The 115343-nt window shown below is 41.7% G+C and carries 85 protein-coding genes and 1 riboswitch (2 of these 86 running past the window's edge); of the genes, 55 read left to right on the top strand and 30 right to left on the bottom strand.

The genetic code is table 11. From position 1 onward, the window contains the following. The 6 genes from BLU33_RS12820 to BLU33_RS12795 form a co-directional block, all read left to right on the top strand. Nucleotides 1–2276 carry the 3' portion of a SusC/RagA family TonB-linked outer membrane protein gene (locus tag BLU33_RS12820; protein WP_091373318.1) on the top strand. Its footprint begins 835 nt before the window's first position, so the window shows 2276 of its 3111 coding nt (coding positions 836–3111); the start codon falls outside the window, past its left edge; the stop codon is at nt 2274–2276. 16 nt (nt 2277–2292) lie between these two features. Beyond that, the gene (locus BLU33_RS12815; protein WP_091373315.1) at nt 2293–4071 is read left to right on the top strand and encodes a RagB/SusD family nutrient uptake outer membrane protein; all 1779 of its coding nucleotides are present in this window, start codon (nt 2293–2295) and stop codon (nt 4069–4071) included. Between the two features lie 253 nt (nt 4072–4324). After that, nucleotides 4325–5356, top strand: coding sequence for a LacI family DNA-binding transcriptional regulator (locus tag BLU33_RS12810; RefSeq protein ID WP_091373311.1), 1032 nt, complete (start codon nt 4325–4327; stop codon nt 5354–5356). 16 nt (nt 5357–5372) lie between these two features. Further along, nucleotides 5373–6119: an SDR family NAD(P)-dependent oxidoreductase gene (locus BLU33_RS12805; RefSeq protein ID WP_091373308.1), complete on the top strand. Its 747-nt coding sequence runs from the start codon at nt 5373–5375 to the stop codon at nt 6117–6119. A gap of 439 nt (nt 6120–6558) precedes the next feature. Beyond that, nucleotides 6559–8238 (top strand): GMC oxidoreductase, encoded by a 1680-nt coding sequence (locus BLU33_RS12800; RefSeq protein ID WP_091373305.1) that lies wholly within the window; start codon nt 6559–6561, stop codon nt 8236–8238. Nucleotides 8239–8282: 44 nt separating this feature from the next. Next, complete coding sequence (locus BLU33_RS12795) at nt 8283–8855, top strand: gluconate 2-dehydrogenase subunit 3 family protein (protein WP_091373303.1); 573 nt, start codon at nt 8283–8285, stop codon at nt 8853–8855. A 131-nt stretch (nt 8856–8986) separates the two neighbouring features. Here BLU33_RS12795 and BLU33_RS12790 read toward each other — a convergent pair whose 3' ends face one another. From BLU33_RS12790 to BLU33_RS12760, 7 genes are all read right to left on the bottom strand, one after another. Beyond that, on the bottom strand, nt 8987–10081 hold the full coding sequence (locus BLU33_RS12790) for a hypothetical protein (RefSeq protein ID WP_091373300.1): 1095 nt from the start codon (nt 10079–10081) through the stop codon (nt 8987–8989). An 11-nt stretch (nt 10082–10092) separates the two neighbouring features. Continuing rightward, a complete protein-coding gene (locus BLU33_RS12785) occupies nt 10093–11733 on the bottom strand; it encodes a gliding motility protein RemB (RefSeq protein WP_091373297.1) in 1641 nt (546 codons plus the stop codon). 115 nt (nt 11734–11848) lie between these two features. Further along, nucleotides 11849–15001 (bottom strand): efflux RND transporter permease subunit, encoded by a 3153-nt coding sequence (locus BLU33_RS12780; RefSeq protein ID WP_091373295.1) that lies wholly within the window; start codon nt 14999–15001, stop codon nt 11849–11851. Nucleotides 15002–15027: 26 nt separating this feature from the next. After that, nucleotides 15028–16128 (bottom strand): efflux RND transporter periplasmic adaptor subunit, encoded by a 1101-nt coding sequence (locus tag BLU33_RS12775; RefSeq protein ID WP_091373292.1) that lies wholly within the window; start codon nt 16126–16128, stop codon nt 15028–15030. Nucleotides 16129–16147: 19 nt separating this feature from the next. Beyond that, complete coding sequence (locus tag BLU33_RS12770) at nt 16148–17443, bottom strand: TolC family protein (protein WP_091373289.1); 1296 nt, start codon at nt 17441–17443, stop codon at nt 16148–16150. 140 nt (nt 17444–17583) lie between these two features. Next, nucleotides 17584–18885, bottom strand: a complete 1302-nt coding sequence (locus tag BLU33_RS12765) for a sensor histidine kinase (protein ID WP_091373286.1) — start codon at nt 18883–18885, stop codon at nt 17584–17586. A gap of 62 nt (nt 18886–18947) precedes the next feature. Further along, on the bottom strand, nt 18948–19619 hold the full coding sequence (locus BLU33_RS12760; protein WP_091373283.1) for a response regulator: 672 nt from the start codon (nt 19617–19619) through the stop codon (nt 18948–18950). A 747-nt stretch (nt 19620–20366) separates the two neighbouring features. Between BLU33_RS12760 and BLU33_RS12755 the strand changes: the two genes are divergently transcribed. Together BLU33_RS12755 and BLU33_RS12750 are read left to right on the top strand one after the other, a co-directional pair. Continuing rightward, on the top strand, nt 20367–21062 hold the full coding sequence (locus tag BLU33_RS12755; RefSeq protein WP_091373280.1) for an MIP family channel protein: 696 nt from the start codon (nt 20367–20369) through the stop codon (nt 21060–21062). A gap of 98 nt (nt 21063–21160) precedes the next feature. Beyond that, entirely contained in the window at nt 21161–21544 is a 384-nt protein-coding gene (locus tag BLU33_RS12750; protein ID WP_091373277.1) for a helix-turn-helix domain-containing protein, read from the top strand. A 269-nt stretch (nt 21545–21813) separates the two neighbouring features. On the opposite strand, the gene BLU33_RS12745 is transcribed toward BLU33_RS12750, so the two are convergent. Beyond that, nucleotides 21814–23190 (bottom strand): helix-turn-helix transcriptional regulator, encoded by a 1377-nt coding sequence (locus BLU33_RS12745; protein ID WP_091373273.1) that lies wholly within the window; start codon nt 23188–23190, stop codon nt 21814–21816. Between the two features lie 441 nt (nt 23191–23631). Here BLU33_RS12745 and BLU33_RS12740 point away from each other — a divergent pair, with 441 nt between their 5' ends. Then, complete coding sequence (locus BLU33_RS12740) at nt 23632–24354, top strand: sensor histidine kinase (RefSeq protein WP_091373270.1); 723 nt, start codon at nt 23632–23634, stop codon at nt 24352–24354. Nucleotides 24355–24523: 169 nt separating this feature from the next. Here BLU33_RS12740 and BLU33_RS12735 read toward each other — a convergent pair whose 3' ends face one another. After that, nucleotides 24524–24976 carry a hypothetical protein gene (locus tag BLU33_RS12735; RefSeq protein ID WP_157682140.1) on the bottom strand — a complete coding sequence of 151 codons (453 nt, stop codon included), beginning with the start codon at nt 24974–24976 and terminating at the stop codon, nt 24524–24526. Nucleotides 24977–25323: 347 nt separating this feature from the next. Between BLU33_RS12735 and BLU33_RS12730 the strand changes: the two genes are divergently transcribed. Next, nucleotides 25324–28089, top strand: a complete 2766-nt coding sequence (locus tag BLU33_RS12730; RefSeq protein ID WP_172829250.1) for a lantibiotic dehydratase — start codon at nt 25324–25326, stop codon at nt 28087–28089. Here BLU33_RS12730 and BLU33_RS12725 read toward each other — a convergent pair. Together BLU33_RS12725 and BLU33_RS12720 are read right to left on the bottom strand one after the other, a co-directional pair. Next, complete coding sequence (locus BLU33_RS12725) at nt 27989–29137, bottom strand: sensor histidine kinase (protein ID WP_091373261.1); 1149 nt, start codon at nt 29135–29137, stop codon at nt 27989–27991. The two genes, BLU33_RS12730 and BLU33_RS12725, sit on opposite strands and share 101 nt — an antisense overlap. Nucleotides 29138–29391: 254 nt before the next feature. Beyond that, nucleotides 29392–30144: a LytR/AlgR family response regulator transcription factor gene (locus tag BLU33_RS12720; protein WP_232009263.1), complete on the bottom strand. Its 753-nt coding sequence runs from the start codon at nt 30142–30144 to the stop codon at nt 29392–29394. A gap of 222 nt (nt 30145–30366) precedes the next feature. Between BLU33_RS12720 and BLU33_RS12715 the strand changes: the two genes are divergently transcribed. Continuing rightward, a complete protein-coding gene (locus BLU33_RS12715; RefSeq protein WP_232009262.1) occupies nt 30367–31035 on the top strand; it encodes a LytR/AlgR family response regulator transcription factor in 669 nt (222 codons plus the stop codon). Nucleotides 31036–31262: 227 nt separating this feature from the next. Further along, nucleotides 31263–32357, top strand: a complete 1095-nt coding sequence (locus BLU33_RS12710; RefSeq protein ID WP_091373251.1) for a S41 family peptidase — start codon at nt 31263–31265, stop codon at nt 32355–32357. Between the two features lie 118 nt (nt 32358–32475). Here the strand turns inward: BLU33_RS12710 and BLU33_RS12705 are convergent, their stop codons facing one another. The 3 genes from BLU33_RS12705 to BLU33_RS12695 are packed head-to-tail and all read right to left on the bottom strand — an operon-like array spanning nt 32476 to nt 34756. After that, on the bottom strand, nt 32476–32742 hold the full coding sequence (locus BLU33_RS12705; protein WP_091373248.1) for a hypothetical protein: 267 nt from the start codon (nt 32740–32742) through the stop codon (nt 32476–32478). A 47-nt stretch (nt 32743–32789) separates the two neighbouring features. After that, complete coding sequence (locus BLU33_RS12700; protein WP_091373244.1) at nt 32790–34034, bottom strand: DUF2252 domain-containing protein; 1245 nt, start codon at nt 34032–34034, stop codon at nt 32790–32792. A 56-nt stretch (nt 34035–34090) separates the two neighbouring features. After that, nucleotides 34091–34756, bottom strand: a complete 666-nt coding sequence (locus BLU33_RS12695; protein ID WP_091373240.1) for an MgtC/SapB family protein — start codon at nt 34754–34756, stop codon at nt 34091–34093. A 442-nt stretch (nt 34757–35198) separates the two neighbouring features. Here BLU33_RS12695 and BLU33_RS12690 point away from each other — a divergent pair, with 442 nt between their 5' ends. From BLU33_RS12690 to BLU33_RS12605, 18 genes are all read left to right on the top strand, one after another. Beyond that, complete coding sequence (locus BLU33_RS12690; RefSeq protein ID WP_232009261.1) at nt 35199–38333, top strand: glycosyl hydrolase; 3135 nt, start codon at nt 35199–35201, stop codon at nt 38331–38333. 248 nt (nt 38334–38581) lie between these two features. Next, a complete protein-coding gene (locus BLU33_RS12685) occupies nt 38582–40051 on the top strand; it encodes a right-handed parallel beta-helix repeat-containing protein (RefSeq protein ID WP_091373234.1) in 1470 nt (489 codons plus the stop codon). Between the two features lie 102 nt (nt 40052–40153). After that, the gene (locus BLU33_RS12680; protein WP_091373230.1) at nt 40154–44236 is read left to right on the top strand and encodes a hybrid sensor histidine kinase/response regulator transcription factor; all 4083 of its coding nucleotides are present in this window, start codon (nt 40154–40156) and stop codon (nt 44234–44236) included. 377 nt (nt 44237–44613) lie between these two features. Then, complete coding sequence (locus tag BLU33_RS12675; RefSeq protein WP_091373228.1) at nt 44614–47907, top strand: SusC/RagA family TonB-linked outer membrane protein; 3294 nt, start codon at nt 44614–44616, stop codon at nt 47905–47907. Between the two features lie 12 nt (nt 47908–47919). Next, nucleotides 47920–49689 (top strand): RagB/SusD family nutrient uptake outer membrane protein, encoded by a 1770-nt coding sequence (locus tag BLU33_RS12670; RefSeq protein WP_091373225.1) that lies wholly within the window; start codon nt 47920–47922, stop codon nt 49687–49689. A 281-nt stretch (nt 49690–49970) separates the two neighbouring features. Beyond that, on the top strand, nt 49971–52028 hold the full coding sequence (locus tag BLU33_RS12665; protein ID WP_091373221.1) for a glycoside hydrolase family 2 protein: 2058 nt from the start codon (nt 49971–49973) through the stop codon (nt 52026–52028). A 374-nt stretch (nt 52029–52402) separates the two neighbouring features. Continuing rightward, complete coding sequence (locus BLU33_RS12660) at nt 52403–53476, top strand: glycoside hydrolase 5 family protein (protein WP_157682139.1); 1074 nt, start codon at nt 52403–52405, stop codon at nt 53474–53476. A gap of 185 nt (nt 53477–53661) precedes the next feature. After that, the gene (locus BLU33_RS12655; protein WP_091380478.1) at nt 53662–53835 is read left to right on the top strand and encodes a histone H1; all 174 of its coding nucleotides are present in this window, start codon (nt 53662–53664) and stop codon (nt 53833–53835) included. A gap of 160 nt (nt 53836–53995) precedes the next feature. Next, nucleotides 53996–54083, top strand: a riboswitch (TPP riboswitch). A 56-nt stretch (nt 54084–54139) separates the two neighbouring features. Then, on the top strand, nt 54140–54343 hold the full coding sequence (thiS, locus tag BLU33_RS12650; protein ID WP_091373217.1) for a sulfur carrier protein ThiS: 204 nt from the start codon (nt 54140–54142) through the stop codon (nt 54341–54343). A 16-nt stretch (nt 54344–54359) separates the two neighbouring features. Beyond that, nucleotides 54360–56243, top strand: coding sequence for a phosphomethylpyrimidine synthase ThiC (gene thiC / locus BLU33_RS12645; RefSeq protein ID WP_091373213.1), 1884 nt, complete (start codon nt 54360–54362; stop codon nt 56241–56243). 3 nt (nt 56244–56246) lie between these two features. After that, nucleotides 56247–56870 carry a thiamine phosphate synthase gene (locus BLU33_RS12640; protein WP_091373209.1) on the top strand — a complete coding sequence of 208 codons (624 nt, stop codon included), beginning with the start codon at nt 56247–56249 and terminating at the stop codon, nt 56868–56870. Beyond that, entirely contained in the window at nt 56867–57514 is a 648-nt protein-coding gene (locus BLU33_RS12635) for a thiamine phosphate synthase (protein ID WP_091373206.1), read from the top strand. The genes BLU33_RS12640 and BLU33_RS12635 overlap by 4 nt, the downstream gene beginning before the upstream one ends. A gap of 18 nt (nt 57515–57532) precedes the next feature. Next, nucleotides 57533–58300 carry a thiazole synthase gene (locus BLU33_RS12630; RefSeq protein WP_091373203.1) on the top strand — a complete coding sequence of 256 codons (768 nt, stop codon included), beginning with the start codon at nt 57533–57535 and terminating at the stop codon, nt 58298–58300. Next, nucleotides 58293–59408, top strand: coding sequence for a 2-iminoacetate synthase ThiH (gene thiH, locus BLU33_RS12625; RefSeq protein ID WP_091373200.1), 1116 nt, complete (start codon nt 58293–58295; stop codon nt 59406–59408). The genes BLU33_RS12630 and thiH overlap by 8 nt, the downstream gene beginning before the upstream one ends. Before the next feature lie 2 nt (nt 59409–59410). Then, a complete protein-coding gene (gene moeB / locus BLU33_RS12620; protein ID WP_091373197.1) occupies nt 59411–60463 on the top strand; it encodes a HesA/MoeB/ThiF family protein in 1053 nt (350 codons plus the stop codon). Then, nucleotides 60460–61293, top strand: coding sequence for a bifunctional hydroxymethylpyrimidine kinase/phosphomethylpyrimidine kinase (gene thiD / locus BLU33_RS12615; RefSeq protein ID WP_091373194.1), 834 nt, complete (start codon nt 60460–60462; stop codon nt 61291–61293). The genes moeB and thiD overlap by 4 nt, the downstream gene beginning before the upstream one ends. Nucleotides 61294–61527: 234 nt before the next feature. Then, nucleotides 61528–61851: an RNA recognition motif domain-containing protein gene (locus BLU33_RS12610; RefSeq protein ID WP_091373190.1), complete on the top strand. Its 324-nt coding sequence runs from the start codon at nt 61528–61530 to the stop codon at nt 61849–61851. Between the two features lie 374 nt (nt 61852–62225). Beyond that, complete coding sequence (locus BLU33_RS12605; protein WP_157682138.1) at nt 62226–64694, top strand: DUF5686 and carboxypeptidase-like regulatory domain-containing protein; 2469 nt, start codon at nt 62226–62228, stop codon at nt 64692–64694. Nucleotides 64695–64800: 106 nt separating this feature from the next. Here the strand turns inward: BLU33_RS12605 and BLU33_RS12600 are convergent, their stop codons facing one another. Together BLU33_RS12600 and BLU33_RS12595 are read right to left on the bottom strand one after the other, a co-directional pair. Then, nucleotides 64801–65619, bottom strand: coding sequence for an alpha/beta fold hydrolase (locus tag BLU33_RS12600; RefSeq protein ID WP_091373184.1), 819 nt, complete (start codon nt 65617–65619; stop codon nt 64801–64803). Between the two features lie 26 nt (nt 65620–65645). Further along, entirely contained in the window at nt 65646–66041 is a 396-nt protein-coding gene (locus BLU33_RS12595) for a nuclear transport factor 2 family protein (protein ID WP_091373180.1), read from the bottom strand. Nucleotides 66042–66302: 261 nt separating this feature from the next. Here BLU33_RS12595 and BLU33_RS12590 point away from each other — a divergent pair, with 261 nt between their 5' ends. Further along, nucleotides 66303–67316 (top strand): AraC family transcriptional regulator, encoded by a 1014-nt coding sequence (locus tag BLU33_RS12590; RefSeq protein ID WP_091373177.1) that lies wholly within the window; start codon nt 66303–66305, stop codon nt 67314–67316. Between the two features lie 139 nt (nt 67317–67455). Here the strand turns inward: BLU33_RS12590 and BLU33_RS12585 are convergent, their stop codons facing one another. After that, nucleotides 67456–67863 (bottom strand): hypothetical protein, encoded by a 408-nt coding sequence (locus BLU33_RS12585; RefSeq protein WP_197684497.1) that lies wholly within the window; start codon nt 67861–67863, stop codon nt 67456–67458. A 183-nt stretch (nt 67864–68046) separates the two neighbouring features. Next, a complete protein-coding gene (locus tag BLU33_RS12580) occupies nt 68047–69117 on the bottom strand; it encodes a GlxA family transcriptional regulator (protein WP_091373172.1) in 1071 nt (356 codons plus the stop codon). A gap of 226 nt (nt 69118–69343) precedes the next feature. Here BLU33_RS12580 and BLU33_RS12575 point away from each other — a divergent pair, with 226 nt between their 5' ends. Genes BLU33_RS12575 through BLU33_RS12495 form a run of 19 tightly spaced genes read left to right on the top strand, consistent with a single transcriptional unit; the run spans nt 69344 to nt 92455 of the window. Beyond that, on the top strand, nt 69344–69988 hold the full coding sequence (locus tag BLU33_RS12575; RefSeq protein ID WP_091373169.1) for a DUF4255 domain-containing protein: 645 nt from the start codon (nt 69344–69346) through the stop codon (nt 69986–69988). Continuing rightward, complete coding sequence (locus BLU33_RS12570; RefSeq protein WP_091373166.1) at nt 69988–70725, top strand: hypothetical protein; 738 nt, start codon at nt 69988–69990, stop codon at nt 70723–70725. Before BLU33_RS12575 ends, BLU33_RS12570 begins: the two co-directional genes overlap by 1 nt. A gap of 32 nt (nt 70726–70757) precedes the next feature. Next, complete coding sequence (locus BLU33_RS12565) at nt 70758–72131, top strand: phage tail sheath family protein (protein ID WP_091373164.1); 1374 nt, start codon at nt 70758–70760, stop codon at nt 72129–72131. A 44-nt stretch (nt 72132–72175) separates the two neighbouring features. Next, complete coding sequence (locus BLU33_RS12560; protein WP_091373161.1) at nt 72176–72649, top strand: phage tail protein; 474 nt, start codon at nt 72176–72178, stop codon at nt 72647–72649. 37 nt (nt 72650–72686) lie between these two features. Continuing rightward, nucleotides 72687–73106, top strand: a complete 420-nt coding sequence (locus BLU33_RS12555) for a phage tail protein (protein WP_157682137.1) — start codon at nt 72687–72689, stop codon at nt 73104–73106. Further along, nucleotides 73106–73591 carry a phage tail protein gene (locus tag BLU33_RS12550; RefSeq protein ID WP_091373156.1) on the top strand — a complete coding sequence of 162 codons (486 nt, stop codon included), beginning with the start codon at nt 73106–73108 and terminating at the stop codon, nt 73589–73591. Before BLU33_RS12555 ends, BLU33_RS12550 begins: the two co-directional genes overlap by 1 nt. Before the next feature lies 1 nt (nt 73592). Beyond that, the gene (locus tag BLU33_RS25105) at nt 73593–73757 is read left to right on the top strand and encodes a DUF5908 family protein (RefSeq protein ID WP_157682136.1); all 165 of its coding nucleotides are present in this window, start codon (nt 73593–73595) and stop codon (nt 73755–73757) included. Nucleotides 73758–73759: 2 nt separating this feature from the next. Beyond that, nucleotides 73760–74440, top strand: coding sequence for a CIS tube protein (locus BLU33_RS12545; RefSeq protein WP_091373153.1), 681 nt, complete (start codon nt 73760–73762; stop codon nt 74438–74440). 1 nt (nt 74441) lies between these two features. Next, nucleotides 74442–76088 carry a type VI secretion system tip protein VgrG gene (gene vgrG, locus BLU33_RS12540; RefSeq protein ID WP_091373150.1) on the top strand — a complete coding sequence of 549 codons (1647 nt, stop codon included), beginning with the start codon at nt 74442–74444 and terminating at the stop codon, nt 76086–76088. Nucleotides 76089–76100: 12 nt separating this feature from the next. Then, nucleotides 76101–76265 carry a hypothetical protein gene (locus BLU33_RS25320; RefSeq protein ID WP_172829249.1) on the top strand — a complete coding sequence of 55 codons (165 nt, stop codon included), beginning with the start codon at nt 76101–76103 and terminating at the stop codon, nt 76263–76265. A 27-nt stretch (nt 76266–76292) separates the two neighbouring features. Beyond that, nucleotides 76293–76697 carry a GPW/gp25 family protein gene (locus BLU33_RS12535; protein ID WP_091373147.1) on the top strand — a complete coding sequence of 135 codons (405 nt, stop codon included), beginning with the start codon at nt 76293–76295 and terminating at the stop codon, nt 76695–76697. A 9-nt stretch (nt 76698–76706) separates the two neighbouring features. Then, the gene (locus BLU33_RS12530; protein ID WP_091373144.1) at nt 76707–77135 is read left to right on the top strand and encodes a hypothetical protein; all 429 of its coding nucleotides are present in this window, start codon (nt 76707–76709) and stop codon (nt 77133–77135) included. A gap of 11 nt (nt 77136–77146) precedes the next feature. After that, on the top strand, nt 77147–80902 hold the full coding sequence (locus BLU33_RS12525; RefSeq protein ID WP_091373142.1) for a baseplate J/gp47 family protein: 3756 nt from the start codon (nt 77147–77149) through the stop codon (nt 80900–80902). A 22-nt stretch (nt 80903–80924) separates the two neighbouring features. Then, nucleotides 80925–83225, top strand: coding sequence for a tail fiber domain-containing protein (locus BLU33_RS12520; RefSeq protein WP_091373139.1), 2301 nt, complete (start codon nt 80925–80927; stop codon nt 83223–83225). A gap of 4 nt (nt 83226–83229) precedes the next feature. Next, complete coding sequence (locus BLU33_RS12515; protein WP_157682135.1) at nt 83230–85611, top strand: hypothetical protein; 2382 nt, start codon at nt 83230–83232, stop codon at nt 85609–85611. A gap of 3 nt (nt 85612–85614) precedes the next feature. Beyond that, the gene (locus BLU33_RS12510) at nt 85615–87111 is read left to right on the top strand and encodes a hypothetical protein (protein WP_091373134.1); all 1497 of its coding nucleotides are present in this window, start codon (nt 85615–85617) and stop codon (nt 87109–87111) included. After that, complete coding sequence (locus tag BLU33_RS12505; protein WP_091373131.1) at nt 87108–89042, top strand: contractile injection system tape measure protein; 1935 nt, start codon at nt 87108–87110, stop codon at nt 89040–89042. The genes BLU33_RS12510 and BLU33_RS12505 overlap by 4 nt, the downstream gene beginning before the upstream one ends. Continuing rightward, complete coding sequence (locus BLU33_RS12500; protein ID WP_091373128.1) at nt 89027–90382, top strand: ATP-binding protein; 1356 nt, start codon at nt 89027–89029, stop codon at nt 90380–90382. Before BLU33_RS12505 ends, BLU33_RS12500 begins: the two co-directional genes overlap by 16 nt. 27 nt (nt 90383–90409) lie before the next feature. Beyond that, nucleotides 90410–92455, top strand: a complete 2046-nt coding sequence (locus BLU33_RS12495) for an eCIS core domain-containing protein (RefSeq protein WP_091373126.1) — start codon at nt 90410–90412, stop codon at nt 92453–92455. Nucleotides 92456–92701: 246 nt separating this feature from the next. Here BLU33_RS12495 and BLU33_RS25100 read toward each other — a convergent pair whose 3' ends face one another. The 4 genes from BLU33_RS25100 to BLU33_RS12475 all read right to left on the bottom strand — a co-directional run bounded on the left by BLU33_RS25100 (nt 92702) and on the right by BLU33_RS12475 (nt 100436). Next, complete coding sequence (locus tag BLU33_RS25100; protein WP_157682134.1) at nt 92702–94732, bottom strand: eCIS core domain-containing protein; 2031 nt, start codon at nt 94730–94732, stop codon at nt 92702–92704. Between the two features lie 70 nt (nt 94733–94802). Continuing rightward, entirely contained in the window at nt 94803–96704 is a 1902-nt protein-coding gene (locus BLU33_RS12485; RefSeq protein ID WP_197684496.1) for an eCIS core domain-containing protein, read from the bottom strand. Nucleotides 96705–96804: 100 nt separating this feature from the next. Then, nucleotides 96805–98766 (bottom strand): eCIS core domain-containing protein, encoded by a 1962-nt coding sequence (locus BLU33_RS25395; RefSeq protein ID WP_091373121.1) that lies wholly within the window; start codon nt 98764–98766, stop codon nt 96805–96807. A 104-nt stretch (nt 98767–98870) separates the two neighbouring features. Then, nucleotides 98871–100436 carry an SAM-dependent methyltransferase gene (locus BLU33_RS12475; protein ID WP_091373118.1) on the bottom strand — a complete coding sequence of 522 codons (1566 nt, stop codon included), beginning with the start codon at nt 100434–100436 and terminating at the stop codon, nt 98871–98873. 459 nt (nt 100437–100895) lie between these two features. On the opposite strand from BLU33_RS12475, the gene BLU33_RS12465 reads away from it, so the two are divergent. Further along, nucleotides 100896–102209 carry a BamA/TamA family outer membrane protein gene (locus BLU33_RS12465; RefSeq protein WP_091373114.1) on the top strand — a complete coding sequence of 438 codons (1314 nt, stop codon included), beginning with the start codon at nt 100896–100898 and terminating at the stop codon, nt 102207–102209. Nucleotides 102210–102281: 72 nt separating this feature from the next. After that, nucleotides 102282–102911, top strand: coding sequence for a hypothetical protein (locus tag BLU33_RS12460; protein ID WP_091373111.1), 630 nt, complete (start codon nt 102282–102284; stop codon nt 102909–102911). 7 nt (nt 102912–102918) lie between these two features. Here BLU33_RS12460 and BLU33_RS12455 read toward each other — a convergent pair whose 3' ends face one another. The 8 genes from BLU33_RS12455 to BLU33_RS12420 all read right to left on the bottom strand — a co-directional run bounded on the left by BLU33_RS12455 (nt 102919) and on the right by BLU33_RS12420 (nt 112408). Further along, the gene (locus BLU33_RS12455; protein ID WP_091373108.1) at nt 102919–103680 is read right to left on the bottom strand and encodes an AcvB/VirJ family lysyl-phosphatidylglycerol hydrolase; all 762 of its coding nucleotides are present in this window, start codon (nt 103678–103680) and stop codon (nt 102919–102921) included. A 6-nt stretch (nt 103681–103686) separates the two neighbouring features. Continuing rightward, nucleotides 103687–104385, bottom strand: a complete 699-nt coding sequence (locus BLU33_RS12450) for an AcvB/VirJ family lysyl-phosphatidylglycerol hydrolase (RefSeq protein WP_157682133.1) — start codon at nt 104383–104385, stop codon at nt 103687–103689. Between the two features lie 5 nt (nt 104386–104390). Then, nucleotides 104391–106961: a phosphatidylglycerol lysyltransferase domain-containing protein gene (locus BLU33_RS12445; protein WP_091373103.1), complete on the bottom strand. Its 2571-nt coding sequence runs from the start codon at nt 106959–106961 to the stop codon at nt 104391–104393. A gap of 443 nt (nt 106962–107404) precedes the next feature. Beyond that, nucleotides 107405–109459 carry a hypothetical protein gene (locus tag BLU33_RS12440; RefSeq protein WP_091373101.1) on the bottom strand — a complete coding sequence of 685 codons (2055 nt, stop codon included), beginning with the start codon at nt 109457–109459 and terminating at the stop codon, nt 107405–107407. 341 nt (nt 109460–109800) lie between these two features. After that, complete coding sequence (locus BLU33_RS12435) at nt 109801–110463, bottom strand: response regulator transcription factor (protein ID WP_172829248.1); 663 nt, start codon at nt 110461–110463, stop codon at nt 109801–109803. Nucleotides 110464–110510: 47 nt separating this feature from the next. Further along, on the bottom strand, nt 110511–111254 hold the full coding sequence (locus BLU33_RS12430) for a sensor histidine kinase (RefSeq protein WP_091373099.1): 744 nt from the start codon (nt 111252–111254) through the stop codon (nt 110511–110513). Between the two features lie 38 nt (nt 111255–111292). Next, entirely contained in the window at nt 111293–111958 is a 666-nt protein-coding gene (locus BLU33_RS12425) for a hypothetical protein (RefSeq protein WP_091373095.1), read from the bottom strand. A gap of 3 nt (nt 111959–111961) precedes the next feature. Next, complete coding sequence (locus BLU33_RS12420; protein ID WP_091373092.1) at nt 111962–112408, bottom strand: hypothetical protein; 447 nt, start codon at nt 112406–112408, stop codon at nt 111962–111964. Between the two features lie 387 nt (nt 112409–112795). Here BLU33_RS12420 and BLU33_RS12415 point away from each other — a divergent pair, with 387 nt between their 5' ends. From BLU33_RS12415 to BLU33_RS12405, 3 genes are all read left to right on the top strand, one after another. After that, entirely contained in the window at nt 112796–114091 is a 1296-nt protein-coding gene (locus tag BLU33_RS12415) for a serine/threonine-protein kinase (RefSeq protein ID WP_091373089.1), read from the top strand. Next, nucleotides 114091–115041 (top strand): hypothetical protein, encoded by a 951-nt coding sequence (locus BLU33_RS12410; protein WP_091373086.1) that lies wholly within the window; start codon nt 114091–114093, stop codon nt 115039–115041. Before BLU33_RS12415 ends, BLU33_RS12410 begins: the two co-directional genes overlap by 1 nt. Before the next feature lie 93 nt (nt 115042–115134). Further along, on the top strand, nt 115135–115343 hold the 5' portion of the coding sequence (locus tag BLU33_RS12405) for a PP2C family protein-serine/threonine phosphatase (RefSeq protein ID WP_091373084.1). Its footprint extends 1186 nt past the window's final position; 209 of the gene's 1395 nt are visible here — the first part of the coding sequence; its start codon is at nt 115135–115137; the stop codon falls past the right edge of the window.

The raw sequence follows: 115343 nt of genomic DNA, 5'->3' as shown, positions 1-115343 counted from the left end.
TTAAAGCTGAGGCAGCCGCTGGTAATACTGTTAATCCGGGAACAACCGCTTATGGTCTTACTTCGGCTGAACAAGCTGGTATAGCCAATGGAACAAGCACTAACTGGCAGAATCTGATCTTCAGGTCAGGATATACTACCGATCAGTTATTGGGCCTTACCGGTGGAAATGAAGATACACAATATGGGTTAAGCGCTGGCTATCATAAGGACGAAGGTACTGTTTATGGCCAATCGTTTGAAAGGTATACCTTACGTACAACCATTGATCATAAAATAAATAACCGTTTAAGGGTCGGTTTAAACAGCCTTGAAAATGTAAGCAATACAAACGGAGCTAATTTATATCCTTTGTATAATACGATAAGCCTTAGTCCGCTTACTTCACCTTACAATGCTGATGGCTCTGTAAACCTGTTGCCTTTAGCTGGTTCAATTGATGCCGCGAAGGTAAATCCACTAACCATTCAGAATCCTGCTATCCAAAATTTAAGCAGGAGGTTAAGCACCTTTAATAGCCTGTACGGTGAGGTTCAAATTCTGGATGGTTTAAAATACCGCGCCAATGTTGGTTTAACTTATGGCCAAACACAAGGCAACAATTATTTGCCTGTAAGTAACCTGTACAATACAGCAACGGCAACATCACAAACAAGTGAATCGGTAGCAAATGAGCAGGATTATAGTTATCTGCTGGAAAACTTACTGACCTATGATAAAACATTCGGTAAGCACCATTTAACCGTTACAGGTTTATATAGTGTTGAAAAGGATCATAGCGATGGCTCAACTTTTAATGGTGTTGGTTTACCTGCAGATTATATTCAAAGTTATAATCTCAACCTTGCAAACTCTGTAAGCGCTTCAAACGGTACTTATTCCGAAAAAGGGTTAATATCCTACATGGCCCGTGTAAACTATTCATTTAATGATCGTTATTTGTTAACGGCAACTGTAAGGCGCGATGGCTCATCAGTACTTACTTCGGGCCATCAATATCTTACCTATCCGGCTTTTGCTTTAGGCTGGAATGCAGACCGGGAAGATTTCTTGAAAGATGTATCATGGGTCTCAAATCTTAAATTGAGGGCTGGCTATGGTGTAACATCAAATCAATCAGTTGCTCCGTATTCTACATTAGGTAACCTTACTATAAACGCCTATAATTTTGGCACAAACGGTTATAATGGTTACCTGGTTACCAGCGTGCCTGCTAATTTGAAGTTCGAAACTACGGATAACTTCAATATTGGTTTAGATTTTAGTGTGCTTCACAACCGCATATCGGGTAGTATTGATGCCTACGACCAAAGAACAAACAATATTTTACAAACTATAAGCTTGCCACCTAGTAATGGTGCGGGCTCAACATTAGTTAATGCCGGTAAAACAAAAGGAAAAGGACTGGAAATAAGTTTAAGCAGTGTTAATATCAGAACAGAAAGCGGCTTTACCTGGAATACCGATTTCAATATCTCTTTTTACCGCGATGCCATTGTTGCACTGCATGATAACCTAAAAGAAGATGTAGGTAATGGATGGTTTGTTGGTCAGCCGTTTAACGTGATTTATGATTATAAGAAAATTGGTATCTGGCAAACAAGCCAGGCTGCCGAAGCTGCAAAATATGGTGAAAAACCAGGGCAGATAGAAGTTCAGGATGTGAACAATGACGGAAAAATAGATCAGAACGACCGTCAGATATTAGGCAGCTATCAACCTAAGTTTGAAAGTGGTTTAACCAACCGTTTCTCATTTATGGGGATTGACGTTACGTTTGTTGCCTTTGCACGTATAGGGCAAATGGTGGCAGTACCATACCTGGGAAGCGATAGCGGAGCATCCGGCTATCCATTCTTTAATACAGGCCGTGTTAACCAGTACAAAGTTGATTACTGGACGCCTTCAAACCCAACCAACGCGTTCCCAAGACCTGATGCAAGCGGTACATTCCTGTATGCGTCAACACTTCAATATCGTGATGGTTCCTTTATAAAAATGCGCAGCATTAATGTAGGCTATACCATTCCTTCAGATTTATTGAAGAAAGCGGGTATATCATCATTAAGAGTTTATGCAACCTGTTCAAATCCATTTATTATCTGGTCGCCGCTTACTAAAAGTGGTTTAGGTATCGATCCTGAAGGGAACGGTTATGGCGGTACACTTGCAGGGCCATCGGGCTATTCAAGTGGCGCTATTGGGCGTGCTATTACTGTTGGTTTAAATGATCCCCCAACCCGTACATTTCAACTAGGCGTAAACTTAAAGTTCTAACTTAAAAGAGATTGATATGAAACTATTTAAAAAAATATCCATTTTAACTGTAACACTTATAGCTGCAGGTGTTACCAGTTGTAAAAAAATACTTGTTGAAAATCCCAGGGCAAATATAACACCCCAGTTTTTCACCACTCCCGGAGGCGTTTTGGGAGGGATAATAGGGATATATGGCGATATGCGTAACCTATGGGGTACCGAGGGTTTTACAAACATAACCCTTGCCGGTACTGACGAATACCTTGCAGGCGGCAGCGCTACTTCATCAACCATACCCTTTTTTACCTATACCAACCTGGTAGGTAATGTTGCAGCTTACAATGCAGTGTCTATTTTTGGGGTGGCTTACCAGGATATAAATACCGCAAATGGTGTTTTACAATATGGCCCTTCGGCTTTTCCTGATGCTTTGACCAGAACAGAATACCTGGCACAGGCCAAGTTTTTAAGGGCGTTGTATTACTTCTACCTGGTTCAAACTTTTGGCCCGGTACCTTTGCATACTACATTTATCAGTACGCCAACTACTTCTGATTCACGCGCGCCAATTGCAAATGTATATGCGCAGATCATCACTGATCTTACCCAGGCGTCAACTGAATTACAAACTATCCCGGGCGAAACTATATCGTCTACAGGTGCGGTATCGCCATTTGCCGGTAAGGCGGCTACCAGGGCAACGGCTTTATACTTATTATCAAAAGTGTACTTAACACGTGGCTGGTCAAGCGCTGCGCAGCCTAATGATTTCGCTATGGCGCTCAGTACCGCGCAATCACTTATCACCAATGCAGCAACCTACAAAGTGGGCTTATGGCAGGATTTTGCATCGGCCAACGCGCCGGGTAATGAATATGGTCAGGAAACACTTTTTGTGGTTGATGAAAGCAACAGTACCAAATACGGCAACTACGTTGCGGGTGGTGCAGGTGGCTCTTATAATATAACGAGCAATCTTTTCCGGCCCAATTATCCAACTGTAAATGCAAATTATCCTGCTACAGGTGGTGCAAATGTGATGACGAGAGATATTGCTAACGGCAGGCCGTTCATCCGTATCAGGCCAAATCCTGCTTACGTTATTGAACAGGCTTTTGCCGATAAAGTAAATGATTCGCGCTATTATAAAACATTCCAAACGGTATGGATTGCCAATACAGCTGGTGTTACAACACCAAGGGGAACACTTACTGTAGGTGCCGATACCGCCATCTGGATGCCTCCGTTTGATCCCGGAGCTACAAAAAGAGCTGCATTTAAGGGTATTATATTAACCCCGCCGGAGGACAATGCGCCAAATCCTTACACTACTGTATTTTTTCCATCCATGAAAAAATACGATGATCCTAACCGTACTGGTGTAAATGACCCGTCAACCAGGCCTTTTATTTTGTTCAGGTTTGCTGATGTTTATATGGTTGCGGCTGAAGCTGCATTTAAATCCGGCGATCTTACAACTGCAGCTGCCATGATCAATGTAATAAGAACGAGGGCTGCATATCAGTCAACAAATTCAGGTCCGCAAAATACAGCAGCGGCAACAGCAATGCAAATAACCCCGTCGCAGGTTACGCTTGATTTTATTCTGGATGAGCGTAGCCGTGAATTTTTTGGCGAATGCCAGCGTTGGTATGATCTTGTGCGCACACAATCTATTGTTCGCAGGGTACAACAGTACAATGCTGAGGCGGGCCCGAATATCCAGAATTTTGAAGATCTGAGGCCTATACCTCAAACAGAAATAGATTTGGTTACTACAGGACCTAAATTTCCTCAAAATCCAGGGTATTAAAAAAAGGTAATTAAGGGCCACGATAGTGGCCCTTAATTATTGTCAGATCTTAAAGCGTATAGAAACGAAACCATAATATCAGGAGGTAAGCATAAAATATTATCTTTAGCAATCGATTACAATGTTTGAAAATCAACCTATAGAAATTGCATGTATTTTTGTATTTTTTTAAGTAGAGTTCAACAGATAATGCTTAATTAATAAGTATTATCTATTAGTAATCGATTGTAAATTAGTGTAATTAATTATAATTATGAGTGACCGTCAAAAGGAAGTTACCATATACGATATAGCCCAAAAACTGAATATTTCGGCTGCAACTGTAAGCCGGGGTTTAAAGGATCATCCGGGAACAAACAAAGAAACCAAGAAGAAAATATTGGCCGCTGCCAGCGAAATGGGTTATCACTCCAACTCGTTTGCCAGCAGTTTGCGTACCAAGCGCGGAAACATAATTGGTGTTATAGTACCCCGGCTGAACAGTAATTTCATGTCGGATGTGATTGCAGGTATTGAAAAGGTGGTTAATGAATCGGGCTATAACCTTTTCATCAGCCAATCGCTCGAAGAGATGGAAAAAGAGGTGAGTAATGCAAAAGCGATGTACAATAACCGGGTAGATGGCTTATTGGTTTCATTGGCTTATAATACAAATAACATTAACCACTTTGAGGCTTTTATAAAAAGGAATATTCCGGTTATATTTTTTGATCGTGTACATGAACACCAGCAATGCCCGAGTATTTTTATTGATAATTATAAAGCAGCATATAATATCACCAATCACCTGATTGAGCAAGGCTGCAAAAGGATAATGCATATAGGTGGCAGCCAACTGCGTAACGTTTACATAGATCGTTTTAATGGCTATAAGCGGGCGCTTGAAGACCATAAAATACCTTTTGAAGATGAATTGCTGATAATAAATGATCTGAGTGCACAATCGGGTGCAAGGGCAGCACAGCAGATATTAGAAATGAAAACACAGCCTGATGGCGTATTTGTAGCGAATGACCTATGCGCAATAAGTTGTATGCAGCTTTTGAAAAAGCAAGGTATAAGGATACCTGAAGATATTGCATTTGCCGGGTTTAATAATGATCCTACATCGTGTGTGATAGAACCCAATTTAACGACTATTGATTATAGAGGATATGAAATGGGGGAGGTTGCTGCAAAAGTACTGATCGGCCACCTGGATAATAATAATGATTTAATACAAACCCACAGCCTGATACTGCGGTCGGAACTGATAGTCCGTGATTCATCAAGGAAAAAAGAATAGCATAATAATATTTTAAATGGATAAAGAATTGAAAGTAGCCATTGTAACAGGTGGCGCATCGGGGTTAGGGCTGGCTACGGCTGCAAAGCTGGTTGAAAGCAATAACAGAACGATTATTATTGGCCGAAACGAACAAAACCTACAAGATACTGCTGCGCAACTTGGCGAGTTGTGCAGTTATAAGGTTTTTGATTTGAATAACTTAAAAGCCATCCCGCAACTGATCACAGAAATTATTAATGAATATGGAAAGATTGACCTGCTGGTGAACAACGCCGGCATCAATATGAAAAAGGCATTTACAGAAGTAAGCGATGAAGATTTTGAACAGATTATACAAACTAACTTAACATCAGTATTTGTTTTAAGTCGGGAAGTTGTTAAAGTAATGCTCCCAACAAAATCAGGTTGTATCATTAATATCAGCTCCATGGCAGCACAATACGGCATACCTTATGTAATTGCCTATACCGCTTCAAAAACCGCTATTGAGGGTATGACAAAGGCTATGGCCGTTGAGTTATCGCCGGAAGGCATAAGGGTAAATTGCGTTGCACCAGGATTTATTGCCACCGATATGTCGGCAAAGGCATTGGATAGTGACCCGCAAAGAAAGCAAAAGGTATTATCAAGAACGCCTATGGGTAAATTAGGCTTGCCTGAAGATGTAGCAGAAGCTATTGTTTACCTGGCTTCGGATGCCGCAAAATATGTAACAGGTGTAGTGCTGCCTGTTGACGGCGGGAATTCTATAGGGTTTTAGGCAAGGATAAACATATAAAAAAAACCGATGAGCAACTCTCACCGGTTTTTTTTATGTGTGTAAGTTAATTGTTACATTCTTCTTGGTCATCTATTCCGGTATAATAAATTGTTAAATTAATTAATTTTTATACTTTTATTTTATTGATCTCAGGATGCCCCATACCTGGATATTTTGCCTATTATAAATTATACATAAACTGTTATTTGAATTTTCTGAGCTGGGATAGATTAAGTGGTAGTAGAGAATGATTTTAGCACACTTTGTGAAATGTGAAAAATTAGTTAGGTTACGATTTTAAATGAAAATATCATTTTGGGCTCTTTTTTAATTGTAACAATTACAGGTAATTACATAGCCTGCGATTGTTGTGAAAGTTTTCTATTTCTTTTGATTATCAATGTTTTATATATCAATTTAATAAACAAAAAAATTAAATATGTCTGCAAATAATTATGATGCCATAGTAATAGGCTCGGGAATTTCAGGTGGATGGGCTGCTAAGGAGCTTACTGAAAAAGGCTTAAAAACCATTATGCTGGAGCGGGGAAGGAATATAGAACACGTTAAAGATTATGTGAATGCTACCAAAGCTCCCTGGGAATTCCCGCACCGCGGTGGCCGCACTCAACAAATGATCAAGGACTACCCGGTATTGAAACGTGATTATCCGCTTAATGAGATGAATCTGGATTACTGGGTTAATGAAAAAGAAAGCCCTTATAGTGAGGTAAAGCGTTTCGATTGGTTCAGGGGATATCATGTTGGGGGGCGCTCACTGATGTGGGGAAGGCAGAGTTACCGCTGGGCCGACCTGGATTTTGAAGCAAATTTAAAGGATGGTATTGGTGTCGACTGGCCTATCCGCTATAAAGATTTAGCACCCTGGTATAGTTATGTTGAACAATTTGCAGGCATATCGGGTAATCGTGATGGTCTTTCCATATTACCTGATGGTGATTTTATGCCGCCCATGCAAATGAATGTGGTTGAAAAAGATGTTGCCGCCAGGATTAATAATCATTACAAAGGTGCAAGAAATATGATCATTGGCCGTGTAGCCAATATAACTGTACCACATAATAACCGCACCAACTGCCAGTACCGTAACAAATGCGCATTGGGGTGCCCTTTTGGCGGATATTTCAGCACACAATCTTCTACATTGCCTGCGGCAAAAGCTACCGGTAACCTTACAGTACGGCCATGGTCGATAGTTACAAAAATACTGTACGATAAGGATACTAAAAAGGCCACAGGCGTTGAGGTACTGGATGCTGAAAACAATCAAACCTATCAATACTTTGCAAAGGTGATATTTTTAAATGCGTCAACTATGAATTCGGCCTGGGTATTAATGAACTCAGCAACTGATGTATGGCCTGATGGATTGGGCAGTAGTAGCGGCGAACTGGGCCATAACCTGATGGATCATCACCTTGGAGTAGGTGCAGGTGGTACGGTTGATGGATTTGAAGATAAATACTATTACGGACGCCGGGCAAATGGCATATATATACCTCGTTTCAGAAACCTTAATGGTGATAAGCGTGATTATATACGCGGCTTTGGGTATCAGGGCGGTGCAAGCAGGGAAGGTTGGAGCAGGGATATTGCCGAAATGAATATAGGCGCTGGCTTTAAAGATGCCTTATCTGAGCCGGGCGGCTGGAGTATGGGTGTAGGTGGTTTTGGTGAAACATTGCCATATCATGAAAACCGTGTTTACCTTGATAAGATCAAGAAAGATAAATGGGGACTGCCTATACTGGCTGTTGATGCCACTACAAAAGAAAATGAACGCAAAATGCGTATCGACATGGCTAATGACGCGCAGGAGATGCTGGAAAATGCAGGCGTAAAAAACATTAAGCAGCATAATTTAGAGCCGGTGCTTGGGCGCGGCATTCATGAAATGGGTACGGCACGCATGGGGCGTGATCCTAAAACTTCGGTATTGAACGGATGGAACCAGGTTTGGGATGCTAAAAATGTGTTTGTTACCGATGGCTCGGCCATGGCATCTTCGGCTTGCCAAAACCCTTCATTAACTTATATGGCTTTAACAGCCCGTGCGGCAGATTATGCAGTAAGCGAATTGAAAAAAGGTAATATTTAACGGTTTATAATTAAATACAAAAGAAAACAATAATTAATAACACAATGAATAGAAGAGAAGCTGTTGGAAGTGTAGCGTTGCTATTGGGCGGCAGTATTTTAGGGGCAGAGTTTTTTATTTCGGGTTGTAAATCAACTAATAATGCAGACAATGTTGCTGACCTTTTTAAGCCCGAAACCGTCTTGTTTTTAAATGAGATTGGCGAAACTATACTGCCTGAAACCAAAACCCCCGGCGCTAAAGCCGCTGATGTTGGGAGTTTTATGGGTGTGATGGTGCGCGATTGTTATACACCAAAAGATCAGAAGATATTTTTAGATGGACTGAAGAAACTGAATGTTGCAGCCAATAAGAAATTTGGCTCCGGATTTATGGATCTGAAACCTGCAGATCGTACAGCATTGCTTAGTGATCTGGATAAAGAACAAAAGGAGTACACCAAAACCAAAAAGAAGGACGATCCCCATAATTATTTCAGAATGATAAAGGAACTAACCTTGCTGGGGTATTTCACATCAGAAGTTGGATGTACACAGGCGTTGCGTTATTTACCAATTCCGGGTAAATATGACGGTGACTATGCATATAAACCCGGCGACAAGGCCTGGGCATTGTAAAAGGTATTAGCTGAGGATGAACTGATAAGATCTAATTTAAAGGCTGACTTTAAATACACTTAAAGTCGGCCTTTAAATTTTTAACTGCAGTTTTTGTAGATCTTTTGAAGTGCCTTAATCAGCAATTTTTATTAATCCTTAAACCTGGCTATTGTTTTTCTGCCAATGTCATAGGTCACCCTGAAAACTTCCTGATTGTCATTGAAGTGACCGGGAGAGAAGTGGAAGCTGGCTATAAACTGGCCTTTAACCCGGCCCGATAAAAAGGGCGTCCAGCTCAGATCTATCCTGTTATAAAATGATTTTTCGTAATAAGAATCGCCATAATAAATAATGCTGCCCTGCCCTTTATAAAACTCTTCGAATATGCCAAAACGATGATAGCCGGCATAAGCGCTAAATACAAAGCCGTTTTTAGTTTGCCAACCGGTAACGCCGCGTTCCCTTAAGAAAGAGGACAGGTTTCCTGCTTCAAATGACAAGGAATCAAATACAGTTTTATGGCTGAAATCTAATCCTAATCGTATCTCGATAGCTGCATTGTCAAAAATATGATCATCAGGCTGTAGTATGGCAGCACCTGCATCATGTTCTTCTAAAAAATAATTCCTGATATAGAACGGGCCTTCCACGTTAGGGGTGTATTTACCTTCGGCACCAAATAAAAACTCTTCGCGCTGGGTGTCGGTTTGGCGGCTTACCCAATCTATCCAGCCTGTTTCAGTAAAATTTGCAGAGCTGTATTTTGCCAGTAAACCTTCCACATTTGGGCGGTAGTACATTAGGGTGTCATTCAGCATAGCACGTGGATAGTCGTCAATTAAGCCGGCGCGCGGAAATTCACCAGCATTAAACAGCCAGTGTGAGTTTTTAAAATTGTAATAAGCTACCGGAACAGCATTTAAAAAATACGGTATGGCGCCAAACTCGTGTATGGCGTTTGTACCAACAACAAAATGGTTCAGGCTGTCTATATTTAACCCAAAATCAATCTCTGTACGTGTGCCCGAATAGGTGCGGGAGCGGGGGATAAAGGCTTTATACTCGCGGTTATCCAGCCAGCCAAGCGCGTTGAAATGAAAATCAACCGAACCTGTATTTGTGGTACTTATTTTACTGGTATCTCCTGAAATGACTTCCTGATCTATAAAATTTGTTTGCTGCGCGAAAGCAACTGCAGATGTTAAAAAAGAAAGGGTGAGGAGTAAGTAGAACTTTTTAATCATTTTTTTTGAAATTAATGTGTTTGAAAACTGGCCAGATCGGTATATATAGCCCTGAATGAACTGCGGATGCCAATGGTAATCAAGGCTGTTTTATCATTGAACTGGCTGTTTATTTCGTCGCGGTACAGGCCTTCTAACTCTACACGCAGGTTATATTTAGGGTTGATTATATAAGCAATTTTACTATCAGCGTAATACATGTGTGTGCTTAATCCCTGCCCGGTAAAATTGCCTAATGTTTTTGCCGGGGTAGTATAGTCCTGGAATGGATCTTTTCCATAATTCAGTCCATCAACATCAAGTCCATAATATCCAAAATCGCCTTCCAGTGAAAAATCAAATCTTTTGTAGCTGTAGTTTAACAATCCAACCACTTCGCGGTAGTTGGCTCCCCAGGGTTGTGCCAGTGGGTCGCCGTTTGCGGCATAGTTGATGATAGGGCCACGTTCGGAGTAGGTATAGGGTTTAGCATTATTCATCTCTACCAGATAATTTAAACCCTTTACATTAAATATATTAGCTCCTCTAAAACCGGCTTGCCATGCATATTTATTACGTGAACTGCCGTTGTCTGAAAAAAAGTTTTTTGCTTCAAATTCATCCAGAGCAAATTGGCTGTAGAGTGTTATGCCGTTAGTGATCTTGTATTTTCCTGTAAAGCCAATCAAAGCATTATCCGGTGACCCGTTTGATGCCTCAAGCGGGCGAAGGAAGGTGATTGGTTGTAAATACGTTACATCAAAGCCACGGTAGTTGCCTGCATTGTCCCGGTTATACCAAATGATGGAGTCAAAGAAACCGAATGAAAGACGGTTGCTTACATTCCAGTCTAAATAATGGAAAACGCCCCATTTGGTCCGGTCATTGCCATTGGCATCCAGATCAATAGGGTCATTAAAATAGGCCCACATTACCATGTATTTCACATTGCCCAGGTCGGCGGTTAATTTCAGGAAGGGGTATGGCGAAGCGTAATCAGATAGCAATGTTGAGCGGTAACCATCGCCTATAAAGGTTTTATCGTGCCCTAAGGTAATATTCAGGTATTTATTGGGGGTAAAAGATACATTGGCGGTATAGTCCTGCCAGTCGTAGCTGTCTAGTCCATATATTTTGGCACGTGCCTGGCCCGGGATTATACCCGTTTGGTTGATATAGGTTGATATATATTCCGGGAAATTGCCCTGGTTTTCAAAGCCTGTGAAATTGTAAGAAAACTTATTGCTTATAGTACCCCCAAATTGAAAGCCATAGGATACCAGTGAAGTGCTTTCTTTACCACCCAGGTAGTTCTTACCCATGGTAAAATCGGGTAAAAGATCAGCATAAAAAGTACTGTTGGCTGATTTGATATCGATCAGGTGTTCATTAAATAGTTTATTATATCCCCAGCCATGTTTTTTACCATCGTTATTGATGTTCATTAATGAATCATAATGAACTTTTAAGATGGAATCATCCACAAAAAATGGCCTTAATGCAGTATGCTCACGGGTAGTGGTTGAATAGGCATCAGCATCCAGTTTCTGATAAAAATCATACGAATAGGGCTGATATTGGGATTGCCCAAATGATGAATGAATCTGAATTAGACATAAGAATGATAGTATAACAAGGAACTTATATTTTCTTAACAGGTAAACAGGCTTCATAATAATCGGGTTAAATTTTTACCATAATGCATTTTAGATAATTGTATCCGGCGGTGCAAAACTGCACCGCCTTCAACAAACTCAATGGAACTTAGGGGTATTAAGTATTTTTATATTATCTTGTTGTATCATCAACTTTGCGATAAGCCCAGCCAAAAATTAATGGGAAAACCCAAAGGCTAAACACCATTGCGCATAGGATACCACCAATTACCACCCTGGCTAATGGCCTTGAACTTTCAGAGCCGATGCCATGCGAAAGCGCGGCAGGACACAAACCTATAGCGGCCATCAGGGCTGTCATCATTACCGGCCTGATCCTGGAGTTTACACCCAGCTTTATAGCCGTATACAGGGTGAGGCGTTCACCTCGTATAGTATCCAGGTTTTGTTTAAATACGGTAATAAGCAGTACACCATCCTGTATACAAATGCCAAACAGGGCAATGAAACCAATACCTGCCGATATGCTGAAATTGGTGCCCGTTATAAGTAAAGCCGCAATACCGCCCACTATGGCAAAGGGAACGTTCAGGAATACCAGCGCGGCATCTTTAAAATTGCCAAACATTACGAACAGTAATAAAAATATGAGCGCTAAACTTACCGGTACAACTTGGGTCAACCGCTTTTCAGCACGTTGCTGGTTTTCAAAGTCACCTTGCCAGGCCATGTGATAGCCTCGTTTCAGTTTAACTTTAGCATTAACTTTTTGCTGCGCTTCGCTAATGGTACTACCCATATCCCTGCCGCGGATAGAAAATTTAAGGGTTGCAAAGCGCTCGTTCTCATCCCTGAAAATGAGGCAAGGACCGGTTTTTTGCGTGATACTGGCAATTTCCTTAACAGGTACTTTTGAACCGCTTTGAGTAGGTACCAGCAGATTGCCAATATCGTCAGGCGTTCCGCGGAAGGCTGCCGGAAAACGTACCCTGATATCAAAAGTCCTGACGCCTTCATATAAGGTGGAGGCTGCAGTACCACCAATAGCCATAGCTATCACCGCATTTGCATCTGAGGTTGATACGCCGTACTTTGCCATCTTTTGCTGGTCAAGGTTGATATCCAGCTCGGGCAAGCCAATACTTTTCAATACGCCCAAATCCTCTATCCCCCTTATGCCTTTCAATACATTGTAAATCTCATCGGTTTTTCCCTCCATATAATTGAGCGAATCGCCATATACTTTTACCACGATGGAACCTTTCACACCAGATACCGCTTCCTCCACATTATCACTGATAGGCTGGGAAAAGTTCAGATCGGCACCCGGCAATATGGATAGCTTCTTATTCATTTGTGCTATCAGTTCTTCCTTGGTGACTTTTGGTTTCCAGTCATCTTCGGGGTACATCAGCACATCAAATTCATTGTTATAAAAACCCGCTACATCGGTACCATCATCTGGTCTCCCTGTCTGCGAAACCACGTATTGTACCTGTGGAAATGTCATTAATATTGACCGTACCTGTTTTGCTGTTTCTACTGATTTATCGAGTGATACACTATAAGGTAATTGCACCCTCAGCCATATAGCACCTTCATCCAGTTCGGGCAAAAATTCGCTGCCCAGGAATTTGAAGGAGAATAACCCTATTGCCATAACTATAAAGGAGGTAACAACCACAAGCGTTTTATACCTAAAGGCTTTAGTAAAGCCAAAAAGCATAAAGCCCGATAAAGCGTGTACAAAAGGGTTATGCTTTTCATGTACATTCTTTTTAAGCAGCATGCTGATTAGCACCGGCACCAGGGTAAGCGTAGTTATTAATGCGCCCAACAGTGCAAAGCCCAAAGTAAAGGCCAGCGGCGAGAATAGTTTACCCTCCACCTTTTGAAAGGCGAATACGGGCAGTAAACCGGTAATGATGATCAGTTTTGCAAAAAAGATAGCCTTACCCAATACCGCTCCATTATTTTTGATGATGCCAAGTTTGGCCACTTTGTTAAAGCGGTTCATGCCCATTTGCATGGCTTTGTGATCAAGTATCACAAACATGCCCTCAACCATAACCACGGCACCATCTATAATTATCCCAAAGTCTACAGCGCCCAAAGAGAGTAAATTAGCCGACATACCCATCAGATGCAGGCAAATGAAGGCAAAGAGGAGGGCCAGGGGAATGATAATGGAAACGATAAGCGTTGTCCGCCAGTTGAACATGAATAAGGATACCAGGAAAGTTACCAGTAATATGCCTTCAATAAGGTTATGCAGCACCGTATGAGTGGCATAGCCGATCAGGTCTGAGCGATCGTAATAGGGTATTATCTTTGTATCAGCAGGCAGCACATCATTGTTTAGCTTGTTGATCTCTGCTTTTAAAGCGCTCACAACTTCAGTAGGGTTACTGCCTTTGCGCATAACAATGATAGCCTCTACAGCATCTTCATCATCTGTTACTTGTCGTTTGCCATCCTTATCAATAATAGCATCGCTGCGGCCAACCCATCCCAAACGTGGGACATTTGAAATATCGACACTTGCTACATCATTCACCAAAACCGGCACGCCATTGTTATTACTGATGACAATGTTTTTTATTTGATTTACATCCTTTATCAGCCCCAAACCTCTTACAGCGAAGGCCTGATTATTCTGCGTGATCATGTCGCCGCCCACATTGATATTCGTTTTTTGTACGGCAGCATAAACATCAAGCGGCGTGATGCCTAATGTGGCAAGTTTGCCTGGGTCGACCGTTATTTCATAGGTTTTTGTTTTGCCACCAAAGCTGTTAATGTCGCCAATACCGGGGATAGCCCTTAAGCGGCGGTCGATTACCCAATCCTGTATTGTTTTTAATTCTCTTACATCCCTGAAGGTGCTTTTTAGCGTATACCTGAAGATTTCACCTGTTGGGCCAGTTGGCGGCTGTACCGATGGTGTAATACCGGTAGGTAATGCGGCATTACCCAGTAAAAACATAACTTGTTGCCTTGCCTCCTGATCCTCTACATGATCGTCAAAGATCACTTTCACATAGCTTAAGCCAAATATGGTAGTAGAGCGCAGACTTACCTTTTTTTGAACCGGGTTTAGAGCGATCTCTATTGGAATGGTAACCAGTTTTTCAACCTCTTCGGCACTTTGGCCAGGCCATTGGGTAATAATATCAATTTCGGTATTGGTTACATCCGGAAATGCCTCTATCGGCATTTGCATAAAGGTGATGATACCTGCTACAACGAGTAATCCGGCCAGAAATAAAATGAAGTATTTATTTTTTAGCGAGAACCCGATGATGCCTTTAAGAACTTTTATCATTATTTATATATTTTAATAATGTTAGTTTAATTGTTTAGCGAACCATAAATGAGTATAGCGTTTGATGCTATTACCCTTTCGCCGGGTTTAAGGCCACTTTGTATATAGGCTGTTGTTCCGTTGTTGCTAATTACTTGTACAGGCCTTATCTGTACATCTTTTTTGCCGGTTACCACTACTACATAGTACTGGCTGTTATCAAAAACCAATGCCTTTGCCGAAACCGATATAGCCTGTTTACTTTCATGATCACTAAGCGTTACGGTAGCAAACATTTGCGGCTTTAATAAATAGCCTGGGTTTGGCATTACCACACGCATTTTCATGGTTTTACTGGTAGGATCAAGCACATTCATCAGTTTATCAACTTTGCCGGCGAAAACTTTATCCGGATAAGCAATGGTGGTAACCTGTACCGTATCGCCCTGGCGTACTTTGCCTATATTTGCCTCATAAACGTTGGCCTCAATCCAAACATTTTTAAGATCAGATATGGTAAAAAGCCCCCCGTTATTATCCGTACGTATAGCCATACCATTAGAGATATTCATTTGAACGATGAAGCCATCAATCGGCGATTTTATCGCGAATTCACCATTTTTATTATTTCCGTTAATGCTCAATATCTTTTCGGCTGCAATTTTGGCGGCAACGGCCTGTTGGTAGGTAACCTGCGCATTAGTTATATCAACCTGTGATGCCAGGCCGCTGTTGTACAGTGATTTTTGCTGATCCAACTGCCTTGCGGTAAGCTGCACATTGGTTTCAGCATTAACCAGCGCGGCATTATAGGTGGCTACTTCGGCGCTTTTTACCAGGCCTAATACTTGCCCTGCTTTTACAAAGTCGCCGGGTGCAACAGTAATGTCTTGTACATTGCCACTAACCAGTGGAAAAACGTTTACAACCTTATCGGTATTAAAGTTTACGAGGCCATTAAATTTTATAGCGTCAGTAATAGCCCCAACTTTTACCGTATCAACTTTTAGTGTATTCATTAAAGAATCGGGTACAACATACGGTGCCCTTGTGTCTTCATCAGTTGCAGTATGGCAGGAGCAAATACTCCATATCAGTGCAAGTGACATGATAATGGATATATTAGATTTTATAGTTGATCTCTTCATGAGGAAACTTGATTTTATTTTATTGATTGAAAAAAGGTGTGCCTGTAACGTAATTGAGTTGTTCGAGAGCAGTGACCCTGTTTAGGTGAATGTTATTTAACTGTACCGCATTTACTTTATAGGAATCGTAGAAATACAGGAATTCTATTAAGCCAATATTCCTTGTTCTATAGTTTTTAAGCACCTCCTGTATCAGGTGAGTAAAGTCGCCTTTAAACTGGGGATCGAAACTGTTGCTCAATTTTTCGTAGCGGGAGGCTATCAGATAATTAACTGATATATCGTTTTCTACCTGATCTTGCTGGCCCTGTAACTGTACTTTACCTTGGTCTATAGTTAATTCAGCCTGTTTAATACCCCCTTGGTTCCGGTTAAAGAATGGCAAATTAAACTCGATGCCTAATGAATTGTAATTGATTATATAACTGCCACGCTTATCATATCCCAGCGACAGATTAAAGTCGGGCATAGCCAACGCTTTCTGATATTTTAAGTTCATGTCGTTGTAATCAATAGCTAATTTGGCCTGCCTCAGGTCGTAACGGTTGCTGTATGCCGAGTCCAGCAATTTTTGATAGGGCACCGTTGACAAAATATCCTTCCCGTCCATATCATAATTATATTCTGGTTCGATATAGGTACCCGGCTTTGCCCTGATCAATAACTGAAGCTGACTGATAGAGCCATCAATGGATACGACCAGGCCTGCCAATTCGGCCTGCAATGAATATAGCTGCGACTGGATACCCAGAACATCCTTTTCGGCAACATTGCCTTTGGCATTTTGCTCTTTGTATGCCTTCAGCATTTGCTGCAGGGAACGAATCTCCAGGTCATATACCTTGACTGATTGTTGCTGAAAGTAAATGGTAAGAAAATCATTGCGAAGCGAAGCTTTAAGCGTCCTTAACAAATCAAAAAATTGATATTTAGCCTGCGTTACACCTAGTTTTGCTAACTGGATATTTTTATTGCGCTTACCGGCCGTGGTAAACAATTGAGAGATTCCCCCCGCATATTCGTCCTGCCCGGAACTTTGATCAAAAAACTTATGCGTACCTGGGTTGTAAAGCCCTGTAGAAATGTTGAAATCAGGATTGGGGAATAATTTAGCTGTTATCACCTGCGCATCAGCAATACCAATGTTGTAGTGTTGAGCTATCAGCTGCAGGTTGCTTTTTAAAAATTGTTCTTCGGCTTGCTGTATCGTGATCTTAAGCGTGTCATTGCCAGGTACCTGTGCAAATGCACCGGATTGTGACAGCAGCAAGCCAGCTACTATACATAAAAGAATTTTAATAAATTTTGAACACATAATGCTATAATTAGCCGGTAAAACGATTTAAGTGATATAGTCAAAAGTACTGGTACGCTATTAGTACATACTTAATCTCACATTAGGCAGTGATTAGATTGTTATTAAAATTTTCTAATGTGGCGCTAAAGAATGATATGCTAATGCGGAAAAATTACGTGAAAGGTAGTTCCTTTATGTAGCGTGGATGTAACGTTGATGGTTCCATTATGCAGCTTTACAATGTTATGGGTAAGTGACAAGCCAATACCATATCCCGAATAATTTAAAGCATTTGGCGCCCTATAAAAAGGCTGAAAAATGCGGCTCATGTCTTTTGGCCCAATACCGATACCTTCATCGCGTATGGTTATGTTTACGCCATGTTCATCGCAAAATAATGCACAGTAAACCTTTTGTTTGCCTGAAAATTTGATGGCGTTTTTAATGATATTATTAATGCCGATAAAAAGTAGCTGCCTGTTGCCCTGTAAAGTATATTTGGTGCGGTTTGCAAGCAGATTATATTGTATATCTATATTTTCCTCGCTTAATTCATCTATTATTTCCCATAGTAATTCATCCATGCTGATATTATGGAATTCATAGTTAGCTATATCAGTTTGTACCAGTTCCATCAGGCTGTTAATGATCTGGTTAAGTCTTTCTGTTTCCCTGATAATGTTGATGAGCGATGACTGATATTCGCTTTGTGGCCTGTCCATCACCAGCGTGGTTTCCGCCTCGCCAAGTATAGTGGTTATAGGTGTGCGCAATTCGTGGGAGGCATGGGCGATGAACGACCGCTGGCTTTCAAATGACTGCTCCAAATGCTCCAGCAGTTGATTAATTGTTACCGATAATGTATCAATTTCATCGGTTTTTTTAGGTGCGATGGGTAGCCTTAGATCCAAACTTGAAGATCTGATCCTTTTTAAATTACGGGTGATTTTTACAATAGGCAGCAAAGCTACTTTTGAAAATACGCTGCCCATTACATAAGTGATCACTAATGCTGCCAGGAAAAAGAAAAGCATGATCAGGCGCAAATCGTTTAAATAATGATAGCCGGAATCATCTATGGCAGCCACCATTATAATAAAGTTGCCGGAGTTATCTTTATAGTAAATTCCGGTTACCTGCCGGTCATCCTGGAAAAATTGAACCTTTCTTTGATTAACAACTTGTTTAAGAATGCTCACATCCCAATGTACAGCGCCGCCCGGAATAAACTGGGACTGGAAATGATCATTGTAGATACGTATTGTTTCGCCGGATAATGACTGGGGAAATTTCCGTAGTACGTCTTTAAAATTCTCGTTGGATAGATTATCCTGAGCAAGGTAAAATTGAGCAACAGTAGTGGCGCGGTCGTCCAGTTTTTCAAAAAAAGTGTTAACCCGGTTGTGTGCCGCAAAAAAGTAGATACCTGTCAACACCATTAGCATTAACACAGCAAACATCAAAGTAAATTGTACAGATAACCGGCTTCTAACTTTCAATGCAGCCCCTCTTTCTGACTAAACTAATCACGTATCATATAACCCATTCCAATTATTGTTTGGATTAATTGCTTGTCGTACCCCTTGTCAATTTTGATACGTAAGTAGTTAATATAAACATCAATTAAATTGGTGCCACGGTTAAAATTGATCCCCCAAACTGATTCTGCAATATAAGTTCGCGACAGAACACGGTTCTTATTATACATTAGCACTTCAAGCAGTGTGAATTCCTTTACCGTTAAAATGATCATATTACCGGCCCTGGTAATGGTTTTTCTGTAGCAATCCATTTGCAGATCGGCTACCTCATACACAGTGCCTGGAAGCACAGTTGTCCGTCGCCTGTCCAAAGCTTTAATACGGGCCAGTAATTCTTCGAAATGAAAGGGTTTTGTTAGATAATCATCGGCACCGCTTTCCAAACCGTTAACCTTGTCGTTAACCGTTCCCAGTGCGCTGAGCATAAGTATAGGCAGCTCTTTTTTAAATTTCCTGATCTGTTTGCAAACTTCAAAGCCATTTAATTCAGGTAGAACGGCATCCAGCACAATCAGTTCAAAATCCTCTTCAAGCGCCAGTTTGCGGCCCATATTGCCATCATAGGCCAGCTTAACCTGGTGGAATTGTTCTTCCAGTCCTTTTTTTATAAAAGCGGCCACTTTAGGCTCGTCTTCGATCAATAAAATATTCATAGTGGGGTTTGCTATAAATTATTTTCAAAGGTATCGGCTTTTAAATCGAATACTTAACGCATTAGAGGATTCTAATGGAGATTAGATGAATTCTAATGTCAGGCATATCATGCGCCGGACATGGGGAAGTAGGGATGAGGCAGGAAGCTTAATATGTTTTGGGGGTCGAAGTATACTTTTTAAGCTTCGAGTTGCACTGCACTAAACTTTCGTGAGTAGAAAGAATTTAGAACCAATAGCAATTGTTAAATAACTAATTTATTGATTACTAATTATTTGGATTTGGTGTGTAGATGTGAGTAGTTTGATTTTATTGAAAATTACGCCTTAAGCATTTATTTGCACATCAATTTTTAAAATAAACAATTCAAGTAGTATGAAAAAACTCCCTATCCTTCTATTGCTCTCGCTCATATGTTTTGGAGCGATGGATTCTTATGCAGCACCTGTAAAGCATCACTACAAACATCACCGTAAGAAGCACGCCGTACACAGGTCACATGTAAAACGGTAACCTTAGGAAGGCAGCAAGTTGTGTTAATGATAAAAGCGGCCGTGAGGTCGCTTTTATTTTGATGATCGTAATGCAATTCAGCTACAATAATGACTTTTCTACTATTTGTAGTGTTGCCAATTATTGTTGATAGCCAGTGTGTTAACTTTTGTGTGTAGATGTGCGTAGCAGGCGATCTCTACCAAAATCAGTTCTTTGCCGTGTTTAATTAAACAATTTAAACGCAATAAATCATGAAGATATCTTTATCAAAAAAAGTTTTTGCTGAGTTCTTTGGTACACTTGTTCTGGTACTTATGGGGTGCGGCAGCGCTGTACTTGCTGGCCATAATGTCGGTTTTTTAGGAATTGCTTTTGCCTTCGGCCTATCCGTTGTGGCTATGGCTTATACTATAGGTAATATCTCTGGTTGTCATCTTAACCCTGCTATTACTATCTCAATGCTTTCTCTTGGAAAAATAAGTGGAAAAGATGCCCTTGCTTATATAGTAGGTCAAATAACGGGGGCTATTTCGGCAGCGGGTATTTTATACACACTTGCAGGCGGTAAACCTGGTTATAGCCTGGCCGCTAATGGCTTAGGTCAAAATGGAGTAGCAGGCGGATCGCCGGGTGGTTATTCACTGCTGACCGGTTTGATCGCTGAAATTGTTTTTACGTGCATCTTTTTAGTAGTAATACATGGTGTTACCAGTAAAGTAAATAAAGATAAAGCAGCGTTCGGAGGCCTGATCATTGGATTTACATTAACGCTGATACATATTGTGGGCATCCCGTTAACAGGGGTTTCCGTGAATCCTGCGCGGAGCATAGGCCCTGCTTTATTTGTAGGCGGTGCAGCGCTTTCTAATCTTTGGGTGTTTATTCTCGGGCCTGTTATTGGGGGTATAGCAGGAGGATATGTATGGCGTATGCTGGAATTGTGCTAAACAAAGCAACAAGTGGAATAAAGCTAAAATAATTTGGTGCTGAACGGCAGATGTGTGTAATGAATATTATAGTGTATTACAATCAGGGTAAATAATATATGAACAAATTAAGTAAAGGATTGCTAAGTCAATCTGTTTGCGAAAATATTAAGATTTTACGTCTTCATTACCGTTGGAGCCAGCGGTATGTGGCTAGCCAATTGGGGATATCTACTTCCGCTTTTTCGAATATTGAAAATGGATTTACAGATATTAACTTATCCAGGCTGGAACAAATTGCCAGGGTTTTGAAAGTAAGACTGGTTGAATTGGTAGCAATTTACGATCCGTATGCAGAAGATAAAAATGAGGCATCAAATACGCTTTATAAAACCCTGGCTGATCGCAATGTAGAAGTTGAAGAATTACAATTTAAGATATATAAACTGCGTGAGGAACTCAAAGGAAAAAAGCAGCAGGCTGTTATTAACGTGGGGATATGACTGATATCCCCATTTTTTCTAAATAAAAACGGATCAGGAGTTATTATGCAAGACAATATACCTGCACACAAGATCTATTATTGCCCAAAATGCGGGGCATCATTTCACTGGCAATTACACCGGCCATGGATTATAAAGAAACTTTTCTTTTTTTTACCCTTGCAAAGGCATTATTGTGCCAAATGTAAAAAGGGATATTATGTCAAAATGTCCAAACATCAATAGTTAATTATTAGGCTCCGTTTATAGTTTTGCCCAACCGGTTAACCTCATATATTGATCATCCATATGGTAATGTCCTGATCAGATGGGATGTTCAACTTTCTTCTGATCCTGTATTTTTTGCCTTCTACTGCCCGTACGGAACTTTTAGTATAACGCGCAATTTCTTTTGTTTCAAAATTAAGCCGCAGCAGGATGCAAAATTCAATTTCTGTGGCTACCAGGTTAGGGGCGGCACTTAATAGTTTCTGGCAAAAATCGGGATCCAGTTCGTTAAATTTTGTTAAAAAAGCCGGGTTATTGCTGATGACCAGCTGCACTACTTCTTTTAGTTCTTCAATCTTTGATGATGTGATTGTTTTTTCGCTGCTTTCTATTTTCGCTACCAGCTCATTTATTTTCTCTTGTGCCCTGGTTATTGAGCGGCTATTCTCTTTTCTTAATAATAGCTCCGCTTTATTTAGCTGAAGTATAAATAGGATCAATAAAACCGCGAATATGAGTACGAGAAACAAAGCGACTAAATAAAAGCTATTCAGTAGCGAGGTGGTTTCCTGGTAGTTTTTAAATGCCGTTTCCCTGAACTCGTCTGCAACGTGGTAGTTTATTTCTTTTGATTCATTAACGATACGTTCGAGCTCATTATTGATATAGGTGTTTAATGTGATCAACTTTCGCTGCATATCAAGCAGTTTTACATTCTGTTGCTGTAGCTGCTGTAGTTTTTTTACATATGCTTTTTTATCCTGCGCCAGGATCTTTTGTGAGGTAATATCTGTGGTGACCCCGATATTTTTGGTATGGTTAATTTCTACAATAGTACTGCCGTTCTTATTGGCTATCGCGTCTTTTATCCTTCCAAAAAGCCCTTTCTTGTTTTCGGAGTCTGGTTTGCGAACGATGTTGGTGCTTTCTTTGGTGCTTTGTCTGCTGTTATGGAGGCTCGAAGTTTCGGGTGTGTTGTCATTTAAAGCACTGTTAAAGCCTGCATAAAATGTTAGTAAGGTATCAAAGTTATATTTTAACATCCTGAGATCATCCGACAGTTTCAGTTTTTTCAGGTACCAGAATTTTACATCTTTTCTTTGCTGTACGTTTAGCTTCGATGTATCATATTCGGCTTTTAATAATGTATCTATCTGGTTAAAAGCCAGTGAGAGGTGGGTTTTATAATCTATACTTTTCCTGCTGTTAGCACTTAACAATGACTCCTGAAAATCGTTTTCTGCCTGATGGAGCAACATGAGTATTTGTTCAGCCTCAACTTCATCCTGGCCAACAGGTTTTGCCAGTTTGGTTAAGTCTACTAATTTTTGTGTAATGCTGTTACGTATCAGCAGTGCTGCTATTGAAGAAAGAATAGTTAGTGCAAGAAATACAATAAGGATTTTTCTGGCCAGGGCCCAGGTATAAGATATATTCATGTGTACGATTACGATGATTTAGACAGCATGTTTTTTATAACATATTGAAGGTGCAAAAAAACATCTTCCGGAGGAAATATTAATGATAATTATACACTCACATCTACTTGCCTGATGATACAACCTGAAATTCAATAAGTAATCTCATAGGCAACAGCCCGCAATATAAAAAAATGCGGGTTGATTAGTGATCATTCTTGTTGCTTTTTATCAATGTGATTTATGAGCTCTGCTGCATCATATATGTTTATCGTCAATTTATTAAACGTTAGTGAGTAGATATGAGTGTCTTTATATTTTTCCTGATGAATGTTAAGCCATTTCTTTGCATCAGATAGCGATAATGCTACAGAATAAGCATTTCTGTTTGGCCTGTTATAAAATCATCTATTAGCAAAAACGATAATACACATTAAAAATATAGCTAACCCATAAATTACAATGAAAGTGAAAGAACTGAATGAACGAGACCATTTCAGTAATATGTTGATTTCTATACTTGCGCATGACCTGAGGCAACCCTTTGCGACGTTTATTTCGTTTATAGATATGATTAAACATACCAATCAAAAACTGTCACAGAAAGAATTACTCATGATCTTTGACGATATGCGGGATACCGCATCAAAAAGTATTGAGTTGTTGGATGGTTTGTTGCAGTGGAGGAAATCTCAAGATTCAGGATTTATCTATAGAACCGAGCCATTGTTTTTAAACAAACTGATCGACGAAGCCAATAGTTTATATCTGTACGATCAGATTGGTAAGACTGTTAGTGTGGTCAATCATGTGCCGGAAAGCCAGCTCATTTATGTACATAAGGAAATGCTGCAGTTTATTAATCGCAATATCTTAAATAATGCCACCAGATATTCCATGCCTGGTGGGGTAATCCGTGTAAGCAGTAGTGTTCATAAAAATGCCATTACCGTAGCCTTTAAAGATCAGGGCAAGGGAATGACAGCTGAAAAACTGAAAAGAATATTCTACAATCAGGAATATAGTGAAAGTGGTGATAGTGATGTTAAGGGGGCCGGTATCGCTTTAAGTATTTGCCGGGATATGATCCAGATAATGAACGGGAAGATATGGGCTGAATCTGTACCTGGTACAGGTACTACATTTTATTATTCCCTGCCATTAACAGGTATTCATAATTTGTGAGTGTATAGGTTGGGCGGTTTTAACAAAGAGAGCTTGTTTTGTTTAACAGAATAAGCATCTCTTTATCTCATTAGTCAAATGATTAATAGAAATGATATTAATTAACCGATGGTCAGATATTTTAAGTTTAAAAAAGCGACTATGCAAGTCTATCCATTTGTTATTTGCATTAGCGCGAAAGATCTACCTGTATTCCAGTAGCCTGAGAAAGGCTCTGCACATAATAACGCGCAACCTCCAGCTTGAACTTTTTCCAGACAGGTTTCAGCAACGCATATTCCGGTTTAGTCAGTACCTCATCAAGAATAAAGGTACCCTCTTCCTGTTGAGCCGTTACCTTTATCAAATACTGCCATTTGTACAACCTTTTCAGGAAAGCTTGTTGGATATCCACTTTCTGGGCGATAGTAAACCTGCAGATCTCAACGATACCGCTGTAGGGCCGATGGCAGTTTTCCATTCGCATGAAAAGTTCATGATATATCTTTCCATCTACGCTGATACCCAGCGCATCATAAAACAGGATAGGACCGTCACGATCATTTGGCAGCACTATATGGAAGAGGAATTGTTGAATACTATCATAGTAATAACGCTTATAACGGGTTTCAGGACAAGTCATTGCGTTTAATAACCAATTCAGGCCAAATTGTTCAGTTGGATTCATGTTAATTCTATAAAAAGCACAGAGCAGCCCCGTGGGGCGCTCTGTGCTAAATACCCGCAGCAGCGATAGCATACAGCAGTAATAAATGGCGGTTTAGGTTTAAGCCAAGTAATACTTTAAAAATAAGCCTTAAAACCAGCAGCACAGGCATCAGCTAGGCGCTGTATATCACGAATTACTACCTTTTCATCCCGGAAATCGACCTTTTGGTAAATAATACAGTAGACCGGGCGCGCGAAACACTTGTTTTGAACGAAAAATAGCAGTAAATGATTAGCACTAAACCGACATCCCTTAAGCTAATGCCCAACGCAATTTGCCGGACCCCAGCCTTTAGCCCGGCCGATAAATTAAAAGACCATTGGCCTGCCTTAAAAGAAATGATCAGGGAAGCATCTCCGGCGTTTTTTGAGGTCATCTCCGAACTAAGCTATCTGCAGCTAAGCCAGGCCAATGAAAAAATACAACACACTGTATGGAAATATTTTAACCGGACCCGGTACCGCGCAACTCCCTTTGGCAGCTTTGCCGCTATCAGCATATTGCCTGTCTCCGGCGGTGCTATAATCAGCCCTGTGATACTGCAACGTAAACCAATGATTGTAAAACTGACGGACTGGTCTGAAAAAGATAACCTTTTGGATGATCTTCAGGGGCTTGTCAAAGCATCATGTTTATTCCGGTCTAATGCTACTTATTATCAGCTTGGTGATGAAATCCGTTATATAAGAAATATAAACGGTCAGTTCGAATTAGTCTCCGTTGATAGTTTTGAGGAGCTGACGGTTATTTTATCACTATGCAGTGGGCAAGCGGAAACAAGACAGGAGATCTGCCGGCTGATGCACGCTCGATTCAGGCTCGGAACCCGGTCAGTGAACAGTCTGCTGCTGCAACTGGTTAACAACCAGTTACTGATCACGGAGCGTTTTCCTAATATTACGGGTGATGATTATTTTACACGGCTTCAATTATCAGCGCAAGGTGACCGGGTATATACATTGGCAAGCCGCGAATTGCAATGCGGTAGCTTTAATCTGGCTCCGCTCAAGCTGATTCCCGAATACATTGATTTTATAAAAGATTTTATGCCGGGAAATAAAAGTGGCCATTTGGGAACCTTTAGCCGGGAATTTACCAGGAAATTTGACGGGAAAGTTATCTCACTTGCCCTGGCACTGGATCCGGAAGCAGGTGTTGGCTACGGCGATATGATACAAAGCCCCACAAAAGGGGAGTGGAGCAGCCTTGTGGAAAGTTTGCAACGGCAGGAAAACTCCGGCGTACCTTTTACATTCAGCGCCCAGCACAGGTTTTTATTGAACGCTATAACAAAGGGGGGAACCATCCGGCTGGAAACATTTGAAAATAAGAATTCGGGCAGTTTATACAAACTACCCAATACTTTCAGCGTAATGTGCCGTTACTGGCAGGGGCATGCCATTATTGAAAATGCAGGCGGCTGCACAGCTAACGCATTACTTGGCCGGTTTACACATGGTAATAGCCAGGTAGCCCAGCTTGGAAAGGAAATAGCAGCTATAGAGGAGCGGGCAAATCCCGGTATACTTTTCTTTGATGTGGCATACCAGGCAGAAAAGAATGTGGACAATATCAATCGGCGGAAAATACTTTACGGAGCAGAACTACCCATCGTCACCTGGTCATGCCATACCTCGGCTATTATTTTAGCTGATATATGCGTAACTGTGAAAAATGGAGAAGTTATATTATGGTCAGAACGGCATAAGAAACGTCTGGTTCCACGTATCGCGTCTGCATATAATTATAACCGTTCGGATCTGGCTGTTTACCGTTTTTTCTGTGACCTCCAGCACCAGGGACTTCGTTCAGACCTGAATTTTAACTTGCGTGATTTTTTTCCGGGCCTGGATCATTATCCCCGCGTAGTTTATAAAAATCTAATCATAGCTGTTGCTATGTGGCGGGTAACTATCAAAATTGATAACCTTATGCAGTTAAAAAAATGGCTGGCGCAAAACAACATTAATTTTCTGTTTAAATGCGGGCACGCTGATCAAACGCTGTGCTTTGACCCGGAAAATGAAATTGATCTTGAGGCTTTTATTCAATATTGTAAACAACAAACAGGGCAGGAGATCTACATCAGTGAAGCATTGCTTAACGAAGCAGATGATGTAAGGGATGAGGGTGGGAAATCTTATGCCGCTCAGTATACTGCTCATTATTTCCATGAAAAAGTAATCTATGAAACTTATCCATTAGCTACCATTCCACACGAAACTGAAGTTTATTTTCCGGGCAGTGAATGGTTATACTTTGAAATTTATGCCCACCCTTCGCGCAGTGACCAGATCTTGAGCCGCTTTATCAGCCCTTTTATAGCTAAAAATAAAAAGCTGCTTCGAAACTGGTTTTTTATCCGATATACCGATCCGGGCCCGCACATACGTTTAAGGCTAAAGTTAAAGGATGTAAAGGCCGGGCACCAGTTAACCCATGACTTACAAAACTACCTGCGGCCACTATGTATAAATGGGCTGATCCAGGATATTCAGCTCAAAACCTACAGGCCTGAAACAACACGATATGGGGTAGGGCGGATGCATTTGGTGGAGACATTTTTCGGAATGGACAGCACCTATATAATCCGGTTGATCTCAACGGTAACTACAGGTAAGCAGTTGTATCAGTTAAGCCTTGCATTAATGAATAGGCTTTATACATTGGCTATCCCCGATGATAATAAGCGCTTGGCTGTGATTAAAACCGTGGCAGAACAATTCGCCATAGAACGGGGATTTGTGGCTGCTGATTATAAAAAGATTAACCAATCCTTTGAAAAATTAAAAAAAGACATGCCTGAACCAAAACTAAGTACTGGCTATGAACAGGCATTTTGTAAAATTATAGACGATTGTAAAGAAAGGCCGGAAAAACTCAACATGGTTACTGACCTGGTTCATATGCATATTAACCGTGTTTTTAACGCGGATCAACGTGTTCATGAGGCCATTCTTTATCAATACCTGTTGAAAATGGTAAAGTACGGGCATTTTCGTGCAGCAGCTGTACCGGTATTTTGATAATTACCCTGAAATGACCATCATTATGTTGACTATAATTGAAGTCTACAGCATCTCCATAGGCATATTTTAAACGCTTTTCAATATTGAGAAGCCCGGTGCCATGACTGTTATGCTGACTACGGCTGCTTACATTGTCTGATTCAATGATTAATAAGCTATCATTAAGATAAACTTCTAGACTGGCGGCCTGACCTTTGCTTAGGTCGCCATGTTTGAAAATATTTTCCGCTAAGGTCAATAAAACCAGTGGGATAAAATTAAGCTCCCTTATGTCGGGCTCATAGGCAAAACTAAAGGGTAATTCTTCGTTTTTGCGGAGAACACTAAGGTATCGCAGGTTATTAACCTGGTCAATCTCATCTCCAAGTTTAATATATTCCCCCACTTTATCGGCATCAATCGCAAAACGCATCATTTCGGCAAGTGTAATAACTGCATCAGCGGCAACAGGTGAAACAGATATAATGTGATGATAAATAAAATCAAGCGTGTTGAACAAAAAATGTGGGTTTATCTGTGCTTTTAAAAATGCATTCTGCGCTTTGGTTAAATCTTGTTCCGCTTTATGCCTTGAAATGATCTCATTTAAGCGTTGCCTTTCGAGTATTGCAGTTTTTATGCGCTCCTTACTGTAAGTCTTCAAAAAATAATAACCCGAGGAAAAACCGACGAAGAACAAGCAGCGGTATCCGTTTCTGATCACATATTGATCTGAAAAATGTAATGAGCCCACAGCTATAATATGGAATTTTTCCAACACAAAATCATTTACATAACTGCACAATAAATAAACCCCAACTTCTACTAGGATAACCAGAGGTAGTTTCCATATGGCTGTTAGTTTATTTTGCAGGGCCCATGCGAAAGCTAAATTAGCATGGCTGTAAAATAAGCAAAGTATTATTATATAATGTGTTACGTAAACAAGGGGTTTAGCAATATCGCCGTATACCAAGGCAACCATGATGCATTCATAAGCAATATATAAAGCCCAGATTAAAAAATGCAGCCGGTAACGCTTAAGCCAAATTTCAAGTTTCTTCATCAAGCTAAAATGCCATTTTAAATAGAAAAACAGTTATTCTGTATAAGTATCTTTTATCACCCTAAAATTGATCATAAGTTTCATGAAAAAAGACCATGAAACAAAAAAAAATTAAAATCCAGAGTAGTACGTTATTTGTATACCGTCCCAAGTCAGGCTCAACAAAAGCTAATTATCCTACAGATCCTACAACATCATCTGTTACTACCTCTTCAGCAATAGCATTTGTCTGAATTTGTATTAAAGGCAGGCTGTTATTTACGTCCTGCCTTTAATAATTTTGCATCCAAAAAAGCCAAAAATTCCTTGCGGAAGTTTTCACCTACGGTGATCTGCAATCCGTTAGACATTTTTAGCATATTGCCGGTAATCGATTCAATATGGGCGCGGTTGATAATAAAACTCCTGTGGTATTTAACAAAATCAGGAAAATGCCCCAGTATATTACCGATCTCTGTTAGCGACATATAGGTCAGTATCTGCTTGCTTACCGTATGGATCATAATATAGTTTTGCTTACTTTCAACAGTTACTACATCCTTAAAATATACCTTTATCAATTTATGATTTTCTTCTTTATTCTTTACAAAGAAATAATCATTAGCTGATGTGCCTTCATTAACGACTTCGGTACCGGAAGGAGGAAACAGGCGACTTACTGTTGCTGCAAACTTATTCAATGTATAAGGTTTTAAAAGATATGCATCTGCCTCAACCTCAAAGGCTTCATAGCCGTATTGCGTATGCGCGGTAGTGAAGATAAGCCTGCGCGTCTTAGCCCGCAAAGTTTTTGAAAGCTCGATACCCGTAATATGTGGCATATCAATATCCATCAGGATCAGGTCAACCTTTTCGGCGTCCGAAAGTTCCATGAGTGCTTTGATAGGGTCTGTATAAAAGGCTGTTAAATTCAGTGAGGGAATTAACTCGATATACCTTTTTAACCCTTCAATGGCGTAGTTATCATCATCAATAATAATGCAGTTATAATTGACCATTTTCGACATATTTTTTTATTGTATTGAAATTAACTAAATTTATTTTATACGTCATTAAGGTCTTCTGTGTAGAATATCAACCTTTTTACGTAAAAAGCTTAATGTAATACAAAATATCTTTTATCTTTCCTTCCATTAACTGTATAAACAATAAAATAAGTCATGTTAAATTGTGTCATAATAGACGATGAACAGTTTGCAATCGATGCTCTGTTGAAATATATTGATCTCATGCCAGGGCTCCGGGTAAGTGGCATATATACCGATTCCCTGCAAGCCTTGCAATCAGTTTCCTCAACCGATAACATTGATATTCTATTTATGGACATTGACATGCCGTCCCTGTCGGGACTTGAACTGGCATCGGTGCTCCGCGCGAAAACGCGCAGGCTCATCTTCACCACGGCCCATTCCCGGTATGCTTTTGAAGCTTATGAAGTAGCTGGCGACGCCTTTTTACTCAAACCATACAGTTTCGCCAAATTTTCTACCACCATCAACAGGCTATTCGCCGGAATGGAACAACCTGCACAAACGGTTCAGGAAAGAGACGACTATTTTCTGGTCAAAAGCAAAGCAGATGACCTGGCTATTATCAGGATCAGGTATGATGAAGTCATCGCCTTTGAAAGCGCGCAGAACTATATCCGGATTCACCTGTCGGGGCAAAGGATCCTGACCGCCTATCTCACCCTTAAAGATATTTTACAGCTCACTGCTGGCCGTTCCGAATTCAAACAATTCCATCGTGCGTTTATCATCTCCACATGGAATATCAGTCAGATTCGTGGGAATACCGTTCAGATGATCAATAATCTCAGTTTTTCCGTGGGCGACCTCTACAAAAAACAATTCACTTCTTATCTTGAAGAGAAATTATTAACCACTTCCAGAAAATAATGATTGTTATTAATGTATTTTAATTTGCTGATTAATATGGTTTTATGATTTAATATCCGGCGTCGTCATAACGCTATATAAGGTCCCTCTAAAAATAAAAGATAGAGAGAGATGCGCTTTCTTAGTAGCCGCTACAATTATCCAAGGTTGTTGCATTATTTATTTAATAAGGATGCAACATTTGATTTTTTTTGACGACTTATAGATTGCAATTGCCTTATATTTTAATGAAAAAAACTAAACAATTAATTTTTTTTGCGCTAATTTTTTTGACCAGCAATATCACTTTTGCCCAAAAATGTAATTGTGGAGTTGCCTTCAAGTGGATGAAAATCGCCTTTGAGGAAAATGATGCCGGTTTTAGATATATTCTTGATCAAAAAGGGAATGAGGCTTATGAAGCACATAACAAGTTATTTGAAAAAGGAGTTGATAAGATAACCAATCCTGATTCCTGTGTTTTTGCGATACGGCAATGGGCGAAGTTCTTTAGAGTTGGGCACTTCGGGTTCATTCTAAACCAAGTTGTTGACGAAAAGAGCGGTTCGCAGAATGCTGGAACGTTCAAAAAATCAACTAATAACACTCATTTAGATTATAGTCCTTTCGCCCGTGATTATGACTCCACAACTGTTTACCTGCGCATTCCTACATTCGATTCAAGATATAAAAAAGCAATTGACAGTGTAATTCATGCGAACAGCGAACTTATTTATTCCAGGAGAAATCTTATTATCGATATTAGAGATAATGGCGGTGGCGATGACGCAAGCTTTGATGAAATTCTTCCGATATTATACACTAATCCAATCAGAGATGTTTCTGTAGCACGTTTATCAACGCCAAATAACAATAAAATTTGGCAGGACTACATGTCCCGCAAAGATGTGTCCGCATCAAATAGAGCCATTTACGCAGGTTATCTCGAAAAGCTTAACGCCAGTCCAGGGAAATTTGTTATGCTCCATGATAGCGTGTACACCATGCGTTTTAAAAAGGTAACGCGCTTTCCTCAGAATGTTGCTATAATCATAAACGAAAATAACGGAAGTACTGCTGAGCAATTCCTATTAGCGGCCCGGCAAAGTAAAAAAGTAAAATTGTTTGGGACGACCACTATGGGAGAGTTAGATATATCCAATATGTACAGCATAACTTCTCCCGATGGAAAGTACACACTTTGGTACTGCATATCCAAAAGTTTACGGATACCCGAAAATGCCATCGATAATAAAGGCATATCGCCGGATTTTTTCCTTGACAAGTCGATTCCGAAAAATCAGTGGCTGCCTTATGTTTCAGAAATAATGCATAATTGGTAATATATATACAAGTTTCCTCTGCGTTCTCTTGGAACAAGCCTGGATTCTGAATATGTATTGGCAATTTAGGTTACAGACTTTTTATTCTAAAACCTTATCCGTCCTTTTAATATTGTGTTTATGCGTTAACTGAAGGCCAAAGTTTACCAGTTTGTCTATATTCTGCGGCCTTCTCCTGCATCTCATAGTAATAAGCAACACCTTTTTCCTTGTAATGCGTCAATGTCTGCATTGTGCTATAAACCACCTTCAACATTCGCCCGGCAATAGCAACTATTGCTTTTTGTGCTTTCATGCGTTTACGCATACGTTCAAACAATGCATGCCAATACGAGTTTTTAACTCTGACAGCTGCCCATGCAGCACTGACAACAGCGGTTTTCAAGTAAGTATTAAGGTCAGGCTCCTGTTTGTTTTATGTAGATGAGGCAATTACTCACTTTTAATGTCTTTTCTTGGCTTTTCATTATCCGAAGGCGAAAATTTCCCATTATTATAATCGGATAAGAATTGATTATAATCATCCGCTACCTGGCTTGAATAATTCATGGCATAGGTTAACAATGCTTCCTGCCAATCCTTTTGTCCGCCAAAGGCAACCAACTCGTCAATGATTGAAGATCCCTGGATTCCACCACTCCGGATCTGCGAAGACGCCGTTAGCATAGCCATATCTTTTATCACTCTTTCCAGTTTGTTATCATTCTCCTCAATCAGTTCAAACTTAATTTTATCTGCAGTAGGTTGCATTTCCTGAAACACATAAGTATCGCCCTGAAAGTTGATCGCACTTAGTAAAGCCGGAGAAATGTTTTGCATTTTTTGCTTAATAAATATTAAGCGTTCCGCCTCTGATTTCCATACGGGCTGCTTGATGCTGACATAAGGAGATAATGCTGATGAGCGTGTTTGCTTCATTTCAACTATTACCAGTTTCTTTTTGTCCTTATTGTGTTGTAATAAAAACATATAGCGCTTTAGCCCCACACTTCCTGTACCCGCTACTCTAAAGGCTACATCTTTAACGGTATAATTCTTCGACAAATCCCTGGCATTTTTTATCCATGTAGGGATTTTTTGTTCAAGTTCTGCCTTTAAAGCTTTATCAACCTTAAAATGTGTTTTGTTGTCGATGGCTATTTTAAAGCTGGAATCCTTGGTTTCACATAGATGTTGAATTAATTCATCTTCCGTTCTTTTTTTTACAGCTTTCATAAAGCTTTTCACAATCCCCGTCGCTGTCCTTGGGTCAATATAATAAGCTTTCCCACCGGTTAGCACTTCGCTATAGATTTTAAGAAACAATTTCGCGGCCTTCTTTGCTTCAGCCGGTTTTATTTTTAAGGCATTAAATGCCACAAAAATGCTGGTTAGTGTCCTTGATACCTCCCAGCATAATGGGGCCAAAATAGCCTCATCGAAGTCATTCAAGTCAAAATAAACCATCCGGTTGTTTCCCTTAAAACTCCCAAAGTTTTCTAAATGAAGATCGCCGCAAATCCAGGTGGGAGGGGATACGGGAAACTCCTGTACTTTACTTAAATCCTCATAAAAAAGATGACAGGTACCCCTGAAAAAACGGAAAGCATTTTCTGACATGAGTTTGTATTTCAATTGAACCATATCAGTAAGCAGGCCCTTATTGAATTTTAATAATCTTTCGGAAAGTTTTGACATAATATTTTCTTACAATAATAAATTTATCCAAATGTTTATAATCCTTAAAAGGTTCCTTACCATTCAAATGACAGGACTGATTTATCATCAAACAGCCATTGGTTGAACTGGATGAGATTACTTTCCTTGCCCCAAATATCGAATTCAAAGATGGTTTGCTGGTCAGTACGCAGGATTTTCGTTTTATTAAACTTTAGCTTTAAAGATTTGACTTGTTCATCAAGCAGGTCCACCGTGCAATCGTCCCGGAAGACAACCCTATAGCTCCTGTGCTGGAATTTGTAATCGATCCAAAACTGGATAAAATCAAGCGCATATAAAATAAATAAGGCAAAAATCAGGGCGACCCCGGCAAGCAGGTAATTTCCTATTCCTAACAGCATACCAATGCCCGCAGCGACCCAGATTGATGCGGCAGTAGTAATTCCGGAAATGGATGAATTATTACGAAAAATAACCCCTGCTCCAATAAAGCCTATGCCGGTAATCACATTGGCAGCTATTCTGTCACGATTGTCTTCAACGCCTAACAGGTACGAACAGATCGTAAATATGGTGGCGCCGAAGCAGATTAAAGCAAGTGTCCTAAATCCTGCAGATTTGCCTCTTATCTCCCTTTCAAGCCCAAGTATAGAGCCTGCAATTACAGAAAGTGTTAGTTTAACTAATTCATTTCCATATATGATTTGGTTGGCATTAGTCCAGAAATGATTCAAGTTCATTATTTGGGTATTATTTGATACAGCATTTTTGAAAAATATAAATATAGATAAACTTGCCTATCAAATGATGGTATTTTGCGCATGAAAACTATTCATGCTATAGTGATCGTGCAGCGCAGGTATATAATACAGCACAGTGCAGCATAGATACCAGTATGGTACAGGTTGCAGATAAAAATGTTAAAGGGTATCCTTACAACATTATAAAACCAATAAATCTCTTTTTTTGACTAAAAAAATAATTAATGTTCCAGCCACAGGAGCTTTTTTCTAATTGCTTGTAATCAAGTGCTCAAGGGCTTCCTTACCAATCACAACTATGTATAATTTAAGATCACTCATTTTTTTATTGTTATTTGCTTTTCTATGTGTTCAACAGGTTAATGGGCAAAACACAACGGGTTCGTTAGGGCTCCCGAATAGGGCTTCCAGTTTTCAAAAGTTGGAAACTAAGTTTGTCCATATTCCGGATTCTGTACAAACCAGCGTTTACTGGTATTGGATCTCGGGCAATATATCAAAGGAAGGAGTGGTAAAGGACCTGGAAGCTATGAAGAAGGTAGGCATCAACCGGGCCTTTATTGGTAATATCGGGCTGGATGATGTGCCATATGGCAAGGTTAAAATGTTTACTGATGAGTGGTGGGACATATTACATGCAGCCCTGAAAGCGGCTACGCGGCTCAATATCCAGATCGGCATCTTCAACGGGCCGGGCTGGAGCCAGTCTGGCGGCCCATGGATTAAAGCGGGACAGTCCATGCGTTATATTACCTCGTCGCAGGTAATGGTGAAGGGGCCAATGGCTTTTAGCGAACCGTTGGATAAGCCGCAGGCAGATTTTCAGGACGTAAAGGTTTTGGCCTATCCCGTGGCTGCTGATTATGATAAAGATATCAGCGCGTTAAAGCCAGAGCTCTCATCGGAGCCGGCAATAGATTCTCTCAGCAATTTAATGGATCATGACACTAAAACGGGCATCCATTTAAAAGGAGGGCAGCCCTTTACGCTGAATATTGATACCAAAACGCCCTACACGGTGCGCAGTGTGGTTATTACTGCAACCAACCAGGCAGTACGCCTGGAGGGCGAGATACAAGCCAAAGTAAATGATGCCTATGTTACAATTAAGCACTTTGTTATTGACCGTAGCAACCCGGCGCTTAACACGGGCTTTATACCCTTTGGCCCCGCAGCCTTTTCAATACCTGCGACAATTTCAAACAACTTTAGACTGGTATTTACAGGTGTATCGCCCAACTCAGATTTAGCCGAAATTAAGTTATCGGCTACACCCATGGTTGAAAATTATATAGAGAAAACGCTGGCGAAAATGTGGCCTACGCCACACCCATTTTGGGAGGCTTACCAATGGGTACCACAGCCTGTGGAAAAATCTGCCTATATAATTGATCCCGCAAAGGTTATCGACCTGTCAAAATACATGACCGCTGATGGTACCCTGACATGGAATGTGCCCGCCGGCAACTGGATCATTGAGCGTAGCGGCATGGCGCCCACCAATGTAACCAATTCACCCGCACCGCCTGAAGGGCGCGGCATGGAGGTTGACAAGATGAGCAAAGAACACGTTGCCGAGCACTTTAATGCTTTTCTGGGCGAGATCATGAAACGGATCCCGGCTGAGGACCGCAAAACCTGGAAAGTAACTGTTGAAGACAGCTATGAAACAGGCAGCCAAAACTGGACTGATAGCCTGATCCCGGAGTTTGAACAAACTTATCATTATGATCCTACGCCCTATATCCCGGTATTACAGGGGAAAGTTGTGGGCAGTGAAGATATGTCTGACCGTTTTCTGTGGGATTTAAGGCGGCTTATTGCCGATGATGTATCCTTTAAATATGTTGGTGGTTTAAGGGATATCAGCCACAAGTACGGCCTCACTACCTGGCTCGAAAACTATGGACACTGGGGGTATCCGGGTGAGTTTTTGCAATATGGCGGGCAGTCGGATGAAGTAGGTGGTGAGTTCTGGAGTGAGGGTGACCTGGGCGATATTGAGAACCGCGCGGCATCATCATCGGCGCATATCTATGGAAAAACCAAAGTTTCGGCGGAGTCATTTACCGCAGCAGGCAGTCCTTTTTACCGTTATCCGGCCATGTTCAAAAAGCGAGGTGACCGATTCTTTACCGAGGGCATTAACAATACCCTGCTGCACGTGTATATTTCACAACCGGACAGCCTCAAGCTTCCCGGCATGAGCGCCTGGTTCGGTGTAGAGTTTAACAGATTGAATACCTGGTTCTTTGATATGGATATACTGCTTAAATACATCAAGCGTTGCAACATGATGTTGCAGCAGGGCCACTATGTAGCCGATGCAGCTTATTTTATAGGTGAGGACGCACCAAAAATGACCGGCGTAACCGATCCGGCGCTTCCGCAAGGTTATTCATACGATTATATCAATGGCGATGTAATTAAACAGCGACTATCAGTTAGTAATGGTAAGCTGGTGTTACCAAACGGCATCAGCTATAGCATACTGGTGTTACCTAAGCTGGAAACTATTCGCCCTGAACTGTTATCAAAAATAAAGGAACTGGTGCAGCAGGGAGCAGTAGTATTAGGCCCTAAACCACTTCGTTCGCCAAGCCTGGCAAATTATCCGGAGGCTGATCAGCAGGTTAAAAGAATGGCAGATGAGCTTTGGGGTAAAGTTGATGGAACAATGGTAAAAGTTAATCATTACGGCAAGGGTTTAGTGATTAGCGGCATGGATATGCAGCAGGCTTTTGATATGATAAAAGTGGTCCCTGATTTAAAGATCACTAAAAGCGATTCGATCCTGTTTATACACAGGCAATTGCCGGATGGCTCAGTTTATTTTGTATCGAACCAAAAAAACAAAACGGTTAATATATCAACCGCGTTCCGTATAAATGGTAAAAGCCCTGAATTATGGAATGCGATTGATGGCAGTACCCGCGATTTACCGGCATATCACCAAAATGGCGTCACCACATCAATACCCATGCAACTGGCTCCTTTTGAAAGCGCATTCGTAGTATTCAGAAAAAATACAACTAATACCGGTGATACCACTAAATCAAACTACGCGGCAGTTAAAAAAACAATCTCCATAAACCAACCATGGACAGTCGATTTTGACCATGCAATGCGCGGCCCTGCAAAACCGGTTATATTTAATACGTTGACAGACTGGACGCAAAATACCAATGACAGCATTAAATATTATGCAGGAACAGCCTATTACCACAATACTTTTAAGGTAGATAAAACAGCAAAAGGTGCCCGGTATATTATTGATTTGGGTGTTGCCCGTGCCATTGCCAAAGTAACCGTTAACGGTATAGAAATGGGGGGTGCCTGGACACCGCCATACCAGGTTGATATTACCAAAGCTCTTAAACCAGGCATAAATAAACTGGATATAAAAGTAGTGAATACATGGCTTAACCGGCTGATTGGTGATAGCGCTATACCGGCTGCACAAAGACAAACTGCAGTTGTCAATTGGATTAATGCACAAACTCAGTTGGAATCATCAGGACTGTTAGGCCCGGTAAAGATTAACATTATAAACTAAAACGGTAACCGTAAGGTGGCTGCTTCATATAAATGGCTTGTACTTAACATCGATGAATATTCGATGTTAAGTACAGCGATTTGATAAACGATCATAATAACCTTGATTTTTGTGGTTATTTAGGATATCACCCCTATTTATTTAGGATTTTACCCCTTATTTTTTAATTGCTTCGTTCATATTTGTTTAAAACCAATATTAAACATTATTAAAGTCTTTGATCAGCAAAGGTCAAACTTATTAACTGGATGAAGAAAATATTAACGATACTGATTTTAGGATGTAATGTACTGTGTGCCTTTAGTAAAACCTATTATGTTGACAGCAAAGCAGGCAGCGATAGTAACAGCGGTCTTAGTAGCGATAAGCCCTGGCAATCGTTAATAAAAGTGAATGAACATGCTTTTACTGCCGGAGATAGCCTCCTGTTTAAGCGCGGCGAAACCTGGGAAGGGCAATTGGCACCAGTTGGTTCAGGTATACCGGGTAAGCCGGTGGTTTTTGGTGCCTATGGGAAAGGTGCTCTGCCTGAAATTAAAGCGGCCGGGCATTTCAGGGATGCCTTGCTCATCAAAAATGTGGAATACCTTGTGGTGGAATACCTGTCATTATCAAACTTTGACAGTAATGTTGCGTCTCAAAAGACAGGTCCAACCGGGGTGCGTATTTTAGCCGAAAATATTGGCACCCTGCATAATATCCGCCTGGCCAACTTACATGTTCACGATGTTAACGGCGACAATAAAAAAGGTTCGGCTGAAGGGTGTGGCATATTTTGGGATTGCGAAGGCCCCATGCGCAGTAATATTGAGCATTTGCTGATTGAAAACTGTACAGTGGAACGTGTTGACCGTAACGGCATCAGGGGTAATGGCACTTTTAGCGTCCGGAGCAACTGGTTCCCCAATAAGGATCTGATCATCCGTAACAGTATATTGAAAGACATTGGCGGCGACGGTATTGTTGTTAAGGCCTTTGATACAGCCTTAATTGAACATAACAAGTTATTCTATATCCGTACCCGGGCCCTTGATAATGCTGTGGCAATATGGCCCCATAGCAGCGACCATGTGTTGATACAGTATAATGAAGTAGCGTATACTAAAAACGAGAACTGGGCCAATGATGGGCAGTCGTTTGATATTGACGGTAACTGTCGCCATACTGTTATCCAATATAACTATAGCCATGATAATGATGGTGGCTTTGCGTTGGTGATATCAGATGTTATTAATAATGACAATGTTAAAACCACTGACAACATTATTCAATACAATTTGAGTGTGAACGATGGATTGAAACGCAAGCGGTTATTCAATTTTGCCGGGATTACGGATAGTACTATCATAAAAGGAAACATATTTTATAATGATTCGGAAAAGCAATATACCACTGAGGTTGCCGACATGGATGGCCGCCCGGTAAACCTTTATTTTGAAGAAAACTATTTTAGTTACCCGGGCAAAACCTTTGGCGTTTTTAGTCAATCGCCCCAAAAATATGCGCAAACGTTTTTTGTAAACAATAGCTTTGTTGGCAGTATTGCCGGCCGGAATAATATCCCTAATATTAAGGATGATGATAAGCCGAAAAGAGAGTTGTCAGGGAAATCTATTACCACATTTCCGTGGAAATATATGCCTGAAAAGTTAAAGAAACAGGCTGTGTTGTTTCCGGAAAGTTTATATCAGTCAATTATCGGGCTGCCTGTTAAATAGGCTTTACAGACCTGATGGGGAGAAGTATCAGCTAATAGATTTAATTTGCCCGTGATTTTCAGGTCAGCCAGGAATTCGTTAATTTTATATTCAGGCCATAAGATGAAACTAGTTGTAGCGATATTCCTGTTTTTTATATTTCTTTCCTTAGCTGCATATAGTCAGAGTATTGTTTTTGAAAACCTTACTGTAGATGATGGCTTATCGCAAAATTCTGTTTTAGCCGTTGCACAGGATAGCCGCGGATTTATGTGGTATGGTACCCAGCATGGCCTTAATAAATACAATACGCTTAGCTTTAAAATCTATAATAACGATCCTGCCGACAGGACAAGTCTTTCGTCGGATTATATTACCTCAATACTGCTGGATTCTCACCAGGTACTTTGGGTGGGTACCCGGAATGGCTTGAACCGTTACAATCCCGAAACTGATAATTTTGAACGGATCAACCTGGGTGGGGCACTAACAAATAACCAGGTAATCAGCTGCATTTACGAAGACCGGGAAAACAACCTGTGGGTATGGTGCACCGAAGGATTAAAACGACTGGAGGACCGGAAAATAAATAAGTTTTCACCTGTACAATTGCCCGACAGTGTTGCCGGCTTGTACGGAAATAATACGCACGTTCTGTACCAGGATCATTTAGGAACTTACTGGCTGGGATCGTCAGCCGGCCTTACACAAATGACCCGGCAGGGGAGAAGCTTTACCTACAAAATGTACCGGCAAAAAGCAGATCAGCCAAATAGCTTAAGCGACAATTATGTTACTGCCGTTAATGAGGACCCCGCCGGGAATTTATGGATAGGCACGTTGCATGGTGGCGTTGACTTGTATAACAGAAGTAATAATACATTTAACCGTTTCTTAAGTAACGCGGGTAGCAATGGACCTATCAACAATAACATCAGAACACTAAGTGTTGATAAAACCGGGAAAATATGGATAGGCACCCAGGCCGGACTAAGTATCCTGGATCCGGTAACGCATCAATTTATTGCTTACAAACATGATCCTGACAATAAGAACAGCCTAAGCCAAAACTCCATTTACAGCACGTTTATTGACCGGGATAATACGATATGGATTGGCACCTATTGGGGAGGCATCAATATGGTGGCTAACCATAATAATACTTTCCTGACTTTTCAAACAGTCCGCTACCATTCTGCCATAAACAACAATGTTATTAGTGCGGTAGCTGAGGATGCACTCCATAACCTTTGGATAGGTACAGAAGGCGGGGGGCTTAATTATTTTAACCGTAAAACAGATGTGGTTAACACTTATCAAAATAAGGTAAACGATGCTTCTTCATTGGGTTCAGATTTGATTAAGGCAGTTTATATTGATAAAGATCAGCATGTTTGGGTTGGTACCCATGGTGGTGGGTTGAATTTATTTAATGCCCCAACCCATAACTTTACTAAGTACTTATACCAGGAGAATGACCCCGTTACCTTAGGGTCTGAAATATTGAGGATATATGAAGATTCAAGGGGTAATTTTTGGATCGGAACTCAAAGTGGGCTGCTGGCTTTCCACAGAAACGACACACAATTAAGGCATACCGGCAGTCCGCTGGAAAGCAGGATCGGGCGTAAATCTGTTTATGGCATATTAGAGGATAAAGACAAAAACCTATGGATAGGTACCAACAAGGGCTTATTTGTGGTATGGTATGCCTCCGGGCAATTACAGCGTTTTAATTCACTGGGCAATCAATTCTTATTATCGGTAAATACATTGTATTTAGATAAAAGGAACCGACTTTGGATAGGCTCTTACTATGGCGGATTGGCGATGTATGATGCAGCGCAAAAAAACTTTGTGGTTTATACTGAAAAGGAAGGACTGGCAAATAACAATGTGCTTGGTATATTAGAAGATGAGGGTAATCTTTGGATAAGTACCAGTAACGGTTTGTCCAAATTTAACATTGCGGCAAAAACCTTTAAAAATTACACTAAAAGTGATGGATTGGGCGCCAATACGTTCAACATCAACTCTTGCTATAAATCAGATGATGGCGAGATGTTTTTTGGCGGATTTAACGGCTTAACAAGTTTCTTTCCTTCGCAAATTAATGATAACAATGTGGCGCCTCCGGTTATCATTACTGCATTAAAGCTATTTAACAAACCCGTACCCATTGAGCAAAGCGGCAAAATATTAACAAAAGACATTAGTTTAACCCATGATATTGTTTTTTCGCATGCGCAAAATATTTTTACCATTGATTTTGCTGCGCTGAATTACATAAAATCCGAAAAGAACAGGTACGCTTACAAATTAGCGAATTTTGATAAAGACTGGATCTATACAGCTATCCCATCCGCGTCATATACTAATGTGCCTCCTGGTGATTATACCTTTTATGCTAAGGGAACCAATAATGACGGCATTTGGGGAAAAGCCGCCATTTTACGTATTAAAATAATGCCGCCATTTTGGGCTACTGTATGGGCTTATGGCCTGTATGTGTTGTTTACAGGTGGTTTAATATTTCTTTTGGCCCGTTTTTTTATTTTAAGGTCGTTGTTAAGGAGAGATCAGGAGTTAACCCAATTAAAGCTGAATTTCTTTACGAACATATCTCATGAGATCCGCACTCACCTTTCTTTAATATTTGGGCCTGTTGAAAAACTAATACTTCAGGGTCAGGCAGATGTTGAAAACGCCAAAGAACTGCAGATCATAAAAAAGAGTTCCAACAGCCTGCTCCAACTCGTTAACGAGCTGATGAATTTCAGAAAAGCGGAAACAGGGAACCTTAGGCTTCATGTGTCGGAGGATAACATTGTTTCGGTGCTGAATGAAATATATAATTCTTTTTATGATACATCCTTATCAAGAAATATCACAACCGAATTCATTACGCCTGTTGAAAATATCCAGCTTTATTTTGACAGGGTGCAATTGGAAAAGGTGTTTTTTAATTTAATTCATAATGCTTTTAAATTCACCTACGATGGCGGCCGCATCAGCATAGTTGTTGAAGAAAATAAAGATACCGTTACAATTACCATAGCTGATAATGGTAAGGGTATCGCCCCTGAAAATCTGGAAAACCTGTTCAAAAATTATTTCCAGGAAAACGATTATGGGAAGCAAAATACCGGTTATGGAATTGGCCTCGCGCTTGCCAAAAGCATCGTAGAGCTCCATAAAGGTTCAATTACTGTTGAAAGCGAAATTTTACCTGATGGCAACAGTACCAGCTTTCAGGTCACCTTAAAAAAAGGAATGGATCATTTTGGGAATAAAGCCTTAATAACATCCGCTGTTATCAGCGATAATCCAGGCCGGTATGAAGAGAAAACAGACAACGACTTTACAACTATTAGTTCAGCAATTGATGATGACCTTACATCTCCGACAGGTAAGGATAAGCTTATTTTGGTGGTTGAGGATAACGCTGATATCCGTTCTTTTATAAATAACTCGCTGAAGGATCATTATAAAGTTATCCAAAGCGTGAACGGACTGGAGGGTTGGGAATCAGCAACGGAATGTATTCCTGATATCATCATCAGCGATGTAATGATGCCTGAAATGGACGGGTTTACCCTTTGTAATAAGTTAAAAACGGATGAAAGAACGAGCCATATACCCGTAATTCTTTTAACGGCTAAAGCAATGAGTTCTAATCATATCAACGGATTAAAAATGGGAGCGGATGTATATCTAACCAAACCATTTAGTGTTGAGGTACTGATGCTGCAGATCAGCAATCTTTTAAAGCTAAGTGAAAAGATCCGTGAAAGTATCAGCCATAAATTTAAAACCGGCGATGGTATTCCAATTTCCTCTCTTTCCCCGTTGCATAATAACGATGAGGTTGAGAAATTATTAAATAAGATTGATAACGAATTTTTAAGCAGGGTAATAAGCATAGTAGAAGAGCATATAGACAGCCTGGAATTTGGGGTGCCGCATTTAGCTAAGGCTGTTGCCATGAGTCAGCCGGTTTTATATAAAAAATTACATATGCTTACCGGGATGCCCGTTAACGATTTTATTAAATCGATAAAAATGAATAACGCGGTGCTGTTACTGCAAAGCAAACGTTACAACATTAATGAAATAGCCTATATGGTAGGCTTCAGCGACCGCAAATATTTCAGCAAAGAATTCAAAAAGAGATTCGGAAAAACGCCAAGCGAATTTTTAGCTTGATCGATCTGCATATTCCCCCACAGAACCGATTTTAAGCTCTTCCAATTCTCATTTTAGCACTACACCCCGGACTAAATATACCGCAGGCTGATTCTGCGTGTCCCAAATCCGGAACTCAATCTCTATCAGGTTTATTTACGGTTAAAATCCACCTGATTTTTTGGCTATTTAGAATATCACCCCTATTTAGATAGGATTTTACCCCTTCATTTCTATGCGCTTGCTTCAAATTTGTTAAAACCAATTATTAAATAATTATGAAAGAGATGCCATTTTATTAGTAGTACAGCTGTGCAATTTTTAGTTTTTCTAAAATTCTTCAGCAGATCTGAAAGCTGCTTTATCAACAAAATTCAAATTATTAACATAAATTAAAAATGGATAAAATTTACTTACATCATTTTTCAGGATCAGGAGTAGTAAAGCATTTGCATAGATACATGTATGCAGTTTTAACATTCCTTTTCCTTTTTGCGGGCACTTCCTATGCCCAGTCGATAAAAATAACCGGAACTGTTAAGGACAGTCAGGGGGAATTGTTACCCAGCGTAAGCGTAAAAATCAAAGGCTCAGCCAACGGTACAGTTACCAATAACAATGGAGCATTCAGCATCAGCGTAGCTGATAAAAACCAGGTACTGGTATTTTCTTATCTGGGTTTTGTAACCCAGGAAAAATCCCTGAACGACGCTACTGTTATTAATGTAGTTTTAGTGGCCCAAAGCGGCAGCCTTAATGAAGTTGTTGTGGTTGGCTACGGTACGCAAAAAAAAGTAAACGTAATTGGGTCGGTAGCTTCAATTGGTGCAAAGGAGCTTCAGGACAGGCCTTTATCTAATGTTTCACAAGCGCTTACCGGTTTAATTCCCGGTGCCTACGTGCACCAGTCATCAGGTCAGCCCGGCTCGGATGGCGCAAGCATACTTATAAGGGGCCAGGGAACCTTAAACAGTACTACACCGCTTTATGTTGTGGATGGTGTATTGACGCCCACTATAAACGATATCAACCCGGTGGATATTGAAAGCGTGTCGGTATTGAAGGACGCTGCATCAGCATCCATCTATGGTTCAAGGGCGGCCAACGGCGTTATTCTGGTTACCACTAAAAAAGGCAGCAAAAGCAAAACTACCATTACTTACAGTGGTATTTTGTCAGAGAGCCATCCTAGTTTTACGCCATCATTTGTAAACGATTACGTTACATTTATGAATTTGGTGAACCAGGGCGCTGCTAATACAGGCAGCTCGCCGGTATATGCGGCTTCTGACATTACTACATGGCAACAAGCAAATGCTAACCCAAATGGGTTGAATGCGATCGGGGTGCCTAATTATGTTGCCTATCCCAATACGGATTGGTCAAAAACGATATTTAAAAACTATTTGGCGCAGGACCATAATATATCGGTAAGCGGCGGGTCGGATAATTCGCAATACCTTTTATCAACAGGTTACCTGCATGAACCGGGTGCTATGCCTAATACAGGTTCCGATGAATATCAATTCAGGATAAACCTGCAATCAAAAGTGACTAAGTTTTTAACGGTCGGCACACAGACTTTCGCGTCTTTTCAAACCTATAAGTTGGGTAATGTTTCAACTGCATTTACTTACTTGAACCAAACTACGCCGGGCGTTTACCCGTATTATAACGGTGAATTTGGCTATCCTTCGGCGCCGGATGAATCCCCAACCGCGAATAACATATTGGCTTATTTGCTGGAGCAGCAAGGCAACAATTCGCAATCAAGGGTTAATACTACATTTTACGCCAATTTTAATATCATCAAGGGTTTAACCTGGGAAAACAAGTTTAATTACCAGGTAGTTTCTCAGGAGGATAACAGCGCCCCGCCGCAATACGGTAAATGGAATTTCGCGACAGGTGTTGAAAGCGCTCCTCCAGGGCCTTTATCTGCGGCAACGTCTTATTATGATTTTAATAAATATTACCAAACAACCTTTAACTCGGTATTAAAGTATAGCAAAACCATTGCAAAAAACCACAACATAGAGGCTCTGGCAGGTTTTGAGCAGTATTATTATAATTTCTACGACTTCAATGCGCTGAGTACCGGCCTTACCGATCCTTCGCTTTATGTATTAAGTTCGGTAACTACTGCCACAACAAACACCGGAACGGAGTATGATTATGGATTAAGGTCATTTTTTGGGCGACTGGATTATAACTATAAACAAAAATACCTGTTTGAAGCCGTGTTCAGAGATGACGGTTCTTCAAAATTCGCACCGAATGACCGCTGGGGCTTTTTCCCTGCATTTGCTGCCGGGTGGCGATTATCTCAGGAGCCGTTTATGCAAAACATAAATAATACGGTCAGCAATTTAAAACTAAAAGCTTCATGGGGCCAAACAGGTAACAACGTGCTAAGTTCAACCGCTTCAGCCGGATTGTACAATTACCAGTCTACCTATGGCACAACTTCTTATGCCTTTAATGGTGCCCAGGTAAATGGTTTAAATATCCAAACCTTTAGCAACCCTGATATCCAATGGGAGAAAACAACCTTAGCCAATATAGGATTAGAAGGCGGATTGTTTAATGAGAAATTAAATGTCGATCTGGATGTATACCGTAAATTAACAAGCGGTATTTTATACGCGCCGCCTATTCCCCTGGCTGCCGGTACAGCCAGCGCCCCGGTTGTTAATATAGGCGATATGGAGAATAAGGGCGTTGAAATATCCTTAAATTTCCATGATCATATCGGAAGCTTTAACTATAGCGTAGCAGGTAATTTCGCTTACAATTTTAACAGGCTTACCAATTATAAAGGATCGCTAAATTCTGATTATTCCAATATTAACCAGGTTGCAAGCATTTCGGGCAATAATGCGGTTGTACAAGGCTATGCCTATAATTCTTTTTATCTATACCAGACCTATAAAGGTTCCGGTACTTACTACAATGCAAACGGAAGTGTAAATAAAAATGGTGGCCCTAAGGATGGGATGATCCGCACACCTGCTGATCTGGCCTGGGTAAAGGCAATGATAGCAGCTGGCTATACATTTAAACCTAATAATACGATCAGTCCGAGCAACCTGTATTATGGCGAATTAATTTTCGCGGATGTTAATAATGATGGCGTTTATGGTGGCACGGGAGATCAAAGATTGTCCTCTAAATCGCCTATACCAAAATACAATGGTGGCCTGCAATTTAATTTCTCGTATAAAGGAGTTGATCTGTCAATGATATGGGCTGGAAGTTTTGGAGCATATAATTATTTGTCGCAGGCGGGATATACCACCTCCTATGTTGGTGCTGGTCACTCCATCAGTTCCCTGATAGCTAATAATCATTATTACTATGATGTAGCCAATCCTTCAGATCCTTTAAATAACATTACTGCCAAATATCCGCGCTTAACCAATAATATTTCTGATCCGCAGGACCTTTCATTACCAAGCAATTTTTACCTGTATAACGCATCATACGTTAAGTTAAAGAATGTGCAGATCGGGTACAGTTTTTCAAACTCAATTGTGAACAAATTAGGGATGAGCAGGCTTCGGGTATTCGTTTCAGCCGACAATCTGTTAACATTTACCAGCTACGTGCCAGGGCTGGATCCTGAGATTGGGGGCGGATTCAGCTATCCAACTTTACGTCAGTATTCCGCAGGTTTAAATGCTACTTTTTAAAATCTTAATGTTATGAAAAAATACACAATCATATTATTAGCGGGGTTGATATTAGCGAGCAGCTGTAAAAAAAATCTGCTTAATTTAACCCCTTATACAGCCGTTTCGTCCTCAACTATGTGGACAAACGATAACCTGACCGACCTGGGTATGGCCGGGGTTTACCAGGCTTTGCGTTTAGGCCAAAATACCGGTGGCGACAGCCAGGAAGAACCGTATATGATGGATCAGCTTGGATTTAGTACCCAGGCCCGGAACCTGACAAATTTACTCAATGGCGCTTCTACTTCAAGTGACGGCATATATGCAGATTTCTGGAAAAACCTGTATGAGGGTATCCAGCGTGCAAATGACGCTATTACCAATATTCCTTTAAAATCACCATCGGTAGCTGCCAAAAAAGCAAGATATGTGGCTGAAGCTAAATTTTTAAGGGCTTATTTCTATATGAAGTTAAACCAACTTTATAAAGGAGTACCTATTTATTTAACTTATACCGAACCCAGTCAGGCTACCAAACCGCGAAGCACAGAACTGGAAGTTTGGAACCAGGTAGTTGCTGATTTAACAGATGCGATAAATGAGCCAAATTTACCGGCCATATATAAGGCCGGTGATGCCAATTACGGGCATGCAACCAAAGGCGCTGCTTATGCATTACGTGGCAAAGCCTATTTGTATACGCAGCAATACGCCCTGGCTGCTGCTGATTTTCAGCAAGTGCAAAATGCGGGTTATGCGTTATTTCCGAGTTATTATACTTTGTTTAAACAAGCCAATGAACAAAGCAGCGAAATGATTTTTGCCATTCAAAATATAGCAGTGGTTGGCAATGGCGGTACAATGCAGTTTTTTTGTGGCAACCGCTCTTCGTATGGTTCATGCTGGGATGATTACCTGGTACCACCAAATGAAGTTGATCTGTACCAAAACCTGGATGGCTCGACGTTTAACTGGGATGATGTTATTCCGGGCTATAATGAACTTACACCAGCCCAAAGGGAAGTTTACTTTTTACGGGATAACTTAACAGCAACAGAAATTGCAGCAGCATCGGCAAGGGGTGCTGAAATGAGCTTGTATTTACCTGTCGGCAACGAGGCCAGAATTGCGCAGGCCTATGCCAACCGGGATCCGCGATTAGCTCTTAGCGTAATTACACCTTATTCAACTTATAATGGTGTTTTTGGTGCTGCCAATGCAACAGTTACCTGGCGCTGGCCTTATCGTGCGGCTGCAGCCCTTAATGGCGACCTGCAGACAGATATGACAGGTACACCGGTTTATCTTCACCGTAAATTTGTTGCCGAAGGCAATGCCGAAATACCAGCAACAGGCGGCAGGAACGCACAACCGATAAATTTCCCATTGATCCGATATGCCGATGTGCTGCTGATGTGGGCAGAGGCGTTAAATGAGGAGGGCCAAACAGATGCCGCAGTTCCACTTGTAAATTTAGTACGGGCCAGGGCGGGCGTAGCCTTGCTTAATTCAAACGCGGCCACTACTGTTAACGGGCAGGCTGATCTAAGACTGCGTATCAGGAATGAGCGCAGGGTTGAATTTATCAATGAAGGGATCAATTACTATGATGAGCTAAGATGGGGTACCATATACAACCAGGTTTATGCCAATAATAATGGGATAAAAAAGCCATGGGGCAGTATTATATCTCCATTCACCTGGCAATTTGGTTCAAGCACCACCTATGTTTGGCCCATACCTCTGGCGGAACTTCAACGTAACCCTAACTTAAAACAAACACCCGGGTACGGATGGTAATAATCCGGAGAGGGTTACAGAAATCAGGATAATAATAATTGAGGTGTTTTAGTTTAGTTGTTTTAGCGTATCACAAAGTGTCCTGCCGGTATTAGGCAGGTACTTTTGTGATTTTTAGCAGGCTTTACTTTTGAATTAAATTTACGGTGCTAAGATTTTATACCAGCACATTCTTCTTACTGACGATTGCCCTAAATAATAATGTAAAATTGCGCTGTCTGAACCCTATAAATAATATCCTCCAACAATGTAAATAACCGGGTTATCCCCTTTTATTTTTTATGAATAAACAACTTCTAAAATATTTCTTTTTCCTGTTACTGTTCGCGTTTAACCAATCTTTTGCAAAAACTGATGAGTTACCTTTAAATAATAATGTACGTAAGCGTATCAGCTTTAATAAAGGATGGCAGTTTCACTTAGCCTATGATGTGAGTAAACACCCCCAAAAGCTTAATGTAACTTTGCCGCACACCTGGAACGCTAAAGATGTATTGCTTGGAAATACCAATTATAAGCGCGAAACCGGCATTTATGAAAAAAGCTTTAAGGTTAAACCTGAATGGAAGGATAAGCGCTTGTTCCTCTATTTTGATGGCGCAAATTCCGTAGCATCAGTATTTGTAAACCAGCATTTCGTAACCGAGCATAAAGGCGGTTATACTGCCTTTTGTGTAGAGATTACCGATTTTATTAAAACCGGCGAGTTAAATACAATAACAGTACAGGTAAGCAATGCTTTTCGTAATGATGTGTTGCCGCTAAGCGGTGATTTTAATGTGTATGGCGGTATTCATCGCCCTGTTTCACTATTGGTTACGTCTAAAAATTGTATCTCCCCGCTGGATTATGCTTCGCCCGGGGTTTATCTTACCCCAAAAGACATATCAGCGGCGTCAGCTACGGTAAATGTTTTGTCCAAACTATCTTTAACCGATACAGCCAAATTCGAGGTACGATCTGAGATAAGGGATGCGGAACAGCATTTGGTGGGCTCAGCTACCAGCGCAATTGTAGATAATAAGCAATGCGCACAAACGATTAGCATCAGGAACCCACATTTTTGGAATGGTAAAACCGATCCCTATTTATATTCAGCCACTATAAAATTATTAAAAAACGGGCAGCTGATTGATGAAGTAAAACAGTCTCTTGGCATACGGTACTATAAAGTTGATGCCGATAGCGGATTTAGTCTTAACGGGGAATACCTCGACCTGCATGGCGTAGGCTTTCACGAAGATGTTGAAGGCAAAGGATCAGCGGTGGATACGGCTGATTACAATAAAGATATGCAGCTGATCAAAGAAATTGGCGCCAATGCTTTGCGGCTGACACATTATCCGCATGGCCAATATTTTTATGACCTATGTGATAAAAATGGCCTGGTGGTTTGGTCTGAGATACCTTTTGTTGGGCCGGGAGGCTACAGCGGCGATGGGTACATTAAAAGTGAGGCATTGGAACAGCAGGTGAAGCAGGTGCTTACTGAAATGATCAGGCAAAATTATAACCATCCCAGTATATTTTTCTGGGGATTGTTTAATGAATTGAAGCTTGACCATGACGATCCGGTTCCATTTTTAAATCAGCTGGACAGTCTCGCAAAAAAAGAAGATTCCACAAGGCTTACTACATGCGCTACTTTTTTAGATAATGACAAATTTAACAAGGTAACCGACCTGATAGCGTGGAATAAATATTATGGCTGGTACGCCGGTGAGTTTAAACAAATAGGTATTTGGGCTGATAAAACACATAGCTTATTCCCCGGGAAGCCCTTTGCCGTAAGCGAATATGGAGCGGGAGGCAGCCCTTTTAAGCATACCGAGAACGATGATAAACCTGCTGCTGACAGTAAATTCCACCCGGAAGAATGGCAAACCAGCTATCATGAAGCAAACTGGCAGGAACTCAGCAAAAGATCTTTTATCTGGGCTAAATTTGTTTGGGCGCTGGCTGATTTTGGATCGTCTATACGTAAAGAGGGTGATGCGCCCGGGATTAATGACAAAGGCTTGGTGACCTATGACAGGCGCGTTAAAAAGGACGCTTTTTACTTTTATAAAGCTAATTGGAACAATGTACCTATGCTGTATATTACTGACCGCCGTAACATCAGCCGGCATAAACCTTTAACAACGGTGAAAGTTTATAGCACGGTTTCAAACGTGCAGCTAATAGTGAATGGAACAGCTTTGAAAAGTGCTTCTCCCGATCAATTGCATATCATTAAATGGGGAAATATTAAGCTTAAAAAAGGTCTCAATAAAATTGAAGTCCGGAGTGGTTCTGGGGATAATGTGCTGGAGGATTCATGTGAATGGACACTGGAGTAAGCACAAGGATTGTTTAACCTGAAGAAGATATTAACGTTACTGATTTTAAGATAGCAATCATCTGAATTGGTTAACTTATGTTAGTTGAAATAGGCCGGCTTTTAGCCGGTCTTATTAATTTTATGCCAGTCTTAGTTTACTGTTGCTTTTTCTAATTTGTTGTTTTGTGTTTGTTTTTAATGCAGAGATAAAACCAGCTCCCTTACCTGTTTAGTCAAGAGGAACATCCTCAACCTAAATCACACGATGATAATCTGTGGTCATCAAATGTGTAATTGACGTTTGTTTTGCTATTGTTAATTCTTTTATACAATTTTAGCGTACCACTGCCCGCACCGTCAGGAACTAAATACTTAAAACCAAATTATAAATAAATGAAAATAAAATCAAACGTGTTGTTCTGCCTGTTCATGGTGCTATCCAGTGTGGCAAATGCGCAAAAAGCTAAAACACAGGTTTCAAAAGTGTGGACTCCCGAAAAAGCCAACGCCTGGTATGCCGGGCATGCCTGGTTAAATGGTGCTGATTATATACCAGCAACAGCCATTAATCAACTGGAAATGTGGCAGGCCGACACTTTTGATTCTGCGACAATTGATCGCGAGTTGGGTTGGGCAGAAAGTATTGGTTTTAATACCATGCGCGTGTTCCTGCATAGTGTGGCCTGGAAAGAAGACCCCGCGGGGTTCAAAAGTCGTGTAAATGCGTTTTTAACCATAGCTGCAAAGCATCATATACAACCTTTGTTTGTGTTTTTTGATGATTGCTGGAATAAAGTACCGCAGCAGGGTAAACAACCCGAGCCTAAAACGGGCATCCATAATTCGGGGTGGGTGCAGGACCCCGGTCAGCCTGTATCAGAAGATCCGGCCAATTACCCCAGACTGGAAAAATATGTAAAAGATATATTGACCACTTTTGGCCACGATAAAAGGATATTGTTATGGGATCTGTATAATGAACCGGGAAATTCTGGTAAAGGTGAAAAATCATTACCCTTGCTAAAAAAGGCATTTGAGTGGGCGAGGGAAGTAAATCCTGATCAGCCTGTTAGTGCGGGGGTATGGTCATGGGACCTGGAAAAGCTCAATGCTTTCCAGGTAACGCATTCAGATGTGATCACCTATCATGATTATGAAACACCCGACCTGCACCTTCGTGTTGTGCAATTATTAAAAGCTTATGGCCGGCCTGTTATTTGTACCGAATATATGGCTCGCCCACGCAATAGTACCTTCGAAAATACGATGCCTATGCTTAAAAAGGAAAATGTAGGCGCAATCAATTGGGGATTGGTAGCGGGTAAAACAAATACAATGTACGCATGGGATACTCCCATGCCACAAGGCGGCGAACCTGCATTATGGTTTCACGAAGTCTTCAGAAAAGATGGTACACCGTATAAGCAGGCGGAGGTTGATCTGATCAAAAAATTAAATAATAAATAGTGCTCCGGGTATATTTTTGGCTTTAAGATCAGGTTTAATTAATAGCGACAATCGCATCGATGGTCTGTTTGTGAGATTAAATTAAAGACGGTGGGGCAACAACTTGCCACCATTTGGGCTATTTTATTATTTTTGGCGTTTATTTTAAAATAAACATCATTATTTACTTATTAAAAACAACTAGAATGGAAAAATTCAAGGCGTTACAGGAATTGATAATTACCGCCGAAAAAGATGCTTCGGCATTTTATGACAAGGGAAACAAGGCTGCAGGCACGCGTTTGCGCGGCGCGATGCAAGAGCTAAAGGCACTGGCAAACGAGGTTCGTAAAGAAGTGATCGAGAAGAAAAACGCATAGTAACAGTTTAAGATTGTTTTTGGAAAAAGCCCGGTTAAAGACCGGGTTTTTTTGTTTTGCTTCAATAAACATTCAATCAATAATGGCCTAAGCGGCCTTGAAACCAATAGTAAAATAAAAAAGTAAATTGAATTAAATACGAAATACTTTATACATTAGCAAAAAACTTTAGGGGTGCCTTGTGCTGAGAAATACCCTTTGAACCTGATGCAGTTAGTACTGCCGAAGGGAAAAGTAGAACGACATTATTGTTGTTTACCAATCCTCCTACGGGTCCATTCCTATTGTTTAAAAATTAAACTGGATGGACATCACCGTAAATCAACAAAGTTATTCCGTTTCCGAAGCCTGCTCTCTGCAGCAGATGCTTGACACTGTTTTTTTGCAGCCAGCCAAGGGCATCGCAATTGCAGTTAATCAGGAGATCATTCCTAAAAACAACTGGCAAACCTGCCAATTACAATCCGGCGATACTATCACTATCATCAAAGCAACCCAAGGCGGATAAAACATAAAAACTACTTATGAAAACAGAAAAAATTCCAGACGGACAAGTAATTAGCCGTACCCCATTTCCGGCATCACGCAAAGTGTATGTAAAAGGACAAATTCATAACATTGAAGTTGCGATGCGTGAAGTTAGCCTGAGCGAAACCAAACTCCATGGCAGGTTTGGCGAAACGGAACCTAATGCGCCGGTAACTATTTATGACACCAGTGGTCCCTTTACCGATCCCGACATAGAAATTAATGTAAAACAAGGTTTGCCGCGCTTACGTGAGCAATGGATAATTGATCGCGGAGATGTAGAGCAATTAGATGGGATTTCATCCGACTATGGGAACCTGCGTGCCAATGACCAAAAATTGGATACGTTAAGGTTTACGCACATCAGTAAACCATATAGAGCTTTGCCCGGCATGAATGTGTCACAGATGCATTATGCCCGAAAGGGAATCATTACACCCGAAATGGAATATATCGCCATTCGTGAAAACCAGCGTATTGACTTATTGAAAGAACAATTGAACGGGCAATATGATGTTATGGCTCATCAGCACCCCGGGCATAGTTTCGGTGCTAATACCCCAAAAGGTTATATCACACCTGAATTTGTGCGTGCTGAAGTAGCTGCAGGACGAGCGGTAATACCATCAAACATTAATCACCCCGAAAGCGAACCGATGATCATTGGGCGTAATTTCCTGGTTAAGATCAACGCTAATATTGGCAATTCGGCCGTTACTTCAAGTATTGAAGAAGAGGTAGAAAAAACCGTATGGGCCTGCCGCTGGGGCGCTGATACCATTATGGACTTATCCACCGGCAAAAATATTCATGAAACCCGTGAATGGGTGATCCGTAATTCACCTGTGCCCATTGGTACTGTGCCCATTTATCAGGCTTTGGAAAAAGTGAACGGAAAGGCAGAAGACCTGACCTGGGAACTTTTCAGGGATACACTCATTGAGCAGGCCGAGCAGGGTGTTGATTATTTTACCATCCACGCGGGGGTATTACTACGTTACGTGCCGTTAACGGCTAAACGCATTACGGGGATTGTATCGCGCGGTGGTTCCATTATGGCTAAATGGTGTTTAGCGCATCATAAGGAGAATTTCCTATATACCCACTTTGAAGAGATCTGTGAGATAATGAAAGCTTATGATGTAGCATTTTCATTGGGTGATGGGCTTAGGCCTGGTTGTATTGCCGATGCAAATGATGCCGCACAGTTTGGCGAATTGGAAACGCTGGGCGAACTGACCAAGATTGCCTGGAAACATGATGTGCAAACCATTATAGAGGGCCCCGGCCATATACCCATGCATATGATTAAGGAAAATATGGATAAGCAATTAGCACACTGCGGCGAAGCGCCATTTTATACATTAGGTCCATTAACTACGGATATTGCACCGGGTTACGATCATATTACCTCGGCTATCGGTGCGGCGATGATCGGTTGGTTCGGAACGGCTATGCTTTGCTATGTAACACCCAAAGAGCATTTGGGGCTACCTAATAAAAAAGATGTTAAGGATGGTGTGATCACCTATAAAATTGCTGCCCATGCGGCCGACCTTGCCAAAGGGCATCCCGGGGCACAGTACCGCGATAACGCGTTAAGTAAAGCCCGTTTCGAGTTCAGGTGGGAAGACCAGTTCAACCTCTCGCTTGATCCCGACACTGCAAGGGAGTTTCATGACGAAACCTTGCCTGCTGACGGTGCCAAGATCGCTCACTTTTGCTCCATGTGCGGCCCGAATTTCTGCTCGATGAAGATCACGCAGGATGTGCGCGACTACGCCAAAGAAAATGGCATGGGCGAAACTGACGCGTTATCAAAAGGAATGGAAGAAAAGTCGAAAGAGTTTTTGCAAAAGGGCAGCGAAATCTATTTGTAAAATATGGAACTGATCGTTATTTCAAATTCGGGCCCTATTGCCGATGAAAGTATCATTGTCAACAACCTGTTTCAATCGGGGTTGAAATACTTCCATATCCGCAAGCCTGAAAGCGACATTCAAACGGTAAGGGAACTGATCAACGGGATAGCACCGCGATATTATGGTCGTATTTCGCTGCATCAATTCCATGAAATAGGGCCTGAGTATGGTATCAAAAGATTGCATTATACAGAATTGGCCCGTATCCGATTAAACCAACAGCAATTGCAATCAAAGGTGGATGATGGGTTTATTTTAAGTACTTCAATCCATGATATTTCAATATTACCGGTATTAACACACTTTGATTATGCTTTTTATGGGCCCGTATTTAATAGTATATCCAAGCCTGGTTATCAAAGTAAACTACCTGCAGATTTTAAGCTGGATAAAACAAATATTAAAACTAAGGTGATTGCTTTAGGCGGCGTGGAAGCATGCAATTTGATAAGGATAAAAAATATGGGATTTGATGGCGCAGCCGTGCTGGGTATGCTTTGGAATGAGCCACACAAGGCACCAGAGGGCTTTCGTCAGTTAAAAGAAGCGTGTCTGTTTAATTATAATAATACACCTATACAATGATTGATAAACTACACTATATATCACAACAAGCTGAAAACGGATCACATCTAACCGCTATTCAGCAAGCATTAGAGGCGGGCTGCAAATGGATACAGCTCCGGGTAAAGAACCAGCCAGCCAATGTGATCCTGGAATATGCCATAACGACCAATAAATTGTGCAAGCTACATGGTGCTAAACTAATTGTTGATGATCATCCTGAAATAGCATTAGCGGCTGGAGCCTATGGTGTACACCTGGGTTTGCAGGATATGCCTATAGCTGAGGCAAGGCGAATTGTTGGCGATAAAATGATCATCGGTGGTACGGCAAATACCTTTCAGCATATACAGCAAAGGGTAGATGAAGGGGTTAACTATATAGGCTGCGGCCCTTACAGGTTTACAACAACTAAAGAAAAGCTAAGTCCGATTGTGGGTTTAAGCGGATATGAAAAGCTTGCTGAGCAAATGGTTGCTGCCAATATTAAAATACCTGTTATTGCTATTGGCGGTATTTTATATGAAGATGTTGCTGCAATAATGCAAACCGGGCTTTATGGCGTGGCTATATCGGGCGCTATCACCTTTTCGGATAACCGTGAGCAAATTGTAAAACAAATTTATCAGCAAGTAAACACATCAGCCTTAACGCAGGTTATTTAAAGCTAAGTATCAAGAAAAATGTTAAAAATAGCCGACAAGATCTTTAATTCCCGTTTGTTTACCGGTACCGGTAAATTCAGTTCTTCTGTTTTGATGGAAGAAGCGCTATTGGCTTCAGGATCAGAACTGGTAACCGTTGCATTAAAACGTGTGGATCTAAAAAATAACGATCAGGATGATCTGCTGATCCGCTTGAAATATCCGCATATTAACCTATTGCCCAATACATCAGGTGTGAGAACAGCTAAAGAAGCTGTATTTGCGGCGCAACTGGCAAGAGAAGCCTTAGAAACCAATTGGATCAAGTTGGAGATACACCCCGATCCTAAGTATTTAATGCCTGATCCTATTGAAACACTAAAAGCTACAGAAGAGCTCGCAAAATTGGGTTTTATTGTATTACCTTATATCCATGCTGACCCGGTATTATGTAAGCGACTGGAAGATGCAGGCACCTCGGCAGTAATGCCCTTAGGATCGCCGATAGGCAGTAATAAAGGATTAAAAACTATAGATTTTTTAGAGATCATCATCAGCCAGAGTAATGTCCCTGTAATTGTCGACGCAGGCATAGGTTCGCCATCTGATGCTGCCTGGGCCATGGAAATTGGCGCGGATGCGGTGCTGGTGAATACCGCTATTGCTGTTTCAGGCAATCCGGCACAAATGGCAGCAGCATTTAAAATGGCTGTAGAAGCAGGCCGTATGGCTTTTGAAGCTAAACTGGCTTTACCGGTAACCCATGCTGTAGCAAGCAGCCCCCTAACCTCGTTTTTAGATGAATAGTTTTACCGATATTTTTAAATCATTTGATTGGGATGAAACCAAAGCGGGTATCTATGCCAAAACAGGGCAGGATGTAGAACAGGCATTGGCTGCTAACAAACGTACACTGGAAGACTTTAAAGCCCTGATATCACCTGCTGCAGCACCATACCTGGAGCAAATGGCAGGTATCAGTCAGCAATTAACGCTGAAGCGCTTTGGCAAAGTAATACAAATGTATGTGCCGCTTTATCTCTCAAACGAGTGTAAGAATATTTGCACCTATTGCGGTTTTAGCTATGATAACAAGGTGAAGCGAAAAACGCTTGCGCCCATGGAGATCATGCAGGAAATTGCCGTTATTAAGGATATGGGATATGACCATGTGTTGTTGGTTACCGGAGAAGATAACGAAACCGTTAATGTAGCATATTTTAGAAAAGTGCTCGACCTGATCCGACCGCATTTCGCGCATATCTCGATGGAGGTTCAGCCGCTGGACCTGGAAGATTACCGGCAATTAACACCTTACGGTTTAAATACAGTACTGGTTTATCAGGAAACCTACCATCAGGAAGATTATAAAAAACACCATCCAAAAGGGAAAAAATCAAATTTTCAATACCGGTTGGAGACACCAGACCGCCTGGGGCAGGCAGGTATTCATAAAATGGGTTTGGGGGTTTTGATAGGATTGGAAGACTGGCGAACTGATTGTTTTTTTACGGCAGTCCACCTGAATTACCTGGAGAAAAATTACTGGCAAAGTAAATATAGCCTCTCTTTCCCTCGATTAAGACCATTTAGCGGAGGTTTAGAACCAAAGGTAGAAATGAGCGACCGGGAACTGGTGCAATTGATCTGCGCTTACAGAATCTTTAACGAAGAGGTAGAGCTCTCGATGTCGACACGGGAATCTGAGAACTTTCGGAACAATATTATTAAATTAGGTATAACCTCCATCAGCGCCGGATCAAAAACCAACCCTGGCGGATATGCGGTTGAACCTGAATCGCTTGAACAGTTTGAGATCAGCGATGAGCGCAGCCCGGGAGAAATTGCCCAGGTGATCAGATCACAAGGCTACGAGCCTGTTTGGAAAGATTGGGATAACAGTTTAGCACAATAAGCATGTTAACAACTGAAGAATTAAAGCGGTATAGCAGGCAGATCATATTGCCTGAATTTGGTTTAACCGGGCAGGAAAAACTAAAGAACGCCAGAGTGCTGATGATTGGTGCCGGTGGTTTAGGTTGCCCCATATTGCAATACCTTACAGCAGCCGGTGTAGGCACCATAGGGATTGTTGACGATGATATGGCAGACCTGAGTAACCTGCACCGACAAATCTTATATTCCACAGCTGATATAGGTAAATATAAAGCTCAGGTAGCTAAGGAAAAGCTGGGTATACTCAATCCACATACTAATATAACTGCTTTTATTGAACGTTTCTCTGCAAGCAATGCCGAACAGATCTGTAAAGATTATGACCTGGTGATTGATGGGTCGGATAATTTTGAGACTCGCTATTTGGTAAATGATACCTGTGTGACTTTAAATAAGTCGCTTGTATTTGGCTCCATTTTCAAGTTTGAGGGTCATGTTTCCGTATTTAACTATCAGGGCGGCACCAATTACCGGGATGTATTTCCCGAAGCACCACCTGCCGATGAAGTGCCTAATTGTGCTGAGATTGGTGTGTTGGGTATATTACCTGGAATAATCGGTACCTATATGGCTAATGAAGCGATTAAGATTATTTGCGGTATTGGTGAAACCTTATCCGGTAAATTGATGACCATTAACGCGCTGGATAATTCGACCAGTATTTTTAAAGTTGGGAAACCGCAAAAACAAGCTAAAGCAGCAGACAACCATATAACAGCCACGGCCACCTCTAATGAAATAACAATTGCTGAACTAAAGAAATGGCTTTCTGAAGTTCCTGGTGAAATATATCTGGTAGATGTGCGTGAAAGTTATGAGTTTGAAGATTACAATATCGGCGGAATAAATATCCCTTTATATGAATTGCAGGATCATATCGCAGTCTTACCGAGCGATAAAAAGTTGGTATTCTGCTGTCAATCGGGTCAACGGAGTAAAATGGCTATCCAATTGCTAAAACCCTTATACAAGGGGAAAATGTACAGTTTAAAAAACGGGGGTGATGGAGTATGAGTAAATATAAATACCCGGTTGTATTAACCATTGCCGGATCAGATAGTGGGGGTGGGGCTGGTATACAAGCCGATTTGAAGGCCATAAGCTCATTAGGTTGTTTTGGCACTACTGCCATTACCGCTATTACTGCTCAAAATACCTTAGGTGTTAGCAGTATATATCCTATACCGGTTGAGTTTGTCAAATCACAGATCAAAGCGGTAATGGATGACCTAAAACCCTCGGCCATCAAAATAGGTATGGTGTACAGCGCAGCACTGGCCATAGGTATTGCCGAAGCTTTAAGTGATTATCGGGATGTACCGGTTGTTTTTGACCCGGTTATGGTGGCTTCCAGTGGGGATCATTTGGTAGCAAAAGATACGATAGCAATATTTAAAAAGGTGCTTTTTCCCTTAGCTCAAATGATTACCCCCAACCTGGACGAAGCAGCGATACTGGCCGATATGGAAATTAAAACTATTGATGACATGAAAGCGGCTGCGGTACGAATTATGCAATATGGCTCGTATTCGGTACTGATCAAAGGGGGGCATTTAAAAGGCGTTGATCTGTTTGATGTCTACCTGGACCGAAATGGTGTTGAATATGTTTACAGCTCAAAAAAAATAAATACCATCAATACACATGGTACAGGATGCAGCCTGTCATCTGCTATTGCATCCTTTATCGCGTTGGGCAATGACCAGGATCAGTCGATATCAAAAAGTAAAATATATATTCAAAATGCGATTGAACAGGGTAAAGATGTTAAAACCGGGGAAGGCCATGGCCCGCTGAACCATTTTTTTGATCCTCAAAAACTAGTAAAATATGAAATGGATTGAAGGCGTCTGATAAGAAGCTTTCTACATATGGAGCAATAGAGCACCTGATTCCCTAATTTTGGTATTAAAGTTAAAAGCAGGTATGATATGCAGGTGTCTCTGGGAACTAAAAGACCCGGTTGGCCGTTAGCTAGTTGGATATTTATTTTCTAATCCCATTTATGTTAGCATATTTGAGCAATAAATGTTGAATAAAAGATAACCCAGGTTTAATTAAAAGTTTATAGGTACAAAATGACCAAATTGTTTATCGGCGGGTTTCCGCTGGACATTAAAGAACTGGAACTGGTGCAGTTGGTGGCGCCTTATGGCACGGTCAGCACCATTAAAATCGTGCGCGATAAAAAAACAAATCAATGTAAAGGCTATGCTTTTATTGAAATGCTGGAAACTGATGGTGCTGAAAATGCTGTGGCTGCTTTAAACGGCGCAGAAATGCAGGGACGGGAACTGAAGCTCAATATCGTTGCTGATGAACCACCTGTTAAAGCCTATGTCCGGTTATCAAAACCGGGCGACCCGCAAAGAAAGAAAAGGCCGCGGCGACCACTTTCCTGATCTATGCTGATTAATCTTAACGAGAGTTTACCTATATAAAATAGTTTTTAATTCAGGATTAATACAGAATTTAAACTTACATTTATAATGTATAGCCTATTGTTTATATGGAAGAATAATTACCTGATTTTTTTTTGTTCACTATTTATTTATTCCAATTGATACAGCGTTTCCATTCCCTGATATACTCAGGTAAACCCTGGTTAATAATTTTCAGGTATTTAAATCATAATCATTTCAATCACTGTAAAAAAATTATATGCTTTGTCACTATTATACTTCCATTATATTGTACAGCGCAGAAAAAGGATAGCTTAAAAGCTACTCATGATACAGTAATTAATAAATTACCGCCAAACTCGAAATTTACCCAGGTGAATGGTCGGGTCACCAACGAGTTTTCTGGTCAGCCCCTCGCATACGTAAATGTTAAATTCACCGGTAGTAATATCGGTACCAATACTGATAATGAGGGCAAATTCAGTTTAGGCGCACCAGGGTCATTTACGCATATTACATTTTCTTCTGAAGGCTACCAAAAGGTGGTTAAGGCAATAAATGGTGGCCAGAATAATACTATCAATGTTAAGCTCAAACCTAGTCAAACCCAACTTAAAGAAGTAGTTATAAACTCGGGTAAAAGTAAAAGATACAGAAATAAAGGCAATCCTGCCGTTGAATTGATTCAACAGGTCATTGATCATAAAAATCAAAACCGTATGGAAAGCACAGATTATCTGCAATATGATCGCTATGAGCGCATTGGTTTATCCTTATTTAATCTGTCACCAAAACTAACCAACAGTCATTTTTTCAGCAAGTACAAATTCATGCTGGATAGCACCACAGTCATAAACGGGCAGGTACAAACCTCGATGCCGGTTTTCTTTACTGAAAAGCTATATCAAAATTATTTTCGCAAAGCCCCGGAAAAATCTATACAGGTATTATTGGCTGAAAAGGGAATAAATATCATCAAGTTTGTAGATACGGCAGGCCTGGATATATACCTTAACCGCCTTTACGGTAATAATATAGATATCTATGACAATAATGTATTTATCATAACAAACCAGTTTCTGAGCCCTATTGCAGATCATGCTCCTGATTTTTATAAATTCTTTATTACCGATACCATACAAAACGGTAAAGAAAAATTGGTTGAATTAAGTTTTACACCACGCAATAAAGGTGATCTTTTATTTGAAGGTAAGTTACGGGTTACGCTGGATGGTCGTTATGCAGTAGAATCCTGTGAATTAAATGTAAATAAGCAGATCAATATCAATTTTATGCGCAGCCTGAAGATCAGGCTGGATTTTAAGCAGTATCCTAATGGGCGTTTTTATCTGACCAAAAGTAATGTAGATGCTGATTTTGGGATATTTAAAGATAGGGGGGCGGGTGTTTTTGGAGAGCGAACGGTAGTTTACTCAAACTATAAATTAAATGCGCCTCTCCCTGCTGTATTTTATGAGGGAAAAAGCTTACAATCAGCTGTAAATTCCAAGCAGTCAGATACCAGTTATTGGGTACAACACCGAACTGACACTTTAACCAGTGAACAGAACCATTTTTATGCCCGCATCAACCGGCTTGAAAATATGTCCTCCTTTAAAACAGCCACGTGGATAGCTTCTACACTTACAGGAGGATATGCAGACGTAGGGAAGGTACAAATAGGCCCGATCGGTTCTTTCTTTTCATTTAATAACCAGGAAGGCGTACGTTTACAGGTAGGGGGAAGAACTACTCCCAAATTTGATCAAACCATTTACCTGGAAGGTTATACAGCCTATGGCACAAAAGATAAACAGCTTAAATATGATCTCAACACCTACTTTTCACTCAATAAAACCCCCTCGTACCGCTTCCCAAATGATTATTTTAAAGTAAGCTATTTATATGATGTTAACTTGCCCGGACAAACATTTGCTATTACTAATGAACAAGAGGCATTGTCGTCATTCAGTACAGGAAAAACAGATTATTGGATATATAATAAGATCTTCTCCTTTGCTTATGTAAAGGATTTTGAAAATCACCTTTCATATAACCTGGCTTTCAGAAACTGGAACCAGCAGGCTGCAGGCACGTTGGTATATGAGCTCAATGACCCGGATAATACCATTGTACATAATTTAACTACCACCGAAATTGACCTGGGATTAAGATATGCTCCTCATGAACAGATTATAGAGGGAACCCAGCAAAGACATAGCATTCACAGCAAGTACCCGATTTTTAATCTGCAGTTTAATCATGGCCTTAAAGGTGTACTTAACGGGTCTTATACTTACAACAATATTTACGCTAATATTTACAAGCGGTTTTATTTTTCGCAATTAGGTTATTCAGATGTTACCATGTTGGGCAGCCTTATAACCGGTAAGGTACCGTTTCCATTGCTGAGCATTAGTCCAGCCAACCAATCCATTGCTTATGATCCCAATGCTTATAATAAGATGGACTACCTGGAATTTGTAAGTGATCATTATGTGGGGATAAACTTTACACAAAGCTTTAATGGATTTTTTCTGAATAAAATTCCCTTAATAAAGCATCTGAAATGGCGGGAATACCTTTCTTTTAAAGCATTGTATGGTGGCTTACGTACGGAGAACAATCCCTTGTATTCAAAAGATCTATATCAGTTCCCGACAGGTTCAAATGGCTCAAATGGTACCTATGCACTGGGTAATACACCCTACCTGGAAGCTGGTGCAGGTATAGGAAACATCTTCAAGATATTGCGTATAGACTTAATCAGAAGATTTGACTATCTTGATCATCCGGGTATTTCGCCTTATGGTATAAAGTTTAGTTTTACGCTTGATTTTTAAATGGGATATAAACAAAAGCAATGTTAAAATGTGGCAAAACCAGCGGTTTTGCCACATTTTAACAATAAAGCGATAGAAACGATCTGTATAAATCACACGCTTATAATTAACTGACAAATGAGATAATGTCTGCGTTTATTCTTTCGGTATCCATCATGTACATGCCATGTGGCTGATCTTCATAAATTTTTAACTGGCAGTCTTTAAAAAGCTTTTGTGCTTTTTTGGCGGTAAGTTCCAGCGGGCAGCTTTCGTCCTTAGTACCGTGCAGTAATAATACCGGGATATTAATTGTTTTCAGTACTTCACGCAGGTCTGTTTTCACCCCTGTTCTTAACATTTCGATGCTTGCCTGCATAGAGGCTTGTAAGGTGATGCTAATTCCCCATTCCGTAAGATCATTTGTTACCTTGCAATTTTCGGCTGACAAATCAAAAAATCCCCCAACGATAGACCGGATGTATGCGGGCCTGTCCTTTTGCATAAAAGTGATAGCCTGATCAAGATAGATTTCATCAATACCATCCTCGTTATTGTCAGTTTTTAGCAGGAACGGTATGGTGCCTCCGATCAGGACTGCACGTTTGGTTTTTGCATCATTATTATCTGCCAGGTACTGGCTTATTACACCACATCCCATAGAATGGCCAACAAGAATTATATCATCCAGTTTAAGTTCGTTAATTAGCCTGGCAAGATCACTGGCCAGCGTTTTAAAGTCATAGCCATCCCATGGCTGGTCTGAGCGGCCGCAGCCACGCTGATCATAGGCAACACATCTATAATTTTTGCGGGCAAGGTTGTTCATTATATATTCCCATGAATCGCTGTTAATACACCAGCCATGAACAAAGAGTATAGTCTGGCCTTTACCCCAATCTTTATAAAATAAATTTGTTCCGTCTTCTGCTTTAATAAATGACATGACATTTTCCTTTCGTTATAGTTAAATTAGTTCCAAAACAGGTTTTCTGCGTCGATATCTGCTGAGAAGATCTCGGCGGCAATGATCTGGCCGTTCTCAACAGTATATACATCGGTATTATCCACTTCCAGGCTTTCACCGGAAGGTTTGGTTGCAGTCCAGCTGAGCAGGCAGGCTACTTTGCTACCATTCACACTAACCGATTTGATTTCGGATAACCGCAGGCTGTTTGCTGAAAGTTCGAACATTTTTCCTACCATCCCGAAAACTTCCATATTGGAACTTTTCAGGCCTGATACGCTGTTGTTTCCGGGTTGGTTCCACCTGATTGCCGGATGTAATAATTCTGCTAGTTTAGCATTGTCGCCTGTCTTTACTGCTGTTAAAAAGTCGATTGCTACTTCTTTTGCTTCGTTTTTCATTTTTTCTGATTTTAAATTGTTATTAAATGGACTTAACTTTTCTTAAGGATATTCGTCCTTTTCGTTAAGCAAATATCCGCAGCTTAGTAATATTGGCTATTACCATTAAGCGACAGTGATTGTCCATTTTGCGACAATCTATTGAGCTACTATTTTAAACTCCTTTTGTTAATGAAAACTTTGAACGACATTCATTTACCATATCGCGACATCTCTTGATTTTTACTGACTGCCAATGTATATTCGTTAAATTTTAAAGCAATGGAAGACCAGCAAAAAAGATTGATATTAAGCTTACTGGCCTATGCGGCTCAGCGAGATCTGTCAGTGGAAAGAATTTGCAGGTTATCCAACATTACGATGGCCGACTTAAGCGACGCCGCAAAACCACTTTCAAAAAAGCAAGTAAATGATGTTTGGCTTAACGCGATGCAGCTAAGCGGAGATTCACTGTTCGGATTACATTTTGGGGAGTCCTTACAACTGGTTGCACTCGGTGTTGTTGGTGAAGTTATAAAAAGCAGCCGGACAGTAGGCGAAGCGATTAGCATCGCAGCCTCACTGGTTCATTTGATCACCGCCGACTTTAATATGCAGATCACGGCAGCAGAAGATCTGTTTACGATTCATTTTGTACCGGTATCACCGGATTGGCAACAATCTCCGGTAACTTTACAAATGCTTCACCTGCTGATGGTCTTTACTATTCACGAACTGGATGGGCTGTTATTACAAAAGATCAGGCCTTTGGTTTTTCGCTATGGATTAAAAACTGAATATACCAAAGAATTTAATCGTGTGGCAAGGTGTGAAATTTCTATTAATGCAGGGATATTCGCCATTGATCTGAATAAGATCTTTTGGAATGAGCCCATCATCACGGCAAATTATGAATTACAGCAAGCCTTGCTTCAAAAAATAGCCCCTGAAGACAACAAAGGACCTAAAGGGGAAACCTTTCAAGGGCGCATTTATAGTTATCTGATGGCCAATTCTTATTTGGGCATGGTTTCGCTGGAAGATATCGCTGCGAATTTTGACATGAGCCCCAGGACAATGCAGCGGAAGCTGAAACAAGAAAGTGTCAATTTTCAGCAGATTACAGATGAGGTTCGTAAAAATCTGGCCATTAGTTACCTGAAGGCAGGAAACGTTCCCCTTAAACAGGTTTCCTATCTGCTCGGCTATAATGAACTAAGCGCCTTTACAAGGACCTTTAAACGATGGATGGGAATTACCCCGGGGCAGTACATGAAGTCGCAGCTAGCGCAATGATCAGGGATAAATCAGATTTGTCCATCCGTTTGCTGAACAGGAGTATCAGCCCTAAGAGAATAGCCGACAATAAGATGAAAGTAAGCTAACCGTAAGTTAGCTTACTTTCATCTTATTGCCGGGATAAAATTTACGACGCTTATAGCTTGGATACCAATTCAGCTATCCTGTTAGAGATCCCCACTTCGTTGTCATACCAGGCAACAACTTTAACCAATTTACCTATTGTTTTAGTAAGGCTTCCGTCCACAATTGAGGAATGCGTATTTCCCAGTATGTCCGACGATACAAACTGCTCTTCCGTGTACTCCATGATGCCCTTTAGTGAATTTTCAGCATAGCTTTTGAGCAGGCTGTTTAACTCATCGACAGATACCTCTTTCTTTAAATTAATCGACAAATCAACGATAGACGCATCAATTACCGGAACACGGTAAGAATAACCATCAAGTTTGCCTTTTAAGTTTGGCAGCACATCGCCAATTGCTTTGGCAGCACCTGTAGTAGTAGGGATAATTGAATAAGATGCTGCACGGGCTCTGCGCAAATCTTTATGCGGTCGATACGGCCAAATCCATTTATTGCTATTTTCATGTTGTTTATATTAATTTATGTGTTTTTCATTTATTGTCATTATCGATCACCCGATAAGGTATTTTAAATACAAAGCAAAGCCCTAACATGTTGCTGAAAATGTGCACATGTTTAAAAATATCTTTAAGATCTTTACTTAAACGCTGTTCATGGCGCCAGTTAAATTGGTGCGAAGCAGCTCTTCAATTCCATTATCTTTAAGTGCAGTCCTGAAAGTGCGCCGATAATAAGACGGCGTGGTCATTAAATGCCTTAAAAATGTCCGGCGCATCGAGATGAGGTTTCCCAGTCCGCATAACTCCGCAATTCTTTCAAGAGGTATATCCGTATCTTCCAGGTATTTTCGTGCAGTTTCTACCCGGAGTTTCTCAATAAATTTGGCAGGGGAGATGCCCGTTTGCTTATGGAAAACGCGTGTAAAGTTGCGCCTGCTCATGTTTAAATGATCGGCAATTCTCGCCAGATCCAATGGCTCGTGTAAGTGCTCGGTAAACCAGCTCTTTAATCTTTCAGCAATATTAGAACTCTCGTAAATAGGAAGTAAATTGCCAAATTGTGTTTGAAAACCTGGTCTGCTCAGGTAAAAAACCAATTTTCTTGCTACCGTTATTGCAATGTCCTTACCGTAGTCTTCTTCAACCAGTGCCAGTGCCAGGTCTATCCCTGACGATACCCCGCCGGAAGTATAAATATTACCGTCGTTCATAAAAAAGGCATTGGAGTCGACATGTACTAATGGATAAGCCTTCTTTAATCGCTCACTCAAATCCCAGTGTGTTGTTGCCTTTTTCCCATTTAACAGCCCTGCTTTTGCCAACGAAAATGCACCGCCGCAAACTGAGCCGATTCTTCGGGTATTTTGTTCAGTGAGTTTAGACAGCCATTGATAAAAACCATTGTTAGTCGGGTTTGATAGTTCCACAAAATCATTTCCAGCGATGATCAAAGTATCAATAGGTGTGGTAATATCCATTACACAACTTTGACAATGAATTTCAAGACCTGATGAAGTATTAACTTTCTTATTTGATGTAGGTGATGCGACAATAACATCATAACCATCCGTGGATGAAGATAGGCATTTATTCGCAAAAGTAAACACGTCAGCAGGACCGGCAAAATTAAGTAACGTATTACCGGACATTGCAACAATGACCACTTGCTTCTTTTTGCTTTGGCAATCAGATTCAGATCTTTCGTGATTCATAATACAAAAATAAAGTAATATAACAAGGTCTCAAAGGACATAAATTATACAATTCGGGCCATTTTATAACGGAGCTAAATGTGTTAGTTGGCGAGCGATACAAAGCGTGGGCCTGCAAAAATGGCTTGTATTTAACAAGTTGAAAGACCAAGCATAAAACACCAATGACAGCAGCACTCGCTAAATCTTAAATTATTTCTTTGATTGCTTGGAAATTAAACTTTCAATGTATAGGTTTATAGAAAGTTATTTAAAACTCCCTGTATTATTAAATAATGATAAACCTATCACACTTTCACCAATGATTAATGATATATTGGTTTTGCTTAGAGATAAGCTTAACGATTATTGCCGCCTAAAAACCGGTACGCTTGAAGATAAAGTTTTTTTTCCTGACGGCGCAAATCTTGATCCGGCGCAATTTCCCGTTAATTCTGTTGTCCCTATTTTAGTTAATTATGAAGAAGAAAAGCAAATAAGGAATGCAAACAGGTTTGAAGGGGTAATCAGAGACAATGTGAAAATAGGGGGTAGCCCGGCAATCTATTTGAATTTAATGGTGCTTTTTGTTATTCGTTTCTCCAATTATGAGCAAACCATGAAATTCATGTCGCTGATCATCAGTTTTTTTCAAACCAATAATTTATTCGATCAATACTCTGCTCCAGATCTGCCACCTAATATTGATAAGATAAGATTAGAACTGCAAACAATGTCGTTCGGCGAGCGGAGCGAGTTATGGAACTCACTCAAATCACCTTATCAACCCTCTGTGCTATATAAAGTAAGCATGCTTGCTTTTGAAGACGAGGTGTCAATAGCGTTAACTAGTGGTGTATCTGACCTTAAAAATAGTTTACAAAGCATCTAATGATTCTTCGCAAAGTAATCAGTATTGATTTCAGGCATGACTATTTCGGTCTGGTTACCCCTGAACTGTTTGGAATTTTTCCAACAGAAACATGCAAGAGCCTGATGAAACAATACGGATTGCGCCAGGACAAAGGATTTCCGTTGGTGATCTACTCAAACGCACCCATAAACAGCACCTTACCCAAAAAAATATCTTTTGATTTTCTGCTTCAATGTAAAGACCAATGCTTTTTAACCTATACCAATTTCCCGCCGACAACGCAAGACCAGTTTTACCTGTTCACCAACAAAAAGGGCTCCGATCTGCAGCTTTCGGTTGTTGCTAGAAAAGATTTGGATTTGCCCGGTGATGCCAATGTGTTTGGAGCCATCAGCATAAATGCTAATGTTACAGCCTCTGCCGTGTTTGCTGTTAATTTTCAGCCTATAAAATTAAAATGGAAATATTATATAATTTCAGCACAGCCTGACGTGCAGGCAGTTGTTGACGGTAGTTTTCAGTCCATTGCCTTTGAACAAAATGATAAACCCCAATCAGATCCGGTTTATACTTCACTGACCACGCGTTTTCCGAATGCCGGGGTCGCTGTTTTTGAATCGGAAAAAGAAATACCGCTAAGCAACCGCGGACTAAGAAACATCAAACTAAAAAATCCTGAAAATAATACAACCATGATAAGTCATTTACCAAACCCACGTCCCGGAAATGGCGGCATAACCATTATTAACCTTTAACCATACCTTGCAATCCCTCTAAAAACAACAATATGGCAGCATACTCAACTCCAGGTGTTTACGTTGAAGAGATTTCAACGCTCCCGCCCTCAATTGCACAGGCTTCAACAGCAATCCCGGCTTTTTTAGGTTATACCGAAAAGGCTTCAAACAATGGCATCGCTAATAGCCTTAACTTAGTACCCACACGTATCAGCAATATGCTGGAATTCAGGCAGTACTTTGGCGGGCCACAGCAGGCAAAATTTGAAATTACTTATTCCGACAATGCGCTGCGCAGTGTAACCGCAACTCCGCCGGTACACAAATTGTATTACGCGCTCGACCTTTATTTTAGAAATGGCGGCAGCAGTTGCTATATTGTTTCGGTAGGCAACTTTGGTACTGATAAAGTTACCGCAAAAGCAAAGGATAGTTTTACAGACGGGTTAACTGCACTGGCTGCTGAAGAAGAACCCACGTTGTTAGTCTTATCTGAAGCTGCCGACCTGGGTGCTGAACAATATTACACCCTGTGCCAGGAAGCCTTAAAGCATTGCAGCGGTTTTAAAAACAGGTTCTGCATATTGGATGTGCCGCAACCGGCAGCAGGTGTTACTATTGAAGCTGCATTTAAAGCATTTAGGGAAAAAATGGCTACATATCTGAAATATGGCGCAGCTTATTTTCCACATCTGCGTACTTCTTTATCCTATGAGTTTACTGATAAAAATGTAACGTTTAAGGGTGCCGAGCTGAAAGATAAAGATCTTTCAGCATTTTTAACTGCAGATACCGGACTTTACAATGCCATTAAACTCGAGCTTGCATCGCCGCAGTACAGCGTAGTGTTACCTCCTTCGGCTGCAATTGCCGGCGTATATGCCGCTGTTGATGCAGAAAGAGGTGTTTGGAAAGCGCCCGCAAACGTGGCGTTGAACGCGGTTATAGCCCCAACGGTTAAGATTACGACCGAAGCGCAGGACAAGATGAACATTGACGTAACGGGTGGCAAATCCATCAATGCCATAAGGGCCTTTAGTGGTAAGGGCATTGTTGTATGGGGAGCACGCACCCTGGCCGGTAATGATAATGAATGGCGTTATATTTCGGTACGCAGGCTATTTTCAATGATTGAAGACTCTGCGATGAAAGCCACTTTCTTTGCCGTTTTTGAACCTAACGACGCCACTACCTGGCTTAAAGTACGAAGCATGATCGAAAGCTTCCTTTACAGCTTATGGCAGCAGGGCGCGCTGGCTGGTCCAACCCCGCAGGCAGCCTATTTTGTAAATGTGGGCCTGGGTTCTACCATGACCAGCCAGGATATTCTGGAAGGCCGCATGATTGTAGAAATAGGAGTGGCAGCAAGCAGACCAGCCGAATTTATTATTCTGCGTTTCTCGCATAAACTACAGGAAGCCTAAAAATTAATCAATCAACCAACCATCTCAATTAAAGCAAAATAAACATGGCAGTATCTCAAGACCAAATAAAAAGGGATTATCCTTTACCGGTATATAATTACAAAGTTGATATCGGTACCGAAACCATTGCATTTTCAGAAGTTTCGGGTTTGGAGCGCTCGTTCGAAACCATTACTTATAAAGAAAGCCCGGTTGGCTCAGGCACCGTGGGCCCAAATGTTATGCTGATGCCAGGCGCACCAAAACCGCTTAACATCACGCTTAAAAAAGGTTATGTAAAGGGTAAAAGTATGGCGGTACTTTACAACTGGATTAACGCTACCCAGCTTAACCGCACCGAAAAGCGCGACTTAACCGTGCACCTGTGTGATGAGAAGGGCGAATCAGTAGTGCGCTGGAAAATAATTGATGCATTTCCGGTTAAACTGTCGGCACCATCCTTCAGCGCGAGCTCTAATGAGGTTGCAATAGAATCGATGGAGCTGATGGCCAGTCGCTTGGAAATGAGTGAGAAATGATTCTAAGGATAACCCTGCGGCACTTTAATTTATATTTGTGAAAACTAATTATCCTTTACTTACCTATAACTACAAAGTATCTATTGGGAAAGACACCATGTCTTTTTCAGAAGTGTCGGGGCTGAGTATCAGTTATGACAAAGTTGTTTATAAACATGGTCTGAGTTTCCTTACCGGCCCGGTAATTGCCCGCGGGCAAAAACATCAGGGCACTGTAAGCCTTAGGCGTGGGCTGGCGGCCGACCGCAACGAGTTGTATGCATGGCTGGAAGATAAGTCGTTCAAAGATATTTACATAGATCTGTGCGACGAAACCGGCAACGCTGTTGTGCGCTGGGAACTGGTGCGCGCATTGCCGCTAAAGCTTGACGCTCCGCAGCTCAGCGCCAGGGGCGCCGAAGTAGTTATAGAAAGCCTTGAGTTTATAGTTACCGACCTGAAAATAAAATACCTGTAATGACACTTTTGACCACGCTTTTAGAACCCGTATTGAAACACCGTTTCGGCGTTTTTTTCTATACGCAAAATCGTGTGCCTAATATGCTGGATATCCGTTTTCAAAAAGTATCGGGCATTGGGCTGGAGCTTGAGTTGCACAAATTTACCGAAGGCGGCCAGAACCAGTATGTACACCGTACACCCAGCAGAACATCGCATGGCAACCTGGTGCTGGAACGCGGTATCATTACCAAATCTACACTCAAGAAATCGTTTAACGAGGCTTTCTATGAGTTTAAGTTTGCGCCGCTAACCGCACTGATAATGGTATTTAACGATGTAGGCATGCCGGTTGCTGGTTGGGAGTTTCATAAAGTAATCCCTGCAAAATGGTCGGTTGGCGCGCTTAATGCCGAAACCAGTGAAATGATGATTGAAACCATGGAACTATCTTACTCATGGTTCAGAACGCTTGATATACCGGGCGCGCAACAATACATATAAAATGGCTGTTGAAATTAAGGAGATGGTGATCAGGGCAACTATAGTTGCCGATAAACATGGAGAGGGTGACCAATCCTCTGCGCCTGTCGCTGTAGATCAGAATGAGATTATCAAGGAGTGTGTAAAAGAAGTATTGCGCATAATCAAGAAAAATAACCGGCGATAATTATGTTCAGCTTTCAGAAACTCGAGAAGTTAAAAATAAAGGTATATAATGCCATAGAAAGGAGCGGCCCCGCAGCTGTTGTATTTGAGGTAATGTTCAACCCTGAAACATATTCTATTACCTACAACAACAGATACGGATCACAGCAGGGTATTAATACCAGCGGGACAAGCCGCAAGTATGAGCTAACCCATCCCGAAACCATGAGTTTTAAACTTATTTTCGATGCTACAGCTGCATCTGATTTCGGGTTATCAAAAAAGGTGGACGTTTCTAAGGAAGTTAGTCGCTTTTTAAAGGAAGCCTTTTATATGGATGGCGACAGTCATGAGCCCAAGTATTTAAAAGTAGAGTGGGGGACGCTGGTTTTTAATTGCAGGCTTCAATCTGTAACGGCCAATTATACCTTGTTTGACAAATCGGGCAAGCCGCTCAGGGCAGAGCTAAGCACTTCCTTTTTCAGCGATATAAAAGATAGCGAACGACTAAGAAGGGAGCGTAAGTCATCACCCGATTTAACCCACAAACGGGTTGTGAAAGCACATGATACACTGCCTTTGCTTTGTAAAGAAATATATGGTTCAGAAAACTATTACATCCACGTAGCTCAGGCTAATAAGCTGCTGAGTTTTCGCGATTTGAAACCAGGTCAGGAATTATTTTTTCCACCAATAGAGAAATAAGATGAGTGTTGTAACCATCACCATAAAAAGCAACGGAACAGTTATGTCGGCCGATTATCAGCTGTTAGCGGTTGATATTGCACGGGAAGTGAACCGGGTACCTTATGCAGAACTGTTGCTGATAGATGGAGATTATGCCAAACAGGAATTCAAAATAAGCGACGGCGATTTTTTCGACCTGGGTAAAGAAGTAGAGGTTTCACTGGGGTACAGCACAGGTAGTGAAAATGGAAGAACAGCGTTTAAAGGTATCGTTATGAAACAAGCGCTCCGGCAAACTGCCGAAGGTTGTGTGCTGAGCGTGGAATTGAGCGACAAAGTGATAAGGATGACCAGCACGCGCAATAGTAACGTATTCAGTGATTTAACCGACGGTGAGCTGATAAGTAAGCTAATTGAATCGGATGGGTTGAATGCCCTGGTTGATGCAACGGAAACTGTGCATACACAAATAGTGCAGTACCAGGCAACAAACTGGGACATGATGCTTACACGTGCCGAGGCTAACGGTTTATTGGTGATTACCGACAATGGTGCTATATCTGTAACCAAACCCGATTTTACAAAGGCTGCGGTTATGGAATTTGAAGTAGGCATTAGCCTGCTTGATTTTGAAATAGAGCTTGATGCAGGCAGCCAGTACACCGGTTTTAAAAGCAGCATATGGAACCCTGATGAACTAAACCTGACAACCATGTCGCCCTCAGTCAATTTCAGTATTGATCAGGGTAATTTAAAACCGCGCGCTGCAGCCGCGGCTATAGGATTTAAAGAGAATAGTCTTCTTTCAGCGGTACCAATGCCCGAGACGGAGGCCAGCGCATGGGCAGAATCACAAACGCTAAAAAGCCATATGGCAATGCTTAAGGGCAGTTTCACTACTTCGGGTACGTTGGATATATGCGTAGGTAATATGTTCAGCCTAAAAGGGGTGGGCAAGAAATTTACAGGAAAGAATATGGTGAGTGGTATACGTCACCAGGTAACTACCGATGGATGGTTAACTACCTGTCAGTTTGGTACTTCGGCCGAAAGTTTTTCTTCGGCCATGCAAACAGCTGATGCAAAAGCCGCAGGCCTGCTGCCAGGTATAGGTGGCCTGCAAACAGGTATTGTAGAGGCGCTGGAAACCGATGCCCAATATGGTTTTATGGTAAAGGTAGCGGTTGCTGGTATAGACAGTAAAGACAAGAGCGTTCATGCCCGCATGGCCACTTTGGATGGGGGCGAGCAACACGGGATTGTTTTTTGGCCGGAAACTGGCGATGAAGTGGTATTAGGTTTTCTAAATGAAGATCCGCGTTTCCCGATAATTTTAGGTTCATTATTTGGCAAAAAACAACAACCCCCTTTGGTACCTGCTGAGAAAAATCCGGAAAAAGGAGTGGTAACCCGGCAAGGTTTAAAAATGATCTTTAACGACGAAAAGAAAACCGTCAGTATCAGCACCTCAGACCAGCGCAGCATACTGATTGATGAGGAAAATCATTTAATTGAAATAAGCGACACAAATGACAACAAAATAAGCCTTAGCGATGAAGGTATTTTGTTAAAAAGCAATAAAGATATTATGCTTAAAGCAGATGGCGATGTGCGCATTGACGGAAAGAACATCAATATAAAAGGATCAAAAATAGATTTAACCTGATAACGACAAACAATGAAAGAAATAACCTTAACATTTAGCTTAGATGAAATAAATACGGTACTTGAAGCCCTGGGGGGTAAAAGTTATGTGTCGGTATTTGCACTGATAGAGAAAATTCAGGCACAGGCACAGGCGCAGCTTGCCAATAGCGAAGCCTCAGAAGAGCAGAAAGCATAATTAGAGAAGCTAATTTAACCAACACTAATGGATAATCAGGAAGCATTTCTGGGCAGAGGGTGGAGTTTTCCGCCACAGTTTTTTGCCAATGGCAACCAGGTGGCCATGGTATCAGCCGAGGAAGATATTAACCAGAGTCTTTTTATTCTTTTTTCTACTGCGCTCAAAGAAAGGGTGATGTTCCCGGAATACGGCTCAGATATGTCGGGTTATGTTTTTGAAGAAATGAGCCAAAGCTTGATTAATTCATTACAAGACAGTGTTACAACCGCTATATTGAAAAACGAACCGCGTATAATAACCGAAAACGTGCAGGTTAGTGTAAGCGACTTGCAGGGGCGGCTGGATATTGCTATTGTTTACACGATACTCGCCACTAATAACAGGTATAACATGATTTATCCCTTTTATTTAAATGAAGCCAACACTTAATTAAACCCCATGACTGATATTGTGATAACCGATGGCGATCAAGCCGTATTTACACCAGCTTTCGGGGCTGCCATCGTGGTTGTTAGGCCAGGCCGTCTTACAGGATCGGGCAAAAGCACTTTAAGCGGAAAGAAAATCTGTGTTGAGGGGGATGAAAAAAAACTTGAGGTGCCGGGCTGCGCTTATATTACCCCCCAGTTTATTATACCGGGAACGGGTACACTAAAAATTGCGGCATTAGGCGCAGATCAGCTTACAAAAAAATCAAAAGATGGGGGTAAGGCCATATTGCTGAAAGGCTCGGTATTTACGGCTGTTTTCGAAGTTCTAAGTCCGGCTCAAGATCCAAGCAGTCCGCCGCCCAAACCCGATCCGGTGCCTAAATATAGCGGGACCGGTCAGTTGGTGAGTTTTAACATAAAATTTAAGGCTGATTAAAATAAACGGACATGATCAGCAAATTAAACCCTCAGCATATTAAATACCGCGATGGCCTAAGCCAGTTGGCTCGGGTATCGCCTGAATTAAACCCGGACAATATTAAGGTTGATGAACGCCGCCTGGAAGATTTTATACATTTTGCGCGGGAATTGGCGGAGCACCTGAACTTCTATAATGAACAAAATCAACAGGCGGGCACGTGGACAGGTTTTTTAACGCACCCCTTATACCAAGGCCGGGAAAAAGAGTGGTTTGAAGACCTTGCCGCTTTTATAGAAAACACGGAAGCATTTACTGAAAATTACCCGGCAGCAGCTCAGGCTTTTTCATCGCCGCACCTGGCGCTTTTTATAATATTTTTAAAATTGCTGGAAAAGGTTCAGAAACAGCTAAATACATTTTCAAAACAACATCTCGATTTTTATTATCACCAACTGCTGGGCCTCAGCAAACGGAAACCGGTGCCTGACGTAGCCAATGTTATTGTACAGCTATCGCCGCAGGTTAATCAGTTATTATTACCTAAAGACACGGCACTAAACGCAGGGAAGGATATGAATGGCCTTGATCTATTATACCGTACGCAAAAAGAAACCCTGATTACACGGGCGGCTATTGCCGGTATTAAGACCCTGTTTGTCGATACGGAAAAAATAAAACCGGCCAGTATGGGCCAGGGCAATCCGAAAGAGACAATTAAAGATCTGCTCAGCATTGCGTTAGATTACGATACGTTCGATCCGCTCTTATTTTATGACGGTAAGGATATTAACAAAACATTGCTCAGCGAGACTGCGGCAAAATACCAGCTTAAAACTGACGAACTTGAAGACGCTGTAAACTATGCTTTGGCAAAACCGGGTACGGTAAGTTTTTACCAGGTCATACAAAACCTCAGGCAGGCTTACCAGCGGCATAAAATACATCTGCAGCGCCTTGCTATACGCGATACATTGCCTTTGTTTGCCCTGATAGGAGAGATTATGGGTGGTGAAAACGGGATGATGCCGTTGTTTATGGAAAAAAGGATAACCAAAGATGTTTTTCTGCACCTAAACAATTTTTTTCCAAACGATGACCCGCCGCAGCAAAATCAATCTGAAGAGCAATCGCGTGCAGCGCTGTATATTAAGCGCGACCTATTGCTCTCCTTTGTCGATTTTAAACAACTGGCTGTACTGATTGAAAAGCAGAAGAATATTACTGATGCCGATTGGGTAATTGCGTATGAGATACTTGCCGGTGTGCTGGAAAAGAAAGGTAAATTTTATGAGTTACCAGCCTTTCAACACTGGTATGATATCCAGGCAGCGGATGTACTGAACAAGCATACCAATATTGCTGATAAAACCGGGCCTATTGCCCTGGGCAAAAATGAAGATGCTGTGCAAATGCGCATAGTTGCGCTGGGTTTCGCAATTTCCTCGCCACATTTTGCATTGTCGGAGGGAGAGCGTATTATCAACCTTCAGCTAAAAATTCAGGCAGGCAGCCCGCTTAAATTAGCAAGGTTAAAAAAAGAGCTGAGTGAAACTAAGCAACCGCCATTCAGGTACCTGCTGGGTAAGGGCAATGATTGGAAAGAAATAACCGATAGCAAGGCAGAACTGCTGTATGATAATTTTGATGTGCTGCGCATCAGGTTGAATGTAAGTACTCAAAAAACGGTTGATGCAGATCAGCAACTATTGCCGCCGTCCATGCGCCATATAGCGGCTGACAGACCGATATTGGCTTTATTACTAAACCACCAAAGCAGCAAAACCGGCAGCGAAGAGGTGAATGGTGTTGAGCGTTGGTACGATTATTTCCAGGACATGGAAATAAAAGAAATAAAGGCCGAGGTAAGCGTAAAAGGCCTGCAATTGCTGCGCATACAGAATGACTTTGCCGAACTGAGTCCGCAGAAACCGTTTGAGCCTTTCGGGGTACAGCCGCAAGCGGGGAATAATTTTTATTTTACCCATCCCGAGCTGGCAGCTAAAAGTCTCAATACCTTATCGCTCAACTTTACATGGATTAATAAACCTGCCAGTTTCGAAAACTATTATAAAGATTACCAGGCTGTAGCTGATAAAACAGCCAAGGGAAAAGACCTCACTATCGACTTTGGGTTCAAAGCCAGGGTTCGCATGTACACCGATCATACGCCAAAGGTTCTTGTGGATAAAGACATTAACCTTTTTGAGGACAATACCATTACGTTGGCAAAAACCGATGAAGAATTGCCAATGGACGTTTTAGACAACCGTGATGATGTGGTGAGCCAGAAACGCTATTTCGGCCTGGAACTACTACAGGATTTTAATCACGGCGTTTACCCCATTTTGCAAACGCTCCAGATGGTAAACTATAGCAATGATGAGCTGAAGAAATATATTCTGAATCCACCTTATGCTCCAAAACTTCAGCGATTTACTGTCGACTATACCACGACTTTTACCCTTGGTGCAGAAACATGGGGTGCCCCGGCCACAATTTTTCGTATTGGCCCTTTCGGTTATGCCAAACTCAGTGAAGGGCTGCTTCAACCATTTAGCCTGCTGCCGGTTTTTAAAGAACAAGGGCATCTGTATATTGGCATCAGCGGTGCGCAAAAAAATCAAAACCTGTCCCTATTGTTTCAGCTTGCCCAGGCAACGGCCAATCCAGAGCTGACACCGCCTGTGCTTACCTGGAGCTTTTTGCGCAATAATACATGGGAGCCGCTTCCGGCAGCGTGTATTGTTACCGATACCACAAATAACTTGACAGGCAACGGAATAATCGAGTTTAGCATTCCCGATGAAATAACGGATAATAATACGCTTTTTCAGGAAGGTTTATATTGGCTTAGCGCTACTGCCCACGAGAATGTGGCCGCCTTGCCAGCCATTGTCGATATTGCCGCCCAGGCCGTAGCAACGGTGTTTACAGACCCCGGAGATGCCGGCGAGCACTATGATGCCGCGCTTCCACCGGGAAGCATTAAGAAGGCGCAGCAAGACTTTGCGGGCATAGCTAAATTGAATCAGCCTTACCCGTCTGAACACGGCCGGCCAGCCGAGCAGGACAATATGTTCTATACGAGGGTGAGCGAACGCATCAGACACAAGAATCGGGCACTTACGCTATGGGACTATGAGCGCCTGGTACTGGAAAACTTCCCTGAGGTTTATAAGGTAAAATGTATCCCGGTTAACACACCTGCGCAAAACGAGCTTAGTGGTGCAGTAGATATTGTTGTCGTACCCGATATTAGGCGGAATGCAGCATTCAATTCCTTTGAACCCCGGGCATCGGTAAATCTGCTTCAACGCATTACCGCATGGTTAGAACGCCGCACGCCGCCATTTGCCGAAATTAAAGTTAGAAACGCGGTTTATGTAAAAATAAGGGTTAAAACACTGGTAAGCATTAAAAAAGGCTTAAGCAAGGAATATTACCGGCAGCAATTAAATACCGACCTTAAAAAACTGTTTTCGCCCTGGGCCTTTGACCACGATGCGGACCTGATTATCGGCGGCGCTGTATATCAGAACGTAGTTGTGTATTTTATTGCCAAACTGCCTTACATTGATCATGTAGCAACACTTTCGCTTGCGCAGGGTACGGCAGATGGGACATATGAGGATATCAAACCAATGAACACGCAAAATACCGATGTCATCCTGGTATCTGCACCAACTCATACTATTCATTTGATGGAAGACGACGATGTGCCGCTTGATCCGAGAGTGGGTATAGGTTACATGGAAATTGCGCTGGATTTTAGAGTTTATTAAAAAATATTAAAAATAAAAAGCCATGGCTACAAAAGCAGAAATTAAAAGTAGGTTTAAAACTAACAGTATACCTACAGAGAAAGATTTTGCCGATCTGATCGATTCTGGCATCAACAAAGACGATGATGGTATTGAGCGGGAAAGCGGTGGCGGTATACATATTACCGGCAACGGAGACACACAAGAGGTATTATCCTTTTCGCGGTCAGATAATCCCAAACAATCGCCCTGGAAGATCAATCTTAACCCGGTCGGTGGCAGCCCTGGCTTCAACATTACCGACGATAAAACGGCAAGCCGCCTTGTGATAAACGAGGAGACCGGCAATATTGGCGTAGGCGCAGTTAACCCACATACACGGCTTACTGTGGGTGGCGCAATTTATTTTAATTCCGAAATTCTTTCTCCGAATAAACAGGGCGGATATTTATCGTGGAACCGTAGTGGCAGTGTCGGTGAAACCAATTTTATTAATAACAGGGGCGAAGGAAAGGGAGGGTTTGAGTTTATTAATTGCGATGCTGACGGGGCGAACATGAAATCTATTGGTAAAGTTGATGGAGATGGCGAGTGGAAACTTTCAGAATTACTCGTTGATGGCAACATCGGCATAGGCGTAGCAAAGCCCGAAACTAAACTTGATGTGAATGGTAACATTTCCGCCACGGGTATTCGCCTTAAAAATAGTGGCTGCATTAAGTTAACGGGAGATAAGGATGTAGATGTAATAACCACTGACCTTGGTTTGTATTCAACACTTCCCAACCGGTGGATGAGATTTGTTACTAACGAACAACCTATGTATTTCTTTACAGATTACAAGGATGCCAGCGACGGCCGTATAGGTACAGAACCTACGCTTATTGTAGGCAGTAATAGATCTGTTGGTATAAGTACAGCTATAAATACTCAGCCCTGCGCGCGGCTTGCTGTAAATGGAGCAATTTACTTCAATTCAGAATCGGTTACAACTAATAACCAGGGCGGATATTTAATATGGAACCGTATCGGACGGGGTGAAAGCTGTTTTGTTAATAACAAAGGCACTGGGACCGGGGGGTTTGAATTTGTTAATGCCGACGCCGATGGTTCCAATGAAAGAACTATTGGTAAAGTAAGCGGAGGTGGCGAGTGGAAACTTCCGGAATTGAGGGTTGACGGCAACAGTACTATAGGCGCTAACCTTGATGTCGCCAGTAAAATAACCATTCGGGAAGGGGTCAGCCTTAAACATAATGGTTGTATCAAGCTAATAGGTGATGCAGATGTAGACCTGCAAACTGCTGATCTTGGCCTGTATTCAACCAAAGCCGGTTATAATATGAGATTTGTTACTAATAAGGCCCCTATGTGCTTTTTTACAGATTATGAGGATGCAAGCGGGAAACGTGCCGGTACTGCGCGTACTCTTATTATTGATACTAACGGATCTGTAAGTGTAGGTAATGAAAATCCGCATGCACGGCTTACGGTAAATGGAGCAATTTATTTTGATTATGAAAGTGGTTCCCTCAATAGACAGGGCGGATATTTAACGTGGAACCGCAGTAAAGGCGGTGGCGAAACCAACTTTATTAATAACAAAGGCCAGGGAAAAGGAGGATTTGAGTTTGTTAACTGCGATCCTGATGGTTCGAATTTAACAGCCATCGGTAGAGTTGAAGGAAGTGGTTTATGGAAATTCAAAGACCTGGATGTTAGCGGAAGCGTTAGTGGAACTGCGTTTAACAGATTTTCTGACAGGCGGATAAAAAAAGACATTACCCATGCCGACCCGGCCGCTGGCCTGAACCTGCTTAACCAGCTAATGGTGACAGATTATCAATATATCGACGCACGTAATGAACAATCATACTTTACAAAAGGTTTTATTGCACAGGAACTGGAAACGTTAGTGCCCCAGGCTGTTGTGAGTCGTCAGGGCTTTATACCCGATATTTATGAAAAACCGGACAGTGTTACAGCCCTGAACGACCATGTGATTTTTGCGATGACAACTCCGCATGGCCTGAGCGAGGGCGACATAGTGAAGCTGGTTAAGCCATCGGGTGATGCAGAGAAAACTGTAGCGGTTATTGATCAAAATTGTTTCAGCGTTGCCGGTAAGGCTGATGAGTATAATGATGTGATGATATATGGCAAACAGGTAAATGATTTGAAAGCGGTCGACTACAATCACCTGTTCATGCTTAATATCAGCGCCACGCAACAGCTTACTAAAGAACTGGCCGCGCTTAAAGATGATCATGATCGCCTTAAAGCATATGTCAGATCAATTGAAGCGGGCATAACATTAAACGTAACCGAAAACCTGCCAAATTAATTTAATGATGGACAACCAGCTGCGTTCGATAACCTTGAGCAATGATCCGTATAATCACTCTGCTCTTGATTTCGACCAATTGAGAAATGAGGGCATCCTGTTGCTGCAGCGGCTGGCAGGTAATACCTGGACAGACCATAACACGCATGATCCGGGTATCACCATCCTCGATCAGCTTTGTTATGCACTTAGCGAATTAAGTTACCGCGCCGGTTTTGATATTACCCAGATACTTGCACAGCCTGGCGGGAACACTTACAACAGCCTGTACAGTCCGGCAACCATTTTAACTACCAACCCTGTTACGTTAAACGATTTCAGAAAAGTACTGTTGGATATAGAGGGCGTTAAAAATGCCTGGATAGAAAAAGCCGGTAACTCCCAGCCCGTAATTTATTTTGATGCCGGGAAAAATGAGCTGACGCTCGACCGCGAAAAAAAAGCACTGCCAGACCTGAAAACCGTGCCACTGGAACCAATAAAAATAAAAGGCCTGTACAATGTATATGTGTTTGCACCAGAGGTAGCCGAAAAAATTATCAGGAAACGATTGTACGCCTGCCGTAATCTTTGCGAAGACTATGAACAGATACACCTGGTTAGCGGTGAAAAAATTACTATTGCCGGTAAAATAGAGATAGGGAATGCCGATGATATTAACAAAGTGGCCGCCCGTATTTTAAGCAGGCTGGCCAACTGGATATCGCCGGGCATTCGTTTTTATACACTGGCAGAAATGCTGGCAAAAGGAAAAACGGTTGACGAAGTAATGGATGGGCCAGCGTTGGAGCATGGCTTTATAGATGATGGCGAGTTGGAACAACTGTGCCAAAAACCGAAATTATATGCGTCTGACCTGATTAGAGAGATAATGACTGGACCGGAAGTGCGCGTAGCCGACAATCTGTGCATGTATTCCAACTCAACACAGGGCAATTGGGTGTTGGCACTTAACCCCGAAAGTGTACCCGTACTGGATGTGGATGCTACCCTGGGTAAGCTTAAGTTTGAAAAAGACGGAAGAGAACTGAATTTGAACAATGAGTTGGTAAAAAGGTATTTTGATGAATATAAGCAGGTTGGTACAAATAAAGTGCTGCCACCGGCACAGCGGGATATACTGCCGCCTGAGGCTACCCATATCGACCTTTCTGCCTACTATTCTATTCAACATCATTTTCCGGATGTATATGGCATCGGGGAAGGTGGTTTACCTGAAACGGCAGGCACCCTGAGACAAGCGCAGGCCAAACAACTAAAAGCATACCTGCTATTTTTTGAACAAATACTGGCCAATTATTTTCAGCAGGTAGCCGGTGTAAAAAACCTCTTTGGCTTTTCGGCCACAGAGGGTGAAACCGATGGCGCTGACATCTGGAAAACTACCTATTTCAGCCAATCATTAGTGGATAAAGTGCCGGGTATCGGGCCGCTGTTATCCGCAACATATCAGGCCGACATTAACAGTATAACCGAGAGCCCCGATGCCGCCATATCTCGTAAAAACCGTTTTCTTAATCATCTGCTGGCCAGGTTTGCTGAAAGTATGGATGATTATGCCTTGTGGCTTCAGGATGTAAGGCTGTCGCAGGCAGCTTTGGCCGATGATGCAGGTGAGGCAAGCGTTTCTGAAGCGCTTATTCACGATAAATTGGATTTCCTGGCCGGTTATCCGGTTCACAGCAGCCAGCGCGGAAAAGGCTTTGACTATTTCCAGCCCTCAAACCCCAAGGAAGAGTTTGGTTATCATGATAATGTTTCGGGACTGGAAAAACGCATTGCCGCCAAACTGGGAATAAAAAAGCCCGGAACATTTTACCTGATCGAACACATCCTGCTGCGTCCGTTCCCGGCAGACGAGCAGCGCCTGCAGGAATTGCGTAAAAATCGGTATTGCTCTTCCGTCAGCTGGGTTTCCGCTGGTTGTTATATGTGTGTCTTGCCCGCTCATGATCTTCAAAACGGAGATCAGATTGTGGTGATTTATAAAGGTAAAGAAATTGCCGCCAGCGTATCAGACGTATTTGCTGATAAATTCAATATCACACTGAGTCAGCCCGATCAGTTACCCGAAAAAATAGAAGCATCAGAGATAGCATGGCGCCGTGCAGATATTCAGGCAACCATTTTTGCGTTTACTGAAAATGCCACCGAAAATAAACAGAACGACCCTTATTCATTTCAGCTCACATTTGTTTTCGGGACAGAAAAAGACGAGCGGTTTGTCAACCAGAATTTCCTGGAATTTGTAAAAACCACGGTGCGGCAAGAAACCCCTGCCCATATCACGGTATATATTAAATGGCTTGAAAATGAAACTTTTGAGCGCTTTGAGCAGGCTTATAGTTCATTTATTCAGGAATTGCGTAAACTTAAAAATGAATGAGGTATGGTTGGTGAAGAAAGATTTTTGCTGAGAGCATCACGCAACACCCTGCTGGATGTGGTATTGAACGACGTGGGCGGTACTTATCCCTTAACCGATTTACCGCTTAAAGCCGAAAGTGATATCGTATTTTACGATGAGCCTGCCGGGCTTGTGCTTGGCTACAGCCAATCCGATGTAAAATATCAGGTTTATGAAGATATTGAACACCGTACCCCTCAAAATGGAACAGGTGCAGAGCTCATATTATTAACCTTACCACTGAAGGTACAGGCACATGCTTTTAGGGTAAAAGCCATAAAAAGATATGGTAAAACGCTTGACAGTGCTTTACTTCAAACTATATTAATAACGATAGGCGTTAACCGCGGTCTGGAGATTGTGGCAGAAAAGCCAATAATTACTTATGGCGAAAAAGCAGCATTAATCATAAAAAACACACAGAAGAACGCCCGTTATGCTATTTTCTTTGAGTACAACGCTGCCGATACAGCAAGTATGGCACAGCAGATTGCATTGGAAGATGACGTCTTTCCGGATGAACTGCCCACCGCCGGGTTAAAAGAGCAGCTGCCGGATAATTGTAAGCGCTACCTGGTCAGTAAAAGCAAATTGAGTAAAAATGGCGGCGACATAAGGATTGAGACACAATACGGCCTGCGCGAAAACTTGTATCTGAAGGTTTGGGTTTTTGATGAAGACACCAGGCAAGTGGGAATATTATTGAAAACTACCCATATTGTGGTAACGCCAAATGTTAATTTGCCGGCAACCTGGTATAGCCTGGCCAATAACGAAAATGTTAATAAGAGCGGCGCCATCAATTACAGCGGCAAAGTAGGCATAAGGTTACAGCAAACGCAGAAATCGGCAAATTACTTTATCTATTTAGGTGGTATTGATACTGATGCGCCAGATAGGTCGGCCGGTGAGTTATTGACAGCAATGGTGGCAGGCACAGGGGAACAATTGGATATGCCACTGCCCATAGCTATCAAAGAAGATACCTTGGTTACAATAAGGGTGAATAAACCAACTTTGGATTTAGAGTCAGAACTCATTGCAACAGTAATGATTGCTGCATATCCTGACACTAATAGAAAATTCAGCCTTATCAACGAGCCTTCTGATGATGAACGTGTCGTAATCATCCGCATAGATGATCCACAGCGGGGCATTATCTATCAGTTGAGGGATGCGGAAAGGAAAAAAGCAGTAAGCGAGCCATTTTTTTATCATCGTAACCAGGGCGTTGGCTACATGCGCGTGAGTAAAAACCGCGAGGGGCTGAAATCGAAAAACGGTGCGGCGATTGAAGACGAATGGCTGAAGGGCCAATTTGTTGTCGGCAACTGTAACCCGGGTAACGAGCCCGAGAATGCCGAAGTTTTATTGACTTTAAACAAAAAAAACAAACCGGAAGCGGTGGAGATAACGGCCACAAAATCAACCACCGGTTTTGCTGTTGTAATTGGAGTTATCGATTTGAAGGATCAATGAGCGAACAAGAGCATATCATTAAGCGGGTATTGATAGACCTTGATATCCATGACCAGCTTCCGGCCAATGAAATACAGGACGAGAGCGCAACTATTCTAAAAAAGCTAATAGCACCGATGGTGGGCGATTATATGGACTTGTTGACAGCAGACGGCACCGATATCAGGATAGATCGTTGGGAAATAGACCTGGGGGTAATCAGCGCACAGTCGTTGGAAACCGATCTGGCAGAGCGGTTGGCGCAGTGCCTTGCGGCAGACGAACAATTAATTCTGGCAAAGCAGCAGTCTGCAAATACAAACCATGAGTCTCAAATGCCAGAATATACGCATGCCGAACTGGTGATGTATTTTTTGCAAACAGGAATGCTGCCATGGTGGGTAAAAGATCCGTCATCTCAAATATTTACGCAAGCCCTGAACACGTTGCTCGCAACCCGGCCAGATATGCTGCACAGTATTATACAACAAGCCCGTGATACGGTAATGCTGGAGCGGTTTATCAATACGCTTAATAACGAGCAACTACATCATATTGCGGCATTGCTCAATCCCGAATACCTGCCCGTGCCCGAATTATATTTACAGATAGCCCGCAACATTGGTATTGCTATTGATAACACCAGCTTCAGGCAGGCCTGGTGGGCAAATGTGCTGTATTACAACCAACACACGGGCGGGCCTGACCATGGTTATGGCAAAGATCGGGCGAGTGCAAGTGCATCCAGCCTTACCCAAATCTTTTTTAATGCCCTTGCCCGGCAGGAAATTGATATCAGCAATAATGCTGATGGTAATGACCGTTATCATCAATTATTCAGGATGTATACCGCCTTTGCAGAGGCATTGGTTTTATTAACCGAAAATGGAATCTGCCCGGATATTGCAAAGCATCAGGAGCAAGTCAAAGAAATACGGTACTCAATTGCTGGTTTAACAACAGCGCAGATTGATTTGCAACAGAGCGTTCTTCATGCCAGGTATTTATGGGATAACCTTGGCCTTGCCGTGGGGGTAAGCCGTCCAAGTGCTCAGTATTATCCCAAAAAAGCAAATGCAGGTACCGGTACCGATGGCGCGACCGGGAAAATTACTATGAGCTCTGAACCGGAATCCCCGAACATAGGTCCAGATCGAAATGCATCAAATATTCAACAAACAGCAGGAGAGGTCGCTTTACCAGGTCCTGCTGCTCAGCATCACAATAAAAATACAGAAACGGACAGCAATCAATCTAACCCAACGGCCGGATCATCAGAAGACACAATTGTTAATCAAAATAATTCGTTTACCGGACAAACAGAAAATGAGCTTAAATCTATTTACAGCCCCAAAAACGCCACTACGGAATATATAAATAAGGCTAACGATGAAAATATGGATGAATTTGCTGCGAAACTCATCAGCCAATTTACGGCAACAGAGCGTTTTTCTGTCAGCCATGCAGGCCTGATTTTGCTTTGGCCCTTTCTTTCGCATTTTTTTTCTGCGCTAAACCTAATTAATAAAGATGCTTTTCATGATAAACAGAGCCAGTACAAGGCCTGTATGCTATTATTATACGTTGCTCTTGGGGATGATTTGGAAGTATTTGAAGGTCATCTGCCGATGATCAAGCTCTTGTGCGGCTTAGAGTTAACCGAATGGGTTGATATGCAAACCGATATTACACAGGATGATATGAATGAGGCAGATAATATGTTGGAAGCGGTTATTGGCCATGCCCCTTTGTGGAGCGGTTTATCTTTGGCCGGACTGCGCCAGGCGTATTTGCAGCGTTCAGGCATTCTGAGCACCCGCGACGGAAACTGGCTGCTACAGGTTGAGCGCCAAAACTATGATATTTTGGTAGACCGCTTGCCATGGTCTAATAGCTTGATTAAACTTCCATGGCTGGAACACTTAATTTTTGTAGAATGGCAGCAAGATTAAAAAACAAGACCATAAATAATGCCGCTTTTTTAGTAAAAGAACTGAACTGGCTGCAGCAGGTGATTGATTTACGCCTGGGCCTGTATTTTGGCAATAACCCATCGCTACAATCCATTACTGACCTGGTGCTGCCAGAGGTAAACGCAACTGGTAGCGCCTACGAAAAATTTATTTCTGAAAATAAACTGGGCATGCCTGAACGGCTTTTGCTTATACTGGCCTTTGCTCCATGCCTGAAACCTGAGTTGCTTGACGGCTTTTACACGCGTAATACCACTTATGATAAAAGGTTTACCGAATTCGGCGGCTCATTCTCAGGAAACGGTTTTGTGCCAACAGGGCAAACGGTATTCTTTCTGCTGGCTGGTACAAAACTGGAAGACCGTTTACCCTGTTTCAGCCTGTTTAATGCGGATAGTAGCTTAATAAGATCGGGTGCCGTAATGCGCTCTGCCGGACCGGAACATGATAGCTGGATGGATATGCCTTTGCGGATAACCGATGACTTTATTTCCTATTTCGTATCAGGCACGTGGCAGCAACCCGTTTTGGGCGATCAGTTTCCAGCCAAACTGCTTACTACAGGAATGGAATGGGCCGATCTTATTTTGTCGGCGGTAACGGCAGAAGTAATTGAGGAGATCAGGGATTGGGCCGAGCATTCGGAAAAACTTTCTGAACTGCAAGGATTTGAAAAGCGGGTTAAACCCGGATATAAGACTTTGTTTTATGGCCCCCCGGGTACGGGTAAAACACTTACTGCCACATTGCTGGGTAAAGTGACCGGGCACGATGTATATCGTATCGATCTGTCTATGATAGTTTCCCGTTACATAGGGGAAACAGAAAAAAACCTGGCCAGGGTATTTGAACGGGCCCAAAGCAAAAGCTGGATTTTATTTTTTGACGAAGCCGACGCGCTTTTTGCCAAGCGAACGGAGGTTGACAGCTCTAACGACAGGTATGCCAACCAGGAGGTGGCCTATCTGTTGCAACGCATAGAAGATCATCCCGGTATTGTTATTCTGGCGTCAAACTTAAAGGATAACATTGACCAGGCCTTTTTGCGTCGTTTTCAAAGCCTGGCTTATTTCCCCATCCCGGGGCCGGAGGAGCGTTATCGAATATGGAAAAATGCATTTCCAGAACAATTACAACCCGAAAAAGAGATTGATCTTTATTCCATAGCTGAAAAGCATCAGCTAACAGGTGGCGCAATAGTTAACATAGTTAGGTACTGCTGCCTCAAAGCTGTAAAGAACCAATTGCAACAAGTGCCTGTAAAGTTTATAGAAGCCGGCATTAAAAGGGAACAGCAAAAGGAGGGTATTATTTTTTAACCAGACAACAATCCATTTGATAAGTATATGGGCAATGAAAAAACACCTGGCGGCAAACAGGCATCTCTTGCCCCCGCTTCAAACAATCGCACATTGAATGGGGTAGGATATCCGGCTGTAGCTCTGTTTACCCAAGCCCCCGTCAATAATAACAGTAACAGTTTACCACATCAGTTGCGTCAGGGGGTGGAAGCCCTGTCGGGGATATCTATGGCCGGCACATCGGTACATTATAATTCTTCTGCTCCGGCACAAATAGGCGCGCTGGCTTATGCCGCGGGCAATCAGATACACCTTGGCCCCGGGCAGGAGCAGCACCTGCCGCATGAGGCATGGCACGTGGTGCAGCAAAAGCAGGGCCGCGTTAAACCAACCCTGCAAGCCAAAGGACTTTCCCTAAATGACGACCCCACACTTGAAACTGAGGCCGATATCATGGGCCGACAGGCCGCTCAGTTAAAAACAACAGAGCCGGTTGAGTTAGCCACTGAACCTGTGCCGGCTGCAACAAATGTGGTGCAAAGAAAGATTGGTTTTGAATTTCAGGCAGTTGACAGTGTTGTTTTAATTAATGTTAAGCCAGGTAAGCATGATTTGGGTGTAAGCAAGAGTAAAGAATTTACAGTAACAAGCGACGGCGGAAAAGAAGCCGACGAACCAGGCAAAAGAATACTCTGGCCAGAATTGGAACTGGTGACAAAGCCTGTTGAGGAAACCCCAGAAGGACGTGAAAGACTGGTGGATATGATGGAGGAGATAGATGAGTTTTCGAAGTCGATAAAAGATGGTGACTATATTGCAGGAACAGGAGGGGACATAATTAACTGGAATGGTTCTGCCGCTAAGAAAAGTGAGTTAGACGTGGTGAATGCGGAAGTTGATGAAGAATTGAAAACAGGAGACACAGAAGAAGAACCGGGCCACAAAAGCAAGCTAAGAGAAACTCGAAGAAAAGAAAAACTTGAAGAAAAAAAAGTGCCAAAATATCATATCGTTGAGAAAGTAACTTTTCATCCGCAGGCTACCGTGGGTGTAAAGTTTGAGAACGTAATTGATTTAATTAGTTATCTAACCAATGCACCAATCAAAGAAGGTGGTGTAGTTATGGGAGAAACCAAGAGGGTAGAGGGTGGAGATGCCATAACAACAGGTGCCGGAGGTACATCTCAAAAGGAAACTAAGGATTTAAAACGAGATTCTCACGAACGAATTTATAGTCCGCAGGTTGCGGCCAAAGTTATTGGTTGGGGTAGCGGAGGTACACCATACGGCAGGTATAGATACAGGCCGTTTAAATACAGTTGGATGGCAGCACTGAATAAAGTAAATCCAGAGCTACCGGCTAAAGTTAAAGCACTTGCTGCAATTTTCTATGGCTTAGCAGAAAACAGGTCTGCTGAATATAAAAAGGAAATAGGCAATCCTCATTACGTAAAGGACATGATGCCGTTTATGTTGAGAACAGGTTTTTTGCCGTTTTTTAACAATCTTAACGAGGATGAAAAAAAAGAATTAAAGAAAATTGATTGGAAAGGGGCTTTGGATGTACCGATTATGCCGGAAAGCAAGGATGAAAAACGTGATTTCAGTGAAATCGAAAAAATACCGACCGTTATGGAAATATTTGCCGCTCTGATTGGTACAAAAGAAACCATTCAAATGGAGCACAAAAGGGAAGTAGATGTCCAAATAGACCTTAAAGGCGAATCTGTGAATGTACAGGTAGCCCTACATAAAGGTGAAGAGGTAAAGGTTTTAAATGAAGATGCAAAAGACTATCTTTTAGACGAACGCGTAGCTGGGCACGGCGATATTGAAAGCCTCACTGACTTTGAAGAAGATGAAGAAGGTGTAAATGATATCGGTATTTCTGAGACAGATGTGGCAACCACAGGGCCCGAAAGGCGGCGCGGAGCTATCATTGAATTAAGAAATCTTGGCAATAAGGTGCCACCCGAGAAACTTACTGCATTCGCGACGGCCGTTTTTGATTTGATCACTCTTGTAAATTGGAACCCGTCGTTCCCTCGTCCTCTTCCCGTCATTCCACCACCCCCTCCTCCAGATGATTGAAGTTATTGAGGGAAATTTGCAAAGGCGGCATTTTTAAGTCATTTGATATTCCAGGGAAAGTAAATCATCCTCCGGCCGTGCGCTACTAAGCAAAAAAACATAATCTGCCCACTTTGGCGGCTAATGATTGAGAAGGTGTATGCCGTTGATTTCTGGTGATTCTTGCTTTGTCCATTATAAATACTGTAGATCGCTTAATAAAAGCAGGTTATAAATGATGTTTGGTTGATCATCTACAGTTCACTATTAAACAGCGGCTAAAGGAGATGTTGATGAGGTGGATAATGATGAGGTAGAAGATGGCGGTGATGGTGGTGCAGCAGAAGATGAGCCTTCCCCTGCATTAATAAGTACGATCAGGTCAAAAACGGCCAAAGCAAATTCCATAAGTTTCTCAGGTGGTACATCACTGCCAAGTTTCCGCAATTCAATAATTGCTCCCTGACGTAGCTGTGCTGGCTCTGTATCGGAATCGCCGATGTCATCTATACGCGTCATGTCATATAATTTAAGAGATTCTTTGTCATTCGTTATCTCGGCGTGGCCTCCTATTCTTTCTCTTTTAAGAAGCTCTCTTTTATCCTCTTTTTTTTCATCGTCACTCCTGTCTTTTAGTATATCTTTAAATATTTGTTTGACAGTCGGGATCTTTTTACTCTTAAACTCATTTTTGTTATGCTTATTCTCCGGCATTATTTGCATATCCCAGACGCCATTTGCATAAATTTGCTTTAATTGTTCCACCTCACTTGGGATAAGGTTATTAAAAAAAGGCAAAAGCCCGTTTCTTAACATAAAAGGCATTGCTTGTTTGGGGAACCTGGGGTCATCAATGGTATCTTTAGATTCTCCAGACTGATTTTTTGCCAAACCATAAAAAAATGCAGCAAGACCTTTAACCTGGGGCGACAGTCCCGGAATCAGGTTTACTTCATCCATAGCAGCCCCCCAAGCTGCCTTATATGGTTTATGGTATCTTTTTGCACCCCATCCAAAAACGTTTGCTGCCTCTTGCGGGTTTGTAATTATTGCCGGAGCAGTTCCCGGTGTCAACTCTGCTTTGCTTTCTTGTTCATGTGAGATACTGCTGCCTGTTGCCTCCGCTTCTGCTGTTATCATTGCCTCCACCTCTTTTACTTCCGGCTTAGGCCGTTTCTTAACAACACGGCGGCCGTGTTTTTTGATTGGTGCATTGGTTATGTATTCGATTAAATCAGCTATTTTTTCAAACTTTACCCCAACAGTAGCTTGCGGGTGAAAATGTTTTCCTGTTTTGGCAATAACGAATTTTGGAAATTCTTCTCCTTCTACCGAAAGTTTTTCTTTTAATAGTCGCGCTGTTGCCCTATCGCCCTTTTTTTCTTCCTCTTTACGCTTGCGCTCTGCCTCCGTGTGTCTTCTCTCTACTTCCGGGTCACTGCTGGCAGTACGCGATCGCGGTGGTGGAGGTATCCACATCGAAAGGTCATAAGGCTTTTTAACTTCTTCTTCCCAATTGATCTTTGGTATGTCCTTTATCGCATCACCATGTTTTATTTCATCCAAAAAATTTACTATCGCCGCCATAGTTTTCACGAGATCTTCACGTCCTTGTGGGGTTTCCTCAACAGCTTTTGTTATCAGCTCCAATTCAGACCCTATTTGTAATACACCTCCATCACCTTCTACTTTAAATCTTCCCTCGGTTTCACGTCCCAATATTTCTTTGCTACCGAACGGTCCCCTCAAAAAAATACTCTTAACCGCCTGAAATTCAAATCCAATCTTCCTCTGTACCACGCCTACCGATTGCAAAGCCGGGTTGTTCAACAGTGTTACGGACGTATCGTCACTTGTTTTCAATTGCACAGCGCGCTGCCCCATTACATCGGCCTCTGTTTCCAACGCATGGTCGTCATTTACTGCCAATCCTTTGGCCTGCAGGGTTGGTTTAACCCGGCCCTGTTTTTGCTGTACCACGTGCCAGGCTTCGTGCGGCAGGTGGTGCTCTTGCCCGGGGCCAAGATGGATCTGGTTTCCTGCGGCATAGGCCAGCGCGCTTATCTGTGCCGGAGCAGAAGAATTATAATACACCGATGTACCGGCCATAGACATGCCCGACAATGCCTCTACGCCCTGCTGCAACTGATGCGGCAAACCGTTGCCGCTATTGGCCGATGGGGCGGGTGCTTGTGCAAACCGGGTTACAGCGGGATAGCCCTTGGTTGCTTTATCGCCGTTCAGCAATGGCGCGACCGATGTTGGCTGTTGATCCCTGGGGATTTTTACTTTGCCCATTATGAATATTGCAGGTCATTAATAAAAGCAAGTTATAAATAATGTTCGGTTGATTATGTACGGTTCACTATTAAACGGCGGCTAAAGGAGATGATGATAAGGTGGTAGAAGATGATGAGGTAGAAGATGGCGGTGATGGTGTTGGTGGAGCAGCAGAAGAGGAACCTTCCCTGGCATTAATAAGTACGATCAGGTCAAAAGCGGCCAAAGCAAATTCCATAAGTTTGTCATGTGGTACTTCATCGCCAAGTTTTCTTAATTCAATAATTGCTCCTCTTCTTTCATCTCCGGGGGCGTCAGATGCACCGATGTCGTCAACTGTTTCTAACTTCCAAACATCTTTATAATTTTCTTCTGTTATTCCGCCATGACCATGGGTGTTAGTTCGTTGAAAGTAATCTCTATGATATACATTCTCCTGTTTTTCATCGCTTAAGGCTTTTTTGGCCAGCATATCTTCAAACACTTTTTTAATGATCGGACTATTATCCTCTATTAACCTTTTATCAAAAAGGCTCGTGTCGATTAGCTGTAATTGTTTTACCTCTTCTTCGGTAAGACTATTAAAAAACGGCCAAAAAGCGTTCCTTAACATAAATGGCATCATGTATTTTGCGGTGCGGGGTGTTTTGTTAAAGTCTTTTTTATATTCATCAGCCCAGGTTTCTGCAAAGCCATAAAAAATTGCAAGAAGGCCTCTCACTTTAGGTGATAGCCCGCCAAGTTTGTCTACTTTATCCAGTCCGGCCCTCGAGGTTGTTTTATATTTTATGTGATGACTTTTACTACCCCATCCTAAAATATTTGCTGCCGTTTGCCGGTCTTTAATTATGCCAGAAACATCAGTTGGCGCCACTGCTTTCGTTTCCGGCCGGGGCTCTTCCGTTATGTTTCGACCGCCTGTTTTAAAAGGTGCTTTGGTTAAATGGTCAATCAGTTCAGCTACCCGCTCAAACTTTACACCTACTGTAACCTGAGGATGAAAATGTTTTTTTTTGTCTGGGATGTAGAACTTAGGTAATGTTTTTAACTCATCATTAAAACGACTTAAACGTCCTGTTTGCCTTGTGTCCCGTTCAGCTTTTTCATCCTTGCTCTCATCTACTTTCCCTTCATCAGCAAACGTTTCTCTGACGAGTTTCCTATTTGCTGTGTCATAGAGCGATTTTTTAACAATATCAATCCAATTAATTAATGGTATACCTGCTATATATTCGCCATCTTCTACTCTATTTAAAAATCTTGCTATGGCCTGCATAATTTTCACAAGTTCTTTACGTCCATCTGCTGTTTCCTCCACTGGCTTTGTCACCAACTCTAATTCTTTCATATCAGGTATTGTGCTGCCGTCAGATTGTACTTCAAAATACCCGTTCGTATGTTCACCCAGTTTTTTTTCCTTGATCTCATCTCTCTTAAAAAAGATACTTTTAACTGCCTGAAATTCAAGACCTATTTTGCGCTGGGCCACATCTGCCGATTGCAAAGCCGGGTTGTTCAACGGTGTTACAGGCGTATCGTCGCTTGTTTTCAACTGCATCGCACGCTGCCCCATTACATCGGCCTCTGTTTCCAACGTATGGTCGTCATTTATTGCCAATCCTTTGGCCTGCAGGGTTGGTTTAACCCGGCCCTGTTTTTGCTGTACCACGTGCCAGGCTTCGTGCGGCAGGTGCTGCTCTTGCCCGGGGCCAAGATGGATCTGGTTTCCTGCGGCATAGGCCAGCGCGCCTATCTGTGCCGGAGCAGAAGAATTGTAATGCACCGATGTGCCGGCCATAGACATGCCCGACAATGCCTCTACGCCCTGCTGCAACTGATGTGGCAAACCGTTGCTGCCATCGGCGGATGATGCAGGAGGCTGTGCAAACCGGGTTACGGCAGGATAGCCTTTAGCGGCTTTATTGCTACTGTTAAAGGGTGGCCCAAGTGATGGTTGCTGTTGGCTCCTGGTGGTTTTTGCTTTGTCCATTGCGTGCATGCTGACGTGTTTGAGATTCAGTAATTTAAGAATTAATATCTATACTACTAAAGTATTCTGATTGCGTTTTATGCGGCATAAATACCTGTTGTTATACCAGAGGTAATTGAGGGAGGGGCCCCATTTCCGCTATTTGTTGCCGCGATGGGCGGGGGGGCAAAGGTGGACGATCTCCAGTGGGCAAAGGCGGCCGTGGCCGCGGCGGCACCGGTGGCGACGGCCTGGATACCAGCTTGGCCTCTTCTGTTGTCGAGCCGGTAGCAGTAGCACCTATAGCTATCCCTGTACGCGCTGGCCCTGATCCGTCAGTGGTATTGATCGCTCTGACGAGACTAAAAACCGCCAGCGCAAACTCTTCGAGCTTTTCGGCAGGCACATCATTACCTAGTTTTCTTAGTTCGATAATAGCGCCGCGTCTTTTTTCTGTTTCTTTTTGAGAGATGCCAATGTCGTCAATAGTATCCATTCCCCAGCTTTTATAATTATATCGATTTTCATCGCCTGGCCTCTCTATTCCTCCAATCACTCCGTGGCCCAGCACCCCTTTTCCGTATGAAGAATTGAGGGTTTGAAGTAAATCCATTTTTGTATCGCCCGATTTTCCTGCTTTTTCCAGCATATCTTTTAATATGTCTGCTATTTTCGGCGGATCTGACTTCAATTCTCCATCCGGAGGCATTACGGGTACATTCAGTTCTTCTCCGATACTTTTTAACTCGCCCTGCTCTTTTTCGTCCAAACTGTCAAAAAAAGGCCTAAAACCATTTCTTAATGTAAAAGGCATCCAATATTTTAAGAAACTGGGATCTTTTGGAACTATACCATGCTTACCCGTTTGATTTTCTGCTAAACCATAAAAAATTGCTGCAAGTCCCTTCACTTTATCGCTCGTTAGTTTACTATTAGCGTTTGCTCTCTCAAGCCCGGCTTTCCATGCATACTTAAATGTTTGCTGATCATCTTGTCCACTCCACCCGAATTTGTCTGCCTCAGTAATTTTGACCGAATTCCCTTCCATCTTTACCTCAGCAACCGGCATTACTTCTTCTTTTATTTCAAAATCATCTTCTGTCTCGTCGCTTCCTATTGATGCCTTTTTAAATCTTCGGGTAATAGTTTCCTTAGCTTTACCTCCTTCCTTAAATGGGGCCTGTGTTATATAATGAATTAATTCGGCTACTTTTTCAAACTTCACCCCAACGGTGGCTTGCGGATGGAAATGTTTACCAGACTTGACCATGAAAATAGCATCTTCCGGCACTTCAGGCTTCCAGGGAAAAGGGGTTATTTTTTTCAATTCTTTTTCATCATCTACTTCCCTCATAAACTCTCCGATCTTTGTCATAATGTGGGTTAATCGTATAAGGCCTGCATCAGTTTCCTCTACCGCTTCTGTTACGATTTCTAGTTCATTTGACGTTTTACCTACATCGGTTTCCACCTTAAATCCGTCTTTGTTCGGCAGTGTTAACGGATTTGCCACTGAACTTACACCCTCAATAGTTATACTGTCATACGCCTGAAACTCAAATCCTATCTTTCTTTGTACTATATCACCTGGTTGTAACCCCGGGTTGTTAAGCGGCGATGCCGGCATATCGCCTGCTGTTTTTGGCTGCACAGCGCGCTGCCCCATTACATCGGCCTCTGTTTCCAGCGCATGGTCGTCATTTACTGCCAATCCTTTGGCCTGCAGGGTTGGTTTAACCCGGCCCTGTTTTTGCTGTACCACGTGCCAGGCTTCGTGCGGCAGGTGCTGCTCTTGCCCGGGGCCAAGATGGATCTGGTTTCCTGCGGCATAGGCCAGCGCGCCTATCTGTGCCGGAGCAGAAGAATTGTAATGCACCGATGTGCCGGCCATAGACATACCCGACAGTGCCTCGACGCCCTGTTGCAACTGATGCGGCAAAGCATTGCTGCCACCGGCGGATGATACGTGGGGCTGTGCAAACCGGGTTACAGCGGGATAGCCTTTGGCTGCTTTATCGCCACTGCCGCCTGATGACTGAGAAAGTATCTGCTGCTGGCTCCTGGTGGTTTTTGCTTTGTCCATTGCGTGTATGCTGACGTGTTTGAGATTCAGTAATTTAAGAATTAATATCTATTTAATATTGCCGAAGGACGCTGATCAGCTTTTTATTGTGCATTGATGTGCTTTTATTTTTTTACTTCGCTCAGTTCTTTTAAAAGGCGTTGTGCGCCTTCATGTTCGGGGTTTAATTTAAAGGTTTGGTCAATCCATTTTAGTGCCCGCTCGTCATCGCGCAGCATATAATAGCACCCGGCCATGTTATATAGTACCGCTGTATCGGGCGGGTGCACTTCTAACGATCGTTCGAAAAAGAATAAGGCATCTTTATAACACGATAGCTGGTAAAAGATGGAACCGATGTCAAAAGCCAGATCACCTTCTTCGCCAATACCGTAGTAATTATTCCATACTTCGTATAAGAGCATGCTGATGTTGGTAATTTCTTTCGGTGTTGCATCTTCAGCTAACATCAGCAGGCCGGGTATCAGTTCCTTAAACATGTTTGTATCAAACCATAGCAGCCGCAGGCACGATTCCATTTGTACCAGGTTCAATTCATATGCGTTTCGGGTAAAGTGCTTTTTCAGGCGGAAAGCGTCGTCGGGACCAAAACGTTCTGCATGATTGCGAAATGCCATTGCGGTTTCGATATAATTTTCGGGTTGCTCCAGCATCAGCAACGCAGATACGCTTATAGATTCGTGGTGTTGCCTGGTGTTAAACGATAGTGCTCCATATGATGCAAAATAGGAGATAAGCGCATGAAAGTTAACATTTAAAGAGAAGCCCCCGCCATGTTTAATAATCTGCGGAGGCTCATTATAATCCAGATCGGGTAGCTGATGGCGACCCTTATCAGCCGAGATTAATAAAAATCCCCCGGCAGATATACTGCGCAAACGTTCAAGGCACCTGATGGCTATATGCGGGAACAAAAGCCATGACTTATCTATATTCAGGCGATAATATTCCAGCAGCAGGTTCAACGCGTTTTCGGAATACCGGGTTGTCGGGTCTGTTATAAGCTTGTGATAATTTGCCTGAAGCTGTGGCATAATATCAGCGGGTGTCATTGTTTCGTTATAATCCCCGGTAATGGTTAATACCGTTTCGGCATCGTATACCTTTTTTTTGGTAATATAAAAAAGGTCCTGCGGCACACTGTCTAAAAGGTAATTGGCTACAATAAGCAGGGGCGTTTTAAGCGTACCCTTTGTTAATTTGATACCGCTTACCTGGAGGTTGATCTCGTCGGAAGCATTTACGTCAAAACAGGCAAAATCGAGCCAGTGTTTGTCAAGAAATGGCTTGAGCTTTCGGTGACTCTTCCAAAAGGCAATGTTATGGGGCGACAGGTCGCTCATTATATAGGTAAAAGGCGGTACCTCAAATGCCGCATTTTTGCAAAGAGTATGAAGATGGGTGAGCAGGTGGTAGGCCAGTCGGCCGGATCCTGTACCCAGTTCAAGCAAATAAATATTTTCTTTTTGATGCGGGGCTATCCTTGCACGGTCGCGTAAAAAACCGAATATAATTTCGGCATAGGTGGCAGCCATTGCAGGGTTATTGGTAATATAATGTGGAACGTCGCCATTACGCCAGGCCTTTATACCGGCATTGGTATAATAGTCGCGCTGGAGTTGCCAAAGGCGTGAATCAGAAAAAGGCTTATTGGTTTCAAAAAGGTGCATCAAGTTAAACTGGCTTTGATGTTATCAAAGATAAGATTTCGGCGCATCCGGCAAAGGGGATTATTTGGAGAGCTATATTTTGCCTCAACGAGGAATAAACCAGGTTCCCCAAAGCGCACGGAACAGTCTGGTTAAGCCTCTAGGAATATCCAGTACCCAAAGCATTTGGCTAACAGGGGATATGCTTCAAATTGAATTTACCAGCTTTTATACAAATGGCAGACAAGCATTCAATTTTTATATCACCAACGTCCGGCTTGGGGAACAGTGGCCCAGTCATCTACAGGTAATTTTTAAAACGTATAATGGTGAAAAAAAGCTTAGTTATAATCTGCTTTTTTATAAAAAAATAATATTAAATATAAGATTTATAAATAGTTAACTGTTTTGTATCCTCCGTGAGGAACTGTTTATCCTGGCTGAGCTAAAACGGAGAGCCGAATATTTTCAACGCAGCTAATGATCGGATTTTTATCTTTACATCGTTTAATCCCCTATCATTATACCATGCATTTTTGCAGGAATTTGCTGTTGTCGTTTTGTTTACTTAACCAGGCTGTATTTGCCAGCGTTAAAATGCAGCCAGTTGATTCATTGTATAAAACGAAAGATCTACAAGATGTTATCAGGTCATTTGTCAAAAGTAAAGGTGATGCTGATACAGCCAAATCCCATTCTAATCTATCATTTTTTCCTTCTGTTGGATATACCCCGAGTTATGGTTTAGAACTTGGACTGGTATTGTCAGGCGGAGAAAATCATGGTGATCCGGCCAATACAACTTTTTCTATTTTTAATACAAATATCTTTCTATCCACAAATGGACTTGCTTCAGCCGAGTTTAAACACAATGATTTTAGCAATGAGAACAAGTGGAATTTACAGGGTGATTACGAAGTTGGAAGAACAATAGCCATGGATTACGGTTTGGGAACCGGGCGTCCGCATCAGGGAGACGACAGTTTTGTACTCAACGGTTTACCCGTAACCATTACTCCGGACGTTATGCCTATTCAATATACCTATTTGAAGCTGTATGAAAAGGTATACCGCAAACTGTTTGATGATTTTTATGCGGGTATGGGAGTCATTGTTGATGGGTATCAGGATATTGATAGACCCAGGAGGGGAGCTGCAAGACGACGCAGTTATAATGTCATGTACAGTATAAAAAATGGTTATCCGCTAGGCGGTTACTGGGCCAATGGGATACTATTCAATTTACAATATAATACACGCGACCATCCTAACAGGCCTTATAAAGGCATTTACGCGGATGTTGTCCTTCGCCTGAATTCAGAAACACTGGGAAGTGAACACAATGCCACTCAATTAAAAACTGAATTTAGAAAATACTGGTCACTGTCGAGTGCTAATCCTGAACATGTTTTGGCATTCTGGTTATGGGGTGATTACTTGTTAAAAGGTTCATTGCCTTATCTTGAATTACCCGGCACCGGTGCTGACGCGGATGAAAGAGGCGGCCGTCCTTATACCATCGGAAGATTTAAGGGCACCTCCTTTTATTTTAACGAAATAGAGTACCGATATCCCATTACGGAAAATAAGCTGTTGAGCGGCATCGTATTTGTAAATGCGCAGACCGGGAGTAATCAGCAAAACATTCATTTATTTGAAAGATGGAATTCGGGAGAAGGAGGAGGGCTTCGCCTGCTGTTTAATAAATATACACGCTCAAATATTTGCATGGATTATGGGGTAGGCAACTATGGCGCAAGAGGGCTGTTCGTAGCCTTAAATGAAACATTTTAATCATAAAGCATAACCATCATTGATAATATCCATACCATAAATTTAAGAACAGAATACACACACATTAATATTATGATTAAGCACTTACAATATTACTTTAGAATAAGCCTTTTACTGGTATTTTTTTTCAGCTCCCTTAGTTGTTTAGCTGTTCCGGTAAAATCGCAATTTGCCGACAGTACCAAAACAGATTTACCATGGTATAAAAAGCTTTCCGTTATTGGCGAATATCAATATTTCAAAACATGTCACCACAGTCGCTTTGATGGCGGCTATGCGTTTGTGGATTATAATGCAACAGCCCACTTTGCTATGGGGCTTGGTATTGGTTATGATTATAGCACATTACATATTGACAATGGCTATAACCTCAGGCATGTAAAAGTATTGCCGGTTCTTGCTGATTTTCGGTATGTGCCTTTTTCCGATTGGATTGTATGCCCGTTCGTCGTAGCGGACCTTGGTTACTCCACCTTCATAAAATATGAACAGGAAGATCCGACACATGTTGAAAGTACAAGGAACGTAACAGACAGGGGCCTGTACACTTTTGGCGGGGGCGGAGTATTGGTCAAATTAAGTCATAAGGTGGCCATATATACCAGCGCAGGCTTTACCGGAATGCATATGTCTTTTAGTAACCTGGATGTAAATCCCCGCGGCTTGTCTAATAAGATAGGAGTAAAAGTAAACTTACAATAAAGCATATTTACTTTACTTTTTTATTGTTTCTCAACGACGAAACAATTTGTATGTAGCTATTTTGGTAATGATGATCTCCGGGAAGGAATTTAACAAAAAAGTTTTGCATCATAATATCAGCTAGCGGCTTCGGATTTTCAGTCTCTCCGTAGAAACAGTATACAGGGATGCTTATCTTTTCCACTTCGGGCTTCACTTTATAGACCCTGTTATCATCCCCGGTAGTAAACAGGTCTGCAAAGTGAACCCTGAAGTCTGTGGATAAATAGGGGGAGAGTAGCTGGAGCTTATTGACTTTAGCTTTTAAATCATCAGGAAGCCGGTTATAGATAAATGGAACTACATCGGCACCAAAGGAATAACCGCTCAAAACAATTCGTTTTGTCTTCCATTCCACGCTGTATTTTCTGAGCAGTTTAATAAAATCAGCTGTGGTTTCATCCGGATTTCTTTGATGCCAAAAGTATGTCCGGGAGTTAAACCCTATAACATGATAGCCCCTTTTTGCGAATTGAACAGCCAATGTATCATTAAAACCCAGCCAGCCTCCATCACCAGAAAGCAACACGATCATTTTTGGGGACATTGGGTTTGACGGCTGATATATAATTAAAGGAAGTCCAAATTCCTCCGTTTCAACACCTCTGTTTGCAACTGTTCTTTTCTTTAGCAAAAGGCCGCAACTGCTCAAAGAGACCACAACTAACAGGCAGATACAAATTTCCTTCCAGCTGTTTTTATAATTGTTATACCTAACCTGTAAAAGCATTTATAATTATAGCGCATTTTTTGCTATTTCGGGATAGCTTTTTGCATAATGGTGATCCCCGGTCAAAATAACAACCTTAAAATTAGATTTTTTTATTAACCCTAGGGCCTTTTCTTTTTCATCCTCGCCATAGTAACAGGTTACAGGGATATTCATTAATTTAACTTCTGCCGCAATATCCATTGACCGAACAGCATTACCTGACCCCAGCATATCCATGACATGAATTTCAAAATCTGTATATGAAGAAGGCGAAATTAATTGGACTAAGGTTATCCTATTTTTTAAAGCCTCGGGCAGGCGATTGTAGATAAAGGGGGTGACATCTGCACCAAATGAAAATCCACATATGACGATCTTCTGCTTATGCCATTCATTTATGTAGGTATTCAATAGCACGGCAATATCATTAGCTGTTTCCTGGGGTGTTTTCTTTTTCCAGAAATATTTGAAACTGTTCAATCCGATAACATTGAATCCATTGGAGCTATAGCTGTCAGCGAGTTTTTGACTGAAACTATTCCACCCGCCATCTCCTGAAATAAAAAGAACAAATTTATCATCCTTGTCCGTTTTTGCTTTAGTAATAATAATAGGTAAATCTGTAGCATACTTTGACCGCACAGGGCCAATCATATGCGCGGCATCAACATGGTCAATAGTTAAAGCGAATAATAGCAGGAGTGGGAATTTAAAACGTCTCAATTTTTTCAGGGTTTCATTACTTTATTAAGGGCATTTGGCAAGCTGATCAGATCATAATGATTCTCATAGATCAGATATTTATTTTGCCATGCAGGCAAAAACTTCTCCTTGAAATCTCTAAGCCCTCTATAGTGCCTGAACTGCTGAAGCCTTTCATAGGCGAACTTTAATGTTTTTTCCGGAAAGTCCCTTGCCTGGTCAATTCCGGACAGCGGCGCCAAGCCCAGGTTAAGATATTTATAACTATTAACCTTGCAATAGTCTATTAATGCGATGATAAGTGCATCGCTTACTCCACCCGGGGCCTCACTTGTCTTTCTTATCAGGTCATAGGTTGCTTCATCCGGCACAAAATCCGGAATGATATTCAGAAAAGCGAAAACCTGTTCGTCATCATTTTCAACGGTTATAATGGTTTGATTTTTTAGCTTCCTCCGATCAAACATTCCCTGGGTAAAAACAATTTCCTCCCGATTAGTGCTTTTCAGCCAATCGTTAGAAACAAATTCCAATTTTTGAAGTAAACCGTCTTTAATTGGCGCATCATAAATTTTAGTTTTGAACCCATTCTTATGAAGACTGTTTAATCCATTTCGCATAGATTTTCTATTTTTTCCTTCTAACGTAAATTTGTCAAGATCAACTATTGCCTCCTGGCCAATGATTAACGATTTTTTGCCAAGGGATTGAAAAAGTTGCAAACTTTTCTCGTCAACTCTGTAATAGGTCGATCGTAAGCCCGATTCAATGCAGAATTCTTCAAACTCTTCAAGTAGGACCATTTCATCCTGCTTGTTTTTACAAACAGGTTGTTCAAGTACGACGGCGAAGCTGCCCGCCATTCTATAGGAGATCAAGCCTTCGCGCCGCTTACCGAAATAGAGCAGCTTATCCTCATAGGTTTTAAAATAATCTACCGGTGATGCTCCCAGTTTATCAACGAGTTCCCGGGCCGCTGTAAAGTCTTCATCATCATGTTCAATATTAACAAAATAGGGTTTCAGCAACGCATAAAAAATCAGGCCAATTGATAAGGTTCCACTAATCCGAATAGTGTTTAAAAATACAAAGGCAAATGTTGTACGGGGAGCTAAATCCTTCACATCCAGCAAAATGAAGTTGTAAAAGGTGTGTTTAACAGAATCCAGCAGATGAAAATCAATACCAAAATGCCGCTTATCTAAAAAGTAAAACCCGGTAACGCCATAAACAGTAATTCCGCAAAATATCAATATAGCGGTCTCTATACCAATTGTTTGCAGGCGTACATTATGCCTTACATAATATTGTTTTCTGGTAAACCAAAGTACTAATACAACAAAAAGGGCTACTATTCCCTCTTCGTAATCAATTGCCTTGGTCAAGTTTCCAATTAATGATATCACGCATAATAAGATGGCAAACCTCCATGCGTTCTTTAATCCTTTAAAAAGGAACGCGGAGGTAATAATAAGCAGTAAGCCTGCGATGAATACCAGGTAATTGGATACAGAAATAGTATCGGCCGACAAAAAAGATTTTAACAATTTAACGCGATATGCCAGCGCCGGTGTTAGTACTGAAATAATGTTGATCAGGCCTAGTCCTAAAAGTAAAAATGCCGGGATTACCCTGAGTACCATGTTGCCCTTTCTAAGCGTAAAGCTAACAATGCCTGCAACTACCGGGAGCCAAAATTCAAATAAGCGATATATAAGAGTTATGGCTAATGCTTCAGATGTTGAATATCCATAATGCTTTAATATAACCGTAAGCGAAAATTCGATAGCGCCAATTCCCCTTAAAAATGGAGAAATAACCAGTATTAAGGTAGCGATAACATAACCTATCAGCGCTATTTTCCAGCTTGCATCTGCACCCATAACCAGCATTGCAATGTAGAGATGTGCTACACCAGCAAAATCTATTAAGATCGAATAAACATTTACAAGGGAAAACCACAACTTAAAATCCGGATGACTTTTAAATTCTGTACTTATTTTAGGTATAAATCTGCTCAATAGGCGATACACCCATCCTTTTCTGATAAAGGACGTTATGGCGTACAGCACTAATATGAGGAAGAAAATTACGATGGCTAAAGCCTCGTTGGCATTTTTCCAACTATCGCCACTTAGTGTTAAATAGGTTAATACCGGAATTGCAATAATAATTATGGAGACAATTCCCGTAAAGCCATATATGGTGCTCGCAAAGTGAATCCGAACCCTGCTTTCCTCACTGGTTTCTTTTTGGATATCCTTTGTGAAAAAGGCCAGGGATGTTATGCTTCCCCCGGGAAGAAAAATGCTGATAAGGTTTCTTTTTAAAAATAGAATAGTTGATTCCCAAAGGCTTAGTTTTAACTGAACCGCCCGGAAGCTGGCCCGGTACATAAGCGCTTGTAAGCATATATATATACCTGTAAGGGCAATTCCTATAATGATCCACAACGGATTACCTAAACGGATATAATTGCCTACATTTTTGAGCTCTTCTCCCTGACTTCTGATAAAGTAAATAGCGAGGATTAATAATAGTAGACCGGTAATTTCACTCAGGTATAATCTGGGTTTTATAAGAAGCTTTTTTAACATGAAATCAAAAAGTGATTATCTATATTATAAGGTGTAGATAGTTGTTCAAAGGTAAACCTATTTCCAAACCAGTATATTTTTCATTCGTCTTTTTACTGTCATATTGGATGTTTTGAGAGGCCTGATCAGGCATTTTCGTGTGTGTATTAGCATACCGATTTATGTTGGCGGTAAGTAAAATCGCAATCAACAGTCAATAGTTTTATAAATCATTTGTTATTCAGCAAAGGTTCTTAGCCTTTTACCGGAACGGAATGGTCATGTTCATCAGAATTTTCATATTGTAGCACCCTGGACAATATTCTCATATGCTTTACAGGTAATCAAAACAGGGGTTTAACACTATTGATAAAAAAAACCTGCCAGAGCAGGGCAGACCGAAGTCTGCCCAAAGCCCCGGACAGGTACCCCTAACTATTAACTACTGACTCGCTCAGTTCTTTTTATTTTTGCTGTAAACAAATAATCTGTTCGGTATAACTGTAATTATTTGTCCATTGGCTGTCGTATATCGTCCTTTCATAAGCCACCAGCGATACCTTTCCACACGGCGAGGTAGTACCCGCAGTTGGGAAGCTAAAGTTGCTGGAGGTATTGGAAGTACCGTTAACTGAACCGCCAAAGCTGCTCACCAGTGAATAGCTCAACAGGTGGGCATCATACACCGAGAATGAACCAGTGATAATGTCGCCAACTTTATAATGTGAGCAGTTGCCCAGGTCATCGATCTGTAAACTGATCACCGGTGAGAGGTTATCCATCTGGATATACTTGGTGAAAGTTCCGGCAACGCCTTCAATTTCAAGGTCGATCCTCAGCAGGTCGTTGGTTCCAGGACTGAATCTCGCTAGTACGTTATCGGTATTTTTATCAAACGTTTGATAGTCGTAATAAAAATTCGCATCGGCTGATACCGTAGTGTACTGTACATATGGCGGCACCATCAGCCAGCCTACAGCTACAAAATCGTTATTCACATAGTACGAGGCTAGCGTATTCAGATCGGTTACCTTAATGCGGTATTTATTACCAACAAACGAAGGGCCCTGTATGACTATGACACCGCCGAACGGGCTATAGTCGTTAACCGCTGCCTGGTTGAGCGCGAATTTTGCGCCGGGGATGGTCAATCCATTTGCATCGCTGATCTGATCAACCGATATGCCTCCCAAAATATTGAATATAGGCGCCAATACACCTGAGCCAATGCCCGGTTTAATCTGTATGTAAGCATCCAGCCGGTTTCCCCAATATTCGAGCTTATTGGCATCAGTTACCGAAGGTGCCACACCCCATGACAGCACCGCGCGGATTTTTACTACCTCAGGTTTTGAGCATAGTCTGCGCACTTTATTAAAATCGTATGGCAGCACGGCTGCATATGACAGACCTTCTTTTGGGATGTCATTAATATCGTGAACATTCACTGTGGTGGTACCCACATAGTCCCATTGGCAGTTATTGCCCCAATCGGCCCAAAAAGCCACATATTCCAGGCTGCCATTGGTGCACAGGTCGCCCGAGTAACCGGCAGGTCTTTTTACCCTGAACGAAGCCACAAATTGTTCAAGGTTATAATCAAGACCTGTGCTTTCAAGCTGTTCATACGATACATTTGCATTGGTTTCGCTGAGTTCAGCCAATACAGCATTAAAGTCTATCCCCAGCTTATTCCATACATCAATATTTTTGGCCACCTCGGCAGTATCATAGCTTTGCAAAACCGGCAGTACCTGCTGCAAGCCAAACCTCGCCGCTGATACTTCCTTATTGCCTTTATATAGTTCTGCCAATTTGCTTAACTCCAGCGGCTGGCCATTTACTGCAGCTTTTAATTCCTCGAGGGCTGTTTGGCCTCCGGGTACAAGATTTGCCGCGTCAGCCAGTTTCAAACTTGGGTGCAATAGCGTAAGCTCAACCAACTGGTTGAAAATGGGATTTGCTACAACAAATTCGTTTTTCGGCTTTATCTGTATATGATCATCAACAGTGTTGCCCCATACTGATGAATAATTAGGATCATTCGCCGGAGGAATTTGATTCCACTCAAGTACCGCCCTAACCTGAGGCAGTACATGCACGCTGCACCTATTGGTTTTTGGGACGATTTTAAGAGACGCCGAATAGCTGAGCGGCTTTTCGGGGCTTTTGGTGCAGTCGGTACCTGTGGGTATGTCATGCTCGTTAACGGCACTGTAACCCTGGTCCTGCCAGCCGTTTCCATAATTAAGGTAAAATCGTACAAAGGCGTATGAGCCGATGGTGCACAGGTTGCCATTATAGCCTGAGTCTCTTTTGGTTGATACAATCGCCTCCAGTAATTGCAGGTCGGGATTGTAAGATACGGATTGAATCTGTTCATAATAAGTATTGCCTGAATTAGCGGCGACCTGTTCTTTAAAATTGGCAAGTGCCTTTACGGTTGTTGGATGGCCCGACACGTGGAGGACATTGAAGGAGTCTCTTAAACTGTGCAGGTTTTGTTCTTTCTCATTCATGATCTTGGTTATTAGCTAGCCGCTTAGCAGCAAAATATTGTGCCTACTCATTTTTCCCCTTTCGGCTTCCGGGCTTGAGCTGTTTTTTTAAGCTACCCAAAGCTATGGTGGCACAGCAACTGAATTTGAAGGGCAACTACCTGATGTTGAGACGTGTTTATACGCAATTTTAAGTGTACAACTACGCGGAGTAAAGGGGGCAGGATACAGCTACCGGTTCACGTTTGTGAAATTGATTTCGGTAAGAAGTTTGAAAAAAGGGAAACAGCTATCATTGCTGATACTGCTTTTATTGAGTTGAACGAACAGTTGAAAATATGGAGAATGGAATGTCTGCTTATTTATAAAACATCTTCTTCCTTAATGATATTATTTTTAAGTGCAAATATCACTACACCGGCTATATTTTTGGCTTGTATCTTCTCCAGTATCTTTACGCGGTAGCCCTCCACCGTGCGCTTGCTCAGGTAAATCTTATCAGCAATTTGCTGAGTAGTTTGCTGGTGGCATATCATCTGGATGATAAGTTTCTCACGCTCGTTCAAAATTACTTGTGGCTGGGTGAGCGGGCTGGCCTTGCTGCGCACAATCATGGAAGCCAATAAGCAAGAGGTTTGTGAACAGTAATAATTTTTATTTTGGTAAACGCTGATGATGGCATCCACAATCTCGTCCTTATGCGCATTCTTAAGCAGGTAACCTTTGGCCCCGGCTTCAAGCATTTCGATGATCAGGTTCTCTTCATCAAACATCGAAAGTGCGATAACCTTCACATCGGGGTGTACTGCCAGTATCTGTTTGGTGCTTTGGATACCATCAACTACCGGCATACGGATGTCCGTTACCACCACATCGGGCAGCTCCCGGTTCACTATATCAATTAGTGTTTGCCCGTTTGATGCGCGTCCGCATACCTTAAAGCCGGGATGCCTGGACAGCATAAGCGATAAGCCATCCAAAAATATTTCATGATCGTCGGCAATTACAATATTGATATCGGTCATCAGCAATAAATTAGGTGGGTATGAAATTTGATTAAAATTAAATAATATTAACTATTAACCGGCACTTTAATTATCATTTTGCATCCTTTATTTTTAGAGGTAATGAGCTTAAAATCAGCATCAAGCATCTGGCATCGGTTCTCAATGCTTTTTAAGCCGAGGCCGCCCGAGGCGGCGCGTATGCTATCCGGATCGAACCCTCGCCCATTATCTTCTGATACCAGGAATAACCCGTCAGGCTGGCTGGTTATGGCCAGTTTCAGGCTCCTTGCACCGGAATGTTTTATGGTGTTATGAACGATCTCCTGTATAATACGAAATAAATGTATCTCCGTTTTTTTAGGTATCACGGTATCTTTTGTTACGCTAAAAATTATTTTTATCGACTGGCGGCTACCCATGCGGCCAATATATTCATTCACCACCATTTCCAGGTTGTTTCTATCAAGGCCGCTGGGCAGAAGATTGTACGCTATCTCCCTGAGATTATGGATGGTTTCATCAATATAACCTGAAGCCTTGTCAAGCGATTCCCGGTCAGTATCATTATTCACAGCTATACTATTCATGAATAATTTCACGGTTGACAGCATAGGACCGAGGCTGTCATGCAGGTCATTGGCTATGCGCTTGCGCTCCTGCTCCTGCATCATGATCTGTGCCTGTATACGCTCTTTCTGCAATTGCATATATCGTTTGTGATACCTGATAACCGATATGACAAAAAAAATGATCACAATGGCTATCAGTATCGACGTAATACCAACCGTGTAAAATAATTTATCTGGCATACTGCTGCATTAATAATACTGGTAAAGCCGGGCTGATGTTAACGGCCATTGAAATAGTGGCTGTATGGGTCGTTCTTACTGCCGCCCATAAAGTAGATGCCGGCAGCACACATTAAATATATAAAGAAATTAAGATAACTAAAGCCCATGATTATTTTATTGGCTACCTCCGATTTATCAGAACCAATAAAGTATGATGCCTCGTAAATGATCTGATATAAAAATAATATAATAAATGCCAGGCAGATGATAAACACAGGATTTTTCAACAGGACCGCATTCTGGTAAAACATCATAGCATTTATCTGATTGATGCAGAGCAATACAATAACAAATGCATAAAATACCCTGAAATAGGGGCTGAACGTGTTGATGTTTTTAAATACTATTGTTTCTATCACCCAAAAAATAACGCAAACCAGGCCCAGCACTATAAACATAGGCCGGGATCTGACTGCATTTTTCCATAGATAAAGCTGATATAATATGATGCAGCACTCCACCAGGCTGTATATCTTAATAACCGGGGCATTGGTTTTAAATGCATTAATGCAAATAAAGCTGGCCAACTCCGACAAAATCCCGATCAGCAGTAATATCAGCAGCGGGTAATATATCTTATCGATCTTTTTAATACGTATAAGGGCCACAATTATGGGGATAATAATGGCCTCGCTCAATATAAAGTTTACTACAACACCCATTGACTATTGATTATTATTAAGCACGCTGTTAACACTGCATAAGGTGGGGCAGCGCTGGCCGGCCTCAAGAGCTACACCGTCCTGGGTATTGCTGGTAAACTTCATCACCTTGCCACTACGGCCGGTGATATCATTGTTAAGGCTGTCGACAGCTACCAGCACCATTTTTACAGGGCCGGATTTATCTTCGCCAAGATATATGCGTACGCCCCGGGCGCCTTTCTGGTCTAGTAAGGCAATTATAGCATCGCGGTTAAATTTCTCAGCAAGCGGAAAACTTACGATGTAAGCGGTATCATGCAGTTTACGGGCCATCTGCATTTGGATAAGTCTGAAAGTAGAGGTAAGCTTAATGGCTGTATCAATCGGGATAATGTGTACCTGGGCGCTGTCCTTGTTGTAAGGGATATGATCGCTTGGATTTTTTGAGTGACATTTACAAAGGGACATAACGATGCAAATTGCAAGGCATGCTAGGGTGAAAATTTTTAGTGATCTCATGATGAATTGTTTTTAGGGTTTTTTAGTATGATTTATAATGTTTGTTATCAGTTGGTTAGCAGTAAAGCTATAAAATTCCTGGCAGGATAAAGTAACCGCTAATAAACAATTATTAACAGCGGGATAACACGGTAAAAGATGCGTACTTGTACGCAATAGTTTATTCCGGAGATATTATTTTATCGTATTAATACGCTTGATGATCAAAACTCGTTACTTCTTCCAAATAAGAGTTTAAACGGCGAATATCTACCCCCGGCCTTCACTTTAATACAAAACAATTTAAACTTAATACATATGTTTACGTTAATTAGTTCAATTGACTGAACGATAGGAATGAGCAAAATATTTACAATAACCACGGGATTAGAGAATATGGGCGCCCTGCGTACGGGTGGGCAGGGCTCAGTGTATAAAGGAAGGCGGATAGGGCCAATAATTACGGCTGTAAAAATATTGCCCACACCGATCCATAGCGAAAGCATGGAAGATAAAAACTACCGGAACTTTTTAAATGAAGTAGAAAAGCTGAAAAAGGTAAATGAAGTTCCAAACCCTAATGTAGTCAAGATACTGAATTCAGGGATTACCGAGAGCGGTTCATTTCCCTTTATTGAGATGGAATTTATTGAAGGCCCCGACCTGGAAGATTTGCTGAAAGCGCCAAATGAAAAAATATTCACAATTAAGGAAACCATCAAGCTGGCCGACCAGCTGGCCTGCGCTTTGTCGCATTGCCATAAGGTAGGCGTAAAGCATGGCGATATTAAGAGCAACAATGTAAAATTCAATACCCATTCAGGAAATTATGTATTGCTTGACTTTGGGCTGTCAATAATGTCAGACGAGCAAAGGCGAAGCAGCATGCGGCATGCCGGTGCAATAGAATTTATGGCGCCGGAGCAGAATGAAGGTAAGATGCTTTTCAGTACAGATATCTACAGCTACGGCATCATACTTTACGAATTGTTGGCAGGGCAGGTACCGTTTCCGCTACATGATAACGGAGAAACAGCGAGGAATACGGTAATGCTCGCGCACATGGAATCCCCGGTGCCGGATATGCTGGAACTGCGCAGGCAAAACCTGCCACCAAGCTGGCCCAAAGCGCAGCAAGACCGGGAGATGCAGGTGCCTGCATGGCTGATTACCCTTATTTATCGATGCCTTGAAAAACAACCGGAAGGGCGTTACAACGATGGTACAGAATTAAATGAAATAATAGCGCAAAGCAGCGTAGCTGAAATAAAAACAGAGATAGCTAAGGAAATTGCGGCGGAAAAACCATTGGCAGAATCTAAAGTCGGCGATGGGAAAATGACCATTTCAAGCGGGGTTTTTGCTGCGTTAGTCCTATTACTTGTTGGCTCATTGTTTTACAATGTTTACGCTATATTAACTGAAAATAGAGTGCAGACGAAAGTTATCCGACAAGCGGTCCCTGATTCAATACAAAAAGCTGATAGTACACCAGTGGTTCCGAAACGGGAAAATACCGATTACGGGAAAAAGCAGAAACTGACGGATTCAGTTACTAAAAGCACGATTAACGATGCCATAAAAGCAGACCAAAATAAGACAGGAAACCCTGATAGTACCGGTACAGATACAACAAATAACCCTCAGAACTAATGGATCAAAAACCTTCAATCTGGCAGCGCATCGGCATCCACGACTGGTTTTTAACCAGTGAAAATACCGGCAAGAATAAAAAGCAGCTTACACTCACCCCTGATGATGTTTATAATTATGTTATCGACAAGTTTACGGATAGCATACGCCAATTATCATTCGCGGGTCGCGTCGTTTTTTATCATGAATACATCATCAGCCTTAATTCAGAAGATTATAAGGAATTTATTAATAACAAAGAAGGCATATTTGGGCTAATAATAAATGAAAGCGTAAAAAGATTCTATGAGTTATTGAAGCAATATCGCGAAGCGGGCAAAACAGTAGAGCCCTCAAGCTCTAAATGGGTATTCCGCCTGGTATCGCATCCTGATTATGCAAGGGGCGATATAGGTTTTATTGGCAAGCTATTGCCCGGCAGTAACAAGAAAGAAGATAACCTGCGGGTAACTTTTATTCCCCGGCAAACTGGCATTGCGCAAACATTTGATATTAGCGAAGACATACTTAAGGGCTTTAATTATTACAGTGAGGGGTATTATGAAATTCCTTATTTAGCGGACTTGGCCTCTGATGAAAAAGGTGCGGAAAAGAAAAAAGAGAAATACCTTGCAAGGCTGGAAAGTATCCTTCCTGAAAAGCAGCTGGCCGGTAAAAAGGTAGAGTTTTTGATGAATGATGAGGAGATTATAGTTTCGGGTGGGGAAGAACAAAGAGAAGAACCATATATCTTTAGAATTCCTTCGGAATGGGTAAATACCCCACATCTTTTGATTCGTTTTAATAAGGCAGATAGCAAATTTTACCTGTCGTCGGTAGGTGAACAAACTATTTTGAACGAGGAAACCGTGCCCCGGAGCGATATTAATTCACCCGTATGGCAGGAACTGCCTGTAAATTCTAAAATATTGTTGAACGGCATTGTTGGTATCAATATTTTCAAATCATAAATATGTCACAAATACTATCCATAGGTTTATTGATCGTTAGCGTAGCATTGCTGGTTTCACATTTCTCCGACATTAAAAAATCACGTAAGATAAATGAATGAGCAATTCTTCGGATTATCCGACACCGGCAAACAGCGTGAAAACAATGAGGACCTCTTTATTGCGCAGCAGATTCATGGCGGCAAATTTATACTGGCTTCGGTTATTGATGGTGTAGGTGGTTATGCCGGTGGCGAAATAGCTGCCGAACAGGCAAAAGCGGCCATTATTGATTGTGCCGGAAAGCCTTTTAATGAAGCTAT

It is taken from the genome of Mucilaginibacter mallensis, assembly GCF_900105165.1.
GTDB lineage: Bacteria > Bacteroidota > Bacteroidia > Sphingobacteriales > Sphingobacteriaceae > Mucilaginibacter > Mucilaginibacter mallensis.
Note: the sequence above shows the minus strand (reverse complement) of the source record. Positions and strands in the feature narration are given on the sequence as shown.

What these genes read in the sequence shown, in the direction of transcription:
- BLU33_RS12495 (WP_091373126.1), top strand. Translation starts at nt 90,410, where the DNA reads ATGGGCAATGAAAAAACACCTGGCGGCAAACAGGCATCTCTTGCCCCC.
- BLU33_RS12685 (WP_091373234.1), top strand. Translation starts at nt 38,582, where the DNA reads ATGAAGAAAATATTAACGATACTGATTTTAGGATGTAATGTACTGTGT.
- BLU33_RS12460 (WP_091373111.1), top strand. Translation starts at nt 102,282, where the DNA reads ATGATTAAGCACTTACAATATTACTTTAGAATAAGCCTTTTACTGGTA.
- BLU33_RS12510 (WP_091373134.1), top strand. Translation starts at nt 85,615, where the DNA reads ATGGTTGGTGAAGAAAGATTTTTGCTGAGAGCATCACGCAACACCCTG.
- BLU33_RS25395 (WP_091373121.1), bottom strand. Translation starts at nt 98,766, where the DNA reads ATGGACAAAGCAAAAACCACCAGGAGCCAGCAGCAGATACTTTCTCAG.
- BLU33_RS12640 (WP_091373209.1), top strand. Translation starts at nt 56,247, where the DNA reads ATGGAACTGATCGTTATTTCAAATTCGGGCCCTATTGCCGATGAAAGT.
- BLU33_RS12560 (WP_091373161.1), top strand. Translation starts at nt 72,176, where the DNA reads ATGGCAGTATCTCAAGACCAAATAAAAAGGGATTATCCTTTACCGGTA.
- BLU33_RS12535 (WP_091373147.1), top strand. Translation starts at nt 76,293, where the DNA reads ATGGATAATCAGGAAGCATTTCTGGGCAGAGGGTGGAGTTTTCCGCCA.
- moeB (WP_091373197.1), top strand. Translation starts at nt 59,411, where the DNA reads ATGTTAACAACTGAAGAATTAAAGCGGTATAGCAGGCAGATCATATTG.
- BLU33_RS12580 (WP_091373172.1), bottom strand. Translation starts at nt 69,117, where the DNA reads ATGAATCACGAAAGATCTGAATCTGATTGCCAAAGCAAAAAGAAGCAA.
- BLU33_RS12665 (WP_091373221.1), top strand. Translation starts at nt 49,971, where the DNA reads ATGAATAAACAACTTCTAAAATATTTCTTTTTCCTGTTACTGTTCGCG.
- BLU33_RS12575 (WP_091373169.1), top strand. Translation starts at nt 69,344, where the DNA reads ATGTATAGGTTTATAGAAAGTTATTTAAAACTCCCTGTATTATTAAAT.
- thiH (WP_091373200.1), top strand. Translation starts at nt 58,293, where the DNA reads ATGAATAGTTTTACCGATATTTTTAAATCATTTGATTGGGATGAAACC.
- BLU33_RS12595 (WP_091373180.1), bottom strand. Translation starts at nt 66,041, where the DNA reads ATGAAAAACGAAGCAAAAGAAGTAGCAATCGACTTTTTAACAGCAGTA.
- BLU33_RS12675 (WP_091373228.1), top strand. Translation starts at nt 44,614, where the DNA reads ATGGATAAAATTTACTTACATCATTTTTCAGGATCAGGAGTAGTAAAG.
- BLU33_RS12435 (WP_172829248.1), bottom strand. Translation starts at nt 110,463, where the DNA reads ATGACCGATATCAATATTGTAATTGCCGACGATCATGAAATATTTTTG.
- BLU33_RS12440 (WP_091373101.1), bottom strand. Translation starts at nt 109,459, where the DNA reads ATGAATGAGAAAGAACAAAACCTGCACAGTTTAAGAGACTCCTTCAAT.
- BLU33_RS12805 (WP_091373308.1), top strand. Translation starts at nt 5,373, where the DNA reads ATGGATAAAGAATTGAAAGTAGCCATTGTAACAGGTGGCGCATCGGGG.
- BLU33_RS12600 (WP_091373184.1), bottom strand. Translation starts at nt 65,619, where the DNA reads ATGTCATTTATTAAAGCAGAAGACGGAACAAATTTATTTTATAAAGAT.
- BLU33_RS12745 (WP_091373273.1), bottom strand. Translation starts at nt 23,190, where the DNA reads ATGAATATATCTTATACCTGGGCCCTGGCCAGAAAAATCCTTATTGTA.
- BLU33_RS12760 (WP_091373283.1), bottom strand. Translation starts at nt 19,619, where the DNA reads ATGAATATTTTATTGATCGAAGACGAGCCTAAAGTGGCCGCTTTTATA.
- BLU33_RS12420 (WP_091373092.1), bottom strand. Translation starts at nt 112,408, where the DNA reads ATGTCCCTTTGTAAATGTCACTCAAAAAATCCAAGCGATCATATCCCT.
- vgrG (WP_091373150.1), top strand. Translation starts at nt 74,442, where the DNA reads ATGAGTGTTGTAACCATCACCATAAAAAGCAACGGAACAGTTATGTCG.
- BLU33_RS12485 (WP_197684496.1), bottom strand. Translation starts at nt 96,704, where the DNA reads ATGGACAAAGCAAAAACCACCAGGAGCCAACAGCAACCATCACTTGGG.
- BLU33_RS12785 (WP_091373297.1), bottom strand. Translation starts at nt 11,733, where the DNA reads ATGAAGCCTGTTTACCTGTTAAGAAAATATAAGTTCCTTGTTATACTA.
- BLU33_RS12780 (WP_091373295.1), bottom strand. Translation starts at nt 15,001, where the DNA reads ATGATAAAAGTTCTTAAAGGCATCATCGGGTTCTCGCTAAAAAATAAA.
- BLU33_RS12715 (WP_232009262.1), top strand. Translation starts at nt 30,367, where the DNA reads ATGCCAGGGCTCCGGGTAAGTGGCATATATACCGATTCCCTGCAAGCC.
- BLU33_RS12775 (WP_091373292.1), bottom strand. Translation starts at nt 16,128, where the DNA reads ATGAAGAGATCAACTATAAAATCTAATATATCCATTATCATGTCACTT.
- BLU33_RS12765 (WP_091373286.1), bottom strand. Translation starts at nt 18,885, where the DNA reads ATGTTTGCTGTGTTAATGCTAATGGTGTTGACAGGTATCTACTTTTTT.
- BLU33_RS12725 (WP_091373261.1), bottom strand. Translation starts at nt 29,137, where the DNA reads ATGAAGAAACTTGAAATTTGGCTTAAGCGTTACCGGCTGCATTTTTTA.
- BLU33_RS12810 (WP_091373311.1), top strand. Translation starts at nt 4,325, where the DNA reads ATGAGTGACCGTCAAAAGGAAGTTACCATATACGATATAGCCCAAAAA.
- BLU33_RS25100 (WP_157682134.1), bottom strand. Translation starts at nt 94,732, where the DNA reads ATGGGCAAAGTAAAAATCCCCAGGGATCAACAGCCAACATCGGTCGCG.
- BLU33_RS12475 (WP_091373118.1), bottom strand. Translation starts at nt 100,436, where the DNA reads ATGCACCTTTTTGAAACCAATAAGCCTTTTTCTGATTCACGCCTTTGG.
- BLU33_RS12815 (WP_091373315.1), top strand. Translation starts at nt 2,293, where the DNA reads ATGAAACTATTTAAAAAAATATCCATTTTAACTGTAACACTTATAGCT.
- BLU33_RS12660 (WP_157682139.1), top strand. Translation starts at nt 52,403, where the DNA reads ATGAAAATAAAATCAAACGTGTTGTTCTGCCTGTTCATGGTGCTATCC.
- BLU33_RS12520 (WP_091373139.1), top strand. Translation starts at nt 80,925, where the DNA reads ATGGCTACAAAAGCAGAAATTAAAAGTAGGTTTAAAACTAACAGTATA.
- BLU33_RS12565 (WP_091373164.1), top strand. Translation starts at nt 70,758, where the DNA reads ATGGCAGCATACTCAACTCCAGGTGTTTACGTTGAAGAGATTTCAACG.
- BLU33_RS12545 (WP_091373153.1), top strand. Translation starts at nt 73,760, where the DNA reads ATGTTCAGCTTTCAGAAACTCGAGAAGTTAAAAATAAAGGTATATAAT.
- BLU33_RS12415 (WP_091373089.1), top strand. Translation starts at nt 112,796, where the DNA reads ATGAGCAAAATATTTACAATAACCACGGGATTAGAGAATATGGGCGCC.
- BLU33_RS12530 (WP_091373144.1), top strand. Translation starts at nt 76,707, where the DNA reads ATGACTGATATTGTGATAACCGATGGCGATCAAGCCGTATTTACACCA.
- BLU33_RS12635 (WP_091373206.1), top strand. Translation starts at nt 56,867, where the DNA reads ATGATTGATAAACTACACTATATATCACAACAAGCTGAAAACGGATCA.
- BLU33_RS12770 (WP_091373289.1), bottom strand. Translation starts at nt 17,443, where the DNA reads ATGTGTTCAAAATTTATTAAAATTCTTTTATGTATAGTAGCTGGCTTG.
- BLU33_RS12410 (WP_091373086.1), top strand. Translation starts at nt 114,091, where the DNA reads ATGGATCAAAAACCTTCAATCTGGCAGCGCATCGGCATCCACGACTGG.
- BLU33_RS12445 (WP_091373103.1), bottom strand. Translation starts at nt 106,961, where the DNA reads ATGTTAAAAAAGCTTCTTATAAAACCCAGATTATACCTGAGTGAAATT.
- BLU33_RS12430 (WP_091373099.1), bottom strand. Translation starts at nt 111,254, where the DNA reads ATGCCAGATAAATTATTTTACACGGTTGGTATTACGTCGATACTGATA.
- BLU33_RS12590 (WP_091373177.1), top strand. Translation starts at nt 66,303, where the DNA reads ATGGAAGACCAGCAAAAAAGATTGATATTAAGCTTACTGGCCTATGCG.
- BLU33_RS12655 (WP_091380478.1), top strand. Translation starts at nt 53,662, where the DNA reads ATGGAAAAATTCAAGGCGTTACAGGAATTGATAATTACCGCCGAAAAA.
- BLU33_RS12425 (WP_091373095.1), bottom strand. Translation starts at nt 111,958, where the DNA reads ATGGGTGTTGTAGTAAACTTTATATTGAGCGAGGCCATTATTATCCCC.
- BLU33_RS12695 (WP_091373240.1), bottom strand. Translation starts at nt 34,756, where the DNA reads ATGAACTTGAATCATTTCTGGACTAATGCCAACCAAATCATATATGGA.
- thiC (WP_091373213.1), top strand. Translation starts at nt 54,360, where the DNA reads ATGAAAACAGAAAAAATTCCAGACGGACAAGTAATTAGCCGTACCCCA.
- BLU33_RS12550 (WP_091373156.1), top strand. Translation starts at nt 73,106, where the DNA reads ATGACACTTTTGACCACGCTTTTAGAACCCGTATTGAAACACCGTTTC.
- BLU33_RS12735 (WP_157682140.1), bottom strand. Translation starts at nt 24,976, where the DNA reads ATGACTTGTCCTGAAACCCGTTATAAGCGTTATTACTATGATAGTATT.
- BLU33_RS12700 (WP_091373244.1), bottom strand. Translation starts at nt 34,034, where the DNA reads ATGTCAAAACTTTCCGAAAGATTATTAAAATTCAATAAGGGCCTGCTT.
- BLU33_RS12525 (WP_091373142.1), top strand. Translation starts at nt 77,147, where the DNA reads ATGATCAGCAAATTAAACCCTCAGCATATTAAATACCGCGATGGCCTA.
- BLU33_RS12630 (WP_091373203.1), top strand. Translation starts at nt 57,533, where the DNA reads ATGTTAAAAATAGCCGACAAGATCTTTAATTCCCGTTTGTTTACCGGT.
- BLU33_RS12720 (WP_232009263.1), bottom strand. Translation starts at nt 30,144, where the DNA reads ATGTCGAAAATGGTCAATTATAACTGCATTATTATTGATGATGATAAC.
- BLU33_RS12790 (WP_091373300.1), bottom strand. Translation starts at nt 10,081, where the DNA reads ATGATTAAAAAGTTCTACTTACTCCTCACCCTTTCTTTTTTAACATCT.
- thiS (WP_091373217.1), top strand. Translation starts at nt 54,140, where the DNA reads ATGGACATCACCGTAAATCAACAAAGTTATTCCGTTTCCGAAGCCTGC.
- BLU33_RS12455 (WP_091373108.1), bottom strand. Translation starts at nt 103,680, where the DNA reads ATGCTTTTACAGGTTAGGTATAACAATTATAAAAACAGCTGGAAGGAA.
- BLU33_RS25320 (WP_172829249.1), top strand. Translation starts at nt 76,101, where the DNA reads ATGAAAGAAATAACCTTAACATTTAGCTTAGATGAAATAAATACGGTA.
- BLU33_RS12755 (WP_091373280.1), top strand. Translation starts at nt 20,367, where the DNA reads ATGAAGATATCTTTATCAAAAAAAGTTTTTGCTGAGTTCTTTGGTACA.
- BLU33_RS12500 (WP_091373128.1), top strand. Translation starts at nt 89,027, where the DNA reads ATGGCAGCAAGATTAAAAAACAAGACCATAAATAATGCCGCTTTTTTA.
- BLU33_RS12570 (WP_091373166.1), top strand. Translation starts at nt 69,988, where the DNA reads ATGATTCTTCGCAAAGTAATCAGTATTGATTTCAGGCATGACTATTTC.
- BLU33_RS12740 (WP_091373270.1), top strand. Translation starts at nt 23,632, where the DNA reads ATGAAAGTGAAAGAACTGAATGAACGAGACCATTTCAGTAATATGTTG.
- BLU33_RS12465 (WP_091373114.1), top strand. Translation starts at nt 100,896, where the DNA reads ATGATCGGATTTTTATCTTTACATCGTTTAATCCCCTATCATTATACC.
- BLU33_RS12800 (WP_091373305.1), top strand. Translation starts at nt 6,559, where the DNA reads ATGTCTGCAAATAATTATGATGCCATAGTAATAGGCTCGGGAATTTCA.
- thiD (WP_091373194.1), top strand. Translation starts at nt 60,460, where the DNA reads ATGAGTAAATATAAATACCCGGTTGTATTAACCATTGCCGGATCAGAT.
- BLU33_RS12670 (WP_091373225.1), top strand. Translation starts at nt 47,920, where the DNA reads ATGAAAAAATACACAATCATATTATTAGCGGGGTTGATATTAGCGAGC.
- BLU33_RS12750 (WP_091373277.1), top strand. Translation starts at nt 21,161, where the DNA reads ATGAACAAATTAAGTAAAGGATTGCTAAGTCAATCTGTTTGCGAAAAT.
- BLU33_RS12730 (WP_172829250.1), top strand. Translation starts at nt 25,324, where the DNA reads ATGCCCAACGCAATTTGCCGGACCCCAGCCTTTAGCCCGGCCGATAAA.
- BLU33_RS12680 (WP_091373230.1), top strand. Translation starts at nt 40,154, where the DNA reads ATGAAACTAGTTGTAGCGATATTCCTGTTTTTTATATTTCTTTCCTTA.
- BLU33_RS12515 (WP_157682135.1), top strand. Translation starts at nt 83,230, where the DNA reads ATGATGGACAACCAGCTGCGTTCGATAACCTTGAGCAATGATCCGTAT.
- BLU33_RS25105 (WP_157682136.1), top strand. Translation starts at nt 73,593, where the DNA reads ATGGCTGTTGAAATTAAGGAGATGGTGATCAGGGCAACTATAGTTGCC.
- BLU33_RS12610 (WP_091373190.1), top strand. Translation starts at nt 61,528, where the DNA reads ATGACCAAATTGTTTATCGGCGGGTTTCCGCTGGACATTAAAGAACTG.
- BLU33_RS12795 (WP_091373303.1), top strand. Translation starts at nt 8,283, where the DNA reads ATGAATAGAAGAGAAGCTGTTGGAAGTGTAGCGTTGCTATTGGGCGGC.
- BLU33_RS12710 (WP_091373251.1), top strand. Translation starts at nt 31,263, where the DNA reads ATGAAAAAAACTAAACAATTAATTTTTTTTGCGCTAATTTTTTTGACC.
- BLU33_RS12505 (WP_091373131.1), top strand. Translation starts at nt 87,108, where the DNA reads ATGAGCGAACAAGAGCATATCATTAAGCGGGTATTGATAGACCTTGAT.